The organism is Variovorax sp. UC74_104 (assembly GCF_044055375.1).
In the GTDB taxonomy this organism is placed as follows: Bacteria; Pseudomonadota; Gammaproteobacteria; order Burkholderiales; family Burkholderiaceae_C; genus Variovorax.
The window spans coordinates 902501-1017843 of record NZ_CP171978.1; the positions used below are offsets into that span (position 1 = coordinate 902501).

Annotated in this window: 87 protein-coding genes, 2 rRNA genes and 3 pseudogenes (2 of these 92 running past the window's edge); 72 read left to right on the forward strand and 20 right to left on the reverse strand. The window is 67.7% G+C overall.

Annotated features, from left to right (window positions below; translation table 11 throughout):
* Together ACHMXA_RS04445 and rrf are read left to right on the forward strand one after the other, a co-directional pair.
* Positions 1-2859: ribosomal RNA gene (locus ACHMXA_RS04445) — 23S ribosomal RNA — on the forward strand; it begins 12 nt to the left of the window's first position.
* A 128-nt stretch (positions 2860-2987) separates the two neighbouring features.
* A 5S ribosomal RNA gene (rrf, locus tag ACHMXA_RS04450) occupies positions 2988-3100 on the forward strand.
* Between the two features lie 79 nt (positions 3101-3179).
* Here the strand turns inward: rrf and ACHMXA_RS04455 are convergent.
* The 4 genes from ACHMXA_RS04455 to ACHMXA_RS04470 form a co-directional block, all read right to left on the reverse strand.
* On the reverse strand, positions 3180-3332 hold the full coding sequence (locus tag ACHMXA_RS04455) for a hypothetical protein (RefSeq protein ID WP_395318809.1): 153 nt from the start codon (positions 3330-3332) through the stop codon (positions 3180-3182).
* A 100-nt stretch (positions 3333-3432) separates the two neighbouring features.
* Positions 3433-5304 carry a phosphoenolpyruvate carboxykinase (GTP) gene (locus ACHMXA_RS04460; RefSeq protein ID WP_395318811.1) on the reverse strand — a complete coding sequence of 624 codons (1872 nt, stop codon included), beginning with the start codon at positions 5302-5304 and terminating at the stop codon, positions 3433-3435.
* Between the two features lie 153 nt (positions 5305-5457).
* On the reverse strand, positions 5458-5610 hold the full coding sequence (locus ACHMXA_RS04465; protein ID WP_176665602.1) for a hypothetical protein: 153 nt from the start codon (positions 5608-5610) through the stop codon (positions 5458-5460).
* Between the two features lie 118 nt (positions 5611-5728).
* Positions 5729-6928, reverse strand: coding sequence for a threonine ammonia-lyase (locus ACHMXA_RS04470; RefSeq protein ID WP_176665603.1), 1200 nt, complete (start codon positions 6926-6928; stop codon positions 5729-5731).
* 116 nt (positions 6929-7044) lie between these two features.
* Here ACHMXA_RS04470 and ACHMXA_RS04475 point away from each other — a divergent pair, with 116 nt between their 5' ends.
* The 3 genes from ACHMXA_RS04475 to ACHMXA_RS04485 all read left to right on the forward strand — a co-directional run bounded on the left by ACHMXA_RS04475 (position 7045) and on the right by ACHMXA_RS04485 (position 12502).
* Positions 7045-9372, forward strand: coding sequence for an ATP-binding protein (locus tag ACHMXA_RS04475; protein WP_395318814.1), 2328 nt, complete (start codon positions 7045-7047; stop codon positions 9370-9372).
* A 92-nt stretch (positions 9373-9464) separates the two neighbouring features.
* Positions 9465-11087 carry a S41 family peptidase gene (locus tag ACHMXA_RS04480; RefSeq protein ID WP_395318816.1) on the forward strand — a complete coding sequence of 541 codons (1623 nt, stop codon included), beginning with the start codon at positions 9465-9467 and terminating at the stop codon, positions 11085-11087.
* A 194-nt stretch (positions 11088-11281) separates the two neighbouring features.
* Entirely contained in the window at positions 11282-12502 is a 1221-nt protein-coding gene (locus ACHMXA_RS04485) for a nucleoside hydrolase (protein ID WP_395318818.1), read from the forward strand.
* Positions 12503-12529: 27 nt separating this feature from the next.
* On the opposite strand, the gene recQ is transcribed toward ACHMXA_RS04485, so the two are convergent.
* Positions 12530-14422, reverse strand: coding sequence for a DNA helicase RecQ (gene recQ / locus ACHMXA_RS04490; protein ID WP_395318820.1), 1893 nt, complete (start codon positions 14420-14422; stop codon positions 12530-12532).
* 305 nt (positions 14423-14727) lie between these two features.
* On the opposite strand from recQ, the gene ACHMXA_RS04495 reads away from it, so the two are divergent.
* The 15 genes and pseudogenes from ACHMXA_RS04495 to ACHMXA_RS04565 all read left to right on the forward strand — a co-directional run bounded on the left by ACHMXA_RS04495 (position 14728) and on the right by ACHMXA_RS04565 (position 29884).
* Positions 14728-15699, forward strand: coding sequence for an ABC transporter substrate-binding protein (locus tag ACHMXA_RS04495; RefSeq protein ID WP_395318822.1), 972 nt, complete (start codon positions 14728-14730; stop codon positions 15697-15699).
* Positions 15680-16576: an ABC transporter permease gene (locus ACHMXA_RS04500; RefSeq protein WP_395318824.1), complete on the forward strand. Its 897-nt coding sequence runs from the start codon at positions 15680-15682 to the stop codon at positions 16574-16576. Before ACHMXA_RS04495 ends, ACHMXA_RS04500 begins: the two co-directional genes overlap by 20 nt.
* The gene (locus ACHMXA_RS04505; RefSeq protein WP_395318826.1) at positions 16561-17361 is read left to right on the forward strand and encodes an ABC transporter ATP-binding protein; all 801 of its coding nucleotides are present in this window, start codon (positions 16561-16563) and stop codon (positions 17359-17361) included. The genes ACHMXA_RS04500 and ACHMXA_RS04505 overlap by 16 nt, the downstream gene beginning before the upstream one ends.
* A gap of 11 nt (positions 17362-17372) precedes the next feature.
* Positions 17373-18110: a histidine utilization repressor gene (hutC, locus tag ACHMXA_RS04510; RefSeq protein WP_176665611.1), complete on the forward strand. Its 738-nt coding sequence runs from the start codon at positions 17373-17375 to the stop codon at positions 18108-18110.
* A 59-nt stretch (positions 18111-18169) separates the two neighbouring features.
* Positions 18170-19730, forward strand: a pseudogene (gene hutH / locus ACHMXA_RS04515) (histidine ammonia-lyase).
* A gap of 27 nt (positions 19731-19757) precedes the next feature.
* Positions 19758-21485, forward strand: coding sequence for a urocanate hydratase (hutU, locus tag ACHMXA_RS04520; RefSeq protein ID WP_395318829.1), 1728 nt, complete (start codon positions 19758-19760; stop codon positions 21483-21485).
* Between the two features lie 172 nt (positions 21486-21657).
* Positions 21658-22389 carry an IclR family transcriptional regulator gene (locus ACHMXA_RS04525; protein WP_395318831.1) on the forward strand — a complete coding sequence of 244 codons (732 nt, stop codon included), beginning with the start codon at positions 21658-21660 and terminating at the stop codon, positions 22387-22389.
* Between the two features lie 67 nt (positions 22390-22456).
* Positions 22457-23209, forward strand: a complete 753-nt coding sequence (locus ACHMXA_RS04530; RefSeq protein WP_395318833.1) for a transporter substrate-binding domain-containing protein — start codon at positions 22457-22459, stop codon at positions 23207-23209.
* 7 nt (positions 23210-23216) lie between these two features.
* Positions 23217-23885: an amino acid ABC transporter permease gene (locus tag ACHMXA_RS04535; protein ID WP_093307471.1), complete on the forward strand. Its 669-nt coding sequence runs from the start codon at positions 23217-23219 to the stop codon at positions 23883-23885.
* Complete coding sequence (locus ACHMXA_RS04540) at positions 23882-24457, forward strand: HutD family protein (protein WP_395318836.1); 576 nt, start codon at positions 23882-23884, stop codon at positions 24455-24457. The genes ACHMXA_RS04535 and ACHMXA_RS04540 overlap by 4 nt, the downstream gene beginning before the upstream one ends.
* Before the next feature lie 27 nt (positions 24458-24484).
* A complete protein-coding gene (gene hutI, locus ACHMXA_RS04545; protein WP_395318838.1) occupies positions 24485-25714 on the forward strand; it encodes an imidazolonepropionase in 1230 nt (409 codons plus the stop codon).
* Positions 25711-27093 (forward strand): formimidoylglutamate deiminase, encoded by a 1383-nt coding sequence (locus ACHMXA_RS04550; protein ID WP_395318840.1) that lies wholly within the window; start codon positions 25711-25713, stop codon positions 27091-27093. Before hutI ends, ACHMXA_RS04550 begins: the two co-directional genes overlap by 4 nt.
* A gap of 11 nt (positions 27094-27104) precedes the next feature.
* Positions 27105-27929 (forward strand): N-formylglutamate deformylase, encoded by an 825-nt coding sequence (gene hutG / locus ACHMXA_RS04555; protein ID WP_395321219.1) that lies wholly within the window; start codon positions 27105-27107, stop codon positions 27927-27929.
* Between the two features lie 40 nt (positions 27930-27969).
* A complete protein-coding gene (locus ACHMXA_RS04560) occupies positions 27970-29022 on the forward strand; it encodes a homocysteine S-methyltransferase family protein (RefSeq protein ID WP_395318842.1) in 1053 nt (350 codons plus the stop codon).
* Between the two features lie 115 nt (positions 29023-29137).
* Positions 29138-29884 (forward strand): SH3 domain-containing protein, encoded by a 747-nt coding sequence (locus ACHMXA_RS04565; RefSeq protein WP_395318844.1) that lies wholly within the window; start codon positions 29138-29140, stop codon positions 29882-29884.
* 18 nt (positions 29885-29902) lie between these two features.
* On the opposite strand, the gene ACHMXA_RS04570 is transcribed toward ACHMXA_RS04565, so the two are convergent.
* The 3 genes from ACHMXA_RS04570 to ACHMXA_RS04580 all read right to left on the reverse strand — a co-directional run bounded on the left by ACHMXA_RS04570 (position 29903) and on the right by ACHMXA_RS04580 (position 32644).
* Positions 29903-30952, reverse strand: coding sequence for an NADP-dependent oxidoreductase (locus ACHMXA_RS04570; protein ID WP_395318846.1), 1050 nt, complete (start codon positions 30950-30952; stop codon positions 29903-29905).
* 90 nt (positions 30953-31042) lie between these two features.
* Positions 31043-31669 (reverse strand): TetR/AcrR family transcriptional regulator, encoded by a 627-nt coding sequence (locus ACHMXA_RS04575; protein WP_395318848.1) that lies wholly within the window; start codon positions 31667-31669, stop codon positions 31043-31045.
* Between the two features lie 33 nt (positions 31670-31702).
* Complete coding sequence (locus ACHMXA_RS04580; protein WP_126184197.1) at positions 31703-32644, reverse strand: LysR family transcriptional regulator; 942 nt, start codon at positions 32642-32644, stop codon at positions 31703-31705.
* Between the two features lie 101 nt (positions 32645-32745).
* On the opposite strand from ACHMXA_RS04580, the gene ACHMXA_RS04585 reads away from it, so the two are divergent.
* Positions 32746-33186, forward strand: coding sequence for a PACE efflux transporter (locus ACHMXA_RS04585; RefSeq protein ID WP_395318850.1), 441 nt, complete (start codon positions 32746-32748; stop codon positions 33184-33186).
* A gap of 25 nt (positions 33187-33211) precedes the next feature.
* Here ACHMXA_RS04585 and ACHMXA_RS04590 read toward each other — a convergent pair whose 3' ends face one another.
* Entirely contained in the window at positions 33212-34147 is a 936-nt protein-coding gene (locus tag ACHMXA_RS04590; protein WP_395318852.1) for a lipase secretion chaperone, read from the reverse strand.
* 7 nt (positions 34148-34154) lie between these two features.
* Complete coding sequence (locus ACHMXA_RS04595) at positions 34155-35072, reverse strand: esterase/lipase family protein (RefSeq protein ID WP_395321221.1); 918 nt, start codon at positions 35070-35072, stop codon at positions 34155-34157.
* Between the two features lie 307 nt (positions 35073-35379).
* Between ACHMXA_RS04595 and metH the strand changes: the two genes are divergently transcribed.
* From metH to ACHMXA_RS04615, 4 genes are read left to right on the forward strand one after another with little or no spacing between them, the layout of a single operon-like run.
* Positions 35380-38094, forward strand: coding sequence for a methionine synthase (gene metH / locus ACHMXA_RS04600; protein WP_395318854.1), 2715 nt, complete (start codon positions 35380-35382; stop codon positions 38092-38094).
* Positions 38095-38146: 52 nt separating this feature from the next.
* A complete protein-coding gene (locus tag ACHMXA_RS04605; RefSeq protein ID WP_395318856.1) occupies positions 38147-39985 on the forward strand; it encodes an ArnT family glycosyltransferase in 1839 nt (612 codons plus the stop codon).
* Positions 39982-40992, forward strand: a complete 1011-nt coding sequence (locus ACHMXA_RS04610) for a glycosyltransferase family 2 protein (protein WP_395318858.1) — start codon at positions 39982-39984, stop codon at positions 40990-40992. Before ACHMXA_RS04605 ends, ACHMXA_RS04610 begins: the two co-directional genes overlap by 4 nt.
* On the forward strand, positions 40989-41390 hold the full coding sequence (locus ACHMXA_RS04615; protein WP_395318860.1) for a GtrA family protein: 402 nt from the start codon (positions 40989-40991) through the stop codon (positions 41388-41390). The genes ACHMXA_RS04610 and ACHMXA_RS04615 overlap by 4 nt, the downstream gene beginning before the upstream one ends.
* A gap of 19 nt (positions 41391-41409) precedes the next feature.
* On the opposite strand, the gene ACHMXA_RS04620 is transcribed toward ACHMXA_RS04615, so the two are convergent.
* The 3 genes from ACHMXA_RS04620 to ACHMXA_RS04630 all read right to left on the reverse strand — a co-directional run bounded on the left by ACHMXA_RS04620 (position 41410) and on the right by ACHMXA_RS04630 (position 44205).
* On the reverse strand, positions 41410-42609 hold the full coding sequence (locus tag ACHMXA_RS04620; protein ID WP_395318862.1) for an amidohydrolase family protein: 1200 nt from the start codon (positions 42607-42609) through the stop codon (positions 41410-41412).
* Positions 42564-43331, reverse strand: a complete 768-nt coding sequence (locus ACHMXA_RS04625; RefSeq protein WP_395318864.1) for a TetR family transcriptional regulator — start codon at positions 43329-43331, stop codon at positions 42564-42566. The genes ACHMXA_RS04620 and ACHMXA_RS04625 overlap by 46 nt, the downstream gene beginning before the upstream one ends.
* 100 nt (positions 43332-43431) lie before the next feature.
* Positions 43432-44205: a ferredoxin--NADP reductase gene (locus ACHMXA_RS04630; RefSeq protein ID WP_395318866.1), complete on the reverse strand. Its 774-nt coding sequence runs from the start codon at positions 44203-44205 to the stop codon at positions 43432-43434.
* 323 nt (positions 44206-44528) lie between these two features.
* Between ACHMXA_RS04630 and ACHMXA_RS04635 the strand changes: the two genes are divergently transcribed.
* The 31 genes and pseudogenes from ACHMXA_RS04635 (at position 44529) to ACHMXA_RS04785 (ending at position 84867) form a co-directional block, all read left to right on the forward strand.
* Positions 44529-46142 carry a 6-hydroxynicotinate reductase gene (locus ACHMXA_RS04635; RefSeq protein WP_395318868.1) on the forward strand — a complete coding sequence of 538 codons (1614 nt, stop codon included), beginning with the start codon at positions 44529-44531 and terminating at the stop codon, positions 46140-46142.
* Positions 46143-46144: 2 nt separating this feature from the next.
* On the forward strand, positions 46145-47062 hold the full coding sequence (locus ACHMXA_RS04640; protein ID WP_395318870.1) for a UPF0280 family protein: 918 nt from the start codon (positions 46145-46147) through the stop codon (positions 47060-47062).
* Between the two features lie 21 nt (positions 47063-47083).
* Positions 47084-47725, forward strand: coding sequence for an amino acid synthesis family protein (locus ACHMXA_RS04645; protein ID WP_395318872.1), 642 nt, complete (start codon positions 47084-47086; stop codon positions 47723-47725).
* A gap of 44 nt (positions 47726-47769) precedes the next feature.
* Positions 47770-48354, forward strand: a complete 585-nt coding sequence (locus ACHMXA_RS04650) for an amino acid synthesis family protein (RefSeq protein WP_395318874.1) — start codon at positions 47770-47772, stop codon at positions 48352-48354.
* Positions 48355-48424: 70 nt separating this feature from the next.
* Positions 48425-49630 (forward strand): ABC transporter substrate-binding protein, encoded by a 1206-nt coding sequence (locus tag ACHMXA_RS04655; protein ID WP_176665636.1) that lies wholly within the window; start codon positions 48425-48427, stop codon positions 49628-49630.
* A 222-nt stretch (positions 49631-49852) separates the two neighbouring features.
* Positions 49853-51787 carry an ABC transporter permease gene (locus ACHMXA_RS04660; RefSeq protein WP_395318877.1) on the forward strand — a complete coding sequence of 645 codons (1935 nt, stop codon included), beginning with the start codon at positions 49853-49855 and terminating at the stop codon, positions 51785-51787.
* Entirely contained in the window at positions 51784-52590 is an 807-nt protein-coding gene (locus ACHMXA_RS04665) for an ABC transporter ATP-binding protein (RefSeq protein WP_395318879.1), read from the forward strand. Before ACHMXA_RS04660 ends, ACHMXA_RS04665 begins: the two co-directional genes overlap by 4 nt.
* Positions 52587-53321 (forward strand): ABC transporter ATP-binding protein, encoded by a 735-nt coding sequence (locus ACHMXA_RS04670; RefSeq protein ID WP_395318881.1) that lies wholly within the window; start codon positions 52587-52589, stop codon positions 53319-53321. The genes ACHMXA_RS04665 and ACHMXA_RS04670 overlap by 4 nt, the downstream gene beginning before the upstream one ends.
* Positions 53322-53355: 34 nt before the next feature.
* The gene (gene pncA / locus ACHMXA_RS04675; RefSeq protein WP_395318883.1) at positions 53356-54081 is read left to right on the forward strand and encodes a bifunctional nicotinamidase/pyrazinamidase; all 726 of its coding nucleotides are present in this window, start codon (positions 53356-53358) and stop codon (positions 54079-54081) included.
* A 52-nt stretch (positions 54082-54133) separates the two neighbouring features.
* The gene (locus tag ACHMXA_RS04680) at positions 54134-55315 is read left to right on the forward strand and encodes an ABC transporter substrate-binding protein (RefSeq protein ID WP_395318885.1); all 1182 of its coding nucleotides are present in this window, start codon (positions 54134-54136) and stop codon (positions 55313-55315) included.
* Positions 55293-55793 carry a (2Fe-2S)-binding protein gene (locus tag ACHMXA_RS04685; RefSeq protein WP_395318887.1) on the forward strand — a complete coding sequence of 167 codons (501 nt, stop codon included), beginning with the start codon at positions 55293-55295 and terminating at the stop codon, positions 55791-55793. The genes ACHMXA_RS04680 and ACHMXA_RS04685 overlap by 23 nt, the downstream gene beginning before the upstream one ends.
* 136 nt (positions 55794-55929) lie before the next feature.
* A pseudogene (locus ACHMXA_RS04690) lies at positions 55930-59687 on the forward strand (molybdopterin cofactor-binding domain-containing protein).
* A gap of 96 nt (positions 59688-59783) precedes the next feature.
* Entirely contained in the window at positions 59784-60965 is a 1182-nt protein-coding gene (locus tag ACHMXA_RS04695; RefSeq protein WP_395318889.1) for a fumarylacetoacetate hydrolase family protein, read from the forward strand.
* 152 nt (positions 60966-61117) lie between these two features.
* Complete coding sequence (tssA, locus tag ACHMXA_RS04700; RefSeq protein ID WP_395318891.1) at positions 61118-62212, forward strand: type VI secretion system protein TssA; 1095 nt, start codon at positions 61118-61120, stop codon at positions 62210-62212.
* 69 nt (positions 62213-62281) lie between these two features.
* Positions 62282-62860 (forward strand): type VI secretion system contractile sheath small subunit, encoded by a 579-nt coding sequence (tssB, locus tag ACHMXA_RS04705; protein WP_395318893.1) that lies wholly within the window; start codon positions 62282-62284, stop codon positions 62858-62860.
* 30 nt (positions 62861-62890) lie between these two features.
* A complete protein-coding gene (gene tssC / locus ACHMXA_RS04710) occupies positions 62891-64399 on the forward strand; it encodes a type VI secretion system contractile sheath large subunit (protein WP_176665646.1) in 1509 nt (502 codons plus the stop codon).
* Between the two features lie 49 nt (positions 64400-64448).
* Complete coding sequence (locus tag ACHMXA_RS04715; protein WP_019658414.1) at positions 64449-64931, forward strand: type VI secretion system tube protein Hcp; 483 nt, start codon at positions 64449-64451, stop codon at positions 64929-64931.
* A gap of 123 nt (positions 64932-65054) precedes the next feature.
* Positions 65055-65915 (forward strand): type VI secretion system accessory protein TagJ, encoded by an 861-nt coding sequence (locus ACHMXA_RS04720; RefSeq protein WP_395318896.1) that lies wholly within the window; start codon positions 65055-65057, stop codon positions 65913-65915.
* 11 nt (positions 65916-65926) lie between these two features.
* The gene (gene tssE / locus ACHMXA_RS04725; RefSeq protein ID WP_395321222.1) at positions 65927-66454 is read left to right on the forward strand and encodes a type VI secretion system baseplate subunit TssE; all 528 of its coding nucleotides are present in this window, start codon (positions 65927-65929) and stop codon (positions 66452-66454) included.
* Positions 66454-68325: a type VI secretion system baseplate subunit TssF gene (tssF, locus tag ACHMXA_RS04730; protein ID WP_395318898.1), complete on the forward strand. Its 1872-nt coding sequence runs from the start codon at positions 66454-66456 to the stop codon at positions 68323-68325. Before tssE ends, tssF begins: the two co-directional genes overlap by 1 nt.
* Positions 68322-69557, forward strand: coding sequence for a type VI secretion system baseplate subunit TssG (gene tssG / locus ACHMXA_RS04735; protein WP_395318900.1), 1236 nt, complete (start codon positions 68322-68324; stop codon positions 69555-69557). The genes tssF and tssG overlap by 4 nt, the downstream gene beginning before the upstream one ends.
* A 124-nt stretch (positions 69558-69681) precedes the next feature.
* Positions 69682-72420 carry a type VI secretion system ATPase TssH gene (gene tssH / locus ACHMXA_RS04740; RefSeq protein ID WP_395318902.1) on the forward strand — a complete coding sequence of 913 codons (2739 nt, stop codon included), beginning with the start codon at positions 69682-69684 and terminating at the stop codon, positions 72418-72420.
* Between the two features lie 21 nt (positions 72421-72441).
* Positions 72442-74781 carry a type VI secretion system Vgr family protein gene (locus ACHMXA_RS04745; protein ID WP_395318904.1) on the forward strand — a complete coding sequence of 780 codons (2340 nt, stop codon included), beginning with the start codon at positions 72442-72444 and terminating at the stop codon, positions 74779-74781.
* A 33-nt stretch (positions 74782-74814) separates the two neighbouring features.
* Positions 74815-77145, forward strand: coding sequence for a type VI secretion system Vgr family protein (locus ACHMXA_RS04750; RefSeq protein ID WP_395318906.1), 2331 nt, complete (start codon positions 74815-74817; stop codon positions 77143-77145).
* Positions 77146-77173: 28 nt separating this feature from the next.
* On the forward strand, positions 77174-79510 hold the full coding sequence (locus tag ACHMXA_RS04755) for a type VI secretion system Vgr family protein (protein ID WP_395318908.1): 2337 nt from the start codon (positions 77174-77176) through the stop codon (positions 79508-79510).
* Between the two features lie 31 nt (positions 79511-79541).
* Positions 79542-79982: a hypothetical protein gene (locus ACHMXA_RS04760; protein ID WP_395318910.1), complete on the forward strand. Its 441-nt coding sequence runs from the start codon at positions 79542-79544 to the stop codon at positions 79980-79982.
* A complete protein-coding gene (locus ACHMXA_RS04765; protein ID WP_395318912.1) occupies positions 79979-81802 on the forward strand; it encodes a DUF2169 domain-containing protein in 1824 nt (607 codons plus the stop codon). The genes ACHMXA_RS04760 and ACHMXA_RS04765 overlap by 4 nt, the downstream gene beginning before the upstream one ends.
* Entirely contained in the window at positions 81729-82655 is a 927-nt protein-coding gene (locus ACHMXA_RS04770) for a pentapeptide repeat-containing protein (RefSeq protein WP_395321223.1), read from the forward strand. Before ACHMXA_RS04765 ends, ACHMXA_RS04770 begins: the two co-directional genes overlap by 74 nt.
* Complete coding sequence (locus ACHMXA_RS04775; protein ID WP_395318915.1) at positions 82652-83707, forward strand: pentapeptide repeat-containing protein; 1056 nt, start codon at positions 82652-82654, stop codon at positions 83705-83707. The genes ACHMXA_RS04770 and ACHMXA_RS04775 overlap by 4 nt, the downstream gene beginning before the upstream one ends.
* A gap of 20 nt (positions 83708-83727) precedes the next feature.
* Positions 83728-84432 carry a DUF3540 domain-containing protein gene (locus ACHMXA_RS04780; RefSeq protein ID WP_395318917.1) on the forward strand — a complete coding sequence of 235 codons (705 nt, stop codon included), beginning with the start codon at positions 83728-83730 and terminating at the stop codon, positions 84430-84432.
* Positions 84433-84483: 51 nt separating this feature from the next.
* Positions 84484-84867, forward strand: coding sequence for a DUF4150 domain-containing protein (locus tag ACHMXA_RS04785; protein ID WP_176665655.1), 384 nt, complete (start codon positions 84484-84486; stop codon positions 84865-84867).
* Between the two features lie 55 nt (positions 84868-84922).
* On the opposite strand, the gene ACHMXA_RS04790 is transcribed toward ACHMXA_RS04785, so the two are convergent.
* Genes ACHMXA_RS04790 through ACHMXA_RS04800 form a run of 3 tightly spaced genes read right to left on the reverse strand, consistent with a single transcriptional unit; the run spans position 84923 to position 88116 of the window.
* Positions 84923-85732: a protein phosphatase 2C domain-containing protein gene (locus ACHMXA_RS04790; RefSeq protein ID WP_176665656.1), complete on the reverse strand. Its 810-nt coding sequence runs from the start codon at positions 85730-85732 to the stop codon at positions 84923-84925.
* Entirely contained in the window at positions 85725-87758 is a 2034-nt protein-coding gene (gene tagH / locus ACHMXA_RS04795) for a type VI secretion system-associated FHA domain protein TagH (protein ID WP_395318920.1), read from the reverse strand. Before tagH ends, ACHMXA_RS04790 begins: the two co-directional genes overlap by 8 nt.
* Positions 87759-87816: 58 nt before the next feature.
* Positions 87817-88116 carry a TssQ family T6SS-associated lipoprotein gene (locus ACHMXA_RS04800; protein ID WP_371132186.1) on the reverse strand — a complete coding sequence of 100 codons (300 nt, stop codon included), beginning with the start codon at positions 88114-88116 and terminating at the stop codon, positions 87817-87819.
* Between the two features lie 251 nt (positions 88117-88367).
* Between ACHMXA_RS04800 and tssJ the strand changes: the two genes are divergently transcribed.
* The 7 genes and pseudogenes from tssJ to ACHMXA_RS04835 all read left to right on the forward strand — a co-directional run bounded on the left by tssJ (position 88368) and on the right by ACHMXA_RS04835 (position 101153).
* The gene (gene tssJ / locus ACHMXA_RS04805) at positions 88368-88886 is read left to right on the forward strand and encodes a type VI secretion system lipoprotein TssJ (protein ID WP_395318922.1); all 519 of its coding nucleotides are present in this window, start codon (positions 88368-88370) and stop codon (positions 88884-88886) included.
* A 256-nt stretch (positions 88887-89142) separates the two neighbouring features.
* Entirely contained in the window at positions 89143-90438 is a 1296-nt protein-coding gene (gene tssK, locus ACHMXA_RS04810; RefSeq protein ID WP_256099049.1) for a type VI secretion system baseplate subunit TssK, read from the forward strand.
* An 8-nt stretch (positions 90439-90446) separates the two neighbouring features.
* Positions 90447-91836, forward strand: a pseudogene (locus tag ACHMXA_RS04815) (DotU family type VI secretion system protein).
* The gene (gene tssM / locus ACHMXA_RS04820; RefSeq protein WP_395318924.1) at positions 91836-95498 is read left to right on the forward strand and encodes a type VI secretion system membrane subunit TssM; all 3663 of its coding nucleotides are present in this window, start codon (positions 91836-91838) and stop codon (positions 95496-95498) included. The pseudogene ACHMXA_RS04815 and the gene tssM overlap by 1 nt, the downstream one beginning before the upstream one ends.
* A gap of 1 nt (position 95499) precedes the next feature.
* A complete protein-coding gene (tagF, locus tag ACHMXA_RS04825; protein ID WP_176665662.1) occupies positions 95500-96213 on the forward strand; it encodes a type VI secretion system-associated protein TagF in 714 nt (237 codons plus the stop codon).
* 82 nt (positions 96214-96295) lie between these two features.
* Positions 96296-98380, forward strand: coding sequence for a serine/threonine-protein kinase (locus ACHMXA_RS04830; protein WP_395318927.1), 2085 nt, complete (start codon positions 96296-96298; stop codon positions 98378-98380).
* A 193-nt stretch (positions 98381-98573) separates the two neighbouring features.
* Positions 98574-101153, forward strand: coding sequence for a hypothetical protein (locus tag ACHMXA_RS04835; RefSeq protein ID WP_395318929.1), 2580 nt, complete (start codon positions 98574-98576; stop codon positions 101151-101153).
* Between the two features lie 53 nt (positions 101154-101206).
* On the opposite strand, the gene ACHMXA_RS04840 is transcribed toward ACHMXA_RS04835, so the two are convergent.
* Entirely contained in the window at positions 101207-102751 is a 1545-nt protein-coding gene (locus ACHMXA_RS04840; protein WP_395318931.1) for a YifB family Mg chelatase-like AAA ATPase, read from the reverse strand.
* A 214-nt stretch (positions 102752-102965) separates the two neighbouring features.
* On the opposite strand from ACHMXA_RS04840, the gene ACHMXA_RS04845 reads away from it, so the two are divergent.
* The 9 genes from ACHMXA_RS04845 (at position 102966) to ACHMXA_RS04885 (ending at position 112589) form a co-directional block, all read left to right on the forward strand.
* Positions 102966-103844: a TorF family putative porin gene (locus tag ACHMXA_RS04845; RefSeq protein WP_395318933.1), complete on the forward strand. Its 879-nt coding sequence runs from the start codon at positions 102966-102968 to the stop codon at positions 103842-103844.
* A gap of 67 nt (positions 103845-103911) precedes the next feature.
* Positions 103912-104250 (forward strand): P-II family nitrogen regulator, encoded by a 339-nt coding sequence (glnK, locus tag ACHMXA_RS04850; RefSeq protein WP_007833403.1) that lies wholly within the window; start codon positions 103912-103914, stop codon positions 104248-104250.
* A 29-nt stretch (positions 104251-104279) separates the two neighbouring features.
* The gene (locus ACHMXA_RS04855) at positions 104280-105716 is read left to right on the forward strand and encodes an ammonium transporter (RefSeq protein ID WP_176665692.1); all 1437 of its coding nucleotides are present in this window, start codon (positions 104280-104282) and stop codon (positions 105714-105716) included.
* A gap of 196 nt (positions 105717-105912) precedes the next feature.
* Complete coding sequence (locus ACHMXA_RS04860) at positions 105913-106845, forward strand: SMP-30/gluconolactonase/LRE family protein (protein WP_395318938.1); 933 nt, start codon at positions 105913-105915, stop codon at positions 106843-106845.
* Between the two features lie 20 nt (positions 106846-106865).
* Positions 106866-107750, forward strand: coding sequence for a LysR substrate-binding domain-containing protein (locus ACHMXA_RS04865; RefSeq protein ID WP_295983498.1), 885 nt, complete (start codon positions 106866-106868; stop codon positions 107748-107750).
* Between the two features lie 130 nt (positions 107751-107880).
* Positions 107881-109383: an FAD-linked oxidase C-terminal domain-containing protein gene (locus ACHMXA_RS04870; protein ID WP_395318940.1), complete on the forward strand. Its 1503-nt coding sequence runs from the start codon at positions 107881-107883 to the stop codon at positions 109381-109383.
* A 298-nt stretch (positions 109384-109681) separates the two neighbouring features.
* Entirely contained in the window at positions 109682-110791 is a 1110-nt protein-coding gene (gene glcE / locus ACHMXA_RS04875; RefSeq protein WP_395318942.1) for a glycolate oxidase subunit GlcE, read from the forward strand.
* A gap of 17 nt (positions 110792-110808) precedes the next feature.
* Positions 110809-112047, forward strand: a complete 1239-nt coding sequence (gene glcF, locus ACHMXA_RS04880) for a glycolate oxidase subunit GlcF (protein WP_395318945.1) — start codon at positions 110809-110811, stop codon at positions 112045-112047.
* 101 nt (positions 112048-112148) lie between these two features.
* A complete protein-coding gene (locus ACHMXA_RS04885) occupies positions 112149-112589 on the forward strand; it encodes a carboxypeptidase regulatory-like domain-containing protein (RefSeq protein ID WP_395318947.1) in 441 nt (146 codons plus the stop codon).
* A gap of 19 nt (positions 112590-112608) precedes the next feature.
* Here ACHMXA_RS04885 and ACHMXA_RS04890 read toward each other — a convergent pair whose 3' ends face one another.
* From ACHMXA_RS04890 to lplT, 3 genes are all read right to left on the reverse strand, one after another.
* Complete coding sequence (locus ACHMXA_RS04890) at positions 112609-113097, reverse strand: glutathione peroxidase (protein WP_176665699.1); 489 nt, start codon at positions 113095-113097, stop codon at positions 112609-112611.
* An 11-nt stretch (positions 113098-113108) separates the two neighbouring features.
* Entirely contained in the window at positions 113109-114002 is an 894-nt protein-coding gene (locus ACHMXA_RS04895; RefSeq protein ID WP_176665700.1) for a DMT family transporter, read from the reverse strand.
* Between the two features lie 112 nt (positions 114003-114114).
* On the reverse strand, positions 114115-115343 hold the 3' portion of the coding sequence (gene lplT, locus ACHMXA_RS04900) for a lysophospholipid transporter LplT (RefSeq protein ID WP_395318950.1). It continues 76 nt past the right edge of the window; only the last 1229 of its 1305 coding nucleotides appear in the window; its start codon lies beyond the right edge, outside the window; it ends in the stop codon at positions 114115-114117.

Consider the following 115343-nt stretch of genomic DNA (forward strand, 5'->3'; position numbering starts at 1 on the left):
AAGAGCACGTGGTGGATGCCTTGGCAATGATAGGCGACGAAGGACGTGATAGCCTGCGATAAGCTTCGGGGAGCTGGCAAATTAGCTTTGATCCGGAGATTTCCGAATGGGGAAACCCACCGAAAGGTATCGTTATCTGAATACATAGGGTAACGAGGCGAACCGGGTGAACTGAAACATCTCAGTAGCTCGAGGAAAAGACATCAACCGAGATTCCGAAAGTAGTGGCGAGCGAAATCGGAGAAGCCTGTTAGTGATAGCACAAGACATAACGGAACAGCTTGGAAAGGCTGGCCATAGCGGGTGATAGCCCCGTACGTGAAATGACCTGTGTGGTACTGAGCTAACGACAAGTAGGGCGGGACACGAGAAATCCTGTCTGAATATGGGGGGACCATCCTCCAAGGCTAAATACTCATCATTGACCGATAGTGAACTAGTACCGTGAGGGAAAGGCGAAAAGAACCCCGGGAGGGGAGTGAAATAGATCCTGAAACCGCGTGCTTACAAAAAGTAGGAGCCCGCAAGGGTGACTGCGTACCTTTTGTATAATGGGTCAGCGACTTACATTCAGTGGCAAGGTTAACCGAATAGGGAAGCCGTAGAGAAATCGAGTCCGAATAGGGCGATCAGTCGCTGGGTGTAGACCCGAAACCAAGTGATCTATCCATGGCCAGGATGAAGGTGCCGTAACAGGTACTGGAGGTCCGAACCGACTAGTGTTGCAAAACTAGCGGATGAGCTGTGGATAGGGGTGAAAGGCTAAACAAACTTGGAAATAGCTGGTTCTCTCCGAAAACTATTTAGGTAGTGCCTCAAGTATTACCTTCGGGGGTAGAGCACTGTTTTGGCTAGGGGGTCATGGCGACTTACCAAACCAAGGCAAACTCCGAATACCGAAGAGTACAGCTTGGGAGACAGAGCACCGGGTGCTAACGTCCGGACTCAAGAGGGAAACAACCCAGACCGCCAGCTAAGGTCCCTAAAATTGGCTAAGTGGGAAACGAAGTGGGAAGGCTAAAACAGTCAGGATGTTGGCTTAGAAGCAGCCATCATTTAAAGAAAGCGTAATAGCTCACTGATCGAGTCGTCCTGCGCGGAAGATGTAACGGGGCTAAGCCAGTTACCGAAGCTGCGGATTTGCAATTTATTGCAAGTGGTAGGAGAGCGTTCTGTAAGCCTGTGAAGGTGCGTTGTAAAGCGTGCTGGAGGTATCAGAAGTGCGAATGCTGACATGAGTAGCGTTAAAGGGGGTGAAAAGCCCCCTCGCCGTAAGCGCAAGGTTTTCTACGCAACGTTCATCGGCGTAGAGTGAGTCGGCCCCTAAGGCGAGGCAGAGATGCGTAGCTGATGGGAAACAGGTCAATATTCCTGTACCGATTGTTAGTGCGATGTGGGGACGGATCTTAATAGGTCATCCGGGTGTTGGATATCCCGGTTTAGATGGAAGTAGGCGTGCATTAGGCAAATCCGGTGCACATATACCGAGGCCATCGATCGAGCCAGCTTGCTGGTGAAGTGATTGAACGAGGTTCCAGGAAAAGCCACTAAGCTTCAGCTAACAACGACCGTACCGCAAACCGACACTGGTGCGCGAGATGAGTATTCTAAGGCGCTTGAGAGAACTCAGGAGAAGGAACTCGGCAAATTGACACCGTAACTTCGGAAGAAGGTGTGCCCTATTAGTGTGAAGCGAGCAGCGGAGCATGAACGGGTTGCAAAAAATCGGTGGCTGCGACTGTTTATTAAAAACACAGCACTCTGCAAACACGAAAGTGGACGTATAGGGTGTGACGCCTGCCCGGTGCTGGAAGATTAAATGATGGGGTGCAAGCTCTTGATTGAAGTCCCAGTAAACGGCGGCCGTAACTATAACGGTCCTAAGGTAGCGAAATTCCTTGTCGGGTAAGTTCCGACCTGCACGAATGGCGTAACGATGGCCACACTGTCTCCTCCTGAGACTCAGCGAAGTTGAAATGTTTGTGATGATGCAATCTCCCCGCGGAAAGACGGAAAGACCCCATGAACCTTTACTGTAGCTTTGTATTGGACTTTGAACAGATCTGTGTAGGATAGGTGGGAGGCTTTGAAGCAGGGTCGCTAGATCTTGTGGAGCCAACGTTGAAATACCACCCTGGTGTGTTTGAGGTTCTAACCTAGGTCCATTATCTGGATCGGGGACAGTGCATGGTAGGCAGTTTGACTGGGGCGGTCTCCTCCCAAAGCGTAACGGAGGAGTTCGAAGGTACGCTAGTTACGGTCGGACATCGTGACGATAGTGCAATGGCATAAGCGTGCTTAACTGCGAGACTGACAAGTCGAGCAGATGCGAAAGCAGGACATAGTGATCCGGTGGTTCTGTATGGAAGGGCCATCGCTCAACGGATAAAAGGTACTCTGGGGATAACAGGCTGATACCGCCCAAGAGTTCATATCGACGGCGGTGTTTGGCACCTCGATGTCGGCTCATCTCATCCTGGGGCTGTAGCCGGTCCCAAGGGTATGGCTGTTCGCCATTTAAAGAGGTACGTGAGCTGGGTTTAAAACGTCGTGAGACAGTTTGGTCCCTATCTTCCGTGGGCGCTGCAGATTTGAGGAAGCCTGCTCCTAGTACGAGAGGACCGGAGTGGACACACCTCTGGTGTATCGGTTGTCACGCCAGTGGCATTGCCGAGTAGCTAAGTGTGGAAGAGATAACCGCTGAAAGCATCTAAGCGGGAAACTCGTTTCAAGATGAGATCTGCCGGGGCCTTGAGCCCCCTGAAGAGTCGTTCAAGACCAGGACGTTGATAGGTCAGGTGTGGAAGCGCAGTAATGCGTTAAGCTAACTGATACTAATTGCTCGTGCGGCTTGACCCTATAACTTTGATCAGTCTGATCAAGGTGTTATGCCAAGTTGACGCATTCAAAACAATTCGCCAAAAGCTGATTCCAAACTCTATGAATTCGTTTGATTGATCGCACGATCAGTCAGACAACCCTTTATGCCTGATGACCATAGCGAGTTGGTCCCACTCCTTCCCATCCCGAACAGGACAGTGAAACGACTCAGCGCCGATGATAGTGCGGGTTCCCGTGTGAAAGTAGGTCATCGTCAGGCTCTTACAGCCCCAGAAACCCCCAGTCGTCATCGGCTGGGGGTTTTTGCTTTTGCAGATCCGGAAAATGCGGAAAAGCCGCTAGCAGTTCTGCAAGCCTGAGCTATCCATCCTGGCTGCGCCTGCCGCTATCAATTCCCCCACGATGGCTTCAGTCAGTCGATCCAGTTCGACATCACGGAAAAAACGCTTGCGAATCGCCGCCAGATAGGCGTCGATTCCGGGATTGCGCACGGGCCAGTCAGCTCGCTTGGCCGCCCCATCACAAAATTCGCGACAACAAAAAAGCCCGATGGCATCGCCACCGGGCTTTCGCTTTTAGGGCTGCTTGCTATTAGGCCGCCAGACGCTGCTCGATCGCAGCCTTCGTCTCCGGCAGTTCCTTCGGCAGATGGTGCTCCAGCTGCTTGAACAATTCGGCATGCAGCTTCAGCTCAGCCTGCCAGGCCGCCTTGTCGATGCTGGTCACCGTGGCGAATTGCTCTACACTGAAGTTCAAGCCTGTCCAGTTCAGGTCTTCGTAGCGCGGGCTGATGCCGGTGATGTGCTCCACGCCTTCGGTCTTGTTGCCTTCGACGCGATCGATCATCCACTTCAGCACGCGCATGTTCTCGCCATAGCCAGGCCAGACGAACTTGCCGTCGGCGCCCTTGCGGAACCAGTTGGTCGTGTAGATCTTCGGAAGCTTGGCGCCCGAGGCCTCGAGCTTCATGCCCAGATCGAGCCAGTGCTGGAAGTAGTCGCTCATGTTGTAGCCCATGAAGGGCAGCATCGCGAAGGGATCGCGGCGGACGACGCCTTGCTGGCCGGCCGCGGCTGCAGTCGTCTCGGAGCCCATCGTCGCCGCCATGTAGACGCCTTCGACCCAGTTGCGGGCTTCCGTCACCAGCGGCACGGTGTTCGAGCGGCGGCCGCCGAAGATGAAAGCGTCGATGGTCACGCCCTTCGGGTCGTCCCATGCTTCGTCGAGCGCGGGGTTGTTGGTTGCGGCGACCGTGAAGCGGGCGTTCGGATGGGCGGCCTTCGCGCCGGTTTCCTTGGCGATCTGCGGCGTCCAGTCCTTGCCTTGCCAGTCGATCAGGTGCGCCGGCAGTGCCTTGCCGGGTGCGTCCTGCTCCATGCCTTCCCACCAGACGTCGCCGTCGTCCGTCAGCGCGACGTTGGTGAAGATCACGCCTTGGTCCAGGCTGCGCATGCAGTTCGGGTTCGTCAGCATGTTGGTGCCCGGCGCGACGCCGAAATAGCCGGCCTCCGGGTTGATGGCACGCAGGGTGCCGTCGGCCTGCGGCTTGATCCAGGCAATGTCGTCGCCGATGGTCGTGACCTTCCAGCCCTCGAAGCCTGCCGGCGGCACCAGCATCGAGAAGTTGGTCTTGCCGCAAGCGCTGGGGAAGGCCGCGGCCACGTGGTATTTCTTGCCCTCGGGATTCGTCACGCCCAGGATCAGCATGTGCTCGGCCAGCCAGCCCTCGTCGCGGCCCATGTTGGAGGCGATGCGCAGCGCGAAGCACTTCTTGCCCAGCAGCGCGTTGCCGCCGTAGCCGGAGCCATAGCTCCAGATCTCGCGCGTCTCGGGGTAGTGGACGATGTACTTGGTCTTGTTGCACGGCCAGGAGACGTCCTTCTCCCCGGGCTCGAGCGGCGCGCCAACGGTGTGCACGCAGGGCACGAAATCGCCATCGGCGCCCAGTACGTCGTAAACGGCCTTGCCCATGCGGGTCATGATGCGCATGTTGACCGCTACGTAGGGCGAGTCGGAAAGCTCGATGCCGATGTGGGCGATCGGCGAACCCAGCGGGCCCATGCTGAAGGGCACGACGTACATCGTGCGGCCCTTCATGCAGCCGTCGAACAGCGGCTGCAGGGTCGCGCGCATCTCGGCGGGAGCCATCCAGTTGTTGGTGGGGCCGGCGTTTTCCTTCTGCTCGGAGCAGATGTAGGTGCGGTCTTCGACGCGCGCGACGTCGCTCGGATCGGACAGCGCGAGGAACGAATTGGGCCGCTTGGCGGGATCGAGCTTCCGGAAGGTGCCGGCGTCGACCAGTTGCTGGCACAGGCGGTCGTACTCTTCCTTGCTTCCGTCGCACCAATGGATGGCTTCGGGTTTGCACAGCGCGGCCATGTCGGCCACCCAGGCAATCAGCTTTGCGTTCTTGACGTATGAGGGCGCCTGAATGGTGAGGCCCTTCATCGTGGGTGCGTTCATCGGAAAATCTCCTAAGTTGAAAAATCGTCTTTCCGAACGGGACGCCGCGCCAGCTCAGGCACGGAGGTCCGTTTGAGAAAACGTTTCGCTTCGGGAGATTGCGTCAATGCGGGCCGCACCGCCCGCAGACAAAGGCGCTAACGCCTGTCAGCTTCAGGCCATGTAGACGGCGATGGAAGCCAGCAGCAGCATCAGCACGCCACCGGCCAGGGGAAGCACCAGGGGCATCAGGTGAACGACCGACTCTACGGCGTCGTGTTCGACGGCCGCGCCTTGGCTCGGCTCGACGGGAGTGGGATTGGACATCGGGAAATTCCTCGAATACGCAATTGACAAACTGATGGCATTTTACCGGCGGGGCGCCGGAGCCGGTCTAGGGGGTTGCGAGCCCCCGAATGGCGCATTCCGGGGTTGATCTTGCAGCTCAATGCTGCTCTTCCGCCTCGAAGCCGGCGTCCTTCAGCGCAGCCAGCACGCCAGCCAGGTGGGCCCGCCCGCGAGTCTGCAGCACGAGCTCGACGTCCACGTTCTGCGCGGCCAGCATCGTGAAGGCGCGCTGGTGATGAACCTCGTCGACGTTAGCGCCCGCTTCGGCCACAGTGGCCGTAATCCGGGCGAGTGAGCCGGGCACATCGCGCGCGCTGACCCGCACCCGGGCCAGCCGTCCGGCCCTGACCATCCCGCGTTCGATGATCGCCGCGAGCAGCAGCGGATCGATATTGCCCCCGGACAGAACCAGCCCCACGCGCTTGCCCCTGAAGCGCTCCGGATGCCGGATCAGCGCCGCCAGGCCCGCGGCGCCAGCGCCTTCGACCAGCGTTTTCTCGATCTCGAGCAGCATCAGCACGCCTTGCTCGATGTCGCCTTCGTCCACCAGCAGCAGGTCGTCGACCTTGCTCGCGATGATCTGCTGCGTCAGCACGCCAGGAGTGCCCACCGCGATGCCCTCTGCGATGGTGCTGTTGCCCTGCGCGTGGTGCGTGCCCTTCACGGCATTGACCATCGCCGGAAAGCGCGTCGTCTGCACGCCCACGATCTCGATGCCAGGCTTGCGCTCTCGCGCGGCCACCGCCATGCCGGCGATCAGCCCGCCGCCGCCGACCGACACCACCAGCGCGTCGAGATCGGGCACGGCGTCGAGCATCTCCAGCGCCACGGTGCCCTGGCCCGCGATGATCGCTTCGTCGTCGTAAGGGTGCACGAAGGTCAGTCCCTCGCGCTGCGCGAGCTCGAAGGCATGGGTGCGAGCGGCTTCCAGCGTGTCGCCGTGCAGCACCACCTCGGCGCCGAAGCCTCGCGTGCGTTCGATCTTCACGCCGGGCGTGAAGCGCGGCATCACGATCAGCGCCCGCAATCCGAGCCGCTGCGCGTGATAGGCCACACCCTGCGCATGGTTGCCGGCAGACATGGCGATCACTCCGCGTGTACCGTTCTCGGAAAGATCCACCAGCTTGTTGCACGCCCCCCGCTCCTTGAACGAGGATGTGAACTGCAGGTTCTCGAATTTCAGGAACACCTGCGCGCCGACGATTTCTGAAAGGGTGCGTGACTCCACGCACGGCGTGTTGAGCACCTGCCCCTGGAGGCGCGCCGCGGCGCGTTCGATTTCCTGGATTCCGACCATGCCGCGCATTGTGGCTGGAATCGCACCCATCAGGGTTTTTCCCCTTTCACGGTCTTCCCGAAGCCAAAAGTCTGCGTTATGGTCTCTCCGAAATTGTCCTCGTTGGAGGTTGCCTGATGGCCAAGCGTGCGGGTGTCGATGTCGTGGCTGCTGCGGTTCGCGGGCAGGCATTGCCGTCGCCCGGACTCGAGGAAGCCCCGGTGCTCGAGCTCATGTGCTCGCACTTCGTGCTGACCCTGGCCGCCAAGCAAGGGCCGCGCTTCAACGTGCGGCGTGACATCAACGGCCTGCTCTCGCTCACGGGGCGGCACCTGGTATGGCCCGCGGCCGTGCTGCACCGGCTGCGCGAATTCCTGGGGCGGCGCTGCGCGGGCAACGAAGCCTGGAAGGGCGTCGAAGACTTCGATGGCCGTACGCTGCTGGAGCGCCACGGCGTGTGGCGCGGTCCCTACGAGGAAGGCACGCTCTTCTTCTATCTCGACGAATACGCGAAAGACCAGCCCAAGGATCTGCTCTCGGTACTGGCCGTCACGCGCGACTGGCTCACGCATGCGCTTCGCAAGCAGTCGACGCTGGTCGAGAAGAACATCGACGCGCTCGCGGGCCTGCTGCAGCTCAACAAGGCCGAGCGCGCGCTGCTGCTGTACGGCACGCTCGCGCGCTACCAGCGCGACCTGCGCTCGCTGCTGGTCGAGTTCAAGGTCAACAACGCGCCCGAGGCCTATGCCGCCATCGCCGACATCGCCGGCGTGAACGCGAGCGACGTGGGCGAGGCGCTGCGCGCCGGCTCGCGGCTCGAGCGCATCGGGCTCGTCGAGAACCTCATCTCAGAGCACAACATCACCGACCTCGCCGACCTGATGAAGGTCAGCGAGAAGCTGCCACCGGTGCTCATGCGCGAGTACCGCGACCACAACGAGCTGATGGCCGTGTTCACGCGCCCCTCGGCCAAGAGCGCGCTCACGCCGCACGACTTCTCCTTCGTGCAGGAAGATGCGCAGATGCTCGTCAGGCTGCTGCGCGCGGCGGTCGCGCGCAAGGAGCCGGGCGTCAACGTGCTGCTCTACGGCCCACCCGGCACGGGCAAGACCGAACTCGCCAAGGTGGTCGCGCAGGCCGCCGGGCTCGAGCTCTTCGAGGTCGAGTACGCCGACCGCGACGGCAATTCGCTCAGCGGCCGCGACCGCTACCGTTCGCTGCAGATCGCGCAGGTGTTCCTCAAGGGAAGCGCGCAGGCCGCGCTGCTGTTCGACGAGGTCGAGGACGTGTTCCCGCCCATCAGCACCGAGGCCGCGCAGTTCATGGCGCGCGCCGAGCAGATCCCGGCGCCCACCAGCGGCAGCGTCAGCGGCAAGGCCTGGGTCAACCAGATCCTCGAGGCCAACCCCGTGCCCACGCTGTGGGTCACCAACCGCATCGAGCAGATCGACCCGGCCTTCCGGCGTCGCTTCGCCTATCACCTCGAACTCAAGTCGCCGCCGCCGGGCGCGCGCGAGCAGCTCGTGAAGAAGACGCTCGAGGGCGTGGTCGTGTCCGAGGCCTTCACCGCCAAGCTGGCCGGGCGCAAGGGCCTCACGCCAGCGCAGATCCGCACGGCGGTGCGCTTCGCCGGGCTGGCCCGCACCGAGGACGACGCCTCGATGGAAGCGCTCATCGAGCGCCAGCTGCGCAACGCCGACCTGGCGCTCGGTACCGCCGACGCCGCGCGCGGCGAGCGCCGCAGCGTCACCACCTACGACCTCGACATGCTCAACGTCGAGACCCGCTTCGAGATCCCGCGCATCGTCGAGGCGCTGAAGGCGCGCGGCCACGGCACGCTGTGCTTCTACGGCGCACCAGGCACCGGCAAGACGGCGCTGGCCGAGCACATCGCCAAGGCCGTGGGCCGCCCGCTGATCGTGAAGCAGGCCAGCGACCTCATGAGCAAGTACGTCGGCGAGACCGAGCAGAACATGGCCGCCATGTTCCGCGAGGCAGAGGCCGAAAAGGCCGTGCTGCTGCTCGACGAAGCCGACAGCTTCCTGCAGGACCGCCGCGGCGCGCAGCGCACCTACGAGGTCACCGAGGTCAACGAGATGCTGCAGGGCATGGAGCGCTTCAACGGCGTCTTCGTCTGCACCACCAACCTGCTCGACCGGCTCGACCAGGCGGCGCTGCGGCGCTTCACCTTCAAGATCAAGTTCATGCCGCTCACCGCCGCGCAGCGCGAGCGCATGTTCATCACCGAGGCGCTCGCGGGCGACGCCGAACTCATGACAAATGCCATGCGCTCGCGGCTCGCACAGCTGGCACAGCTGTGCCCAGGGGATTTCGCGGCGGTGAAACGACAGACCGATATCCTCGCGGCGGAGTTCTCCGCGAGCGAGTTCCTGGACCAGCTCGAGGCCGAACACCGCATCAAGCCCGAAGTGCGCGAGTCGCGCGGCATGGGCTTCGTGCAGTAGCGCCGGCATCAGCGGCAAGCCGAAGGCGCGGGCGGCCGTCGCCGCGCAGAACGAAAACATCCGCCCGCCACCGCGGGCACGAGGAGGAGCGCATGGTGGGATCTCGCAAGGTCGACGACGCGCGGCGGCTGCCGCTTCCAGGTGCATGGGCTGCCGCCGGCGCGGCGCTCGCTGTTGCTTTTCTCCTGGCGGGCTGCGGGGGCGGTGGAGGAGGGGGCGGCGGCGGTGGCCTGCCGATCGGCCTGATCCCTGGCACCACGACGCCACCGGCAACAACCCCCTCGGGCAGCGGCGACGGCATCGTCGCCTCGGCCACCGTCGCGGGCCTGTGCGCATCGCCGCGCAGCGGCATCAATCCTGACACCAATGCGGCCTACCCCGACCGCGGCGGCACGCTCGACAACGAGAAGAGCTGGGTGCGCGGCTGGATCGACGAAACCTACCTCTGGTACGGCGAAGTGCCCACCACCCTCAAGGCCGCCGACTACGCCACGCCCGTCACCTGGTTCAACGTGCTCAAGACGACGGCCACCACGCCCTCGGGCCGCGCCAAGGACCGCTTCCACTTCACCTACGATACCGAGGCCTACCGCCAGCTCACGCAGGGCGGCGTCTCCGCCGGCTACGGCATGGAGACGGCCGCGATCCGCAGCTCGCCGCCGCGCGACATCCGCATCGCCTTTGTCGAGCCGAATTCGCCGGCCAACACTGCGGGATTGCTGCGCGGCGCGAAGATCCTCACGATCGACGGCATCAACGTCGTCAGCAGCACCGGCACGGCCAACGTCAACGCGATCAACGGGGCGCTGTCGCCCAAGGCCGTCGGCGAATCGCACACTTTCACCTTCGAAGTGGGCGGCGTCGCGCAGTCTCCGGTGACGCTGACGGCAGCCACTATCACCAGCACGCCGGTGCAGAACGTGCAGGTCATCGACACCGGCAGCGGCCGCGTGGGCTACCTGCTGTTCAACGACCACATCACCACGTCGGAGACGCAGCTCATCAACGCCGTCAACAGCTTCAAGCAGGGCGCCGGCATCCAGGACCTGGTGCTGGACATGCGCTACAACGGCGGCGGGCAGTTGCTCATCGCGAGCCGGCTGGCCTACATGATCGCCTCGCCGTCCGTGACCGCGGGCAAGACCTTCGAGCAGCTGGTCTTCAACGACAAGAACCCGTTCCGGCTTTCCGTCGCGCAGACCCTGACGCCCTTCGTGAGCACCAGCCGCAGCGGGCAGCCGCTGCCCACGCTGGGCCTGTCGCGCGTGACCGTGCTCACCGGCCCCGACACCTGCTCGGCGAGCGAGTCGGTGGTCAACAGCCTGCGCGGCGTGGGCGTCACCGTCAACCTCGTCGGCGGCACCACCTGCGGCAAGCCCTACGGCTTCTATCCGCAGGACAACTGCGGCACCACCTACTTCGCGATCCAGTTCAAGGGCGTGAACCAGAAGGGCGAAGGCGACTACGGCGACGGCATGGCGCCCAACGCCGGCTGCGTCGTGGCCGACGACTTCAACCACCAGCTCGGCGACAAGGCCGAGGCGCGGCTCGCTGCCGCGCTCGCGCTGCGCAGCTCGGGCTCCTGTTCCGTCTCCGCCAAGACGACCGTCCAGGGCCTGGAGAAGGCGGCCGAGCCTGAAGCGGAGCAGCCCTATCTTCCGGGCCGATCGCCGCTGCGCGAGAACCGGCTGGTCGGCCTGCCCGATCCGGCCTGAGCAGCTCTGAAAGCCCTCCCGGGCTCACCTTCGGGCTCGCGGAAAACCCCTAGCGCCGGTGCTTGCCACCCCTGTCGCTAGCGCCGTAGAGTGGGGTGAAACGTTTGCGCAAAGCTTTGCGCAAACGTTTGTATCTCGGAGCGGCACGGCTTGCCCGGCCTGAGAACCAACTTCCTAGTACCTGGAGAGCAAAGATGCGCAAATGGATCGGGGCGATGTTCATCGCCGTCATCACGGTATTGGCGGGCTGCGGCGGTGGTGGCAATGGAGGCGGCGGGATCGGCCTCGGCCCGGGTTGGGGCGGCGGCGGCGGCGGTGGCGGTGGCGGTGGCGGCGGATCGGGCGGTGGCGCTGGCCCGCAGAAGATCATCATCGACAGCGACTACAACACCATGAGCGACGACGGCCAGCTCGGCGTGATGGCTGCGCAGCTGCAGGCCGAGGGCAAGGTGCGGGTGATGGGCATCAGCGTGGTCTCGGGCAACCAGTGGCTGAAGCAGGGCGTGGCCGATGCGCTGATGTCGGTGGAGCGCCTGGGCGTGGGCGACCGCATCGGCATCTACTCGGGCGCGAACTACGCGCTGAACCACACCTACGCCGACGTCCAGGCCGAGATGGCCGCCGGTGCCGGCGGCGACGGCTACCTCGGCGCTTGGGGCGGCCCCGAGCCCAAGACCGACGCCGACCTCAAGCCCTCGCCCGACGGCTTCGCGAAGCACACAGTGGTGCAGCGCAAGGCGGCGGTCGACTTCATCGTCGAGACCGTGAAGGCCAACCCCGGCGAGATCACCATCCTGGCCATCGGCCCGCTCACCAACATCGCGCTCGCGGTGAAGCAGAACCCCGAGATCGTGCCGCTCATCAAGAAGATCATCTACATGGGCGGCGCCATCGACGTGCCCGGCAACACCACCAAGGCCGCCGAGTTCAACTGGTGGTTCGACCCTGATGCGGCGCAGTTCGTGGTGCGGCTGCCGATCCCGCAGGTGGTGGTGCCGCTGGACGTGACCGACACCGTGTTCCTCACCAAGCCCATCTACGACCGCATCGCGCACCCGGCCAAGCCCACGGCCGTGACCGACGTGTTCCAGAAGCTCAACGGCTACGGCTTCGACGGCAAGAACGGCTTCGAGACCAACCCCAACTACACGCAGAACATCTGGGACACGCTCACGCTGGCCTACCTGATCGATCCCAGCTACGCCACGCAGACGGTGGAGCGCTACGTCGACGTGATCGCCAAGCCGGGCGCCGCCGACAACGGCCGCTCCATCGGCTATTCGTCGCAGCCCGCCGGGCCGACGCTGCAGAAGATGACGGTGGTGAAGAAGTTCGACAACGCGCGCTTCTTCGAACTCTACGTCGACCTGCTGACGCGGCCGGTGCCGGTCGTGCTGCCCTTGACGGCGAACTGAGCGTCGACGGGTGGCGGCCGCGCGGCCTCAGAACGCCTCGCAGACCCTCAGCACCTCGCTGCCGTAGGCCTCGAGCTTCTTGGTGCCGATGCCGCTGATGCCTTGCAGGTCTTCCAGCGTCGCGGGCGCGCGCTCGGCGATGGCGGCCAGCGTGGCGTCGTGGAAGATTACGTAGGCCGGCAGGTTGTGTTCCTTCGCGACCTCGGCGCGCCATGCCTTGAGCGCATCGAAGCGCTTGCGGCCCGCCTCGTCGAGCTTGGCGGCGGCCGGCGGCGGCGCGCCCTTGGCGGTCTTCTCGCGCCGGGGCTTGCGCTCCGCGGGCGACGACACCGATTCGCGCAGCGTCACCGGCGTCTCGCCCCTGAGCACCGCGCGCGAGCCCTCGGTGAGCTTCAGCGTGTTGAACGCCTCGGCATCCACCGCCAGCGCGCCGGTGGCGATCAGCTGGCGCAGCACGCCGCGCAGCGCCACCTCGCTGAACTCCGCGCCGATGCCGAAGGTGCTGATGCGCTCATGCCCGAACTGCTTGACCTTCTCGGTCGTCTTGCCGCGCAGGATATCCATGATGTGCCCGGCGCCGAAGCTGATGCCGCTCAACTGCTGCACGCGGTAGATGGTGCTCAGCAGCTTGCGCGCGGCATCGGTGCCGTCCCACACCTGCGGCGGGTTCAGGCAGTTGTCGCAGTTGCCGCAGGGCGTGCTCTTCTCGCCGAAGTAGCCCAGCAGGCGCACGCGCCGGCAGTCGCTCGCCTCGGCCAGCGAGAGCAGGGCGTCGAGCTTGCCGCGCATCACCTGCTTGAATTCCTCGCCGGCGGGGCTCTCGTCGATCATGCGGCGCTGGTTGACCACGTCCTGCAGGCCGTAGGCCATCCAGGCGTCGGCCGGGCCGCCGTCGCGGCCGGCGCGGCCGGTTTCCTGGTAGTAGCCCTCGATGTTCTTCGGCATGTCGAGGTGGCCGACGAAGCGCACGTCGGGCTTGTCGATGCCCATGCCGAAGGCGATGGTCGCGACCATCACGATGCCTTCCTCGCGCAGGAAGCGGTCCTGGTGCTGCTGGCGCACCGCGGCGTCCAGGCCCGCGTGATAGGGCAGGGCGTTGATGCCCGCGTCACGCAGCGCCACCGCCACGTCTTCCACCCGCTTGCGCGACTGGCAATAGACCACGCCCGCATCGCCTTCGTGCTCGCGCTCGATGAAGCGCAGCAGCTGCGTGGTGGCGTCCTTCTTCTCGACGATGGTGTAGCGGATGTTCGGCCGGTCGAAGCTGGAGACGAACTGGCGCGCGTCCTCCAGCTGCAGCCGCTCGACGATGTCGGCCCGCGTGAGTGCGTCGGCCGTGGCCGTGAGCGCGATGCGCGGCACGCCCGCATAGCGCTCGTGCAGCACGGTGAGCGCGCGGTACTCGGGGCGGAAGTCGTGGCCCCACTGGCTCACGCAGTGCGCCTCGTCGATGGCGAAGAGCGAGAGCTTGCCGCGCTCCTTCAGCGAATCGAGCTGCGACAGGAAGCGCGGTGTGTTCACCCGCTCGGGCGCCGCGTACAGCAGCGTGATCTCGCCGCGCAGCATGCGGCGCTCGACGTCCTGCGTCTCCTCCCAGTCGAGCGTGGAGTTGAGGAAGGCCGCGCTCACGCCGGCCTCGTGCAGCGCGCCCACCTGGTCGTGCATCAGCGCGATCAGCGGCGACACCACGATCGCCACGCCCTTGCCCGCGCGCTGCCGGGCGATCGCCGGGATCTGGTAGCACAGCGACTTGCCGCCGCCCGTGGGCATCAGCACCAGCGCATCGCCGCCGGCCACCACATGGTCGACGATGTCCTGCTGGGCCCCCCGGAACTGCGCGTAGCCGAAGACCTCGTGGAGGATGTCGGAAGGAGCGCTGCTGCCGGAGAGGTCGATGGGTTGGGGGGCGAGGGAGGACACGGGCAGCGGGCGGGGGGAAGTCGGAAAGACGGAGGAGAAGGGAGGAAGAGAGCGGCCGTCGATTGTCCCCCAGCGCTGCAGATATGACTGTGGCACGAGCTTTGCAATGGTTGCCGCCGTCCTGTGTCCTTTCCTGTCTAGACAGCAAATGGGTGCATTTTCGAAGGAAGTGCACCAAAAATGACCTTTCGGGTTATCCTGTATATACAAGTTGGGGCGCCTGGCAACAATGCGAGGCGTGCGTGACCCGGCCTTCGGGCGCCGCCGCCGAGCCTTTCCCCAAAGAACAGACCCCAGGAGTACCCATGGTCAAGACGGTAGTTGTGAAGTTCGCCTCGCTGGTTGCAGCGGGCGCATGTGCGGCGGGCATGGCCGGAACGGCCGCCGCCCAGGATCTGACGAAGATCTCGCTCGGCATGTCCGGCTGGACCGGCTTCGCGCCGCTCTCGCTGGCGGACAAGGCCGGCATCTTCAAGAAGAACGGCCTGGACGTCGAACTCAAGATGATCCCGCAGAAGGACCGCCACCTCGCGCTGGCCTCCGGCGCCATCCAGTGCGCGGCCACCACCGTCGAGACGCACGTGGCCTGGAACGCCAACGGCGTGCCGATCGTGCAGATCTTCCAGATGGACAAGTCCTACGGCGCCGACGGCCTTGCGGTGCGCGGGGACGTCAGCAAGTTCTCCGACCTCAAGGGCAAGACCATCGGCGTCGACGCGCCCGGCACCGCGCCCTACTTCGGCCTGGCCTGGATGCTCAGCAAGAACGGCATGACGCTGAAGGACGTGAAGACCACCACGTTGTCGCCGCAGGCCTCGGCCCAGGCCTTCGTGGCCGGCCAGAACGACGCCGCGATGACCTACGAGCCCTACCTCTCGACGGTGCGCGCCAACCCCTCCGCCGGCAAGATCCTGGCCACCACGCTCGACTACCCCATGGTGATGGACACCGTCGGCTGTGCGCCCACCTGGCTCAAGGCCAACGCCAAGGCCGCCGCCGCGCTGACCAAGTCGTACTTCGACGCGCTCGACATGATCAAGGCCGAGCCCGAGAAGTCCAACGAGCTCATGGGCTCGGCCGTGAAGCAGAGCGGCGAGCAGTTCGCCAAGTCGTCGGCCTTCCTGCGCTGGCAGGACAAGGCGGCCAACCAGAAGTTCTTTGCGGGCGAACTCACCAGCTTCATGAAGGAGGCCACGCCCATCCTTCTGGAAGCCGGCGTGATCCGCAAGGCGCCCGAGGACTTCTCGGTCACCTTCGATGCAAGCTTCGTCAAGTAAGAACGTGGCCCAGATGCAGCAGATGCCTTCCGCAGCAGCGGTCGCGACGCCCGCGCCGCAGCAGGCCGCCGCCAGGGCCGCCGCGCCGGCCCGCCGCCGCGCGCTTGCGCCGCTCGAACCCATCGGCACGCGCGCCCGCGTGCTGCTGGGGCTCGCTTTCTTCGTCGTCTTCGTGCTCGTGTGGGCCATTGCCACGCTCGGCGGCTTCGTGCCGCCGACCTTCCTCGCGAGCCCGCCGACCATGGTCAAGGAAGGCTGGCTGCTCTTCACCGAGTACGGCTTCATCGGCGACATCGGCATGACCGTGTGGCGCGTGTTCGGCGGCTTCCTGCTGGCGGCCGTGTTCGCGGTGCCGCTGGGCATTGCCATGGGCACCTGGAAGGCCGTGGAGGCCTTCTTCGAGCCCTTCGTCTCCTTCTGCCGCTACCTGCCGGCCTCGGCCTTCATCCCGCTGCTCATCCTGTGGGCGGGCCTGGGCGAAATGCAGAAGCTGCTGGTGATCTTCATCGGCTCCTTCTTCCAGATCGTGCTGATGGTGGCCGTCACCGTGGGCGGCGCGCGGCGCGACCTCGTCGAGGCCGCCTACACGCTGGGCGCCAACAGCCGCGGCATCGTGGCGCGCGTGCTCATCCCGGGCGCGGCGCCGGGCATCGCAGAGACGCTGCGCCTCGTGCTGGGCTGGGCATGGACCTACGTGATCGTGGCGGAGCTCATCGGCTCCTCCTCGGGCATCGGCCACATGATCACCGACAGCCAGGCGCTCCTGAACACCGGCCAGATCATCTTCGGGATCATCGTGATCGGCGTCATCGGTCTTTTGTCCGACTTCGCCTTCAAGGCAATCAACCGCCGCTTGTTTGCATGGGCAGCACTGTGATGTCGCAGAACCAACTTTCCATCCAGGGCGTCTCGCGCGTCTTCACCGGCGCCAAGGGCCAGCGCACGCAGGCGCTGCAGCCGATCGACTTCGAGGTGAAGGAGAACGACTTCGTCACCATCCTCGGCCCCTCCGGCTGCGGCAAGTCGACGCTGCTGCGCATCGTGGCGGGGCTCGACTTCCCGACCACCGGCCAGGTGCTGCTCGACGGCCAGCGCATCGAAGGCCCGGGCGCCGACCGCGGCGTGGTGTTCCAGAGCTACACGCTCTTTCCGTGGCTCACGGTGGCGCAGAACATCCGCTTCGGCCTGCGCGAGCGCGGCATGAGCGAGGCCGACCAGAAGGAGCGCAGCGAGTTCTTCATCGCCAAGGTCGGCCTGCGCGGCTTCGAGAACCACTTCCCGAAGCAGCTCTCCGGCGGCATGCAGCAGCGCACGGCCATCGCGCGCGCGCTCGCCAACGACCCCAAGATGCTACTGCTCGACGAGCCCTTCGGCGCGCTCGACAACCAGACCCGCGTGCTCATGCAGGAACTGCTGCTGGGCATCTGGGAGTCGGCGCAGAAGACGGTGCTGTTCGTCACGCACGACATCGACGAGGCGATCTTCATGGCCAACCGCGTGGCGGTGTTCAGCGCACGGCCCGGGCGCATCAAGACCGAGATCGCGGTCGACTTTCCGCACCCGCGCAGCTACACCATCAAGACCTCGCCGGAGTTCATGGAAATCAAGGCACGCCTGACCGAAGAGATCCGCGCCGAATCGATGGCCGCGGCGGAGCATTGACTGAAAGCCAGATGAAACGCGACCTGCCGACCCTCGCGCTCTACGCGCAAGTCATGGATCACATCTCCCGCAAGATCCAGGACGGGACGTGGCCGCCCGGCCACCGCCTGCCGTCGGAGCACGAGCTGGTCGCGCAGTTCGGCATGGCGCGCATGACGGTGAACCGCGCGTTGCGCGAGCTGGTGGAGCAGGGCCGCATCGTGCGCGTGGCCGGCGTCGGCAGCTTCGTGGCGGAGAACAAGCCGCAGTCCACGCTGCTGCAGATCGCCAACATCGCCAGCGAGATCCGCCAGCGCGGGCACGACTACCGCTGCGAGATGATCGCGGTCGAGCGCCTCGCCGCCTCGACCGACGTGGCCGCGTGGCTCGACAAGCGCGCCGGCGACTCGGTGTTCCACAGCGTGTGCCTGCACCTGGAGAACGGCACGCCGGTGCAGCTGGAGGAGCGCTTCGTCAATCCGCAGGTGGTGCCCGACTACCTGGAGCAGGACTTCACCGCGATGCCGCCCAGCGAGTACCTGGTGCGCAACGTGCCCTTCGACCAGATCGAGCATGTGGTCGACGCCGTGCTGCCCAACGCCGAGCAGGCCGAGCGCCTCGCGATGACGCCCACCGACCCCTGCCTGCTGCTCACGCGGCGCACCTGGTCGCGCAACGTTCCCGTGACGTGGGTGCGCTGCCTGCACCCCGGTTCGCGCTACAGCCTGGGAAGCCGCTTCAAAGCCGACGGCAACCCCAGCTTCGGTTGATTTTTTCGTCCTCAGAGACCTCAGCTTTCACTCGCAACTACTTGTATAGACAGGTTCACATGACAAGCAAACACACCGCCCATCCAGATGCCAACTTGATCCTCACGCCCGGCAAGGTCGATCTCGCCACGCTGCGTCGCATCCAGACCGGCGGCGTGCAGCTTTCGCTCGACGCGTCCGTGCGCGAAGGCATGCAGCGCGCCGAGGCCGCCGTGCGCCACATCGTCGAGAACGACCAGGTCGTCTACGGCATCAACACCGGCTTCGGCAAGCTCGCGAGCACGCGCATCGGCAACGACCACCTGGCCGAGCTGCAGCGCAACCTGGTGCTCTCGCACAGCGTGGGCACCGGCGAGCCGCTGGCCGCGCCGGTGGTACGCATGATCCTCGCGACCAAGGCGGTGAGCCTGGCGCGCGGCCATTCGGGCGTGCGTCCTGCCCTGGCCGATGCGCTGCTGGCGCTTTTCAATAAGGGCGTGATGCCGCGCATCCCGGCCAAGGGCTCGGTCGGCGCGTCAGGCGATCTCGCGCCGCTCGCGCACCTCGCCTGCGTGCTGATCGGCGAGGGCGAAGCGACGCTGGCCGACGGCCGCGTGGTGAGCGGCGCCGAGGCGATGAAGCACATCGGCCTCGAACCCTTCGTGCTCGGCCCCAAGGAAGGCCTCGCGCTGCTCAACGGCACGCAGGTGTCGACCGCGCTCGCGCTGGCGGGCCTCTTCGGCGCGGAAGACGTGTTCGCCTCGGCGCTGATGTCGGGCGCGCTGTCGCTCGAAGCCATCCAGGGCTCCATCAAGCCCTTCGACGCGCGCATCCACGCCGCGCGCGGCCAGCCGGGCCAGATCGCGGTGGCGGGCGCGGTGCGCACGCTGCTCGAAGGCAGCGAGATCGTTCCCTCGCACGCCGACTGCGGCCGTGTGCAGGACCCGTATTCCGTGCGCTGCATCCCGCAGGTGATGGGCGCCTGCCTCGACAACCTCGCGCACGCCGCGCGCGTGCTGGTGATCGAGGCCAATGCCGCATCCGACAACCCGCTGGTCTTCACCGACACCGGCGAGGTGATCTCGGGGCGGCAACTTCCACGCCGAGCCCGTCGCCTTCGCGGCCGACATCGTGGCGCTGGCCGTGAGCGAAGTGGGCGCGATCTCCGAGCGCCGCCTCGCGCTGCTGCTCGACAGCGGCCTGTCGGGCCTGCCGCCTTTCCTCGTGCGCGATGGCGGCCTGAACTCCGGCTTCATGATCGCGCAGGTCACGGCCGCGGCGCTCGCCTCGGAGAACAAGTCGCTCGCGCACCCCGCCAGCGTCGACAGCCTGCCGACCTCCGCCAACCAGGAAGACCACGTGTCGATGGCCACCTTCGCGGGCCGGCGCCTGGCCGACATGGTCAACAACACGGCGGTGGTCGTCGGCATCGAAGCCATGGCCGCCGCACAGGGCATCGAGCTCAAACGCAAGCTCAAGAGCTCGCCGCTGGTCGAAGCCGAATTCGCCGCCATCCGCCAGAAGGTCGCTTTCCTCGAAACCGACCGCTACCTCGCACCCGACATCGAAGCCATGCGCCAGTGGGCGCTGAAGGCCGAACTGCCGGCCGCGCTGCTCGACATCCTGCCCAGCCACTCGTAAAACACACCCCGATTAGGAGAACCCGCCATGAACGCTCCCGACAAATTCGCCCTGAACAACCCCGCCGCCACCGACCCACGCCACGACCCCACGCGCGTGATCCGCGCCCCGCGCGGCAGCGAGCTCAACTGCAAGAGCTGGCTCACCGAGGCTCCCTTCCGCATGCTGCAGAACAACCTCGACGCCGAGGTGGCCGAGCGCCCGCAGGACCTGGTGGTGTACGGCGGCATCGGCCGCGCCGCGCGCGACTGGGCCTGCTTCGACCAGATCCTCGCCTCGCTGAAGGAACTCAACGACGACGAGACGCTGCTCATCCAGTCGGGCAAGCCCGTGGGCGTTTTCAAGACGCACGAGAACGCGCCGCGCGTGCTGCTGGCCAATTCGAACCTCGTGCCGAAGTGGGCCAACTGGGAGCACTTCAACGAGCTCGACCGCAAGGGCCTCTTCATGTACGGCCAGATGACCGCCGGCAGCTGGATCTACATCGGCAGCCAAGGCATCGTGCAGGGCACCTTCGAGACCTTCGTGGAGGCCGGCCGCCAGCACTACGGCAACAGCCTCGCGGGCAAGTGGATCCTCACGGCCGGCCTGGGCGGCATGGGCGGCGCGCAGCCGCTGGCCGCCACGCTGGCGGGCGCGGTGTCGCTGAACATCGAGTGCCAGCAGTCGAGCATCGACTTCCGCCTGCGCACCCGCTACGTCGACAAGCAGGCGCGCGACATCGACCACGCCTTCGAGCTCATCAAGCAGCACTGCGATGCGAAGGAAGCCGTGTCGATCGCGCTGCTGGGCAACGCGGCAGAGATCCTTCCCGAGCTGGTGAAACGCGCGAAGGCCGGCGGCCTGAAGCCCGACCTCGTGACCGACCAGACCTCCGCGCACGACCTCATCAACGGCTACCTGCCCGCCGGCTGGACCGTGCCGCAATGGCAGGCCGCGATGAAAGACCCGGCTCAGCACGACGCGCTCAAGAAGGCAGCAGCCAAGTCGTGCGCCGTGCACGTGCAGGCCATGCTCGACTTCCAGGCCATGGGCATTCCCACGGTCGACTACGGCAACAACATCCGCCAGGTGGCTTTCGACGAGGGCGTGAAGAATGCCTTCGACTTCCCCGGCTTCGTGCCGGCCTACATCCGCCCTCTCTTCTGCGAGGGCAAGGGCCCGTTCCGCTGGGTGGCGCTCTCGGGCGACCCTGAAGACATCTACAAGACCGACGCCAAGATCAAGGAGCTGTTCCCCGAGAACAAGCACACGCACCGCTGGCTCGACATGGCGCGCGAGCGCATCGCTTTCCAGGGCCTGCCGGCGCGCATCTGCTGGCTGGGCCTGGGCGAGCGCCACATCGCGGGCCTGGCCTTCAACGAGATGGTGCGCAAGGGCGAACTGAAGGCGCCGATCGTCATCGGCCGCGACCACCTCGACACCGGCTCGGTCGCCAGCCCCAACCGCGAGACCGAGGCCATGAAGGACGGCACCGATGCCGTCTCCGACTGGCCGCTGCTCAACGCACTGCTCAACACGGCAGGCGGCGCCACCTGGGTCAGCCTGCACCATGGCGGTGGCGTGGGCATGGGCTATTCGCAGCACTCGGGCGTGGTGATCGTGTGCGACGGCACCGACGCAGCGGCAAAGCGCATCGAGCGCGTGCTCTTCAACGACCCGGCCACGGGCGTGATGCGCCATGCCGACGCGGGCTACGACATCGCCGTGGCCACCGCGAAAAAGCAGGGCCTGAAGCTGCCGATGGTGAAGTGAGAAGCGGACAGGTGGAGAAGTGAGGGTGGGCGGCGCCGCGAAAAACGGCGCAGCCTTAAGCCGAAGGTAGAAAGAAAAAGCAGGCCCATTCCCACTCGCTGGGAATACGGGCTTGGAAGTGGGAACGGCGGGCAAGATACTGCACGCCGGTTCCATCCATCCGACCGATCGCATGACGACCCCGACCGACGCCCCCGCCAACGACCGCGCGCTGTTCGTGCTGTCGGTGCTGGCGCAGAGCAAGGCGGCGATGACGGCCGCCGAGCTGGTGCGGGCCACCGGCCTGTCGCAGAGCACGCTGTACCGGCAGATCGCCACGCTGCGCCGCTGGGGCTTCGTGATGGAGTCCGACGGCCGCTACTCGCCGGGCCCGGTCAGCGTGCAGCTGGCCACCGGCTTCGACGGCAACTCCGACCTCGTGATGGCGGCGCGCGCCGACATGCGCCTGCTGGCGCAGCAAAGCCACGAGAGCGTGGCGCTGGTCACGGCCGTGAACGAGCGCGTCGTGTGCCTGGAGATGATCGACAGCGAACAGTCGCTGCGCTGCTCCTTCGACCGCGGCCGCAGCGTACCCGCGCGCGACGGCGCCAGCGCCAAGTGCCTGCTGGCCCACATGCCGCTCGACCAGCGCGACGCCCTGCTCGACGGCCTCGGCGAGAGCCCCGAACGCCGCGCCGAGCGCGCGGCCGAACTCGACGCCATTCGCGAGGCCGGCCATGCCGTGACCCACGGCGAGGTCGACGCCGGCGTGTGGGGCGCGAGCGCGCCGGTGCTGGCTTCGGGCCGGCGCCTGCGCGGCGCGATCACGCTGATGGCGCCGCTCACGCGCGTCGAGGGCATGGAAGCTGCATTGCTGCACATGACCGTCGTCACGGCGGCGCGCATCTCGCGGGCGCTGCAGTAGCGGCGCCGCGGGTTTTCTTTCTTCTTCCTCCTCCTTTCTCTTCCTTCTCACCACGAAAGCTCCCGCCATGAACACCCGCCGCTCCATCGTCGCCGCCGCTCTTTCCGGCCTTGCCATCCTCGGTTTCGCGGGCGCCGCGCACGCGCAGGGCGAGCCGCTGCGAGTGGCCACCGACGCCACCTTCCCGCCGATGGAGTTCGTGGAGAACGGCAAGCGCACCGGCTTCGACGTGGAGCTGGTCGAGGCCATCGGCAAGACGCTGGGCCGCAAGATCGAGTGGATCGACATCGACTTCAAGGGCCTGGTGCCGGGCCTCATTTCCAAGCGCTTCGACATGGCCGTCTCGGGCATCTACATCACCGACGAGCGCAAGAAGGTGGTCGACTTCACCGTGCCCTACTACGCGGGCGGCCTCGTCGTGATGGTGAAGGACGGCAATACGGCCATCAAGACGCCGGCCGACATCAACGGCAAGAAGGTCAGCGTGCAGGTGGGCACCAAGTCGGTGAGCTACACGAAGGAGAAATTCCCGCAGGTGCAGCTGATGGAAGTCGAGAAGAACCAGGAGATGTTCAACCTCGTCGACATCGGCCGCGCCGACGCCGCCGTGACCGGCAAGCCCGCCGCCTACCAGTACGTGCGCACGCGCGGCGGCCTGAAGGTGCTGCCCGAGCAGATCACCACCGAGGAATACGGCATGGCCATCCGCAAGGACACGCCAGAGCTGACCAAGGCGGTGAACGGCGCGATCGAGAAGCTCAAGGCAGACGGCACCTACGACCAGATCGTGAAGAAGTGGTTCAGCACGGCTGCCAAGTAAGCCCGCCATGGATCTCGATTTCTCGCCCGTCTGGGAAGGCTGGCCCGACCTGCTGCGCGGTGCGCTCGTCACGGTGGAAATCACCGCCTGTGCGCTCGCACTGGGCTGCGTGCTGGGCCTGCTGGTCGGCATCGGCCGGCTGAACCCGAAGCGGCGCTGGCTCTATGGCGCATGCACCGCCTACGTGGCGGCGATTCGCGGCACGCCGCTGCTGGTGCAGCTGTTCATCCTGTTCTTCGGCCTGCCGCACTTCGGCATCCTGCTGCCGGCTTTCGTGTGCGGCGTGCTGGGGCTCGGCGTGTATTCGGGCGCCTACGTGTCGGAGATCGTGCGCGGCGCGATCCAGTCGATCGACAAGGGCCAGACCATGGCGGCGCAGTCGCTGGGCATGACGCCCGGCCTCGCGATGCGCCACATCGTGCTGCCGCAAGCGGTGGTGCGCATGATCCCGCCGCTGGGCAACGAGTTCATCGCGCTGATCAAGAACTCGGCGCTGGTGTCGCTGCTGACCATCCACGACGTGATGCACGAGGGGCAGAAGATCATCAGCGTGTCGTATCGCTCGCTGGAGGTGTACTTGGCCATCGCGGTCGTGTACTTCGTGCTCACCGGCACGATGACGCTGGTGCTGCGGCACTTCGAGCAGCGCCTGCGCCAGGGCGGGATGGTGCGATGAGCGGCGTGCTTCGTCGTTTCTCGCGCGCCTCCCTGCCCGCCACGCCATGGAAGAACGGCGGCGGCACCACGCAGGAGATCGCCAGCTGGCCCCAGGACGCGGGGCTCGACAGCTTCGGCTGGCGCGTGAGCATCGCCACCATCGCGGCGGCGGGGCCGTTCTCGGTGTTCGCGGGCGTGGACCGCAGCATCACGCTGCTCGAAGGCGACGGCGTGCGGCTCTTCACGCACGACGGGCGCATCGAGCATCGGCTCGACGTTGCGTTGCAGCCCTTCGCCTTCAGCGGCGACGAGCCCATCGACTGCACGCTGCTCGGCGGTGCCTCGAACGACTTCAACGTGATGACGCGGCGCGGCCAGTGGCGCGCCGAAGTGCGCGTGCTGGACCGTGCTGCGGCCCTCGAGCCCGCGCCGCACGGCGTATTGCTGGCGCTGCACGGTGCATGGCGCCTCGACGACGAAGCCTGCAGCGAAGGCGAGGGCCTACAGTGGGCGGACGCGGCACGGGCCTGGCACGCACTGCCCGAAGGCACCGAGGCACGGCTGCTCGCGGTGCGCATCCTGCCGGCCTGAGCTGCCAACGCAACAACAGGAACAACGATGAAACCCGGCATCAACGAATTTCCCTCCGCCGACGGCCTCTGGACAGGCATCCGCCTTGCCGCCGACGCGAACGTCGAAGGCGCCATCGTGGTGGAGCAGGGCGCGATCCGCTGGGTCGGCGCCCGAAGCGCGCTGCCTGCCGAGTTCGCCAAGCTGAAGCCGCACGACGGCGGCGGCGCACTCGTCACGCCGGGGCTGGTCGACTGCCACACGCACCTGGTCTACGGCGGCCAGCGCGCCAAGGAATTCGCGATGCGGCTCGCCGGCGCCACCTACGAGGAAGTGGCGAAGGCCGGCGGCGGCATCGTCTCGTCGGTACGCGCCACGCGAGAGGCCGACGAAGACGCGCTCTTCGCGCAGGCCGCGCCGCGGCTCGAACAGCTGCTGGCCGACGGCGTATGCGCCATCGAGATCAAGTCGGGCTACGGCCTCTCGCTGGAACATGAGCGCAAGCAGCTGCGCGTGGCGCGGCGCCTGGGCGAGGCCTATGGCGTGACGGTGCGCACCACCTTCCTCGGCGCGCATGCGCTGCCCCCTGAGTACGCGGGACGCAGCGGCGACTACATCGACCTCGTCTGCAACCAGGTGCTGCCCGCGCTCGCGGCCGAAGGGCTGGTCGACGCGGTGGACGTGTTCTGCGAACGCATCGCCTTCTCGCTCGCCGAGACCGAGCAGGTCTTCAAGGCCGCGAAGGCGCTGGGCCTGCCGGTGAAGCTGCATGCGGAGCAGCTCTCGGACATGGGCGGCGCGGCGCTGGCCGCGCGCTACGGCGCGCTTTCGTGCGACCACATCGAGCACCTGTCGGCCGAGGGCATCGAGGCGATGCGCCAGTCCGGCACCGTGGCCGTGCTGCTGCCGGGCGCCTACTACACGCTGCGCGACACGCACCTGCCGCCCATCGACGCGCTGCGCGCCGCGGGCGTGCCGATGGCGGTGTCCACCGACCACAACCCCGGCACCTCGCCCGCGCTGAGCCTGCTGCTGATGGTGAACATGGCCTGCACGCTGTTCCGCCTCACGGTGCCCGAGGCGCTCGACGGCGTCACCGTGCACGCCGCGCGCGCGCTGGGCCTGCAGGACACGCACGGCGCCATCGCGCCCGGCATGCCCGCCAACTTCGTGCTGTGGAACGTGCGCGAGGCGGCCGAACTCGCCTACTGGTTCGGACAGCAGCCAGTACGTGCAGTCGTGCGCCAGGGGCGCATCGCCATCGGAGCCAAGGAATGACGCAAAAACTTTTCGCAGCCGACGCGCTGCTGCCCGAAGGCTGGGCCCGCAACGTCCTGCTGGCGTGGGACGCCGCGGGCCGGCTCACGCAGGTGCAGGCCGGCGCGCAACGGCCCACGGACACGCAGGCTGCCAGCGGCCCCGTGATCCCCGGCATGCCCAACCTGCATTCGCACGCCTTCCAGCGCGCCTTCGCGGGCCTCACCGAGCACCGCGCCGAGCAGCACGACAGCTTCTGGAGCTGGCGCACGCTGATGTACCGCTTTGCCGCGCGCCTGGGCCCGCAGCACATGGAAGCCATCGCGACCTGGCTCTATGCCGAGATGCTCGAAGCTGGCTACACCGGCGTGTGCGAGTTCCAGTACGTGCACCACGACGTGGACGGCCGCCCCTACGCCGACGACGCCACGCTGAGCCTCGCGCTGCTGCGCGCGGCGAAGAAGGTGGGCATCGGCTTCACGCTGCTGCCGGTGCTCTACCAGACCGGCGGCTTCGGCGAGCAGCCGCCCACCGAAGGGCAGCGCCGCTTCGTGCGCTCCACCGAATCGATGCTGCGCCTGCTCGAAGCGCTCAAGCCGCAATGCGACGCGCAGGGCGCGCGCCTCGGCCTTGCGCCGCATTCGCTGCGCGCCGTGCCGCCCGAGGGCCTGCGCGATGCCGTCGCGGGGCTCGAAGCCATCGACCGCACCGCGCCCATCCACATCCACATCGCCGAGCAGACCAAGGAAGTGGACGACTGCGTGGCCTGGAGCGGCCTGCGCCCCGTCGAATGGCTGCTCGACCACGCCCCGGTGGACGAGCGCTGGTGCCTCGTGCATGCCACGCACATGAACGACGCCGAATACGAATACGCGGCCCGCAGCGGCGCGGTCGCGGGCCTGTGCCCGACCACCGAGGCCAACCTGGGCGACGGCATCTTCGACTTCGCCAAGTGGCGCAGCCACGGCGGCGCCTGGGGCGTGGGCTCCGACAGCCACGCCAGCGTGAACGCCGCCGAGGAGTTGCTGATGCTCGAATACAGCCAGCGCCTTGCGAAGCGCCAGCGCAACGTCGGCGCCAGCGCGGCGCAGCCGCATGTGGCCACCGCGCTCACGCTGGAGGCGGTGCAGGGCGGGGCGCGGGCCTCGGGCCGCGCCACCGGCGGGCTCGCGGCGGGGCAGCAGGCCGACTTCGTCGTGCTCGACGCTTCTCACCTCGCGCTACAGGGCCTGTCCGCGCCCGATATGCTTTCCGCCCACGTCTTCGCGAGCCATCGCACCTCGGCCATCGACGGTGTCTGGGTTGCGGGCCGGCCGCGCGTTTCGGCCGGGCGCCATGCGCTGCACGACGAAGCCGCCGCCGCCTTCGTGGCCGCGCGCACCCAACTACTCCAGGATTGATCGACCCCACCATGGCCTTCACCACCGCCGAATCGCCCTTCCGCTTCCGCCAGGGCACCCGCCCGCTGCTGATCTCGATGCCGCACGTCGGTACGCACGTGCCGCCCGCGCTGGCCGCACGCCTGACCGACGAGGCGCGCCAGGTGCCCGACACCGACTGGCACCTCGAGCGGCTCTACGACTTCGCCGACGAACTGGGCGCCTCTGTGCTGGTGGCGACGCACTCGCGCTACGTGATCGACCTGAACCGTCCGCCGGACGGCGCGAGCCTCTACCCCGGCCAGAGCGTGACGGGCCTGTGCCCGGTCGACACCTTCGACGACACGCCGCTGTATGCCGATCCCGCCGACCTGCCGGGAGACGCGGAAGTCGCCGAACGCCGCGAAGCCATCTGGGTGCCCTATCACGCCAAGCTGGCCGAGGAGCTCGCCCGCATCCGCGCGCAGCACGGCGTGGCCGCGCTGTGGGACGCGCACTCCATCCGGTCGGTGCTGCCCCGCTTCTTCGAGGGCAAGCTGCCCGACCTGAACCTGGGCACCGGCAAGGGCATCAGCTGCGACCCGTCGCTGGCGCAGACGCTGCTGGGCATCGCCGAGAGCGCCACCGGCTACACCGGCGTGCTCAACGGCCGCTTCACCGGCGGCTACATCACGCGCAACTACGGCAACCCCGCGCAGAACGTGCACGCGGTGCAGCTGGAGATGACGCAGTCGAGCTACATGCAGGAGAAGCTGCCCTTCGACTACCTGCCCGAGGTGGCGGCGGGCGTGCAGCCGCATGTGCGGCGGATGATCGAGGCGGTGCTGGCCTTCGTGGAAGGCCGAGCAAAGGGCTGACGGCCGGCAGGGGCAGGCCTCGTTTCTACAATCGGAGGTTATGAAGCCCCTTGTCTATACCCGCGGCCAGGCCCTGCCCGGCATCCTCGCCAAGCGCATCGCCATTCTCGACGGCGCCATGGGCACGATGATCCAGCGCTTCAAGCTGACGGAGGAGCAGTACCGCGGCGAGCGCTTCAAGGACTTCGAGCGCGACATCAAGGGCAACAACGAGCTGCTCTCGCTCACGCGGCCCGACGTGATCCGCGACATCCACGAAGGCTACCTCGCGGCGGGCGCCGACCTCATCGAGACCAACACCTTCGGCGCGACCACCATCGCGCAGGAGGACTACAAGATGGCGCACCTGGCGCGCGAGATGAACTTTGAATCGGCCAAGCTCGCGCGCGCGGCCTGCGACAAGTTCAGCACGCCCGACAAGCCGCGCTTCGTGGCCGGCGCCCTCGGCCCGACGCCCAAGACGGCGAGCATCAGCCCCGACGTGAACGACCCGGGCGCGCGCAACGTCAATTTCGAGGAACTGCGCGCGGCCTACTACGAGCAGACCGAGGCGCTGGTCGAGGGCGGCGCCGACGTGATCCTGGTCGAGACGATCTTCGACACGCTCAACGCCAAGGCCGCGCTGTTCGCGGTCGACGAGTATTTCCATAACAGCGGCCAGCGCCTGCCGCTCATCATCAGCGGCACGGTGACCGACGCGTCGGGCCGCATCCTCAGCGGCCAGACCGTCACCGCCTTCTGGCACAGCGTGCGCCACGCGCAGCCGCTGGCCATCGGCTTGAACTGCGCCCTGGGCGCGGCGCTGATGCGGCCCTACATTCAGGAACTGGCGCGCGTGGCCGGCGACACCTTCATCAGCTGCTACCCGAACGCAGGCCTGCCCAACCCGATGAGCGACACCGGCTTCGACGAGACGCCCGAGGTCACCTCGCGCCTGCTGCACGAGTTCGCCTCCGAGGGGCTGGTGAACATCGTGGGCGGCTGCTGCGGCACCACGCCGGACCACATCGCGGCGATCGGCAAGGCGGTCGAGCCGATGGCCGGGCGGGTGCTGGGCACCCACAACGCCGGCTTCTACAAGGAAGCGGCGTAGCTGGTTCTCCCCCAGGCTTCGCGCACTTGCGGCCCGGCGAAGCCGGTTCCGCGATGTTTCTGGAATCAGGTCTGCGCTGATTGACGGGCTGGGAGCCCCGGCCTAGGCTGGGGCGATGAACTCACTCGCACAACGCTGGGCTGCCGCGGGCGCGCTGGCCCTGGCGCTTCCGTTCGCGGCGCAGGCGCAGCAGGCCTTCACGCGCGGCGGGGTCAATCTGCGTGCGGGGCCCTCGGGCGACTATCCGCTGGTGGCGCGGCTCGGGCCGGGCCAGCCGCTGGAGGTGGTCGGCTGCACCAGCGGCTACGGCTGGTGCGACGTGGTGCTGCCCGACGGCGGGCGCGGATGGGTCTGGGCGCGCAGCCTCGACTACGCCTACCAGGAACAGCGCGTGCCGCTGGTGACGTACGGCGCGCTGATCGGCGTGCCGATCATCGGCTTCGTGATCGGCAGCTACTGGGCCGACTACTACCGCGACCGGCCCTGGTACGGCGACCGGCGCTGGTGGGGCAACCGGCCACCCCCGCCGCCCGTGGCGGGCTGGCGTCCGCCGCCTCCGGTGCGCCCGGGCTGGCAGCCGCATCCGTGGCAGCCGGGGCCCGGTTTCCGTCCACCCGCTCCGGGGTTCCGCCCGCCGCCAGGCCCCGGGGTCCGGCCGCCGCATCCGCCCGGCGTTCGCCCGCCGATCGATCCGGGCGTCAGGCCGCCACGTCCGCAGCCGGGGTTCCGCCCGGGGCCGCCGCCAGGCATGCCGCATCCGCATCCGGGCGGGGGAGGGCATCGCGGGGGCGGCCATGGCGGCCATGGAGAAGGTCGCGGAGGCGGCCACGGCGGGGGCCACGGCGGCGGCCACCGGCACTGAGGAGGCCGCCCGTCTGCCTCAATCTCCGGCGATGCGCACCACGCGCTTGCCGACGTTGCGGCCCTGAAGCAGGCCGATGAACGCGGCCGGCGCGTTCTCCAGGCCGTCGACGCGGTCCTCGCGCAGCGTGATCTTGCCGGCCTCCACCCATCCGTCCATCTCGCGCCGGAACGCATCGAAGCGCTCGCCGTAGTGGTCGAGGATCACGAAGCCCTGCATGCGGATGCGCTTCTGCAGCAGCGCCGCCGTCAGCAGCGGCAGCCGGTTGGGGCCCGGGGGCAGCGCTTCGCTGTTGTAGTCGGCGATGTGCCCGCACACCGGCACGCGCGCGCCGATGTTGAGCAGCGGCAGCACCGCGTCGAACACCGCGCCGCCGACGTTCTCGAAGTAGACGTCGATGCCCTCGGGGCAGGCGGCCGCGAGGCGCGCTGAGAACTCCGGATCGTGGCGGTCGATGCAGGCGTCGAAGCCCAGCACCTCGACCGCGTGGCGGCACTTGTCCGCACCGCCCGCGATGCCGACCACGCGCGCGCCCTTGAGCCTGGCGATCTGCCCGACCACCGAGCCCACCGCGCCGGTCGCGGCGGCCACCACCACCGTCTCGCCGGGCTTGGGCTGGCCGATGTCGAGCAGGCCGACGTGGGCGGTGAAGGCCGGCATGCCGAGCCCGCCCAGCGCCAGCGAGGGCTGCGCCATGTCGCCGAGCGGCATCAGGTCCTGGCCGTCGGACAGCGCGTAGTCCTGCCAGCCGGCGTTGCCGAGCACGAGGTCGCCCGGGCGGAACTGCGGATTCCGGGACTCGACGACGCGGTTGACCGTGCCGCCCGGCATCGGCTCGCCCACTTGCACCGAGGCGGGCGCATAGAGCGGCGGCACCTCGTCCATCAGCTGCCGCATGTACGGATCGAGCGACAGATGCAGCGTGCGCAGCAGCACCTGGCCCTCGCCGGGCGTGGGAACGGCGGTTTCCTCCAGCCGGAAGTTCTCCGGCGTCGGAAGGCCGCGCGGCCGGGCGGCGAGGACGATGCGGCGGTTGATGGTGTCGACGGCGTTGCTCTTCTGGGACATGTGGCGTGGCTCCTTGGTTAATAGACCAGTCGTCTAGTGGGTGGGCGAAAAAAAGCGGGAGCACGTTCGCCTCCCGCCGGGTAATTTCCTTCAGTGGTCCGAAGACAGGCCCAGCTGTTGCCGGGTGTCGCGCATCGCCGCGTCCAGCGACGAGCGGTCGCGCGTGATCTTGGCCAGCAGGCTGGCGCCGAGCCAGCGCTGGTAGAGCGCGACGGCGACGCCCTGGGCGTCCTGCCCCTGTGGCATCGCCTTGATCGAGCCGTCGGCCCGGCCGGCTTCGATGCAGCTGGCGAGCCGGTCGGTGATGCCGCGGGTGCCGCGCGCGAGCGCCGCGCGCATGCTCTCGGAGAGGTCGCAGACCTCGGCGCCGAGCTTGACGACGAGGCAGCGGCTCTGCGCCTCCTCGCCGGTCTGGGAGTCGAGCCAGTCGTCGAAGTAGGCGATCAGGCGCTGGGCGGCAGTGCCGGGTCCTTCGGTCAGCAGGGTGTCGGTGCGCCCCAGGTACTCGCTGAAGTAGGCCTCCAGCACCGCCTCGCCGAAGACTTCCTTGGAGCCGAAGTAGTGATAGAACGAGCCCTTCGGCACCTTCGCCGCGGCCAGCACCTCGGCCAGCCCGACGCCGGTGAAGCCCTTTCGCAGCAGCAGCGGATGGGCCACGTCGAGGATGTGCTGGCGGACGTCGGTGATGGGAGTGGTGGGAGCTGCGGCGGCGTTCATGGGCCGCACTCTAGCGTCTATTAGACCAGTCGTCTAGTTCGTCGGGCCGGCAGTTTCGCCGCTGACCTTGGGGCTGCACTCGCCCGCCGCGGCCCGTCCCTTGGCGATCAGATTCACGAAATGCTGGGCTCCCAGGCCGAGTGGGCGCTCACGTGACCACACCACGTCCACCCACAGGTCGAGTCCATTGCTGAGGTTCTCGAAGGGAATCTCGACCAGCGCACCCGCCGCCACGTGCGGCCGCGCGAAGTTGCGCGGCAGCCAGCCCCAGCCCAGTCCGGCGGTGATCAGGCTCAGCGCGGCCAGCGCGTTGTCTGAGCGCCAGACGTGGCGCGCGAAGACGAATCGCGGGTCGCTGGTGGCGAGGTCGCGCCCGGCCACGACGATCTGGCGGGTGTTGGTCAGGTGGTCCTCGCGCAGCCGGCCGCCGTTGGCCGCGAGCACGGGGTGGTCGGGCGCCATCACCGCCACCATGAGTTCGCTGCCCACTTCCTGGAAGCCTTCGCGCCCGTCGAGGCTGGGCCGCTCGAACACCAGCGCGAGCTGCGCCCGCCCGCTGTGCAGCAGCGCCAGCGCATCGGCCTGCGGTGCGGCCAGCACCTCGACCTGCAGCAGCGGATGCTCCCGCGCCAGCTCCGACAGCGGGCCGGTCCAGGGCGCGGCCAGCAGCTCGGGCGCGATGGCCAGGGTGAGCCGGTCTTCCAGCCCCTGGGTAAGGGCGAGCGCCTGCACCTGCAGCTGCTTGAGCTGCGACGCTAGCAGCCGCGCCTGCGGCTCCAGCGATCGTGCGGCGGCCGTGGGCTGGGGCTCGCGGCCGCTGCGGTCGAAGAGCTGCAGGTCGAGCTCGGCCTCGAGGTTGGCGATGGCCATGCTCACCGCAGACGGCACCCGGCGCAGCGCCCGCGCGGCGGCCGAGAAGGAGCCGTGGTCGATCACGGCCAGGAAGACTTCGACGTTGTCGCTGGAAAAAGCCATGGCGCCCGATCTATCAATGAAACTGAAACAAGTTAACTTTTTATATCAGCAGATGACAAATAAAGTCCAGTCATCGCATCAACGAACACAGAGAGAAAGCCATGCAAGGGATCCAGCGCCGCATCGTCTACATCAGCCTCTACGAAGGCATCGCCATCGTGGCCGCCAGCGCGGGGCTGGCCCTGATGACGGACGCCGGGCTGGGCCATTCGGGCGTCCTGGCGGTGGCGGCATCGGTCATCGCGGTGATCTGGAACCTGGTCTTCAACTCGCTCTTCGAGCGCTGGGAGTCGCGCCAGGCCGTGCGCGGACGCAGCCTGCGCCGCCGCGTCGCGCACGCCATCGGCTTCGAGGGCGGCCTGATCGCCTTCCTGGTGCCGATGTTCGCCTGGGGCCTGGGCGTGTCGCTCTGGCAGGCGCTGGTGATGGACCTGGGGCTGGTGGTGTTCTTCCTGGTCTACACCTTCGTCTTCAACTGGGCCTTCGACCGCGTGTTCGGCCTGCCGGCTTCGGCCGCGGCGAAGGGGCCGGTGGCGGCCTGATGGCCCCACAGGCCAAGGGCAGGGATCAAGGCGGCGCGGCCGCCTTTTTCTTTGCGTCGGCCGCCCGCATCTCCAGCGCGGCCTGCAGGCGCAGCGCCTCCTGCGGCGTGAAGAGCGCGGCCTGCAACTGCGCCCGTGCGGCCTCGTCCGCGGCGGCGTAGCGCGAGAGGCGGCCCTGCCAGTCCTGCTCCTGCTGGTCGAGCGCGGCGAGCCGCTGCGCCGCCTCGTGGCCGTATTGTTTCGAGCGCTCCTCGAAGCGCTCCTGCGGGCTGGCGCCGCGTGCTTCCAGCGCGGCGGTCTGCTCGCCCACGGCCAGCTGCGCGACGGAGGCCGTACGGTCGGCGCGCTGCTCGGGCGTGAGCCAGGTTTCCTCGGTCTTCGCCAGCGCCTGGCGTTTCTGCTCGGGCGTGAGGTTCGCGTTGCGCTCGATCTCCAGCTTCTCGACGCTGAAGCGGTCGAATTTCTCCTCGGCGCCGAACAGGCCCTCGACCTCCTCGGGCGCGAAGTAGCGCGAGCGGATGCCGGCGCGCGCATCGAGGATCCGGCGCAGCCCGGCCGGGTCGCCGATGCTGGCCGCCGGCAGCGCCTCGAGCGCGGTGCGGTAGTCGATGTAGCGCTCCAGCAGGCCCAGCGCGCGCACCCGCCATTCGGGCGGCAGGTACTTGTCGATCTTCGCGCGCATCTCGGCCATCAGGCCTTCCTTGTCGCGTGCCTGGCTGCCGTCCAGCATCTGCTCGAAGGTGCGCAGCAGGGCGGGCGTCAGCAGCGGATCGGGGATGTGCGGGCTTGCGCCTGACGCGGCGTTGGGGGCAGCCGGCAGGGTGGACGAGGTGGCCGGCAGGGCCGCGGATGCGACCGCGGGAGCCGATGTCTCCTCCTCGCCGCCGGCCAGCCACCACGCGGTGCCCGCGGCCAGCACCGCCGCGGCCGCCGCGAGCGGTAGCAGGAGCTTGCGGGGCATCGTCTCCTCAGAGGCCGAGTTGCTTCAGCTTCGCCGCCTGGTTCACGTACAGCGTCACCGGGCTCACCGAGAACAGGTCGCGCAGCCCGAGCATCTGGTTGACCTCGTCCAGGTGGTTCTGCCTGTAGCTGCCGAGGTAGGTGCCCAGGTGCGAGCTGCAGGCCGAGGCGAGGCCGTCGTTGGGCTCGCCGTGCACCACGCTCAGCAGCGACAGCGGGTAGTCGGAGGCATCGAACACGTTGGTCAGCGGCTGGGTGCCCGACCACGAGAAGTAGCGCACGCCGTTGACCAGTTCGGCCCCGTTGCCGCAGGCGGTGGTGGGCACGCCGTCGGGGAACTTGGCGTTGAACTTCGCGGAGCCGGCGGTGTTGAGCGAATCGAGCGCGCCCAGGCCGCTCTGCGGCGTGTTGTTGCCCGAAAGAATGCCGATCAGGCTGGAGAAGGCATTCACCGCGCTCACCACCACCGTGCGGCTCAGGCTGCCTTCGGGCAGCGTGTTGCCCAGCAGGTCGGCCACCTTGCTGCCCTTGTGCGGGCTGCCCACCGTGGTGACCGAGGCCACCAGCTGCGGCGCCACGCCCGAGACGTAGCGCGCCGTGGGGCCGCCGTGCGAATGGCCGATCAGGTTGACCTTGCTCGCGCCGGTCAGCGCCAGCACGTCCTTGACCTGCTTGAGCAGCTGCTCGCCGCGCACCTCGCTGCTGTTGGTGGCCGCCACCTCGGCGACGAAGACCTTCGCGCCCTGCGCGCGCAGCTCGCCCGGAATGCCGTACCAGTAGTCGATGCCGGCGATGGTGTCGAAGCCCAGCATGCCGTGCACCAGCACGATCGGATAGGCTGTCTGGGCGCTGGTGCCGGCCGCCTGCGCCGTCTGCGCCAGGGGCGCGAGCGCGAGCATGCCGCCCACCAGCAGCGCGCCGGCCATCCGCCGTACCGCGCCTTCCTTCTTGCCCGTCGTCCTTGTGCTCGCAGCCGCAATCCTCTTCGCCAGTCGAATCATCGGAACTCCCTTGTGGGTTGATCGGTTGGGGGGCACGCAAAAACGAACGAGCGTGCACTTTTCATTCTGCGAAACCGACCAGGCCGGATCGATCCGGACTTTCCCTTTCATGATTCGGACTTACTCCTGCAGCCCCTGCGGCGCATGCGAGGGCGATAGACTCCCCCAACCCGCGCACGAATAACCGCTTTTGCCTCCGAGTCCAACCATGTCTTCCCCAATGCCGCCTCCCATGAAGCTCTCAGGCCTGGAGCCGGTCTCCATCGGCGAAGGCACGCTGTTCGTCAACATCGGCGAGCGCACCAACGTCACGGGCTCCAAGGCCTTCGCGCGCATGATCCTCAACGGCCAGTTCGAAGAAGCGCTGGCCGTGGCGCGCCAGCAGGTCGAGAACGGCGCGCAGGTGATCGACGTGAACATGGACGAGGCCATGCTCGACAGCAAGGCCGCGATGGTGCGCTTCCTCAACCTCATCGCCAGCGAGCCCGACATCGCGCGCGTGCCGGTGATGGTCGACAGCTCGAAGTGGGAGGTCATCGAGGCGGGCCTGCGCTGCATCCAGGGCAAGGGCATCGTCAACTCCATCTCCATGAAGGAGGGCGTCGACAAGTTCAAGCACGAGGCCATGCTGGTGAAGCGCTACGGCGCCGCCGCCGTGGTGATGGCCTTCGACGAGAAGGGCCAGGCCGACACCTACGCGCGCAAGATCGAGATCTGCGAGCGCGCCTACCGCATCCTGGTGGACGAGGTGGGCTTCCCGCCCGAGGACATCATCTTCGACCCGAACATCTTCGCCATCGCCACCGGCATCGAGGAGCACGACAACTACGCGGTTGACTTCATCGAGGCCGTGCGCTGGATCAAGCAGAACCTGCCGGGCGCGAAGGTGTCGGGCGGTGTGAGCAACGTGAGTTTCAGCTTCCGCGGCAACGACCCGGTGCGCGAAGCCATCCACACCGTGTTCCTGTACCACGCCATCAAGGCGGGCATGGACATGGGCATCGTCAACGCCGGCATGGTGGGCGTGTACGACGACCTCGAGCCCGAGCTGCGCGAGCGCGTGGAAGACGTGGTGCTCAACCGCCGCCCCGATGCCGGCGAGCGCCTCGTCGAAGTGGCCGAGACCGCCAGGAGCGGCGCCAAGGACGACAGCAAGAAGCTCGAATGGCGCGGCACGCCGGAGAACCCGGTGCCGGTCAACCAGCGCCTGTCGCACGCCATGGTGCACGGCATCACCGACTTCATCGTGGAAGACACGGAGGAGGCCTACCGCGCCATCCTCGCCACCGGCGGCCGGCCGCTGCACGTGATCGAAGGCCCGCTGATGGACGGCATGAACATCGTGGGCGACCTGTTCGGCCAGGGCAAGATGTTCCTGCCGCAGGTGGTGAAGTCGGCTCGCGTGATGAAGTCGGCCGTGGCCCACCTCATTCCCTACATCGAGGAAGAAAAGCGCCAGGACGAGGCCGCGGGCCGCGACGTGCGCACCAAGGGCAAGATCATCATCGCCACCGTGAAGGGCGACGTGCACGACATCGGCAAGAACATCGTCACCGTCGTGCTCCAGTGCAACAACTTCGAAGTGGTGAACATGGGCGTGATGGTCCCGTGCCACGAGATCCTTGCCAAGGCCAAGGTCGAGGGCGCGGACATCGTGGGCCTGTCGGGCCTCATCACGCCGAGCCTGGAAGAAATGCAGTACGTGGCCGGCGAGATGCAGAAGGACGACCACTTCCGCATCCGCAAGATTCCGCTGCTGATCGGCGGCGCCACCACCAGCCGCGTGCACACGGCCGTCAAGATTGCGCCGCACTACGAGGGCCCGGTGGTCTACGTACCCGACGCCTCGCGCAGCGTGAGCGTGGCGCAGAGCCTGCTGAGCGACCAGGCCTCCGCGTACATCGACGAGATCAACGCCGACTACGTGAAGGTGCGCGAGCAGCACGCCAACAAGAAGCAGGTGCCGCTGTGGCCGCTGGCGAAGGCGCGCGCCAACAAGACGCCCATCGACTTCGCGAACTACCTGCCGCCGGTGCCCAAGTTCATCGGCCGGCGCGTGTTCAGGAACTTCGACCTGACCGAACTCGCGAAGTACATCGACTGGGGCCCGTTCTTCCAGACCTGGGACCTGGCAGGCCCGTTCCCGGCCATCCTGAAGGACGAGATCGTCGGCACCGAGGCCGTGCGCGTGTATGCCGACGGCCAGCGCATGCTCAAGCGCCTCATCGAAGGCCGCTGGCTCAGCGCGAGCGGCGTGGTGGGCTTCTGGCCCGCCAACACCGTGAACGACGACGACATCGAGCTCTACACCGACGAATCGCGCAGCGAGGTGGCGCTCACCTGGTACGGCATGCGCCAGCAGACCGAGAAGCACGAGATCGACGGCGTGATGCGCCCGAGCCGCTGCCTGGCCGACTTCGTCGCGCCCAGGGACAGCGGCGTGAAGGACTACGTCGGCATGTTCGCCGTGACCGCCGGCCTGGGCGTGGAGAAGAAGGAGAAGTACTTCGTCGACGACCTCGACGACTACTCCGCCATCATGCTCAAGGCCCTGGCCGACCGGCTGGCCGAGGCCTTCGCCGAGGCGCTGCACCATCGCGTGCGCACCGACCTGTGGGGTTACGCGAGCGACGAGAGCCTGAGCAACGACGACATGATCGCGGAGAAGTACCGCGGCATCCGCCCCGCTCCCGGCTACCCGGCCTGCCCCGACCACAGCGTGAAGAAGCCCATGTTCGACCTTCTGAACTGCGCGGACATTGGCATGAGCCTGACGGAAAGCCTCGCTATGATGCCCGCCGCCAGCGTGAGCGGGTTCTACCTGAGCCACCCCGATTCGACGTACTTCAACGTCGGCAAGATCGGACACGACCAGTTGCAGGACCAGGCCGCGCGGCGCAAGGAAAGCGAAGCCGAGCTCGAACGCCTGCTCGCGCCCAATCTTTGAACCTGCCGGCCGGTGCGGCCGCCCGGCGCGGGGAGTTGTTATTCAGAAGCTGATGTTTGCAGCCGCGCAGTACGCGGCACTGGCGGTCTTCGTGATGGGCTGCTGGGGCTATGGACGCGCGCTGCTGGGCCGCCTGGCGCCGCCCCCGCGCCGCGACGCGGGGCTCGAGGCCGCCATGGCCGTGGCGCTGGGCGTGGGCCTGTTCATCTGCGCGTTCCAGGCGCTGGCCATCTTCGGAGCCTTCAAGGCGGGCGCGACCGCGGTCCTCGTCGCGGTGGGCGTGCTGGCCGCGGCGGTGCAGCTTCCGGGCTGGCTGCGCGAGCGGCGCGCGCTGCTCGCCAACGTGCAGGCCTTGCCCTGGAGCTACCCGGAACGTGTCGCGGCGATCGCGCTGGCCCTGGTCGCGCTGCCGGCGCTGGTGGCGCCGCTCGCCCCGCCCATCGCCTTCGACGAGCTGATGTACCACCTGCCCTATGCGCGGCAGGTCGCGGAACACGGCTCGCTGGGCATCCACGACTGGCTGCGCTACCCCTGGTTCCCGTACAACTACAACCTGTTGTATGCCGCAGCGTTGCAACTGGGCGACGACGTGCTGCCGCATTTCCTCAACGGCCTGGCCGGGGCGCTGTCGGTGGTCATGATCTACCGCCTCGGCATGCTGCACGCCAACCGGCTCACCGCCTGCATCGGCGCGGCCATCTGGCTGGGGCTCGGCGACTATTCCAACGCGCTCATCGACATGGGCGTGGCGCTCTTCGTGCTCTCGGCCTGCGTGGCGCTGTGGTGGTGGCGCGAATCCGAGGTCGGCAAGCCGGCGCACGGCGGCATCCGCTGGCTCGGTGTCGCGGCCTTCTGCCTGGGCTTGGCGGCCGGCTCGAAGTATCAGGCGCTGGTCTTCCTGCCGCTGGTGGCGCCCTTCGTCTTCCGCCACGAGCGCAGCCTCAAGGCCTGGGCGCTGGTGTTCGCCTGCTTCCTGCTGCCCTGCGTGTACTGGTACGCGCGCAACGCCATCATGACGGGCGACCCGTTCAACCCCATCGGCGCGCGCGTGTTCGGCTTCACCGAATGGACGCCGGCCGACTACGTGCAGCAGGTGGCCGACGTGCGCGTGCATGCCGAGCTGCCCAATGCGCTGCTGTGGTCGGTGTTCTTCGCGCCGTTCAGCGTGCTGTGGAAGCGCTCCGCGGCGGTGCGCGCGGCCGGCTGGTTCTGCCTGTACTCGGTGGTGGTCTGGGTCGTGACCTCGCGCTATCCGCGCTACCTGACGGCATCTTTCCCGCTGCTGGCGGCCATCGCGGCCATCGGCTGGCAGGTGGTGTTCGGCTGGGCGATGTCGGGTGTGAGGCGGCTTTTCGGTTCGAAGCCGCAAGAGCCGCAGAAGCCGCCGCAGCCGCAGCCGCAGCCGCAGGATGCCGGCGCCGCCGTGGCGCGCTCCGGCGCACGCGTGGGCGACTGGGTGCTCGTGCTGCTGCTGGCCGCGATGGCCGCCGTCTCCGTGCGCCAGACGGCGGTCAAGGTCTCGATGGTCGCAGTCACGCCCGAGGCCCGCGAGGCCGTGCTGCGCAAGCATGTGCCGGGCTATGCCGTCATGGACTACCTGCGCCGCACCGCCAAGGGCCGCGTCTACCAGATCGCGCTGAACGAGGCGATCTACTACGGCCCCAATCCCATCTGGGGCGACACCCTCGGGCCCTGGCGCTACACCGACTTCGGGCGCCTGTCGGGCGGCGATCTCGCGCGCAAGCTCTCGGGCCTGGGCTTCGTGGCGATCGTCCTCCCCGACTCCGTGGTGCCGGTGTTCACCGCGCGCATCGATTTCGACAAGTACTTCGCAGTGGAATACGAGAAGGACGGCAGCCGCGTCTACCGTATCCTTCCCGCCGCACCATGACCGACGACGCCGACTTCCCCACCAGCAGCCGGAGCCGCGCCGGCGGCGGCCTGCGCATCGCCGTGGTCATCCCCTGCTACAACGAGGCGCTCGCCATCGCGCAGGTGGTGCACGGTTTTCGCGCCGCGCTGCCCGGGGCCGAGATCCACGTCTTCGACAACAACTCCAGCGACGACACCGCCGCCGTGGCGCGTGCGGCCGGCGCCACGGTCACGCACGTGGCCCTGCGCGGCAAGGGCAACGTGGTGCGGCGCATGTTCGCCGACGTCGATGCCGACGTGTACGTGATGACCGACGGCGATGCCACCTACGACGCCGGTGCCGCGCCGCGCCTAGTCGAACGACTGGTGCACGACAACCTCGACATGGTGGTCGGCAGCCGCGTGGACGACGGCCAGGACGTGCACACCTACCGCGCCGGCCACCGCTTCGGCAACCGCATGCTCACGGGCGCGGTGGCGCAGCTCTTCGGCGGCGGGCTCACCGACATGCTCTCGGGCTACCGCGTGTTCTCGCGGCGCTATGCCAAGTCGTTCCCGGCGCTGTCGCGGGGCTTCGAGACCGAGACCGAGCTCACCGTGCACGCGCTCGAGCTGCGCATGCCGTATGCGGAGGAAGCCACCGCCTACAGCACGCGCCCCGAGGGCTCGGTCAGCAAGCTCTCGACCTACCGCGACGGCTGGCGCATCCTCAAGACCATCTGCAAGCTGTTCGTGAGCGAGCGGCCGCTGCAGTTCTTCTCGATCATCGGCGGGCTGCTGGCGCTGATGTCGATCGTGCTGGTCGTGCCGGTCGTCATGACCTACGTCCACACCGGCCTGGTGCCCCGGCTCCCCACGGCGGTGCTGGCCACCGGCGCGATGCTGGCGGCCATGCTGTCCTTCGTGTGCGGTGTCGTCATGCAGGCCATCACCCTGGGTCGGCGCGAGGCCAAGCGGCTGAGCTACCTTGCCATACCGAGCGTGCGCGAGCACGCGTCGCGCGCCCTCGGCGGCCGGCGGGAATGAAAATCGGCCGCGAGTTCCTGGCGTTCGCCGCGGTAGGCGTGATCGGGCTGGTGGTCGACGTGGTGGTGCTGTACCTGCTGGCGCCGCTGCTGGGCTGGTATGCCGCGCGCGTGGTGTCGTTCCTCGCCGCGGCGACCACCACCTGGGCCTTCAACCGCCGCTACACCTTCGCGGCGAGCGCGGCCGCCAGCCGTTCGATCTGGCGCGAGTACTTCGGCTACCTGGCGACCATGGCGGCCGGCGCGGTGCTCAACTACGGCGCCTACGTACTCACGCTGCACTGGGTGGAAGGCCGCTGGGCCGCGGCGCTCGGCGTGGCACTGGGCAGCCTTGCCGGCATGAGCGCCAACTTCCTGTCGGCGCGCTACCTGGTCTTCCGCTCGCACCGCAACGGCTGAGGCCGGCGGCGCGGTGCGCTCAGTGCGCGCCCGAGACGACCACCGGAATCTCGGTCGCCGGCGGCGTGTTGCGGCTGCGGCCGCAGCGCACGATGCCGTCGATCATCACCATGCCCACGCCCGGGATGTCGCCGAGCTGCACGCTCTCGAGCAGCCCCGGCGCAGGCGAGTGCTGCGCGCGATCCATGAAGACGAAGTCGGCGGCACGGCCCGTTTCGATGAGGCCGCAGTTGAGCTTGCGGATCTTCGCGGTGTTGCCGGTCGCGAAGCAGAACACCAGCTCGGCCGGGATGTTCGCGATGGACGACAGCATCGCCACCATGCGCAGGATGCCCAGCGGCTGTACGCCAGAGCCCGCCGGGCCGTCGGTGCCGAGGATCACGCGGTGCGGGCACTTGAGCTCCAGCGCGGCCTTCGCCGCCGCGATGGCGACCTTCTCGTTGCCGTTGTGCACGATCTCGATCGCGCGCGAGCTCTTCTCGCACAGCTCGCACACATGCGCCTCGGGCAGCGAGGTGTGGCCCCCGTTGATGTGGCCGATGACGTCGGCGTCGGCCTCGAGCACCACGTCCTTGTCGATCAGGCCCGAGCCCGGAATCGACGGGCCGCCCGTGTGGATCGTGCTCTGGATGCCGTACTTGCGCGCCCAGGCGACCATCTCCTTGGCCTCGTAGCCGGCCTTGACCGAGCCCAGGCCCACTTCGCCGAGCAGGCCCACGCCGGCCTCGGCGAGCTCCTTGAAGTCGCTCTCGACCATGCCCTTCTCGATGACGGGCGCGCCCGCCAGAACCTTCACGCCGCCGGGACGGAAGTTGTCGAAGGCGCGCTGCGCGGTGATGGCCAGCGCCTTCAGGCCCACGATGTCCTTCGGTCGGCCGGGCAGGTGCACCTCGCCGGCGGAAATCATCGTGGTCACGCCGCCGTGCATGGTGGAGTCGATCCAGCCGAGCTGGCCCTGGCGCGGCGTCCAGTCGCCGAACACCGGGTGCACGTGGCTGTCGATCAGGCCGGGCGCGACGCAGGTCTTCTTCGCATCGATGACGGTGGCGGCGCCTTCGAGGTCGCAGTCCTTTTCCTTGCCGACCGCGACGATCAGGCCGTCGTTCACGACGATGGTGTCCGCGTCGAGGATGGGCTTGTCGATGTCGCCCGAGAGCAGCAGCCCGATGTTCTTTATGACGACCTTGCCCGACTTGCCGCCGGCTGCGATTTCTGCCATTTCGATGTGTCCTCGTGGGATGGGGTGGAGTTGTTCTCTTCGTCCTGCGGCTCGTCGGCGTCGGCGCGCACGGTGCGCAGCAGCGTCTCGATCACGAAGTCTTCCCAGTGCGCGATGGCCTCGGGCGACTCCAGCGGCTCCCCGAGGAAGGCGGTGAGCGTGTGCCGGTTGGAGGTGTAGAAGTAGCCCGTGGACGCGATCAGCAGGTAGATGTCGCGCGCCACCAGATCCTTGCGGAACAGGCCCTGCGAGGCACCGCTCGCCAGGATCTCCGCGATGATCGCCACCGCGCGCGACGAATACTCGCGGGCGCGCAGCGACTTCGAAATGTGCCGGCCCTTGTGCAGGTTCTCGGTGTTCAGCAGCGTGACGAACTCGGGGTTCTTGCGGTAGTAGCCCAGCACGAAGCGGATGACTTCGGTGAGCGCGTCCACCGGCCGCGAGGTGTCGAGCGCGATGGCGGCCTCGGCGTCGTCCATGCGCTGGTAGATGCCTTCGAGCACTGCAATGAAGAGGCCTTCCTTGCTGCCGAAGTAGTAGTAGATCATCCGGTCGTACGACTTCGCGGCCTTGGAGATCTTCTCCACGCTGCCGCCGTCGTAGCCGTACTTGGCGAAGACCTTGGTCGCGGCCTTCAGGATGCTGTCGCGCGTGGCCTGGGCAGCCGCCTCGCGCACGCCCGTGCGGCGCTGCGGCTTGGTGACGGCAGCCTTGCGTTCCATTACAGGCGGTCGCCGCCGGGCCGCCCCAAGGCGGACCGCGCCTCCCCCTCGGGGGGTGGAGTTACACGCGCGAAGCGCGTGAAAAGCCGGGGGGCCGACATTACTTCTCGGCGAAGGCGCGCTCGACGACGTAGTCGCCGGGCGTCGAGGTGTTGCCTTCCTTGAAGCCGCGCTTTTCCAGGATGTGCTTCAGGTCCACCAGCAGGCCGGGGCTGCCGCACAGCATGACGCGGTCTTCCTCGACGTTCAGCGGCGGCAGGCCCAGGTCGTCGGTGAGCTTGTTGCTCTCGATCAGGTCGGTGATGCGGCCCTGGTTGCGGAACTCCTCGCGCGTGACCGTGGGGTAGTACAGCAGCTGCTTCTCGATCATCTCGCCCAGGAACTCGTGCTTGGGCAGGTGGTCGGTCACGAGGTCGTGGTAGGCCAGCTCGTCGACCTGTCGCACGCCGTGCACCAGGATGACCTGCTCGAACTTCTCGTAGGTGTCCGGGTCGCGGATGATGCTCATGAACGGTGCGAGGCCGGTGCCGGTGCCGAACAGGTACAGGCGCTTGGCGGGCAGCGTGTAGTCGATCAGCAGCGTGCCCGTGGGCTTGCGGCCCACGATGATGGTGTCGCCCACCTGGATGTGCTGCAGCTTCGAGGTCAGCGGGCCGTCTTCCACCTTGATGCTCAGGAACTCGAGATGCTCCTCGTAGTTCGGGCTCACGATGCTGTAGGCGCGCAGCAGGGGCTTGTTGTTGACCTTCAGGCCGATCATCGTGAAATGACCGTTCGAGAAGCGCAGGGCCGGGTCGCGCGTGGTGGTGAAGGTGAACAGGCGATCGGTCCAGTGGTGGACGCTCAGGACGCGTTCTTCGCTGAATGCACTCATACGGAACTCAAGAGTTGGTTGGTAACAGGGGAGGTTGGCTGAGCCTGCGTGCACGCCTTTGGGGCGAAAGCCGCCGGCCGGCTCCGAACCCTCCATTGTCGTTGGTCGGAGAAACCCCGATGAACACCGCTAGAAAACACCATTGCAAGCATCGGGCCCGTTTGCTACATTGACCTTTGATGTAGTGAATGCAACATGAAAGTGTAGGGAATGCTACACAAACGGAAGTCGATGCACAAGCGGGCGGACGGCACGTTTGTTGCAAACCCCGACAGCCCGGATTCGCACTTCGCCCAACACCGAACGCCCACGAGATCGCCCCGATGACAGAACACACCAAGACAGACGGCCTCCCCGGCATGGACATGCCCGTGGTGGCCGAAGCCGGCAGCAGTGCCTTCGGCAAGGCACCGCCGCGCAACGAGCGCATGAGCACGGCCAAGGTCGAGTGCAACGCCTGCCCGGTGCTGTGCCAGATCTCCGATGGCCGCACCGGCGCCTGCGACCGCTACGCCAATAAAGAGGGCGTGCTGGTGCGGGTCGATCCCGTCGTGCTGCTGCGCCGAACCGTCGAGAGCGAGAAGCCCGCGCTCGTGCCCTTCGACCGCCCCGGCGCCGATTCTTCCGATGCCGCCCCCGACTGGAACGGCGACCTGCTGCATGCCGACGAAGTTTTCGTCACCGGCGTGGGCTCCTCCACCACCTACCCCGACTACAAGCCCGCGCCCTTCATCGTGGCTTCCAAGGCCCAGGGCGTGGACATGGTCACCGTCGTCACCGAAGGCATCTTCAGCTACTGCAGCTTCAAGGTGAAGATCGACACCGACCGCTTCCTCGGCCCCGAGCAGGCCAACGTGCGCTACCGCGGCGAGGTCGTGGGCCACGTCACCACGGCCGAATACGGCTCGCAGATGCTCTCGCTCGGCGGCGTGCACCACCTCACCGGCGGCAGCAAGAAGGAAGGCCGCATGACGGCCGAGCTGATGCAGCTGCTTGGCAACAAGAAGGCCGTGGAGTGCACCATCGACGGCGGCTCCACCCTCGTCATCCAGGCCGGCAAGGCGCCCATCGTCAACGGCGTGGAAGAGCAGCGCATGCGCGTGGGCTGCGGCTCGGCCGCGGTCGGCATCTTCGCGCGCCAGTTCGCGGGCGTGGCCGACGAGGTTGTGGTGGTCGACGACCACATCACCGGCGTGCTCACCGAGCACCAGGCCGGCCGCTGCCTCGACATGGCGCCCTCGGGTATCCAGATGCTGGGGCGCAAGTCCACGCCGGGGCGCTACTTCCAGGTGGCGAACCCGGGCAACGGCTGGGGCGGCACCGACATCGCCGATCCGCTCGCGATCATCGAAGGCTGGGAAGAGGGCGTCGCACGCCCCGGCATGCGCCTGCTCATGACGTCGACCACCGGTGAGCACGCCCAGTGGTACGTGCTCGACGACGCGCTCAAACCTGTCGAGCAGCCGATGCCGCCGGAGGTGAAGCGCATCGTCGATCGCATCGGCGAGAACTGCGAGCCGTCGCTGTGCACGGTGCTGTTCCTGGGTGGCGCGGGCGGCAGCCTGCGCGCGGGTGTCACCGAGAACCCGGTGCTGCTCACGCGCGCCATCAAGCGGGCGCTGGTCAACGTCACCTGCGGCGGCGCGCCGGCCTATGTATGGCCCGGCGGCGGCATCACGGTGATGGCCGACGTCATGCGCATGCCCGACAACAGCTTCGGCACCGTGCCCACGCCGGCCATCGTCGCGCCCATTGAGTTCAGCATGCGGCGCGACGACTACGAGGCGCTCGGCGGCCACATGGAGCACATCTTCCCGCTCGAGCAGGCGCTCGCCCGCGGTGCATGGCAGGAAGACGGCGCACCGCTCGCGCGCCAATGGCTCGCAGTGGACGACGCCAATCCGTGGCCCCTGGGCCACGCCCCCATGCTGGGCTGATCATGCCTGCCGAACGCACGGCGCTCGACAAAAGCCGCTGGCACTTCAACCACGGCCCGATCGACATCGTGGCCGAGGCGCACGGCGACCCGTACGCCGTGGCTGCCGCGCACGACGCGGCGTGGGCGCGCTTCGTCCACGTGCTCGACGAACTGGTGCGCGAACTGCCGCTGCTGCGCCTGCCCGTTACCGACAGGATGCGCCCGCGCAACGTGGTGGCGCGCCGCATGTGGGACGCCTGCGCCGCGTTCTCGCCGACCTTCATCACGCCGATGGCGGCGGTGGCCGGCTCCGTGGCGCAGGAGCTCATCGCCTTCTACGAGCGCCCCGGCGTCGAGCGCGCGTGGATCAACAACGGCGGCGACATCGCGCTGCATCTCGCGCCCGGGCAGTCCGCGCGCGTGGGCGTGTTCGCCGACATCGCGCGCTTCGACCTGCGCAGCCATCTCGCCGGCGAAGGCGGCATCCTTACCACCGATGGCCAGTTCGAGCTGCGCGCCGACCAGCCCGTGCGCGGCGTCGCCACCAGCGGCTGGCGCGGGCGCAGCTTCTCGCTGGGCATCGCCGACAGCGTGACGGTGCTGGCCGCCACCGCGGCTCAGGCCGACGCCGCGGCGACAGTGATCGCCAACGCCGTCGACGTGGACGACGAAGCCATCGCGCGCCGCCCCGCGAACGAGTGCAAGGACGACAGCGACCTGGGCGACATGCTCGTCACCGTCGACGTGCCCGCGCTGGCCCCCGCGCAGGTGCGCAGCGCACTCGATACGGGCGCGGTGTGCGCCAAGGTCCTGCAAAAAGGAGGGCTCGTGTGGGCCGCTCTACTCGTTTGCCAGGGGCAGTGGAGACTTGTCGAGCCCTTATGCTCGAAGGCGCTCGGCACAGCGTTGCCCAGATCCGTTGGTTCAGTATTTGCTTAACGAAAAGCAAGGTTCTTTTTCATGATCGAAATCCGCCGCGTCTTCACCCATGTCGAGCACATCCACCACGAGTTCGGACCGCGCGCCGACACCCCGCTGGTGCGTGGTGCCATCGGCGCGGTGCTGACCAATCCGTTCGCGGGCCGCTACGAGCCCGACATCCTGCCGATGATGGAGCTTCTCGACCCCGTGGGCGTCGACATGGCGCACAAGCTGCACGCCGCCATGGACGTGCCGCTGGAGCAGATCGCCACCTACGGCAAGGGTGCCATCGTCGGCGCCGACGGCGAACTGGAGCATGGCGCGCTGTGGCACGTACCGGGCGGCTACGCGATGCGCGAACTGCTCGGCTGGAAGGGCAGCCGCGCGGCCTACACCGCAGGCAAGGCTGAAGAGAAGACCGGCCAGCCCGGCAATGCGCTGTCGATCGTGCCCTCGACCAAGAAGGTCGGCCCGCCCGGCGCCGCGCTCGACGTGCCGCTCACCAACATCAACGCCAGCTACGTGCGCGGCCAGTTCGACGCCATCGAGGTGCGCGTGCCCGGCGCGCCTGCGGCCGACGAGATCGTCTTCATCCTCGCGATGAGCACCGGCTACCGCATCCATGCCCGCGTGGGCGGGCTGCTCGCCAAGGACATCAGCAAGTGGGACGGCCTGCGCTGACCCGCGAAGACCCGCACAGAGACAAGACAAGGAACACACAGAACATGACCGCCAACATCCGCAAGCTCGTCGTCCAGGTCGACGAAACCCGCAAGGAAATGGGCCAGGACATCACGCCGCCCACGCGCCGCGCCGTCGCCATCGCAGTCATCGAGAACCCCTACGCGGGCCGCTACAGCGAGAACCTCGACGAGCTCATCGCCATCGGCGAGGAACTCGGCGCGCTGCTGGGCCAGAAGGCCGTGAAGGCGCTGGGCATCGAGCCCGGCCAGGCGCAAAGCTACGGCAAGGCCGCCATCGTCGGCGAGCGCGGCGAGCTCGAGCATGCCGCCGCCATCCTGCATCCCAAGCTGGGCGCGCCGCTGCGCGTGGCGGTCGAGAAGGGCGCGGCACTCGTGCCCTCGGCCAAGAAGCAGGGCACGCTGGGCACCGCCATCGACGTGCCGCTGGGCCACAAGGACGCCGCCTTCGTGCGCAGCCATTTCGACGCCGTCGAGGCTCGCGTGAGCGACGCGCCGCGCGCCAACGAGATCGTGGTGGCGGTGGCCGTTACCGACAGCGGCCGGCCGCTGCCGCGCATCGGCGGCCTGCAGGTCCATGAGATCAAGGGCGAAGACGGTCTTCGCTGATCGTTTCTTTCGCCCTTCCAGCCCATTCACGGTGTTTCCTTTCCTCTTTCGATTTCAAGGAGCTTTCCCCATGACCCCATTGCGTCACGTCTTCAGCGCCGCAGCCCTCGCAGCGCTGACCACTGCTCTCGTTCCCGCGCATGCGCAAGGCGTGATCAAGATCGGCGAAGTCAACAGCTACAAGGCCCAGCCCGCCTTCCTCGAGCCCTACAAGAAGGGCATGGAGCTGGCCGTCGAAGAGATCAACGCCAAGGGCGGCGTGAACGGGAAGAAGGTCGAGCTCATCATGCGCGACGACAACGCCAACCCCGGCGACGCCGTGCGAGTGGCCGAAGAACTGGTGGCGCGCGAGAAGATCGACGTGCTCACCGGCACCTTCCTGTCGAACACCGGCCTGGCCGTGGCCGACTTCGCCAAGCAGAAAAAAATCTTCTTCCTGGCCGGCGAACCGCTGACCGACAAGATGACCTGGCAGGGCGGCAATGAATACACCTACCGCCTGCGTCCCGGCACCTACATGCAGGCCGCGATGCTGGTGCCGGAAGCCGTCAAGCTCAAGAAGAAGCGCTGGGCCGTCGTGTACCCCAACTACGAATACGGCCAGTCGGCCGTGGCTGCATTCAAGACACTGCTGAAGGCCGCGCAGCCCGACGTCGAGTTCGTTGCCGAGCAGGCGCCGCCGCTCGGCAAGGTCGACGCGGGCGCCGTCGCCCAGGCGCTGGCCGACGCCAAGCCCGATGCGATCTTCAACGTGCTCTTCGGCGCCGACCTCTCGAAGTTCGTGCGCGAAGGCAACACCCGCGGCCTCTTCAAGGACCGCTCGGTCGTCAGCGTGCTGACCGGCGAGCCCGAGTACCTCGATCCGCTGAAGGACGAAACGCCCAACGGCTGGATCGTGACCGGCTATCCCTGGTACGGCATCCAGACGCCCGAGCACAAGGCCTTCTTCCTCGCGTACCACGCCAAGTACAACGACTACCCGCGCCTGGGCTCGGTGGTCGGCTACAGCATGATCAAGTCCGTCGCGGCCGGCGTGGTCAAGGCCAAGGGCACCGAAACGCCGAAGCTCGTCGAAGCCTTCAAGGGCCTGCAGGTCGATACGCCGTTCGGCAAGATCAGCTACCGCGCCGAAGACCACCAGTCCACCATGGGCGCCTTCGTCGGCAAGACGAAGAACGAGAACGGCAAGGGCGTGATGGTCGACTACACCTACTTCGACGGCGCCAAGTTCCAGCCCTCCGCCGCCGACGTCAAGAAATCGCGCGCCGCCGATTGATATGGCTCGCCCCCAGGCTGCGCGCACTTCGTGTCGCTTCGCCAACCCCCTTCCGGGGGCAACACCAACGGCCCGGCAAAGCCGGTTCCGTGGTGTTCCCCGAATTTCTCCCTCCCCTTTTGGGGGAGGGTCGGGGTGGGGGCACGACGGCGCCAACCGCGGGGCTGCGTTGAATGCGGATGCTCCTCCCATGAATGAAAACCGCCACCAGAAGGCCTTCGGATGAGTCTTTCTTCATTGCTGCTTCAGTTCCTCACCGGGCTGTCGTCGGCTTCGTCGCTGTTCCTCGTGGGGGCCGGTCTTTCGCTGATCTTCGGCGTCACGCGCATCGTCAACTTCGCGCATGGCTCCTTCTTCATGGTCGGCATCTACCTCGCCTACACGCTGGTCGAGAAGCTCGGCGGCGGCATGGCCTTCTGGCCGGCGGTGGTGCTTTCCGCGATTGCGGTCGGCATCCTCGGCGCGCTGATCGAAATGGTGCTGCTGCGCCGCATCTACAAGTCGCCGGAGCTGTTCCAGCTGCTGGCGACCTTCGCACTCGTTCTCGTCATCAAGGACGCGGTGCTCTACATCTGGGGGCCTGACGAGCTGCTCGGGCCGCGCGCGCCGGGCCTGTCGGGCTCGGTGGAAATCCTGGGCCGGCAGTTTCCGACCTATGACCTGTTTCTGATCGTCGTCGGCCCGGTCGTGCTCGGCCTGATGTGGCTGCTGCTCACGCGCACCCGCTGGGGCACGCTGGTGCGCGCCGCCACGCAAGACCGCGAGATGGTCAGCGCGCTGGGCGTGAACCAGGCCTGGCTCTTCACCGCGGTGTTCGGGCTCGGCGCCATGCTCGCGGGCCTGGGCGGCGCGCTGCAGTTACCGCGCGAACCGGCTACGCTGGCGATGGACCTCAACACCATCGGCGCGGCCTTCGTGGTGGTGGTGGTTGGCGGCATGGGCTCCATTCCGGGCGCCTATGCAGCCGCGCTGCTGATCTCCGAAATCAAGGCCGTGTGCATCTGGCTCGGCGTGGTTGAAATCTTCGGCTACAGCGTGTCGTTCTCGAAGCTCACGCTGGTGGTCGACTTCATCGTCATGGCCATCGTGCTGGTGTGGCGTCCGTGGGGCCTGTTCGGCCGGCCGCAGGCGCCCAGCCGCTACGTGGGCATGGCCGAGGAGCCACTGCGCCGCGCGAGCAAGGGCTACCTGTGGCTGGTGGCCGCACTGGGCGTGGCGCTCATGGCCATGCCACTGCTCACCGCCGGCTCGCCCTACACCACGGTGCTGATGATCGACCTGCTGATCGCCGCGCTGTTCGCCGCCAGCCTGCACTTCATCATGGGCCCGGCCGGCATGCACTCGTTCGGCCATGCCGCCTACTTCGGCCTGGGGGCCTATGGCGCCGCGCTGCTGGTGCGCTCCAGCGGCCTGCCGATGGAAGCGGCGCTCGTCGTGGCCCCGCTGGTCGCGGCCATCGGCGCCCTGGTCTACGGCTGGTTCGCGGTGCGGCTGTCGGGCGTGTACCTGGCCATGCTCACGCTGGCCTTCGCGCAGATCACCTGGGCCGTCGTCTACCAGTGGGATTCGTTCACCGGCGGCAGCAACGGCCTCACGGGCGTGTGGCCGTCGGAGTGGCTGTCGGACAAGCGCACCTACTACTGGCTCACGCTGGTGCTCGTGGCCGCCGGCATCCTGATGCTGCGCCGCGTGCTGTTCTCGCCCTTCGGCTATGCATTGCGCGCGGGCCGCGACTCGCTGCTTCGCGCCGACGCCATCGGCATCGACGTCAAGCGCATGCAGTGGACCGCCTTCGTCGTCGCCGGCGCCGCGGCCGGTCTGGCCGGTTCGCTCTACGCTTTTTCCAAGGGCAGCATCTCGCCCGAAAGCCTCAGCGTCGACAAGTCGGTCGACGGGCTGGTGATGGTGCTGCTGGGCGGCATCCAGACCCTGGCCGGGCCGGTGGTCGGCGCCGTCACCTTCAGCTGGCTGCACGACACCGTGGCGCGCAACACCGACTACTGGCGCGCGACGCTCGGCGCCATCATCCTGATCCTCGTGCTGCTGTTCCCGCAGGGCATTGCAGGCTTTGCCAAGCAGCTGACCGACAAGCTGCTGCGCCGCGGCAAGCCCGAAACGGCGCCGGCGGTGCCTGAGGTGAAGGAGGCCAAGGCATGACTTCCCCCAACAGCTCCAACCCACCACTGCTGAAGGTCGAGAACCTCGGCAAGTCCTTCGGCGGCGTGAAGGCCGTCGACGGCATCAGCTTCGAACTGCATGCCGGCGAACTGCTGGCCCTCATCGGCCCCAACGGCGCCGGCAAGTCCACCACCTTCAACATGGTCAACGGCCAGCTCAAGGCAGACCAGGGCTCGATCCTGTTCGACGGGCACGAGCTCGTCGGCCAGAAGCCGCGCGCCATCTGGCGCAAAGGCGTGGGCCGAACCTTCCAGATCGCCGAGACCTTCGCCTCGCTCACCGTGGCCGAGAACGTGCAGATGGCGCTGCTATCGCACGACGGCAAGCTGTTCTCGATGTGGCGCCGTGCGGCCGACCACAAGCGCGAGGAAGCGCTCGCGCTGCTCGACCAGGTCGGCATGAAGTCGCAGGCCGACCGACCCTGCAGCGTGCTCGCCTACGGCGACGTGAAGCGCGTCGAGCTCGCCATCGCGATGGCCAACTCGCCCAAGCTGCTGCTGATGGACGAGCCCACCGCAGGCATGGCGCCCAAGGAGCGCAACTCGCTCATGGCGCTGACCAAGGATCTCGTCATCCAGCGCGGCCTGGCCGTGCTGTTCACCGAGCACAGCATGGACGTGGTGTTCGCGTACGCCGATCGCATGATCGTGCTCGCGCGCGGTCGCCTCATCGCGCAGGGCAAGCCGCTGGAGATCCGCGACCATCCGAAGGTGCAGGAGGTGTACTTCGGCACCGGCAAGACCTTCGAGAAGAAAGCTGAAGCCGTTGGAGAAGCCGCATGAGCACCCAAGAACCCCTCCTGCAGGCCAAGGCCCTGTGCGCCTGGTACGGTGCCGCACAGATCCTCTACGACGTCGATCTCGAAGTGCGCCGCGGCGAAGTGGTCGCGCTCATGGGCCGCAACGGCGCGGGCAAGTCGACCACGCTGAAGGCGCTGATCGGCATGCTGGCCAAGCGCCGCGGTGCGGTGCGCTTCCTGGGCCACGACATCTCCAAGAGCGAGCCGCACCACGCGGCGCGACTGGGCCTGGGCTTTGTGCCTGAAGACCGCCGCGTGTTCACCGACCTCACGGTGATGGAGAACCTCGAGGTCGGAAAGCAGCCTGCGCGCCGCTGGGCCGATGGCACAGACGCGCCGCTGTGGACGCCCGAGCGCCTGTTCAAGCTCTTCCCCAACCTTGGCGAGATGCCCAACCGCCCGGGCGGGCGCATGAGCGGCGGCGAGCAGCAGATGCTCACGGTCGCGCGCACGCTCATGGGCAACCCGTATCTCGTGCTGCTCGACGAACCGTCCGAGGGCGTGGCGCCGGTGATCGTCGAGCAGATGGCCAACATGATCCTGGAGCTCAAGGCGCAGGGCGTGAGCATCCTGCTGTCGGAGCAGAACATGCACTTCGCCGAACTGGTGTCCGACCGCGCCTACGTGCTCGAGAAGGGCCAGATCCGCTATCACGCCACGATGGCCGAGCTCGCGGCGAACGACGAAGTGCGCCGCGCCTACCTGAGTGTTTGAGCCCGATTTCCTTCAACCCCCCGGAGTCCACGCCATGCATCGCAGAACCCTCGTGAAATCCGCCGCCGCCTTCGGGCTGGCCGGTGGCCTCGGCAGTGTCGCCTTCAACGCCTTCGCGGCCGGCAAGATCAAGCCCGGCGCCAAGGCGGCGCTGATCGTGGTCGACGTGCAGAACTGCTTTCTCGACGGCGGCACGCTGGCGGTGAAGGGCGGCAACGAGGTCATCCCGGTGATCAACGCGCTCGCGCCGGCCTTCGAGAACATCGTGGTCACGCAGGACTGGCACACGGCGGGCCATGCATCTTTCGCCAGCACCTACAGCGGCAAGAAGCCTTTCGAGACCACCAAGCTCAGCTACGGTACGCAGGTGCTGTGGCCCGACCACTGCGTGCAGGGCACCGACGACGCGGCGCTCGGCAAGGACCTGAAGGTGCCCACCGCGCAGCTCGTCATCCGCAAGGGCTTCCATAAGGACATGGACAGCTACTCGGCCTTCGAGGAAGCCGACCACAAGACGGCCACCGGCCTGGCCGGCTACCTGAAGGCGCGCGGCATCAAGACCGTGTTCGTCACCGGCCTGGCCACCGACTTCTGCGTGGCCTGGACCGCGATGGACGCACGCAAGGCCGGCTTCGAGGCCTACGTGATCGAGGACGCCACGCGCGGCATCGACCTCAACGGCTCGCTGGCCGCGGCCTGGAAGCAGATGACGGCCAAGGGCGTCAAGCGGATCCAGTCGGCAGACATCCAGATCGCCTGAGCGCGCATCGCGCGAGTCGCAAAGAGCAACAGGAACACAGGACCCACGACGCATGAAGCCCTCGATCTCAAGGCGTGCCATGGTGGCGAGCGCCGCCGCCCTGGCGCTCGGCCCCGGCCTGTTCCCTGGCCTGTTGCGTCCGGCACGCGCGGACAACGCCACGACCGGTGTGACCGACACCACCATCCGTATCGGCCAATCCGCCGTGTTCAGCGGGCCGGCGAAAGACTTCGGCATCGACTACCGCGCGGGCATCAAGCTCTACCTCGACAGGGTCAACAAGTCGGGTGGCGTGAACGGCCGCAAGATCGAGCTGGTCACCTACGACGACGCCTACGACCCCGCGAAGACGGCAGTCAACACGGCCAAGCTGATCGACGAGGACAAGGTCTTCGCGCTCACCGGCTACGTGGCCACCGGCAATCTCGCCGCGGCGATGCCGCTCGCGGAGAAGGCCGGCGTGCCGATGTTCGCGCCGCTGGTGGGCACCACGTCGTTCCGCACCAAGGTCAACCGCTACCTGTTCCACGTGCGCGCGGGCTACGACCTGGAGCTGCGCAAGATCATCAGCCACCTCTCGACCATCGGCATCCAGTCGATCGCGGTGGTCTACCAGGACAGCGCCTTCGGCAAGTCGAACCTCGCCACCTGCGAGGAGCTCGCGGCCGACTACAAGGTGAAGGTGCTCAAGACCTTCCCGCTGGCCATCGCGGCCGAGGACGCGAAGCAGGTCGTCACCGGCCTCGCCGACGCGAAGCCGGGCGCGGTCGTGATGATCATGGCCGGGCGCATGGTGGAAGTGTTCATGCGCGACTACCGCGCCAGCGCCGTGGGTTCGCCGCTGTACACGCTGTCGGTCGGCATCACCGATGCGGCCGGCTCGGCCAAGCGGCTCGACGGCAAGCTCGCGGGCCTGGTCACGGCCAGCATCGTGCCGCCGCCGCAGGCGCTGCGCGTGCCCATCGTGGCCGACTACCAGCGAGACCGCGCCGAGTTCGGCGAGAAGATCGACAGCTACACCGCGCTGGAGGGCTACATCGTCGCGCGCGTGATGGTCGAGGGCCTGCGCCGCGCGGGCAAGACGCCCACGCGCGACAGCTTCATCGCCGGGCTGGAGAGCATCGGCAGCACGCGCTTCGGCGAATTCCCCATCGAGTACAGCGCGAAGAACCACAACGGCTCGACCTTCGTCGATCTGGAGATATACGCCCGTGACGGCCAGCTGCGGCGCTGAGCCGCTGCGCCTGCTGGTCAACGGCCGGGCGCAATCGATAGCGGGCGTGCCGCGCGAGGCGACGCTGCTTCACCTGCTGCGCAACGACCTGGGGCTTAACGGCCCCAAGTACGGCTGCGGACTGGGGCAGTGCGGCGCCTGTACCGTGCACGTGGACGGCGTGGCCGCGCGTTCGTGCGTGATTCCGGCGCACGGCGTGGCGGGGCGTGCCATCACCACGCTCGAAGGCCTGGGCTCGCGCGGCAGCTGGCACCCGGTGCAGGCCGCCTTCGAGGACGCGCAGGCCGCGCAGTGCGGCTACTGCCTCAACGGCATGGTGATGCAGGCGGCGGCGCTGCTCGCGCGCGATCCGCAGGCGAGCGAAGCGCGCATCCGCGCCGAGCTGTCGGGCAACCTGTGCCGCTGCGGCACGCACATCGAGATTCTGGACGCGGTGCAGCGCGCGGCGGTGCGCATGCGTGCGGAGGCAAGCGCATGAGTTTCGGGTCTTCTCCCCTCTCGCTTTGGGAGAGGGCCAGGGTGAGGGCATCGGCCTTTGCCGAAGCGCAGCCATTGCTATCGCCGCCGGCCCTCACCCCAACCCTCTCCCGCAGGCGGGAGAGGGGGCAAATTCCATGATGCGCCGCGCCGACCTGCCGCAGACGCGCGCCGAGTTCCTTGCCGCCACCGGCGTGCTGCTGGTGCTGCGCGAGACCCCGCCGCCGCCGCCCCCGGCCAAGGGCCAGCCTGCCTTCATCGCCAGCAATCCCGCCGAAGGCGACGAGGTGCTGCTTGCCGTGTGGGACGACGGCAGCGCCTCCGCGCTCAACGGACACGTCGACCTCGGCACCGGCATCCAGACGGCGCTAGGCCAGATCGTGGCCGAGGAGCTCGATCTCGGCATGCCCTGCGTGCGCGTGATGCTCGGCGACACCGCGCGCGCGCCCAACCAGGGTGCGACCATCGCGAGCGCGTCGATCCAGATCCATGCGCAGCCGCTGCGGCTGGCCGCGGCGCAGGCGCGCGCATGGCTGCTTGCGCGTGCGGCCGAGCGCCTGGGCGTGGCCGAGGATGCGCTGCAGGTGCGCAACGGCGTGGTGCGCGTCGCGGAGGCACCTGATCGGCATGTCAGCTACGCCGAGCTGGTCGCAGGGCAGCGCACCGTGCTGCGGCTCGATCCGCACGCCAGGCCCAAGGACCCGGCCGACTACCGCGTGGTCGGCACGCGGCAGGCGCGCGTCGACATCCCGGCCAAGCTCGCTGGCGAACTCGTGTTCGTGCACGACATGCGCGTGCCCGGCATGCTGCACGGCCGCGTGGTGCGCCCGCCGTATGCGGGCGCGGACCACGGCGAGTTCATCGGCAACACGCTGGAGTCGGTCGACGAGTCGTCGATCGCGCACATCCCCGGCATCCGCGCGGTGGTCGTCATCCGCGACTTCGTCGGCATCGTGGCCGAACGCGAAGAGCACGCCGAGCAGGCGCTGCGCGAGCTGCGCGTGAAGTGGAAGCCATGGCCCGGCATGCCCGACCTCGGCGACCTCGCGAAGGCCCTGCGCGACAACCCCTCCACGCAGCGGCTGCTGGTCGACGAAGGCGATGTCGACGGCGCCATCGCATCGGCGGCGCAGCCCATGCACCGCACCTACGTGTGGCCCTACCAGATGCATGCGTCCATCGGCCCGTCGTGCGCGCTGGCCGAATGGCAGCCCGCCGACGGCAGCGGCATGCAGCTGCGCTGCTGGGCCGGCTCGCAGAACCCGCACGTGCTGCGCGCCGATCTTGCGAAGCTCATCGGCGTGGAGGACGTGCAGGTCGACGTGGTCCGCATGGAGGCCGCGGGCTGCTACGGCCGCAACGGCGCCGACGACGTGGCCGCCGACGCGGCGCTGCTCGCGCGCGCGGTGGGCGCACCGGTGCGCGTGCAGCTCACGCGCGAGCAGGAGCATGCGTGGGAGCCCAAGGGCGCGGCGCAGCTGATGGAAATCGACGGCGGCCTCATGGCCGACGGCAGCGTCGCCGCCTACGACTTCGAAACCTCGTACCCGTCGAACGGCGCGCCCACGCTTGCGCTGCTGCTCACGCGCACCATCGAGCCGGTGGCGCAGGCCTTCGAGATGGGCGACCGCACCGCGCGTCCGCCCTACAGCTACGACAACCTGCGCGTGAAGGTCAACGACATGGCGCCGATCGTGCGCGCCTCGTGGCTGCGCGGCGTGTCGGCGCTGCCGAGCTCGTTCGCGCACGAGTCGTACATCGACGAGCTGGCGACGGCGGCGGGCGTCGACCCGGTGCAGTTCAGGCTGCGGCATCTGAAGGACCCGCGCGCCGTCGAGCTCGTGCAGGCAACCGCGCAGAAGGCCGGCTGGCGCATGCGCACCGGGCCGCAGGAGAACGCCGACGGCGGGCTGGGCGAGGGCGGCGACATCCTCTTCGGCCAGGGCTTCGCCTATGCGCGCTACGTCCACAGCAAGTGGCCGGGCTTCGGCGCGGCGTGGGCCGCGTGGGTGGCCGACGTGGAGGTCAACCGCAAGACCGGCGAGGTGCACGTGCGCCGCGTGGTGGTGGGGCATGACGCCGGCCTGATGATCAACCCGGCGGGCGTCGAGCACCAGGTGCACGGCAACGTGATCCAGACGACGAGCCGGGCGCTCAAGGAGCGGGTGGAGTTCGCGCCGCAACAACAGCAGCAACAGCAAGGCGCGGCGACGGGCGCGCAGCTGCCGGGCGTGCTGCCTTCCGGCGTGGTCGCGAGCCGCGAGTGGGGCGGCTACCCGATCATCAACTTCCGCGAAGTGCCGGTGATCGAGGTGATGCACATGCCGCGGCCCGGCGAACCTTCGCTGGGCGCGGGCGAGTCGTCGTCGGTGCCGGGCACGGCGGCAATTGCGAATGCGATCTTCGATGCGACGGGCGTGCGCTTCAGGTCGCCGCCGTTCACGCCGGAGACGGTGTTGGCGGAGTTGAATCGGAGTCTGCTCCCTCCCCTCTGGGGGAGGGCGGGGGTGGGGGCATGCGGCGCCCGGATGGCGACGCTGCTGTGCCCCCATCCCAACCTTCCCCCGGAGGGGGAAGGAGCAATGCACCATGGCCTCGGCGCAAGGGCGTGTGGGCCACCGGCGCGGCGCTGGTCGTGGGTGGCATCGGCGTCATCGCGGGACTGCTCGGCTGGCGCTCGGCCATCGCGCCGGTGTCGCTCACCGCTCCGGTCTACAGCCAGGCCACCATCGAGCGCGGCCGCGTGCTCGCCGCGGTGGGCGACTGCGCCGTGTGCCACACCGCACCCGGCGGCACGGCCAACGCGGGCGGCCGCGCCATGGACACGCCCTTCGGCACGCTCTACACCACCAACCTCACGCCGGATGCGGAAACGGGCCTCGGCCGCTGGTCGTTCAGCGCCTTCCAGCGCGCGATGCGCGAGGGCGTCTCGCGCGACGGCCACTACCTGTATCCCGCGTTCCCCTACACCGCCTTCGCGAAGACCAGCGACGACGACCTGCAGGCGCTGTACGCGTACTTCATGTCGCTGCCTGCCGTGCGCGCGGAGACGCCGAAGTCCGAGCTCAAGTTTCCGTTCAGCATCCGGCCGCTGATGGCCGGCTGGAATGCGCTCTTCCACGATCCGGCGCCGATGCAGCCCGTGGCCACGCAGAGCGCGGAGTGGAACCGCGGCGCATACCTCGTCAACGGCCTCGGGCATTGCGGCGCCTGCCATACGCCGCGCAACGCGCTCGGCGCGGAGCAGGGCGGCAGCGCCTTCCTCTCGGGCGCGATGGTCGATGGCTGGGAGGCGCCGGCGCTCACGCAGCTGGCGTCGAAGTCGGCGGTGTCGTGGGATGCCGACGAGCTCTACCGCTACCTGCGCCACGGCCACACGCAGCGCCACGGCATCGCGGGCGGGCCGATGGCCGAGGTGGTGCGTGAACTCGCTCAGGTGCCCGATGAGGACATCCGCGCGATGGCGACCTACCTCGGCTCGTTCAATCCCCCGCCTGCCGCGCAGCCCGCAGCCGTCGCGCAGCAGGTGGTCGACAACGCCGCACGCACGCAGGGGCAGCTGCTGGGCCCCGCACAGCGCATGTTCGACAGTGCCTGCGCCTCCTGCCACCACGACGGCAACGGCCCCACGCTGCTCGGCGTCAACACGCCGCTCGCGCTCAACAGCAACCTCACCAGCGCGCGGCCCGACAACCTGCTGCGCACCATCCTCGACGGCGTACGCGAACCCGCGAGCCGCGACATCGGCTTCATGCCCGGCTTCCGCGAGGTGCTCGACGACCGGCAGATCGCCGAACTCGCCGGCTACATGCGCGCGCGCTTCGCGCCGCAGGCGCCGGCGTGGACCGACCTGCCCGCCGAGGTGGCGCGCGTGCGCGCGACGCCGGGGCACTGACTGCGGACGGAGAAAAGGCGAAGCAGGCCGCGCCGTCTCCCGTGTGCGCCGCTACGATGCGGCACAGCGCACACCCATCCACGGAGACACCACGCCATGCCGCTCGATCTTTCCATCTCTTCCTGCCTTCCCCGCGACGCCGAACGCGCCACCCTCGTCGGACGCCTCTGGCAGCCCGGCGTCGGCCCCGTGCTTATTGCCGTTCACGAAGGCGGCCTGCACGACCTTTCGAAGCTCGCGCCCACCATGAGCGATCTGCTCGAAGGCAAGGAAGCGCCTGCACAGGCAGTTCGCCGCGCATTGCAGGGCGCACCGCGCATCGCGGCGCTCGATGAGGTCCTTGCCAACAGCGACGAGACCGCGCGCGATGCGGCCAGGCCATGGCTTCTCGCGCCCTGCGACCTGCAGGCCGTGAAGGCCAGCGGGGTCACATTTGTTGCGAGCCTGCTCGAACGCGTGATCGAGGAGCAGGCGCGCGGTGATGCGTCGAAGGCGGAAGCCACGCGCGCGGCCATCGGCAGCGTGCTCGGCGACAACCTCGCGGACATCGTGCCCGGATCGCCCGAGGCAATGAAGGTCAAGGAAGTGTTGATTGCGCAGGGCGCGTGGTCGCAGTACCTCGAGGTGGGCATCGGGCCCGACGCGGAGATCTTCACGAAGGCGCCGGTGCTCTCCGCCGTGGGCACCGGCGCGGACGTGGGCATCCATTCGGGTTCCGCGTGGAACAACCCCGAGCCCGAGGTCGTGCTCGCGGTGAACAGCCGCGGCGAAACCCTCGGCGCCGCGCTGGGCAACGACGTCAACCTGCGCGACTTCGAAGGCCGCAGCGCACTGCTGCTGGGCAAGGCGAAGGACAACAACGCCTCCTGCGCGATCGGCCCTTTCATCCGCTTGTTCGATGAGCACTTCGGCATCGCGGACGTGCGCCGCATCACCGTTGCGCTGGAAGTGGCGGGGCCCGAAGGCTTCGTGCTCGAGGGATCGAGTTCTCTATCGAAGATCAGCCGCGATCCGCTCGATCTCGTGTCGCAAACCATAGGAGTAAATCACGCTTATCCCGATGGCTTCATGTTGTTTCTGGGAACGATGTTCGCTCCGACACAAGACCGTCACGGGCCTGGGCAAGGATTCACCCACGTCGTGGGTGACCGGGTGCGCATTGCCGCTCCGGAACTCGGCGCGCTGGTCAATCGCGTGGTGCACGCGGACAAGGCGCCGATGTGGACTTTTGGTATCAGTGCGTTGATGCGCAATTTGGCTGCTCGCGGTTTGCTGTGAACGAGGTGTAGTCGTTCTGTTTGAATTTCAAAAGGAGTTGTACTTCTTAGTAATTCATACGCGCCGTGTTGCAATCTGTTGCTGTTGACCGCATCACTTGTTCCCCTCAAGATTGCTGTTGTTAGGAAACGTTTGAACGAGGGGAGCAGAGGTTGGCGCAGAGCGAGATCGATCTATTGCAGGTGCCTGTGGAGGGCCCGCTGCCTTGCGGTGAAGACCTGGAATACGACCCCGATTTCATGGCGTTGCACCAGGCAACGGCGGGCAAGCGCGAGCAGCAGTTCGGCTCGACCATCATTCCCGCCGAGCCGCCCGATTGGGCTCGCGTCGAGCGCATCGCGAAGCAGCTGTGCACACGCACGCGCGACCTGCGGGTGCTGGTGCCCCTCACGCTGGCGTGGACCGAGAACCGCGGCTTGCCGGGTTACGTCGAAGGACTGCAACTCGTCGACGTGGTGCTGCAGAAATTCTGGGACGACGTGCATCCGCGCGTCGTCGACGGCGGCTTCGAGGACCCGCTGCCGCGCATGAATGCGCTGGCCGCGCTGGCCGAAGCCGAGGGACTCGGACGCAGCGTGCGCGATGCGCGGCTGGTCGACGACGGCGGCGCATCGATGAGCCTGCGGCAGGTCGAGGCCTTGCTCGATTCGAGCAAGACCGACCATCAGATCGACTACCCGGGCGGCATCGGCCGGCTCAGGGACACGGTGCGGCGCGCACAGGAAAAATCGGCGCCTCCGGTGGTGGCGTTGCGTGCGGCACTCGAGCTGCTGCAGCGCATCCGGGAGACCTGCGAACGCGCGCTCGGCCAGAGCTGGGCGCCCGACTTCTCGCGGCTCGAGCGCTCGCTGCGAACCGTGGCCCAGCTGCTGCCGGAGCAGGTACAGGCTGAAGAGGCAGTACCCGGCGAGGCCCGCTCGGCAGCCGGTGCGCAAGGGGCCGACGTCGCGGGAGCAGTTGCGAACGGTGCGGCTGCGGGGCCCGCAAATGGCGGTGCAGGCCTACGTCCGGTGCTCATTAAGGATATTGAAATATCGAGCCGTGAAGATGTGCAGGTGTTGCTCGAAAAGGCTTGCCAGTTCATGGAGCGAACGGAGCCCAGCCATCCGGCGCCCATGCTCATCCGCAGGGCGCAGCGGCTGCTGGACCTGAACTTCTTCCAGATCATCGAAGAGCTCGTGCCCGAGGGTTTGCAGAAGATAGAAAGTCTTGCAGGACGGCCGTTGAACGGCGGCCAGGCCGAATAACGGTAACGACAAGGCGCACGCAGGCCGACGGGGCGCACCCGCACGCATTACAGATTCAAGAGGAAGCTTATGGCAGACAACCGTGTCAGAAACAGTGGTCAGAAGTTCATTGCGCGCAACCGCGCGCCGCGCGTGCAGATCGAGTACGACGTCGAGATCTACGGCAGCGAACGCAAGATCCAGCTGCCCTTCGTGATGGGCGTCATCGCCGATCTCGCGGGCAAGCAGATCGACCCCATGCCCGATCTCGCCGAGCGCGAATTCATGCCCGTCGACATCGACAACTTCGACGACCGCATGAAGGCCATCAAGCCGCGCGTCGCCTTCCAGGTGCCCAACACGCTCACCGGCGAAGGCCAGATGAACGTCGACATCACCTTCGACAGCATGGACGACTTCTCGCCCGCGCGCATCGCCCGCCAGGTCGGCGCGCTGCAGCAACTGCTCGAGGCGCGCACCGAGCTGTCGAATCTGCTTTCGTACATGGACGGCAAGAACGGCGCCGAACAGCTGATCGCGCAGGCGCTGCAGAACCCCGGGCTCCTGAAGTCGCTGGCGTCGGCGCCCAACCCGGCCGTTGCCAAGGCGGTGGAAGCCGCGAACGAAAAGGCCGGCAATCCCGGCACCTCTTCCGACTCTTCCGAGTAAGCGCGAGCAGCAGCAAGGACCGCCACCATCATGAGCACCGCCCCCAAACAGACCACCGCGCGCGCACCGGCCTCCGTCGAGACGCTGGAGCCGAACGAGTTCTCGAACCTGCTGCAGCGCGAGTTCAAGCCCAAGACCGACCAGGCCCGCGAGGCGGTGGAGAACGCCGTCAAGACGCTGGCCGTGCAGGCGCTGGAGAGCACCGTCACCGTCTCGAACGATGCCTATCGCACCGTTCAGGCAATCATCACCGAGATCGACCGCAAGCTCTCCGAGCAGATCAACCAGATCCTGCACCACGAGGACTTCCAGCAGCTCGAAGGCGCGTGGCGCGGCCTGCACTATCTCGTGAACAACACCGAGACCGACGAGCAGCTCAAGATCCGCGTGATGTGCGCCTCGAAGCGCGAAGTCGCGCGTTCGCTCAAGCGCCACAAGGGCATCGGCTGGGACCAGAGCCCGCTGTTCAAGAAGATCTACGAAGCCGAGTACGGCCAGTTCGGCGGCGAGCCCTTCGGCGCGCTGATCGGCGACTTCCACTTCGACCACAGCCCGCCCGACGTCGAGATGCTCGGCGAGATGGCCAAGATCGCCGCCGCTGCGCACTGCCCCTTCATCGCGGGCGCGTCGCCCACGGTGATGCAGATGGATTCGTGGCAGGAGCTGTCGAACCCGCGCGACCTGACCAAGATCTTCCAGAACACCGAGCACACCGCATGGCGCTCGCTGCGCGACTCGGAAGACGCGCGCTACATCGGCCTGGCCATGCCGCGCTTCCTGGCACGCCTGCCCTATGGCGCGCGCACCAACCCGGTCGACGAGTTCGAGTTCGAGGAAGAAACCGACTCGGCGGCGCACAACCGCTACACCTGGGCCAACTCGGCCTATGCGATGGGCGTGAACATCAACCGCTCGTTCAAGCAGTACGGCTGGTGCACGTCGATCCGCGGCGTGGAATCGGGCGGCGCGGTCGAGAACCTGCCCACGCACACCTTCCCGACGGACGACGGCGGCGTGGACATGAAGTGCCCAACCGAGATCGCCATCAGCGACCGCCGCGAGGCCGAGCTCGCCAAGAACGGCTTCATGCCGCTGGTGCACCGCAAGAACTCCGACTTCGCGGCCTTCATCGGCGCGCAGTCGCTGCAGCTGCCGGCCGAGTACTACGACGCCGACGCGACGGCCAACGCGAACCTCGCGGCACGCCTGCCGTATCTCTTCGCCTGCTGCCGCTTCGCGCACTACCTGAAGTGCATCGTGCGGGACAAGATCGGTTCGTTCCGCGAGCGCGAGGACATGGAGCGCTGGCTCAACGACTGGATCATGAACTACGTCGACGGCAGCCCCGGCACCTCGTCGCAGGACACGAAGGCAATGAAGCCGCTGGCGGCGGCGGAAGTCCAGGTGGAAGCCATCGAGGACAACCCCGGCTACTACGCCGCCAAGTTTTTTCTCCGGCCGCACTATCAGCTCGAAGGGCTGACGGTGTCGTTGCGGCTGGTTTCGAAGCTGCCATCCAACAAGAAGGACAGCAGCTAATCCAACGGCGTCCCGGAATCGGGCGCAAATAACTCTGGGGGTTTAAATCATGGCAGTAGACATGTTCATGCGCGTTGAAGGCGCGAACGGCGAATCGAAGGACTCGAACCACAAGGAGTGGACGGACATCAAGTCGTTTGCGTGGGGAGCAACCCAGCCTGGAAACATGGTCAGCGGCGGTGGCGGTGGCGTTGGCAAGGCCAGCTTCAACGACCTGCAGGTGCTCGCGCGCATCGACAAGGCGGCACCTTCGGTGCTGAAGAACTGCGCCAGCGGCAAGCACCTGAGCAAGGTGGAAGTGTCGGTGTGCAAGGCGGGGGGCTCGCAGATCGAATACACGCGCGTCACGCTCGAAGAGGTGCTGGTGACCTCGGTGCAGTACACGGCAGAACAAGGCTCCGACGCCGTGTTCGTGCAGTACGCATTCCAGGCCGCCAAGGTGAAGCAGCAGTACTGGGAACAGACCGACAAGGGCGGCAAGGGCGCCGAGACGGTTCTGGCCTGGAACATCAAGGAAAACAAGGAAGCCTGATCCTTTTTCCCTGTGCGCGGCCGGCCCACGGGCCGGCCGTGATTTTTTTCCCGACGGCCTCCGCGGCCGTCCTTCGCACACAGGCCTTCGCGCCGTGTGCCAGCCAGTCAGCGAGGAAGCTTCATGGGCGATGGGTTTGCAGTACTGGGCGAGCGCTCGGTGGCGGAGCACACCGAATGGGTACAGCGGCAGATTCGCGCCAATCCCCAGAATGCCAGCCTGCGTCTTGCGCTGTGCCATTTCCTTGCACTGCGCGGCGATTGGCAGCGGGCCGAGGACCAGCTCAAGCTGGCCACCAAGCTCGATCCCACTTTCACTCCCGCCAGCGTCACGTGCTCGATGGCGCTCGCGGGCGAGCGCCATCGCAGCGACTTCTGGTCGGGCGGACGCGCACCGGCCATCGTCAGCGGCAACGCGGAATGGGTCGAGCAGCTGATCGCCGCGGCGGCCCTGCCGGCCGACCGTGCCGATGAAGCCGCCGCCCTGCGCGAGACTGCGCGGCAGGCCGCACCCGCATTGCGCGGCGCCATCACCAGCGTCGACCGCTCCGACTCGCGCGCCGTGCAGGCGCTCGACGGCGAGCCGGTGGAGCGCAGCAGCTTCGAATGGCTGTGCGACGGCGACGTGCGCATCGGTGCGGTGTTCGAGCTGCTCACGCCCTCGGGCTATGCGTGGCTGCCCCTGCCCGAGGTGCGCCGCATCAAGTTCTCGCGTCCGCAGCATCTGGTCGACCTGCTGTGGGCGCCCACCGAGTTCGAGCTGCATGACGGCCGCGCGCTCAACGGCCTGGTGCCCGTGCGCTATCCGGGCCGACTCGAAGGCCTCGACGACGAAACCACGCTGGGCCGCCGCACCGACTGGCTGCCGCTGTCCGGCGAAGACCAGTACGCGGGCCTGGGCCAGCGCACGCTGATCAGCGAGGCCGGCGACCATTCGCTGCTCGACCTGCGCCTCATCGAGTTCTCGCGCGAGGGCGCTGCCTGATGAGTGGAATGATGGACACCGACGGCGACCAGCAGGAAAGCGTCGCGCGCGACCGCCTGCAGCCGGTGCTGCTCGACCGGCTCACCGACAAGGCGCCGCAGACCCGCCAGGAGCGCGCGGGCGCCTTCCTCATGAGCGGCAGGCTGCTGCGCGACTCGGTGCTGCGCGACCTGCAGTGGCTGCTCAACACCACCAACTTCGGTACCGAGCACGACATCAACGCCATGCCGCGCGCGCGCCGCTCGGTGCTGAACTTCGGCGTTCGCGGCTGGGCCGGCGGGCGCATGTCGGAGGTCGACTTCGCGGACGTCGAGGCGGCCATCCGCTCGGCCATCATCGACTTCGAGCCGCGCATCATGAAGGACAGCATCGACGTGCGCTGCGTGACCGACGCCACCGATCTCGAGCACCACAACCTGCTCGCGCTGGAGATCCGCGGCACGCTGTGGTCGGTGCCGTACCCCATCGAATTCATCCTGCGCTCCGAGCTGGACCTGGAGAGCGGCCACATGGTCCTTCGCCCGACAGGAGGACTCTGATGGATGCGAGGCTGCTCGATTACTACAACCGCGAGCTCACGTACATGCACGAGCTCGGGGCCGAGTTCGCGCAACGCTATCCGAAGATCGCGGGGCGCCTGGGCATGCGCGGCATCGAGGTCAGCGACCCCTACGTCGAGCGCCTGCTCGAAGGCTTCAGCTTCCTCACCGCGCGCATTCAGCTCAAGATGGACGCCGAGTTTCCGCGCTTCTCGCAGCGGCTGCTCGAAGTGGTGTACCCCAACTTCCTCGCGCCGCTCCCTGCCATGGCGGTGGTGCAGATCGACGGCAACCTCAATGAAGGTTCGCTGAAGGCAGGCTACGAACTGCCGCGCCACACCATCCTGCGCGGGCGCATGATCAAGGGCGAGCAGACGGCCTGCGAATTCCGCACCGGCCATGCCGTCACGCTGTGGCCGATCCGCATCGCCGAAGCCGGAATCGGCCCGGTGCCTGCGGAGATCGCGCACGCCATGCCGGCGGTCGCGCGCCAGGCGAAGAGCGCCATCACCATCAAGCTCGAGGCGGTAGGCGGTGCGCGCTTCGCGGACATGCCGCTCGACCGGCTCGAGTTCTTCCTCTCCGGAGCCGAACTGCACGCGCTGCGCGTGCTCGAACTCGCCACGCACCACAACATCGGCGTCGTGTGTCGCAGCGGGCCGGGCACCACGGCGCGCATCGTGCCGCTGGGCGACGAGGCCATCCGGCACGAAGGCTTCGAGCCCGACCAGGCGCTGCTGCCCTACGACGCGCGCTCGTTCCAGGGCTACCGCTTGCTGCACGAGTACTTTGCGTTTCCTGACCGCTACCTGTTCTTCAGCGTGAACAAGCTGCGCGCGGCGGCCACGGCCATGGGCGGCACCACGATGGAGATCGTGATCCTGCTCGACCGCGCCGACGCCGACCTCGAGCGGCTGGTCGACGCCAAGCATTTCTCGCTGTTCTGCACGCCCATCATCAACCTCGTGCCGCGCCGCAGCGACCGCATTCCGGTGGGGCCGGGCCAGCACGAGCACCACGCGGTGATCGACCGCACGCGCCCGCGCGACTTCGAAATCTTCACCGTCGAACGCGTCACGGGCCACATGGCCAACGGCTCGGAGGAGCGCGAGTTCAGGCCCTTCCTCGGCTCCTTCGCGGCCGACGACGGCGACTTCGGCGCGTATTTCTCGCTGCGCCGCGAGCCGCGCCTGGTGTCCGACCGGGCGCGCGCCCAGGGCACGCGCACCAGCTACACCGGCAGCGAGGTCTACGTGTCGCTGGTCGACCAGCACGACGCGCCGTTCCCGCACAGCCTGCGCCACATCACGCTCGACGCGCTGTGCACCAACCGCGACCTGCCGCTGCTGCTGCCCACCGGGCTCGAATCGGACTTCACGCTGCGCGTGTCGGCGCCGGTGCGCTCCATCCGCATCCTGCGCGGACCCTCCCGGCCGTATCCCGCGCTGGCCGAGGGCGCGCTCACGTGGCGCCTCATCAGCCACCTCGGCCTCAACTACCTGAGCCTCACCGACGTCGATCCGACGCAGGGCGCTGCCGCGCTGCGCGAGATGCTCGACCTGTACGGCAACCTCGCCGACCCGTCGGTGCGCCGCCAGATCCAGGGCGTTCGTTCGATGGCGCTGGCGCCGGTGTTCCGCCGCCTGCCCGAACCCGGCCCGATCGTCTTCGGGCGCGGCGTGGAGATCGCGCTCAAGATCGACGAGGTCGCGTTCTCGGGCGCGAGCCCGTATCTCTTCGGCGCGGTGCTGGAGCAGTTCTTCAGCCGGCACGTGTCGCTCAATGCCTTCACCGAGTTCGCGCTGTCCAGCCTGCAGCGCGGTGAGATCGCGCGCTGGACCCCGCGCGTGGGACGCCGTCCAGCCGTATGAGCGAAACCGGCTTCACCGACGCGGTGCAACGCCAACAGCAGGCCGAAGTGGCCGATGCTGCGGAAGGTGCCGTGCTGGACTCGACCGGGACGCTCGTCCATGAAGCCTCGCAGACACCGGAGCCGGGCCCGCAGGCGCCCGCGCGCGGCATCCCGCAGGCCGACCCGGTGCTCTGGGCCAAGCTGCTCGAACAGCCTTTCGAGCACGACCTCTTCATGCTGCTGCGCCGCCTCGACGCGCAGGACGACCACCCGCTGCTGGGCCGCGCGCCACGCCCCATCGATGAGCCGCTGCGGCTCGGGCAGGAGCCATCGATGGCCTTCGCGCCTTCGAACGTATCGGGCGTCGAGGCCGACGGCGATGGTCCGCCGCGCATCTCGATCTACGGCTTCGGCCTGTTCGGCCCCAACGGCCCGCTGCCGCTGCACCTGACGGAATACGCGCGCGAACGCAAGCGGCACCACGCCGACAACACCATCAGCGCGTTCGCCGACCTGTTCCATCACAGGCTCATCCTGCTGTTCTACCGGGCCTGGGCCGATGCGCAGTCGGTCAACAGCCTGGACCGCACCGACGGCCACCGCTTCGTCGACTACGTCGCCAGCCTCATGAACATGGGGCAGCCCGGCCTCAAGGGGCGCGACCGCATCGCCGACCATGCGCGCACCTTCATGGCGGGCCACTTGGTACGCCAGACGCGCAACCCCGAGGGGCTGATCCAGATCCTGCGGCTGTATTTCGACGTGCCGGTGCGCATCGACGAGTTCGTGAGCGACTGGGTGATGATCGACGAGCGCCAGGTCAGCCGCATCGGCATGCTCGGCCGCAACCATCGCCTGGGCGGCGGCGCCACCATCGGCCTGGCGGTGCGCGATGCCCAGAGCAAGTTCCGCCTCGAACTCGGGCCGCTCTCGCAGGAGCAGTACCGCGAGTTCCTTCCCGGCAGCAAGCGGCTGCAGCAGGTGGTCGACTGGGTGCGCCAGTACGTCGGCATCGAGTTCGCCTGGGAGCTGCGGCTCGTGCTCCGGAAAGAGGACGCACACGGCATGCGGCTCAACAGCAACCAGCGGCTGGGCTGGGGCAGCTGGCTCGGCACGCGCATGTCCGACACCGACGCCGGCGACATGCTGTTCCAGCCCGAGGCACTGTTTTCCCGTTCCGCATCGGCGGTTCCTACCGATGCATCCCTTACCCGCTCTTCCGCAACTTCGCGCGAGACGCCCACGACATGACCAGCTCACGGTCTTTTCGGGAGGTACCGTGGAACCGGCTCTGCCGGGCCACCGGTGCCGCCCCCTGCAAGGGGGTTGGCGTAGCGACACGAAGTGCGCGAAGACTGGGGGTTAGCTCAATTTCATGACAGACATCCGCCGCGTCTCTCTGTTCTCCAAGCTCAATCCGATGCTCTACAAGGCATTGGAGACCGCCACCGCCTTCGCCAAGCTGCGCGGCAACGCCTACGTCGAGCTGGTGCACTGGCTGCACCAGATCCTGCAGCTGCAGGACAGCGACATGCTGCGCATCATCAAGCGCGCGGGCCTCAACCTCGATGCCGTCGAGCAGGACCTGGTGCGCGCCCTCGACCGGCTGCCGCACGGCGCCACCTCGATCAGCGACATCTCCGAGCACGTCGACAACGCCGTCGAGCGCGCATGGGTCTATGCGAGCCTGCGCTTCGAGGCCACCTCGATCCGCGGCGCCTACCTGCTCGCGGGCATCATCAAGACGCCGGGGCTGCGGCAGGTGCTCTCGGGCATCTCGCGCGAGTTCGACAAGATCGTGCCCGACGTGCTGGTGGCGCAGCTGGCCTCGTGGACCGAGGGCTCGCCCGAAGACGACTTCGACGTCGTTGCAGCCAGCCCGGCGGGCGGCGCGACGGCAGCTGCGCATCACCAGGGCGACGGTCCTGCCGCCAGCGGCTCCGCGCTCGCCAAGTACGCGAGCGACCTCACCGCCAAGGCGCGCGCGGGCGAGCTCGATCCGGTCTACGGCCGCGACGACGAGATCCGCCAGATCATCGACATCCTGATGCGCCGCCGCCAGAACAACCCGCTGCTGACCGGCGAGGCCGGCGTGGGCAAGACGGCGGTGGTCGAGGGCCTGGCCTCGCGTCTCGCCGCGGGCGACGTGCCGCCTTCGCTGAAGGACGTGTCGCTGTGGGTACTCGACCCCACGCTGCTGCAGGCCGGCGCGGGCGTGAAGGGCGAGTTCGAGCAGCGGCTGCGGCAGGTGATCGACGAAGTCGAGAAGAGCCCGAAGCCCATCGTGCTGTTCGTCGACGAGGTGCACACGCTGGTGGGAGCTGGCGGCCAGGCCGGCACCGGCGACGCGGCCAACCTGCTCAAGCCTGCGCTTGCACGCGGTCGGCTGCGCACCATCGGCGCGACCACCTGGTCGGAGTACAAGAAGTACATCGAGAAAGATCCGGCGCTCACGCGGCGCTTCCAGACCATCCAGGTGCACGAGCCCACCGAGCCCAAGGCGGTGCTGATGCTGCGCGGCATCTCGGCCGAGCTCGAGAAGCACCACGGCGTGCTCATCCTCGACGCCGCGCTCGAAGCGGCGGTGAGCCTGTCGCACCGCTACATCCCTGCGCGGCAGCTGCCCGACAAGGCCGTGAGCCTGCTCGACACCGCATGCGCGCGCGTCGCGCTGAGCCAGCACGCGCTGCCCGCCGCCATCGAAGACCTGCAGCGCCGCATCGAGGTGCTGGGCATCGAGTCGGGCATTGCGGGGCGCGAGGCTGCCATTGGCGTGGGCGAGCCGCAGCGCGTCGAAGACATCGCGGCGCAGGTCGCGCAGGCGAAGGCAGAGCTCGAAGTGCTGGAGAAGCGGCGCGTGGAAGAAAGCACGCTGGTCGAACGCATCGTCGCGCTGCGCAAGCTGCTTTCGCCGGCGGCCGTGCCGCAGGCGCAGGCCGAAACGTCGGACGCGGAAGACACAGAAGCGGCGAATGTCGATGTGGACCCCGACACGCCTGCCGCGGAACCACAGCGCACGCCCGAAGAGATTCGCGCCGAACTCAACGAGGCACAGGACAAGCTCTCGCAGCTGCAGGGCGAATCGCCGCTCATCCTCGCGGCCGTCGACGCACAGGCCATCGCCACCGTGGTTGCCGACTGGACCGGCATTCCCATCGGCCGCATGGTGCGCGACGACGCGCAGTCGGTGCTCAGGCTCGGCGAGATCCTCTCGGCCCGCGTGGTCGCGCAGCCCGATGCGCTGGAGACCATTTCGCGCCGCATCCGCACCGCGCGCGCACGGCTGGACAACCCCAACAAGCCCGTCGGCGTGTTCCTGCTGTGCGGTCCTTCCGGCGTGGGCAAGACCGAGACCGCACTGGCGCTTTCCGAGGCGCTGTACGGCGGCGAGCAGAACCTCGTCACCATCAACATGAGCGAGTTCCAGGAGTCGCACACCGTCTCCACGCTCAAGGGCGCGCCGCCCGGCTACGTGGGCTACGGCGAAGGCGGCGTGCTGACCGAGGCCGTGCGCCGCCGGCCCTACAGCGTGGTGCTGCTCGACGAGATCGAGAAGGCGCACACCGACGTGCACGAGATCTTCTTCCAGGTCTTCGACAAGGGCTGGATGGAAGACGGCGAAGGCCGCCACATCGACTTCCGCAACACCGTGATCATCATGACCTCCAACGTCGGCACCGACCTGGTCATGCAGCTGTGCGAAGACCCGACCCTGCGTCCCGACCCCGAGCCGCTGGCCGCCGCGCTGCGCGAGCCGCTGCTGAAGGTGTTCGCGCCCGCGCTGCTCGGCCGCCTCGTTGTAGTGCCTTATTACCCGTTGCACGCGGAGGCGTTGCATCGCATCATCCGCCTGCAGCTCGATCGCATCGCGACGCGCCTGCAGGCGAACCACGGCATCGCGCTGGCCTACGACGACAGCGCCGTCGAACTCGTCGCACGCCGCTGCACCGCCATCGAATCGGGCGGCCGGATGATCGACGCGATCCTCACGCACACCATCCTTCCGAGGCTGAGCGAGGAAGTCATCGGCGCCACGGTCACAGCGCGCAAGCTGACCGGCGTGCGGCTCAGCGCCGCGGACGACGACTTCCGCTACGAGTTTTCAGAAGCGTAAGAAGTACAAGGAGACAACCCCATGGCCAGAGTCGTTCGAGCCCACACGCCCCTGGACGAGAGCCAGCTGCTGTTTCGCTCGATGCGCGGGACGGAGGGTTTGTCGCAGCTGTTCGAGTTCGAGGTGGATCTTGTGAGTCCGAGCGCGTCGCTGGATCTGAAGTCGGTGCTGGGCAAGCCGCTGACGCTGGAGATCCAGACGGCGGGCAGCGGGCCGAGGTACCTCAACGGGCAGGTGATCCGCTTCTCGATGATCGGGCGGGACGGTGGCACAGAGCGCCACACCGTGTACCGGGCCACCGTGCGGCCATGGCTGTGGTACCTCACGCGCTCAAGCGACAACAAGATCTTCCAGAACAAGAGCGTGGTGGAGATCCTGGAGGAAGTGCTGGGCGACTACGGCTTCGCGTTCGAGAAGCAGCTCTCGGGGAGCTACCGCACCTGGGAGTACTGCGTGCAGTACAACGAGAGCGACTTCGCCTTCGTGAGCCGGCTGATGGAGCTCGAGGGCATCTACTACTGGTTCAAGCACGACAACGGCCAGCACACGCTGGTGCTGTCCGACGACATCGGCGCCCATGAGCCGATGCCCGGCTACGAGACCATCGACTACTTCGCGTCCGACCGCGACATCAGCGAGGACATGGAAGTCATCCGCGAATGGCAGCCCAGCGAGGAGGTGCGCTCGGGCAGCTACACGGTGGACGACTTCAACTTCACCACGCCCAAGGGCGACCTGATCAACGTGCGCAGCCAGCCCCGGGGCCACGACAACGCCGACTACGAGATGTACGAGTGGCTGGGCGACTACCCGGCGGCAGGCGACGGCGAGCACTACGCGAAGGTGAGGCTGGAGGAGTCGCAGTCGCTGGCGCAGCGCAGCAGCGGGCACTCGACCGTACGGGGCATGGCGCCGGGCTACAAATTCACGATGCGCAACTCGCCGAGATCGGACGACAACCAGGAGTACCTGGCGGTGTCGGTGTCGTACGCGCTGCGAGAAGGCGGGTATGCCACGGGCGCGGAGCCCGGCACCTACGACTTCAACTTCGTGGTGCAGCCTACGGCGCTGGCGTTCAGGGCGCCGCGGCAGACGCCGGTGCCGCGCACGAGCGGTCCGCAGACGGCCACGGTCGTGGGGCCTGAAGGCGAGGAGATCTGGACCGACCAGTACGGTCGGGTGAAGGTGCAGTTCCACTGGGACCGGTATGGGCAGCGCAACGAGAACAGCTCGCGCTTCGTGCGGGTGTCGCACATCTGGGCGGGCGAGAGGTTCGGGGGCGTGTTCACGCCGCGCATCGGTCAGGAGGTGATCGTCGACTTCATCGGGGGACGGGTGGACCGGCCGGTGATCGTGGGGCGTGTGTACAACGCCGACCAGATGCCGCCGTTCAGCCTGCCGGGAGAAGCGACCAAGAGCGGGATCGTCACGCGCTCGAGCAAAGGCGGCTCGGAGGCGACGGCCAATGCCTTCGTGTTCGAGGACAGGATGGGCGCGGAGCAGATCCTGGTGCACGCGGAGCGCAACCTCGATGTAGAGGTGGAAGGGGACGAGACACACACGACCGAGAAGACGCGCACGACGCTGATCAAGGGGCACGAGTCGGCGACCTACGAGTCGGGCGAGGAGCGTCACATCACGCAGGGCGCGGTGGAGACGATCGACGGGGGGGAAGAGCGCACGGTGACGGGTGGTGCGACGGAGACGGTGACCGACGGGGAGCTGCGCACGATCACGGGCGGGGCGACGGAGACGATCAGCGGGGGCGAGACGCGTGTGGTCAATGGCGGCATCGATGAAACCGTCAACGGAAGCGTTTCGTTGACCGTGAACGGCACCGTCGTGCGACTGGTGAGCGGCGCCGACATCCGCATCGTCGGCGGCGGGCGCATCGAGATCATCAATGCCGTCGACACCAAGCTGGTGATCGGTCCCGACACCACGGTGGTGACCGGCCCGAAGACGGTGGGGGCGCCGACCATCGTGCACAACGCCACGAACTACACGCTCAACAACACGCACTACACGCTCAATGCGGACGTGATCGTCTACAACACGCCGCGCCAGACGGTGAACACCGAGGATCACGGGCATTGGCGCTGGACCAATTTCGCGGCGACATGGGCCAAGGGCTCGGCCTGGACCGCGCTTGCCTTCGACTTCTACGGCGTCAAGGCGATGCTGACGCTGACGACCTTCACGTCGCTCAACGGCCTGTTCATCAACCACTCGCTTCTGAACGACAACGAAAAGCGGGTTGCCAAGAAGGTGGCGTGGGCCGACATGCGGATCGTGGTGCAACACCTGAGGAAGTGTGCCCTCAAGGAAGCGTGCGGCGCCTTCTTCCTCAAAGCCAACTGAGCCTCGCACACAGCCAGAGGAGACGAGCCCATCATGGAGAGAGTTGTAAAGGCCCACACACCGCTGGACGAGAGCCAGCTGCTGTTTCGCTCGATGCGCGGGACGGAGGGTTTGTCGCAGCTGTTCGAGTTCGAGGTGGATCTTGTGAGTCCGAGCGCGTCGCTGGATCTGAAGTCGGTGCTGGGCAAGCCGCTGACGCTGGAGATCCAGACGGCGGGCAGCGGGCCGAGGTACCTCAACGGGCAGGTGATCCGCTTCTCGATGATCGGGCGGGACGGTGGCACAGAGCGCCACACCGTGTACCGGGCCACCGTGCGGCCATGGCTGTGGTACCTCACGCGCTCAAGCGACAACAAGATCTTCCAGAACAAGAGCGTGGTGGAGATCCTGGAGGAAGTGCTGGGCGACTACGGCTTCGCGTTCGAGAAGCAGCTCTCGGGGAGCTACCGCACCTGGGAGTACTGCGTGCAGTACAACGAGAGCGACTTCGCCTTCGTGAGCCGGCTGATGGAGCTCGAGGGCATCTACTACTGGTTCAAGCACGACAACGGCCAGCACACGCTGGTGCTGTCCGACGACATCGGCGCCCATGAGCCGATGCCCGGCTACGAGACCATCGACTACTTCGCGTCCGACCGCGACATCAGCGAGGACATGGAAGTCATCCGCGAATGGCAGCCCAGCGAGGAGGTGCGCTCGGGCAGCTACACGGTGGACGACTTCAACTTCACCACGCCCAAGGGCGACCTGATCAACGTGCGCAGCCAGCCCCGGGGCCACGACAACGCCGACTACGAGATGTACGAGTGGCTGGGCGACTACCCGGCGGCAGGCGACGGCGAGCACTACGCGAAGGTGAGGCTGGAGGAGTCGCAGTCGCTGGCGCAGCGCAGCAGCGGGCACTCGACCGTACGGGGCATGGCGCCGGGCTACAAATTCACGATGCGCAACTCGCCGAGATCGGACGACAACCAGGAGTACCTGGCGGTGTCGGTGTCGTACGCGCTGCGAGAAGGCGGGTATGCCACGGGCGCGGAGCCCGGCACCTACGACTTCAACTTCGTGGTGCAGCCCACGGCGCTGGCGTTCAGGGCGCCGCGGCAGACGCCGGTGCCGCGCACGAGCGGTCCGCAGACGGCCACGGTCGTGGGGCCTGAAGGCGAGGAGATCTGGACCGACCAGTACGGTCGGGTGAAGGTGCAGTTCCACTGGGACCGGTATGGGCAGCGCAACGAGAACAGCTCGCGCTTCGTGCGGGTGTCGCACATCTGGGCGGGCGAGAGGTTCGGGGGCGTGTTCACGCCGCGCATCGGTCAGGAGGTGATCGTCGACTTCATCGGGGGACGGGTGGACCGGCCGGTGATCGTGGGGCGTGTGTACAACGCCGACCAGATGCCGCCGTTCAGCCTGCCGGGAGAAGCGACCAAGAGCGGGATCGTCACGCGCTCGAGCAAAGGCGGCTCGGAGGCGACGGCCAATGCCTTCGTGTTCGAGGACAGGATGGGCGCGGAGCAGATCCTGGTGCACGCGGAGCGCAACCTCGATGTAGAGGTGGAAGGGGACGAGACACACACGACCGAGAAGACGCGCACGACGCTGATCAAGGGGCACGAGTCGGCGACCTACGAGTCGGGCGAGGAGCGTCACATCACGCAGGGCGCGGTGGAGACGATCGACGGGGGGGAAGAGCGCACGGTGACGGGTGGTGCGACGGAGACGGTGACCGACGGGGAGCTGCGCACGATCACGGGCGGGGCGACGGAGACGATCAGCGGGGGCGAGACGCGTGTGGTCAATGGCGGCATCGTCGAGACGGACAACGGCGACGTGCTGCTCGTGGTCAACGGAAGCACGATGCGCCTCGTGACGGGGGCGGACATCCGCATCACCGCGGCGGGCCGGCTGGAGATCATCAACGCGCTCGACGGCAAGCTCGTGATCGGTCCGCAGTCGACCACCGTGACGGGAACGAAGACCGTGTCGGCGCCGACCATGGTCTACAACAGCGACAACTACACGGTCAACACCACCAACTACACGCTCAACGCGAACGTGGCGATCCTCAACACGCCCGGCTACACCGGCAACGCGGCCGACCAGGGGTGGATCGACCAGCAGAAGGACATCGTGTCGAACAGGCACGTCCGGCTCTTCATCGGGTCCACCGATCTCTTCGGCATCAAGGCGCAGGTCTCAGTGATGAACACCATGCTCAACGGCGTTTTCGCGAACTGGTCCTACCTGTTCCTGCTCGACGCGCCACTCGCCATCAAGTACGGCATCAAGAACCGCAACTTCCTGGGGACGCGATGGACCATGGTGCCGCTGGTGTTCAGCGCCAATCTGAAGAGCAACGTGAAATGAATGTCATGGATGCAAGGGGGACCCCGGCATGACGAGAGTCGTTCGCGCGCATACGCCGCTCGGTGAAGACCAGCTGCTCTTCAGGGCCATGCACGGCAGCGAGACGCTGTCGGAACTGTTTGAGTTCGAGGTCGAGCTGCTCAGCCCCAACCCGTCCATCGATGCCAAGTCTCTTCTGGGCAAGTCGATGGCGCTGGAGATGAAGACCGCGGCCGATGCGCGCTTCCTCCATGGCGAGGTCACGCGTTTTGCCCGCACGGGCCGCGAAGGCGGCACTGTGCGCCACACGGTCTACAGGGCCACCGTGCGTCCCTGGCTGTGGTACCTCACGCGCTCGAGCCACAGCCGCACCTTCCAGGGCTGCACCGCGGTCGAGATGATCGAGGAAGTGCTCGGCGCCTACGGCTATGCCTACGAGAAAAAGCTCAGCGGCAGCTACAGGGCCTGGGACTTCTGCGCCCAGTACGAGGAATCGGACTTCGCCTTCGTGAGCCGGCTGATGGAACTCGAAGGCATCTACTACTGGTTCAGGCACGACAGGAACCAGCACACGCTGGTGCTGGCCGACGATGCCTCGGCCCATGACGAGCTTCCCGGCTACGCGTGCATCGACTACTTCGCCAGCGATCGCGCCATCACGGACGACATCGAGGTGATCGACGACTGGCAGGTCACGGCAGAAGTGCGATCGGGCAGCTACACGGTCAACGACTTCAACTTCACCACGCCCAGGGCCGACCTGTCGAGCACGCGCGCGCAGCCCCTGGCCACCGACAACGCCGACTACGACATGTACGAGTGGATCGGCGACTACGGCGCGGCCGGAGACGGCGAGCACTATGCGCGCGTGCGGCTCGAGGAAGCGCAGTCGCTCGCGGATCGCAGCGTCGGCCACTCCACCGTGCGCGGCATCGCGCCGGGATACCGCTTCACCATGCGCGGCTCGCCGCGCGACGACGACAACCGCGAATACCTGCTGGTGTCGGTGCGCTACGAATGGCGCGAAGGCGGCTACGCCACCGCGGCGGATGCGCGGGGCGGCTCCTTGTTCGGCGCCGGGTTCGTCGTGCAGCCAGCCGACAGGCCGTTTCGCGCACCCCGGCGCACGCCGATGCCGCGCACCAGTGGCCCGCAGACCGCCACGGTCGTCGGCCCCGAGGGCGAGGAGATCTGGACCGACGAGTACGGCCGCGTGAAGGTGCAGTTCCACTGGGACCGCGTCGGACAGAACAACCAGGACAGCTCGTTCTGGGTGCGCGTCTCGCAGGCATGGGCGGGAGACTCCTTCGGCACGGTGCACGTGCCGCGCATCGGCCAGGAGGTGATCGTCGACTTCATCTCCGGGCGCATCGACCGTCCCATCGTGATCGGCCGCGTCTACAACGCCGACCAGATGCCTCCCTTCGACCTGCCGGCCGAAGATACCAAGAGCGGCATCGTCTCGCGCTCGACCAAGGGCGGTTCGGTGGCGAACGCCAATGCGATCGTCTTCGAGGACCGCACGGGCGCCGAGCAGATCCTGCTGCACGCCGAGCGCAACCTCGACACCGAGGTGGAGGGCGACGAGACCCACACCACCGAGAAGACGCGCACCACGCTCATCAAGGGCCACGAGTCCTCCACCTTCGAGTCGGGCGAGGAGCGCCACATCACCGCCGGCGCGGTGGAGACCATCGACGGCGGCGAGACCCGCACCGTGCACGACGGAGCGACAGAGACGGTGTCTGGCGGAGAAATCCGCACCATCACCGGCGGCGCGACCGAGATCATCAGCGGCGGCGAGAAACGCCTCGTCAACGGCGGCATCTTCGAGACCGTGAACGGCGACGTGGTCGTCACCGTCAACGGCTCGGTACTGCGGCTGGTTGCCGGTGCCGACATCCGGATCACCTGCAGCGGCCGCGTCGAGATCGTCAATGCCTTCGAGGGCAAGCTGGTGCTGGGGCCGGACAACACCGTGGTCACCGGCCCCAAGACCGTCACGGCGCCCGACATCACCTACACGAGCACTGATCACACGGTCAACACCACCAGTTTCACAATCAACACGAAGGTGACGACCTACAACACGCCCAGGCAGGAAGTGAATGCAGACAGCCAGACCTGGTATCAGCGCAACGTGAAGGAAGGCACCGGCTACCAGGCCACGGCGACGGGCGCCGCCGCCGACGTCTACGGCGTGAAGATCCAGACCTCGGGCGTGAACTCGATCAATTCGACGGTGTTCGTCAACCTCTCCGCGGTGAACTGGGTCGAGTGGATCTGGCGCAAGGAAAACGCAATCATCAAGCTGAAGAAAGCCGCCGTGCAGGTCGAAGCGGCAGCGACCGAGACGGAGACCAACGGCTTGAGCAACACCCAATGAAGCATCGCGTCGCATCAGGAGGCATCCCGGCATGACGTGGTCTGACATCCTGCTCGGCACCATCGGTGCGATTGTGCTGATCGCGGCGCTGTTGTTCTCCGTCGCGCTGGTCTGGTCCGCGGTGCTCACCAATTCGGAGTACAAGCAGGAGGAGCGCCACTGGCTCGAGCTGCACGGCAATGCCCGGCGGGGCGAAGCTGAGGTGCTCGGGCTCGCGCGCCCCCCGGGGCGTCTCACCAAGCGCGGCCGCCACGCCGCGGACATGGCCGCTGCCGAGCTTCGGCTGGCCTATCGGGACGACCAGGGTGCGCTGCAGGAAGCCACGCTGAAGACCTTCATCGACGAAGAACTGCTCTACGGATTCGTCAGGGGCAGCAAGGTACACATCCTGTATTCGAACGCGACACCACCCGTGGTGGCGATCGATCGCGATCGCACCCAGGTCGAGATCCCGAGCACGACAACTGCATGAAGATCATCAAGCCGCTGCGCATGAGCATGCTCACCCGTCCCTTCATCAAGGACCGCCGCCATTGGCTCGGGATGACTGCGATCGTCATGACCGACGGGTTCGGACCGGATGCGCAGCTCGTGCCCGAACCCGATTGCTGGAAGACCTTCGCGGAAGAACTCGGCAGCGAGTTAGCCTTCGACCTGGGCATGCCCAAGGCGACCCCGGAGTTCCTGGTGACGGGCCATGCCTACACCTGCCACCAGCAGGACCGCACGCAGACCGCAGTCTCTGTACGGGTGGGTTCGCGCACCAAGGCGTTGCACGTATCCGGCGACCGTTTCTGGATCAATGGCCATCCGAGCGCGCCCCAGCCTTTCGAGAAACTGAAGCTCGACTGGCGGCATGCCTTCGGCGGCCCCGGCTTCGCCGAAAACCCCGCGGGTATCGGGCACGAGGACGAGAGCGTGAACGGCCTGCGCACGCGCCGCCTGCCCAACATCGAAATGCCGAATGCGATGCTGCACCGCCAGGATCAGCAGGCTGTCCCGGTGGGCTTCGGCCCCGTGGACATCGAGCGGCCTTCGCGCGCGCAGCGCCTCGGCCGGCAATACGACGAGCCCTGGAAGCAGAACCTCTTTCCGGGCTATGCGCTCGACATGGACTGGCACTATTTCAACGCCGCGCCGCCGGACCAGTGGCTCGCGCCGGAGGAGGGCGAATTGGCCGGCGCCGACTTCGAGATCGTCAACATGCATCCGGCGCATGCCCTGCTGCGAGGGCGTATTCCCGACTGGCGAGCGCGGGGCTTCGTGGTGCGCGGCGTGCATCATCCGCGCAAGCTCGACGACGCGGTGCTGGAAGACCTGCCGCTTCGCCTGACCACGGCCTGGTTCTTTCCGCATCTGGAGCGCCTGGGCCTGGTCTATCACGGCGTGACCCCCATCACGCAGGACGATGCCGCCGACATCAGCCACGCGATGATGGCGATGGAGGAGAGCGCGGCGGCGCCGCTGCCGCTCTCCGGCTATCGCGAGGTGCTGGTGACCCGCTGCGAAGCGGAGGACCGCGCGCTCTACTTCATGCGCGACGAGCAGCTCATGCCCGAAAGTATCCTCGGGCCATGGCCCGAACTGGATGCCGCGGCGCCACCGCCTTCACCGCTGCGGAAGAACCTCCAGGCGCGCGCCGATCGCATGCGTTCCGAGGCCAGGGAAAAGGCCTTGAACGACGGCGTCGACCTGGGCCGCTACGACGCGGCCGATAGCGAGATGCCGCCGATACGCCCCCCCGCCTCGATGCGCGAATTGCCTGCCTACATCGACAAGACGCGCGCCCTGATCGCCAATCAGCGCGCCAGGCTCGAAGACGTGCGAAAGGAAATGGCTGCGGCCGCAGAAGCCAATGCGGTCGAGTCGCGCAAGGCGGGTTTCGATACCTCGAAGCTCATGGCGCTGAGCACCACGGCCAAGCAGAAGGGCCCCCCCGAAGCTCGATGCCTGGGCCAACATCGAGCGATTGCAGCAGCGTTCCGCCGCGCAGGGCACGCGGCCGATGTCGCAGGATGCGGTCGAGCAGATGAAGAGACTGTCCGGTGCCGCAAGCGAGCGGCTCACGGCAAGCTACCGACGCATGGCCCAGCATCAGGATGCAGCGGATGCGATGCCGCCCGAGCAGGCCGAGCGCGTGCGCGCCGAGGCGCAGCGCATTCTGGAAGGCAGCCGCGACTTCTCCGATCTCGACCTCACCGGAGCGAACTTTTCGGGCATGGATCTGCGCGCCACGAGGTGGCAGCGCGCGCTCCTGGAAAGCGCCGACTTCAGCGGCTGCATCCTCGATGACACCGATTTCAGCGAGGCACTGCTGGTGCGGGCCCGCTTTGCCGGCTCTTCGCTGCGCAGTTCCAATTTCTCCAAGGCCAACATGACGATGGCCGTGTGCGAGAACACCGATTTCTCGAACGCCCGCTTCGACGCCACCCAGCTCGACCAGCTGCGGGCCGAGGGCTGCGACTTCTCCGATGCGAGCCTGGCCAACCTGACGCTGGACAAGGCGCATCTGAGCAACTGCAGCTTCGAGCGTGCGGGGCTTTTCTCCGTGGACTTCCTCGATGGAAGCGAGCTGCACGGCATCCGCTTCGATCACGCCCGGCTGCGCAAGGTCTCGTGGTACGAGTGCGTGGTGTCGGGACTGTCGTTCGCTGGCGCCGGGCTCGACACCTGCGACTGGACCGACAGCGAATCCCGTGGTGGCATCGATTTCTCGGGCGCCCGTGTGGAGAGCACCTGTTTCGTCGGTGCGAGCAAGCTGGGCGGTGCGGGCTTCCGGCGGGCGGTGCTGATCGACTGCAACCTGCGTGATGCCGTTCTAGATGCGGCGGATTTCACCGGCGCGCGAATGGACAACACCGACTTCTCCAATGCCTCGATGCGCAATTCGGTGCTGGAGAACGCCGATGCGCGGAACTCGAGCTTCGTGCGCACCGATCTCACGGGGGCATCGCTGTCCGGTGCAAATCTGATCGGCGCCAATCTCCAGAAAGCCCTGCTCTCGTCGGCCAACTTCCATCGGGCAAACCTGTTCCAGGCCGACCTGGGTCAATGCCTGATCGACCCCCACACGCGCTTCGACGAAACCTATGTCGTGCAGGTCAAGACGCTGCCCAAGCGCACGCCGGAGCCGGACGCGCCATGACGCCCACACGAATCCAGTCGATGGTCAAGCGCGGTGACGAAGTGCGCGAAAAGCAGTTGCGCGGGATCGACTTTCGCGGCTTCGATCTCGCGGGCGGGATGTTCTCGGAGTGTGATTTCAGCGGCGCCGACTTCTCCGGTGCGAATCTCGGAGGCAGTGTCTTCGACCGATGCGTTCTTGCCGGCTCGAACCTGAGCTCCGCGGCCGTCGGCGAGTGCGTTTTCACCCGATGCGAAGCACCGGCGGTGCGCATGCCGGGCACGAAGCTCGATGGCGTCATGTTCGAGACATGCAACCTCTCCGGCGCGGATTTCTCGGGCGCCGATCTGGGGCGCGCCATCTTCGACAGCTGCATGCTCGACGACGCATCGTTCGCCGGCATGAGCGTCGAGAAAATCAGCTTCAGCAGCTGCAAGCTGCGCCGGGCGGACTTCTCTCGCGTTCGGGTTAGCGCGACCTTCTATCAGACGGACCTGCGTTCGGCCGTCTTCAGCGGCTGCAGCTACGACAAGACGATCTTCGTGGAGTCCAACCTGTCGGGGCAGGTCTTTCGCGGACAGTCCTTCCAGAATTGCCAGTTCGCCGACGCCGACCTGCGCGACTGCGACTTCGAAGGCGCGACGCTGGCTGCCTGCAACTTCAAGGGCGCACAGCTCGAAGGCGGCAACCTGCGGCGCGTGCAGGCGCCGCAATGCCTGTTTCCGCAGGCGCACATGAAAGGCGTGCCCTGTGCCGGTGGCGTGTTCACGCAGAGCATCTGGATCGATGCCGAGCTGGAGGGCGCGGACTTCTCCGGCGCCAATCTCGAGCAGTGCGTGTTCCATCGCGCGCGCTGCGGCGCGGCCAGCTTCGCGGACACGGGCCTGACCTATGCCGACTTCTCGTATGCAGACCTGCACGATGCCGATTTCCGGCGTGCCGCATTCATGCGCACGAAGATGCACCGCGCGCAGACCGAGGGCGCGCGTTTTTCGGACCGCGTCGGGCTGCTGCCGAACGATCCCGACCTGTTCGCTGCCGAGGAGTTCTCGGCGCATCGATCCAGCAGCTGAAAAGGACATCGAGGTACCCCATGAATGCCACGTCCCTGAGATCACCGCCAACCGGGCAGTCCGGCTCTTCAGCGCCCCGGACAGGAACAGGTGCGGGTGCGGAGGGCGTCGTCAATGCGCTGGGAACCGTCACCTCGGTGCTGCCCGGCGGCCTCTACAGCGTCGACAGCGACGGCCGCCTGCTGCGCTGCCAGCGCGCCGCGAGCTGCCTGCTGCGTCCCGAGATCGGCGACCTCGTGCTCGTGAGCGGTCCTGACGCGAACCGCCTCTACCTCACGGCAGTCGCCGAGCAGGCCGACGCAAACACCTCGCGCCTGGATGTGAGCGGCGATCTCACGCTGGCCTCGGAGCGCGGCTCGGTGCGCGTCGAGAGCGCGGCGGAGCTGTCGCTCAAGGGCGGTACGAGCCTGCGCATGGCTTCCGAAAAACTCGAGATCGACGCCGCCGCGGCCGATTGCAGCGTGAGCCAGCTCGCGTACCGGGGCGAAGAAGTCCAGGTCACGGCACTCGGTATCCGCGTGATCGGAAGGGTGTACGAGGCGATCGTCGACCGCCTCGTGCACCTGAGCAAGACCGCATTCCGCATGACCGACGGCATCGACCAGGTGCGTGCCGGCCACATCGACTATCACGCCGAGGAAATGGCGCGCCTGCACGGGAAGAATACGGTCGTCACGGCGCAAGACCTGATCAAGACCGACGCCAGCCAGATTCACATGGGCTGAATCGGGCTGAATCGCCGATGTGAAATTCTCGATATACGAAGGAGACATCGAATGTTTGCCAATTGCCAGCTCATGGGCGTGGATCTCGCCTTTCCGGACGTCTGCAAGTCGCCGGCCATCCCGATCCCCTACCCGAACTTCGCGCTCGGCCCCACCGCGATCCCCAAGGCCTGGAACATCCTCTATCTGTGCACGCCTGCGCACAACCTGGCGACGCGCACGCCCATCACCAACGGCGACAACGCGGGTATCGGCCTCGGGGTGGCGGTTCAGAGCGTGATGGGCGAATCGCAGCACACGCTGGGCGCGTTCACGATGCTCGTCAAGGGATCGCCGCAGACGCGCCTGACGAGCATGACACGGCAGAACCGCGGCAACACGATGGGCATGCGGATTGTGCCGAGCCAGCCCAAGATCCTCGTGCTGATGGCCTGAGAGCGAGAGAAGAAAAGAGAAGAAAAAGAGAAGAAGCAGGAAGGGCGGGCGAAGCTCACGCCGCCCTGGGAGCACCCGCCAGCGTCACCTGCTGCGGAAACCCCACCCACACCGCTAGCGCCGAGTAGTTGTCCTGCGAATCATCGGCCTTGGCTTCAGCCGCGCGCCGGATCAGCGCCAGCCACTCTTCCGCGCTGTCGGCCAGCTGCAGCGAACGTTCCATCACCTGCTGAGAGATCAGCTGCCACAACCCGTCAGTGCAAAGCAGGAAGGCATCGCCATCGGCCAGGCGCTGCGGCGCGGTGATCGTGGCTTCGGCCGTCGCACGCGCACCGAGTGCGCGGTACAGCAGGTTGGTCTTCACCAGCCGCTCGCCGCCGTTCTGGTGACTCGCAGCCGCATCGCCGGATCGCTCCGACAGGCTGTGATCCTCCGTGCGCTGCATCAGCGCACCGCGGCGGAACCAGTAGAGGCGGCTGTCGCCCACATGCGCCCAGCAGGCCTGGTTGGTGATGCGGTCGACGAACAGCGACACGAAGGTCGCGCTCATGCGGCTCTGCTCGGTCAGTTCGCGCTGCTTCGCGAGGATGGCGTCGTTCGCCGCCTTCACGCAGCGCTGGATGTTGTCGGCGGCCAGCGAAGGAGCGTCCACGAAGGCATCGAGGGCGGTGTCGACCGCGATGCGCGAAGCCAGTTCGCCGCCTGCGTTGCCGCCCACGCCGTCGCTCACCACGAAGCAGCCGTTGCGCTCGTCGAGGTGGTAGCCGATGGCGTCCTGGTTGCCGCTGCGTTCGCCGACGCAGGAGAACTGCGAGGTCGAGATCGGGACCGCGAATGAAGAGGAAGAGCGTGTGGCTTCAAGCACGGCGCGCCTCCTTCAGCCGTTCCATCTCCTTGTCGTAGGCCTGCTGGAACGCGCGGCCGAAGACGGCCTGGAAGTCGTCCTCGACGGCCGCCGTGGTCTCGGTGTGCAGCTGCTGCAGCTGGCGCCACAGGCGGGCTTCGCGGCCGCCGGGCAGCAGCTTCTCGCCCAGGCTTCCGTCGTGCGGAGTCTCGCGGCTGAGCGCGGCGGGGTCGAAGCGCTTGAGCAGCGTGAGCAGCGCGGCGCGCATGCCGGCGACCATGCCGAGCTGGTGCGACTGCAGGTCGCCGAGCGCGTCGTGCACGGCGGCCTCGGGCGGCAGGAAGCCGGGCATGCGCGCGCCGAACATCTGCATCAGCACGGCGCGGCCATTGGGCAGGATCTTGAACGGGTTGTTCTCCTCGTCCACGATCATCGTGATCTCGGCGCGCACTTCGCGCTTGAGCATGGCGCGCGAGGACAGCAGCTCGATGGTGCCGTCGGTGAAGGCACGCATGATGCGGCCGAGCCGCTGCATGGCCTCGATGTCCATCGGCTGCTGGCCGGCGACTTCGGGCACGCCGGCGCCTTCGAGGAAGGCCCTGAAGAGGGCTTCCGCTGACGACGATGAGGGTGCGATTGCCGCTGTGTCGGGCTGCGTTGCGGTCGGTGCTGCTGCTGCCGTCGTCGGTGCGGTCGATGCGACGGGCGCTGCTGCAACGGGGGGCGGCTCGGGCGCGGGCGGCGGCGCAGGAGGAGGGGGCGGCGGGGGAGGAGGCGGAGGAACCGGCGCGGGCGGAGGCGGTGCCTCTGCTCTCGGCGGCTCGACGACAGGCGCAGGTGCGGGCGCAGGTGCAGGTGCAGGCACCGCCACCGGAGTCGGCGGGCGGAACTGCGCCGCCACTTCGTGCGCATGGTTCGAGTGGCTGTACCCCTGCACCGCCGGCCTGTTGCTCTGCAGCAGGTCGACCGCCGGATGCGTGTCGCCAGGCAGCAGCGGATCGGTGTGCGCCAGCGCCGTGGGGCGCGGGTCGGAGAGAGGCGAATGCGCGCTCTCGTCGGAGGCAAAGAAGGACAGCGGGTCGACACCGCGCTTCAGCGTCATGTCCGACATGTCGTTGGCGGCGCCGGGGTTCAGCTCGGCGAGCGGGTCGACCGGGTTGCGGCGCGCCTGCGAGGGCAGCTCGAAGGGCTCGTGCGCCATCGGATCGGGCATCGGCTCGGGCGTGGTGTCGACGCGGCGCGGCGCGTTGGCGAGGATGGCGTCCCAGTCCGCGGCGGAAGGCATCTGCGACGAGGCCGTGCCCGGACCCGGCTTCTGCTGCGGCTGCACCGCAGGAGGTGCTGGCGGCTGCTGGTACTGCTGCTGGAGGGGGAAGGGCGAGCCGAAGGCTTCTTTCGGTCCTGGCGTCGGTGTCGATGCCGGCGATGGCGCCGGCACGAATGCCGTCGGTGGCGGCATCGGCGGCGTTGCCTGCCGAGGCGATGGCATCGCGACCGTGGGTTGCGTATCGCCGATGGGTAGCGCGCCTTCACCGAACAGGTCGGAGAACACGTCGGACGAGCCGGAGGAAGGCAGCAGCGCATCGATGGGGCTGGCCGACATCGGCGCGGCCACCGGCGGCGGTGCGAACTGCACGGGCGCTGGCGAAGGTACGGGTTCGGGTGCAAAGGCAGGAGGAGGCGCGTGCACGGGCATCGCGGCCATCGGCGGTGCGGCCGTCGGCGCGGCGCGCAATGCGCTCGAAGCTTCCAGCACATAGCTGCCGATCGCCACGCGGTCGCCATCGGCCACGCGCGCTTCCTGCTCGTGCGCGAGCGGGCGTCCGTTCACGCTGATCGGCAGCACGGCGCTCATGTTGCGCAGCACCGCCACGCCGTCGTCGTCATAGCGCACGGTGGCCTGCAGGCGCGAGATCTGGCGCTGCTCGTCGGGCAGCACGAGGTTGTTGTCGGGGCTGCGTCCGATCGTTCCTCCGGGAGCGGCAAGCAATGCCGAAGGGCCCGTGGCCACCGGCCTGCCCGCGTGTTCGATCACTGTCCAACGCATGGCTTCTCCGTGTTGGTCTTCCCGCGCCGCGGCGCCCGTGCGGCCGCGATGCTCTTCATCAACGCTTCATTCGCTTGGCGGCCTCGAACGCGGGGCCCCACACCGGATGCTTGCGCTCCGCCACGTTGAGCTCGAAGGTCGGGAACGCATCGAGGATCTTGCGGAACTGCAGGCGGCACTCGGGGATCTGGTTGGCCACGCAGTAGCTGAAGGCCTCGAGCTTCATCGCGTCGAGGCGCGTGGAAGGCTCCGCGGCCTCGAACACCGACACGCCGCCGCTCTTGAGCGTGCTGAGGGCCTTGGCATAGTCGCCTTCGTCATACGCTTGCTGCGCCTTCTCGAGCGTGGTGCGCGCCACTTGCTGGCTCAGTCGTTCGGGTTGGGGCGCTGGCTCCGGCGGCGGGGTGGTCGTGCAACCGGCGACGACCAAAAGAGCGAACGCCAGAGCAGGCAGACATGACTTCAATCTTCTCTCCTACCTTGCAGAAGCAATGAAAAGGCAATGCTTGGAACGGTGTGCCGCTTGATCGCGACACGGCATGCACGCGATGCGCCATCGTAAGGGCGCATGACTTCGATAATATAAGCCGCGAACCCCGGGAGATTCCAATGCATCGACGAAGCTTGCTACAAGGCGCACTCGCAACCACACCGTTGTGGGCGGGCCTCATCAGCGGATGCGCATCGACGGCCAAGTCCATGCCCACGCCCTACGCCGTCACCATCAGGATCGACGAAGGCGTCAATCCCGACGGCCGGGGGCAGGCCGCTCCCATCCTCGTCAAGGTCTTCGAATTGAAATCTTCCGGCAACTTCGAGACGGCGGACTACTTTGCATTACAGGACCGTGACAGAGAGACGCTGAGCACCGAACTGGTCAATGCCGACCAGGCCATCATGCGCAGCGGCGAGGAGCGCGTGTTCAAGCGCGAGGCCGGTCTCGACTCGCGCGCCATCGGCATCATCGCGGGCTATCGCAAGCTGGAGGCCGCTCGCTGGCGCATCGTGCTGCCGCTGAAGGAACCCAAGCAGACGAACCTGTACAAGGTGTGGCAGTTCTCGCCCAGCGAGCAGGCCGTGCAGGTCGTCGTGCGCAAGACGGGCATAGAGCTGCTACCAAGTCGTTAACTTTGCACTGAAGGTACTCAATGACTAGTACCAAAGTGCGAAAAATTCATAAGCGAAATGCGGTGCAAAACGTAAGACGCGACGTGTAGCATCGAGAGCAAAACAAGTGGACCGGGAGGCCGCTAATCAGCGCATCTCCCGCTTCGGCGTGAGCACTCCCCAGGAGGTCTTTTTGGTGACAGTTCGCAATTCGGGCGCTGCAAAGAACGGCGCCCATCCGCAGGCATTGGCGAATCGCGTTGTGTGGTCCGAGGGCATGTACCTGCGCCCCCAGCACTTCCAGCAAATGGAACGCTATGTCGAGCAGTACGTGACCCGGCGCACCGCGGGCCTGCAGGGTGCCTACTGGGGCTGGCTGCACCTGGACATCGACCGCGACGCGTATGCCCTGGGCCGCGTGTCGCTGCTCGGCGGCGCGGGCGTGATGCCCGACGGCACGCCCTTCTCGTTCGGCGCGGAAGACGCACCGCTTCCTTATGAAGTACCGAGCGATCTCACCGACGAACTCATCGTTCTCGCGCTCCCGTTGCGCAGGCCCGGCAGCGAGGAGGTCATCTTCTCGGAAGACGAAGGCTCCGCCGCGCGCTTTGGCGTGATCGAGCGCGAAGTGAACGACGGCAATGCCGTCGCGCTCGGTCCGGCAGTGCTGCAGCTCGCCGCGCCGCGCCTGCGGCTCGCGCGCGCTTCTTCCCTTACCGCCGAATGGCAGGCGATTGGCGCGGTTCGCGTGATCGAACGGCGCACCGACCACAAGCTGGTGGTGGACGCCAACTACATTCCGCCGGTGCTCGATGCTTCCGCGCACGCCATGCTGCGCAGCATGATCGCGGAGCTGCACGGCCTGCTCACGCAGCGCTCCGAAGCTCTGGCCTCGCGCCTCTCGCAACCGGGGCGCGGCGGCGTGAGCGAGGTCTCCGACTTCCTGCTGCTCGAACTGGTCAACCGCTATCTCGCGCTCACCTGGCATGCGCAGCAGGCCGTACAGGTCCACCCCGAGGAACTCTTCGTCGACTGGCTCAAGCTGGCCTGCCACCTGGCCACGCACACCTCGCCCACGCGCCGGCCGGTGCTGTGGCCGATCTACGACCACGACAACCTCAACGAATGCATCCGTCCGCTGCTCGAAGAGCTTCGGCGCTCGCTGTCGGCCGTGCTCGAGCAGAGCGCGATCGCCATCGAGCTGGAGGAGCGCAGCCACGGCGTGCGCGTGGGCCGCATGCCCGACCCGGTGCTGGTGCGCAACGCCGGCTTCGTGCTCGCGGTGCATGCCGACCTGCCGGCCGACGCCATCCAGCAGCGCTTCCCCACGCAGGTGAAGATCGGCTCGGTCGAGCGCATCCGCGACCTCGTGCAGCTGCAGCTGCCGGGCGTGGTGGTGCGTCCGCTGCCGGTTGCGCCGCGGCAGATTCCGTACAACGCGGGCTATCACTACTTCGAACTCGACAAGAGCGGCGACATGTGGCGCCAGCTCGAGAAATCGGGCGGCGTGGCAATGCACCTGGCCGGTGACTTTCCCGGTCTGGCCATGGAGTTCTGGGCCATCCGTCCGTGAGGGACTCTATGAACGGTGTCAACGACATGGCCGTCGGCCCGGGAGGCTTCGTGCCGCCGAATCCGGGTGGCGGCAACGCCGATGCGGGCGGCATGCCCGCGGCACAGCGCGGACTCGGTGCGCAACCCGACTCCTTCACCGCATGGCATGACGCGCGGCGTCCGCATGCGGGCGACACGGCGCTGGCCGGCAACAACCCGCTGGTGGCCGCGGCCGAATCCGCTGCTCGACCTGATCCCGCAGATCCGCGCCACCGGCCACCATCCCGCGCCTTCTCAGTTGCGCGAGCATCTGGTCGACGAGGTCCGCCGTTTCGAGACGCGCGCGCAGCAGGCGGGCATTGCGCCCGAGGTGATCATCGGAGCGCGCTACTGCCTGTGCACCGCGGTCGACGAGGCCGCGGCGCTCACGCCCTGGGGCGGCAGCATCTGGTCGTCGCAGAGCCTGCTGGTGATGTTCCACAACGAGACCTGGGGCGGGGAGAAGTTCTTCCAGCTCCTGTCGCGCCTGGTGCAGAACCCGCAGCAGCACCTGCACCTGATCGAACTCATCTACTTCTGCCTGGCGATGGGCTTCGAAGGGCGCTTCCGCGTCATCGACAACGGCCGTTCGCAGCTGGAGACGCTCAAGCAGCGGCTGCTGCAGATCATCCGGCAGGCACGCGGCGAGATCCCGGTGCCGCTGTCGCCGCACTGGCAGGACGGCAGCGCGCCGGTGCGCCGCGCGCGCAACTGGCTGCCCGTGTGGGCGGTGGGTGCGGTGGCGGCGGTGCTGCTCGTGGCCGTGTTCGCGTTCCTCACCTTCAATCTCGCGGGCCATTCCGACGGCGCCTTCGCGGCCGTCAACGCGGTGCGCCTGCCGCAGGCCGAGCGCGCGGTCGTCATGCCGGCGCCGGTGCCTCGCCTGCAGCGTTTCCTCGAGCCCGAGATCCGTGAAGGCCTGCTGACCGTGCGCGACGAGGCCGATCGCAGTGTCGTGGTGCTGCGCGGCGACGGCCTCTTCGCCTCGGGCTCCGACCGCGTGCTCGACCGCTATGCGCCGGTGCTCGTGCGCGTGGCCGACGCGCTCAATTCCGTCGAAGGCAACGTGCTGGTCAGCGGCTTCAGCGACGACCAGCCGATCCGCAGCGTGCGCTTTCCCTCCAATTGGCAACTCTCCCAGGCCCGCGCCGACGCGGTGAAGAAGATGATCGCAGCGCGCATTGCGCGGCCGGAGCGCCTGCGCGCCGAAGGCCGCGGTGACGCCGACCCGCTCGTGCCCAACGACTCCCCGGCCAATCGCGCGCGCAACCGACGCGTCGAAGTGACGCTGCTGGTGGCGCCGGGCTCAACCGCGCCCGTGGCCGCCGCCGCGCCGGTCGCACCTGCTCCCGCACGTCAGCCCGGAGGCAACCGCTGATGCTGCGCGCCATCTTCCGTTTTCTCATCAGCCGCGACCTCTGGGTCTTTCTGGGCCTGGTGGCGCTCGCCTTCCTGATCTGGGTGATCGGCCCGGCCATCGCGGTGGGCCGCTATCGCCCGCTCGAGGACGAGATCGTGCGCATCGTGGTCATCGTGCTGATGTTCGCGATCTGGATCGTGCGCGTCATCTACCGCAAGTGGCGCGAGCGCCGGCTCAACGCGCAGCTGCTCAACCAGCTGCGCACGCCGACCAAGAGCGAGAAGGAGGCCAAGCCCGAGGACGCGCCCGAGATCAAGGAGCTGCAGAGCGGCTTTGCCGACGCCACCAACATCCTGAAGAACATGCGCTTCGGCGCGGATGCCGACGGCAAGCCCGCGAGCCGCTTCTCGCTGTTCGACCGGCAGTATCTCTACCAGCTGCCCTGGTACATCTTCATCGGCGCTCCGGGCTCGGGCAAGACGACCGCGCTGGTCAATTCCGACCTCGACTTCCCGCTGGCCGACCAGCTCGGCAAGGCGGCGGTGCGCGGCATCGGCGGCACGCGCAACTGCGACTGGTGGTTCACCAACGAGGCGGTGCTGATCGACACGGCCGGGCGCTACACCACGCACGAGAGCAACCGCGAAACCGACGAGAGCGAGTGGAAAGGCTTCATCGAGCTCCTGAAGAAGTTCCGCCCGCGCCAGCCGATCAACGGCGCGATCCTCACCATCAGCATTGCCGACCTGCCGCTGGCCGACGACGCCCAGCGCGCGCGCCACGCGATGGCGCTGCGCAAGCGGCTGCTGGAGCTGCGCAACGACCTGGGCATCGACTTCCCGGTGTACGTGCTCGTCACCAAGACCGACCTGCTGGCCGGCTTCAACGAGTACTTCGGCTCGCTGGGCCGCACCGAGCGGCAGCAGGTGTGGGGCTTCACTTTCCCGATCCAGGGCAACCCGACGAACAAGAAGGCCGGCAAGGGCGCGGCTGCGCCCGTGGGCGGCGACCTGCGCGAGCGCTTCCACCAGGAATACAAGCTGCTGCATCAGCGCCTGGACGAGCGCCTGCCCGAGCTGCTGGCGGCCGAGTCCGATCCGATGCGCCGCGCGCAGGCCTACCTGCTGCCGCAGCAGTTCGCGAGCTTCGAGGACATCCTCGGCACCTTCCTGGCCGACGTGTTCAATCCGTCGAAGTTCGAGGCCGCGTCGATGCTGCGCGGCGTGTACTTCACCAGCGGCACGCAGGAAGGCACGGCCTTCGACCGCGTGATGGGCGCCATCAAGCGCTACCTGCAGGTCAACGCGCCGCCGGCGCCGCCGCCGGGCCCGGGCAAGAGCTACTTCCTGAAGGAGCTGCTGCAGCAGGTGATCTTCCGCGACGCGGGCGTGGCCGGCACCAACCTGCGCTGGTACCGCCGCAAGCGGGCCATCGACATCGCGGGCTACAGCGTGATCGGCGTGCTGCTGGTGCTGTTCCTGGGCGCCTGCGTGAACAGCTGGCGCAACAACAAGGACTACGTGGCCGAAGTCGACGCCAACGCCAAGGCCTTCAACAAGGCCGCGGCGCGCGGCGAGCTGCCCACGGTGGTCGACACCAGCGGCGACATCGCCAGCTCGCTGCTCGTGCTCGACAAGCTGCGCGACCTGCCGAAGTCCAGCCACTTCGACATTGCCGATCCGCCCACCTCCTACCGCTTCGGCCTCTACCAGGGCGAGAAGCTGCAGGCGGCCACCGACGGCGTCTACCAGCGCGCGCTCGAGACCGTGCTGCTGCCGCAGGCCGCGCAGCGCGTGGAGCAGTCGCTGCGCGAAGCCGCGAAGAACGACGCCGAATACAGCTACGAGGCGCTCAAGGCCTACCTCATGCTGTACGACGCCGAGCGCTACGACGCCGACTTCCTGCAGGCGTGGCTCCTCACCGACGTCGATCGCAAGATCGGCGCCTCGCTCACCCGCGAGCAGCGTGCCAACCTCGAGTCGCACTTGAAGGCGCTGTTCGCCGGCCGCGTGGTGGCCTCGCCCTTCGCCAAGGACGACAGGCTCATCACGCAGACGCGCGAGCGCCTGGCCGGCGTGCCGCTGGCGCAGCGCTCGTACGCGCGGCTGCGCCGCATCCTGCTGCAGACCAGTCCGCCCAACGCCTTCACCATCGCCGAGGCGGGCGGCGCCGAGTCGGCGCTGGTCATCCGGCGCGCGAGCGGCAGGCCGCTGACCGACGGCATTCCCACACTCTTCACCTACCGCGGCTACTGGGACATCTTCGACAAGCGCATGGCCGAGACCGCGCTCTCGCTCGAGCAGGAAGACCGCTGGGTGCTGCAGATCCGCGCGCCCGGCATCGCCGACATCACCTCGCGCGAGCTGCTGCTGCGCGAGGTGCGCCGGCTCTACCTCACCGACTACATCAAGGTGTGGGACGACTACCTCGTCGACATCCGCCTGGCCGACAGCCGCTCGCTGCTGCAGAGCATCCAGATGACGCGCGTGCTTTCCACCGCCGAGTCGCCGATGTCGCGCATCATCCGCGGCGCCGCGCGCGAGACCGACCTGCTGCGCAACCACGACGAGGCCGCGCGCAGCCTGCTCGACCAGGCGCAGAACCGCGTGCAGAGCACGCGAGAGCGCATCGAGCAGCTCATCGGACAGCCCGACGGCAGCCAGCGCCGCAACACGCGCCTGGACCGCCCCGAGTCGCTGGTGGACAACCACTTCGAGCCGCTGCGCCGCATGGTCACCGCGCCCAAGCAGGGCGGCCAGGCGCCCATCGACGCGACGGCCGCGCTCATCAACGAGCTCTACAACTTCCTCACCGCCACCGACACCGCGCTGCGCAGCGGCAACATCCCGCCGACCAGCGACGCCGTCACCAAGGTGCAGGCCGAGGCGGGGCGCCTGCCGGTGCCCTTCCAGGGCATGCTGAACGACCTGTCGGCCACCGCGTCGTCGAAGGCGGCGGCGGTGACGCGGCAGAACATCGGGCAGAGCGCGGCGGCGAGCATCGGCTCGTTCTGCAACCAGGCGATCGCGGGGCGCTACCCGTTCACGCGCGGCTCCAACCGCGACGTGGCCTCGGGCGACTTCGCGCAGCTGTTCGCGCCGGGCGGGATGATGGACGACTTCTTCCAGAAGAACCTCATCACGCAGGTCGACACCTCGGTCAACCCCTGGGCCTTCAAGCGCGGCGTGGACGGCAGCGCCGCCGGGCGCTCGGCGTATCTCGATTCGTTCCAGAAGGCGCAGGCCATCCGCGACGTGTTCTTCTCGGGCATGGCGGGCGGGCGCACGCCCTCGTTCACCATCGACATCCGGCCGGAGGACATGGACGCGCAGCTCACGCAGTTCACGCTCGACGTCGACGGCCAGACGGTACGCTACGCGCATGGCCCGCAGGCGCCCAGCACCATCAAGTGGCCTGGCCCGCGCAACAGCAACCAGGTGCGCCTGCAGGTGACCACCGCCAACGGCACGCCGGCCGGCGGCATCGTGACCGAAGGTCCGTGGGCGCTGCACCGGCTGTTCGACAAGGCCTCCATCTCCGCCGGCAGCTCGCCCGAATCCTTCAACGCCAGCTTCGACCTGCAGGGCAAGAAGGTGGTGCTCGCGGTCACGGCCAACAGCGTCTACAACCCGCTGCGCCTGTCGCAGATGAACAGCTTCTCGTGCCCTGGGAAGTCCTGAAATGAACAGCAGCATTCCCTCGCAGGCCTGGGTGCCCGTCGACGAGCAGATCGGCTGGTACGGCAAGCTGCCGGCCGCCGGCGACTTCCTCTACCGCCGCATGCCGCGCGAACTCCAGGCCTGGTGGGACCGCTGGATGCAGAACGGCCTGGGCAGCTTCAAGCGCTGGCCCGACGCGATGACGCGCCACTACGCCGTGGCACCGGTGTGGAACTTCGCGATCCCCGCCACGCAGGGCGTCGACGCCGTGCAGTTCGGCTGCATCGCGCCGAGCTGCGACCGCGTGGGCCGCTACTACCCCGTGTGCATCACGCTGCAGGTGGCCGCGCGCAACTACCGTCCGTCGGTGCTGGAGGGCTCGGCCGCGTGGTACTGGCAGTGCGGCACCGCGATGCTGCAGGCCATCCGCCACGGTGTGGCGCCCGACCAGTTCGACAGCCAGGTGCTGGCCGCGGGCCGTGCCGGCTTCCAGACCGCCAGCGGCGGCTCGGACGACATCCTTTCGATCCTCGGGCCTACGGCCGGAGGCGCCAGCGCCAGGCAGCAACTGGGCTGGCCGGAGCTTCCACTGTGCTTCGACCCCTTCGGCAGCACCAGCTACTGGTGGACCAATCAGGCCGACGGGTCGCCGTTGCGCACGGCAGCCCATGGCGGCGGGCTCAACACGCCGCTGTTTTCCAAGTTGTTTTCGCAGGGACATGTGCCATGGGCATGAACAAGAAGAGCCAGGTCGGCCGATTGACCCGGGGGCGCCATGAGGGCCATGGGCGCGCTCGTCCCGCAGGAGGAAAAGAAGCATGACGACGACGCACGGCATCGGGAGCCCGCCGGCCGATACGCAGGAGGAGCGCCCGCATCCGCTGGGCGTGAACCACCGGCTCGACGAGTTCGAGCTGCTCGAGGTGATCGGCGAGGGCGGCTTCGGCATCGTCTACCGCGCCTACGACCACTCGCTTCAGCGCGAGGTGGCCATCAAGGAATACATGCCCTCGATGCTCGCGCGCCGCGTGGGCGACAACAGCGTGCACGTGCGTTCCGAGCGCCTCACGGCCACCTTCCAGGCGGGCCTGCGCAGCTTCATCAACGAGGCGCGCACGCTCGCGCAGTTCAGCCACCCGGCGCTGGTGCGGGTGCATCGCTTCTGGGAGGCGAATTCCACCGCCTACATGGCGATCCAGCTCTACAAGGGCCGCACGCTGCGCCGCCTCGCGGAAGACGAGCCCGGCAGGATCACCGAGCAATGGCTGCTGGGCATGCTGGGGCCGCTGCTCGGCGCACTGGAGACGCTGCACCGCAGCCAGTGCTTCCACCGCGACATCGCGCCCGACAACATCTTCATTCAGCAGGACGACCTGCCGGTGCTGCTCGACTTCGGCGCGGCGCGCAAGTCGATCGCCGACCTCGTCGACGAGGTGGCGGTGATGGTGAAGTCGGGCTACTCGCCCATCGAGCAGTACGCCGACGACAACACCCTGCTGCAGGGCGCGTGGACCGACCTGTACGCGCTGGGCGCGGTGCTGTATCGCGCCGTCACCGGCCACCCGCCGCCTTCGGCCGTGGTGCGCAGCGTGCAGGACGCCTACGTGCCGCTGTCGTCCATGGGCCGCGACGACCTGAGCCCTGCCTTCTGCGCCGCCATCGACCACACGCTGGCCGTGCACAGCAAGGACCGCACGCAGACCGTGGCGGCCTTCGCCGCCGAACTCGGGCTGGTGAAGCTGGGCGACATCTACGTGAGCGGCATGGGCGTGCCAACGGTGATCATTCCCGCCGCGCCCGTGTCGGCGACGCCGCCGCCTCCGCAGCTGACGCCGCAGCAGTTTTCGCCGGTCTCTGCGCCGGCGCCGCTGGAGCCGGTGCCTGTGGCCACGCCCGAACCCGTGCGTGCGCAGGCCCCCGCGCCCGCGCCGCGTGCCGCTCAGGAAGAGGAAGGGCAGGGCAGCCGCGCCAAGGCCCAGGCGCAGCCCCAGGCTCGCAAGGCAGCGCCCGCGCAGAAGGCCAAGCCCAAGCGCCCGCCATGGGGCATGGTGGGCGTGCTGCTGATCGCGCTGGTCGCCGTCGGCGCCTGGATCGGCCTGCGCCTGACCTCGGGCATGCAGCCGCAGGAGCCCACCAAGATCGCGACGGTGCCGGTACCGCCCCCGGCCGAGCCGATGTCGAGCACCACCGCGCCGCCGGCGGCGATGCCCCCGACGCCTCCCGCCGCCGATGGCGTGCCGCCCGCCGTCGCGGGCGGTGCCGCACAGCCGCCTGCCGCGGCCGCCAGCGCGCCCGCTGCCACCGGCACCGGCACCACCGCCGGGCCCCTGACGCCGCTGGAAACCGTTCCGGTCAATCCGCCGGCCACCCCCACGACGCCCGCTACCCCAGCCGCGCCGCCCGAGTCCGCGCTGGCCACCGCCGAAGCGGAAGACTGGAACCTCGCGCAGAGCGAGAACACGCGCGAAGGCTACGAGGCCTACCTGCGCCGCTACCGTCGCGGGCTGCATGCGCGCGAGGCCCGGGCCGCCATCGCGGAGATCAATCGCGTCTCGCCGCCCTCGGTGCCCGTCGCCCCCGGAACGCAGCCGCCCGGCACCACGACCGTGGCGGGCGCGACGCCGGGCACCCCCCGGCGCCACGGCACCCGCTTCCACGCCCACGGCGTCGCCGGGCATGGGCCGCATCGTGTTCAACGTCCGGCCCTGGGGCCAGGTGTTCGTCGACGGTGCCGATCGCGGGGTGAGCCCGCCGCTGAAATCGCTGTCGCTGCGCCCGGGCATCTACAACATCGAGGTGCGCAACGGCGACCTCGAGGTTTACCGGCAGCGTGTGACGGTGCAGGACAGCAAGTCGGCGCCTGTGGTGAGCCACGAGTTCAAGTAGCCGGAGTTCTCGAGTAGCCGGGTCAGGCAGTTCGGCAGGGCTTTGGCCATAGTCCGCATCCTGCTTTTGCGGGATGGCGTGGCGCATGTCCGCGCGCGAAGAATGCGTCTCTCCCGCGCGAAGCCGGCTTGATCTTTTCTTTCTCTCTCCTGCCAGTCCGCCTTCCGTGGGTGTCACCGCAGCCGGCCATCGGCGCGCAGGAGGACGACCATGAGCGCGACAGCAAGCAGCAAAGAGGAAGAGCGGCCCGAGCCCGGCGCCGCGCGCCGTTCGGAGCGCGTGGCCGTGATCGCCATCCATGGCGTCGCGGACCAGAAGTCCGGGGACACCGCGCGCGCCATCGCCTCGCTGATGGTGAATGCCGGCACGCCGCAGGCCCGTTACAGCCATGGCGACTGCGACAGCTTCATCGTGGCGGTGCCGCCGCTGAAGGCGATGGCGGGCAACCGCTCGTCGAAGCCGCTGCCTCCGGGCTCGACGCGGCGGGTCCAGCCATCGGCGCAGGCACCCGATTCGATAGGGAAGGCCTTCGAGCAATCGCTGCGCTCGGACTTCGTGCGCGATGAATGGATCGTCGGCAATGGCCGGCCGGATGCGCCCGCCGGCGCCGGGGAGCAGGGTCCCACGCCAAGGGCCATGGTCTCGGCCGACGCGGGCATCGCCTTCAGCGACTACCTGCTCTCGAAGTGGAAGGGCGCCGACAACGAGGCCTACGAAGCCACCCGCATCCGCATGACCCGCACCGCGTCCGCCGCGGGCGCATCGCCGCAGCACGTGGACGTGCACGAGATGTACTGGGCCGACCTGTCGCGGCTGTCGGGCGTGCTGCCGCGCATCGTCACCGAGCTCTTCACCGTCGTGTTCCGCCTCTCGCTGCTGGGACGCGACGCCGTGGACCGCGCGAGCGCCGGGGCCGGCCTGCGGCAGCCGGACGGCAAGCCGCCGCGCCGCTGGCTATGGCTGGCGAACCTGCAGCGAGGGCTGGACTGGGCCTTTTCCAACCTCCTGGCCAACCTGTTCTCGCAGCTGCTGCTGATCGGACTGCTGATCGCCGCCTGGGGCGCGGCCCAGCCGCACACCGCCGTGTTGCGCACGGTACTGGCCGTGGCGGCGCCGGCGCTCGCGGTGTGGTGGTACTGCTACCGGCATGGCGCGCGGCCCGCGAACCGCTTCGCTGCGGCAGCCTGCGCGATAGCCGCGACGGCGCTGCTGCACTGGGTGCCGGCGCACTGGGTGGTTGGCCTGGGCTGCCTGGCGCTGCTCGGGCTGCTGTTCGACTACGTCTTGCGAGTGGCGGCTGCGCGCTTCCCGGCGGTGCGCGCGGTGGGGCTCATCTTCCTCGCGGCCACCGCGCTGCTGTTGCTGGGCCACCTGATCGCGAAGTCGTTGGTGCCCGGAACGCAGCCGCTCGACCTGCACGACTGGGTGCGCGCCGGCATGCGCGCGTTCGAATTCATGCTGCTGGGCATCGTGGCCTGGTGGGCCGCGGCAGTCGTGCCCTTCCTGCTGTGGTTCGTCTTCGGCCAGATCGCGGCTCGCGACGGCGATGCCGCGCGCGGCAGCGTGGCGACCGGGCGGCTGGGGCTGATGGTGTCGATGGCCTCCTTCGTCGCGCTCTCGATGGCCATCTGGGCCCTGCTCACCACGCTGGTGGAGTTCGGCGCAGCGGGCACTTCGTATTGCCCGCTCATCTTCGACGCGGCCTCGGGCTGCTTCGACAAGGGCTCCACCTTCCTGCACCTGCGCTATCTCCGCAGCACCGAGACCTTCGTGCTCGCCGCGGGCCTGACGCTGGCGCTGCTGCTCTACATGATCGTGGTGCTCGTGCCCAGCGTGCTCGCCGAAATCAGGAACGGCGTAGGCACGGCGCAGAACCTGGGGCGCTGGCTCAGCGGCGGCTACCGCCGGCTCGAAGCCGTCGTCACCGGGCTCGCGGCAACCAGCGTGGTGGTCGCCGCCATCGTCGGCGTGGTGCTGCTGCTGGCGCGCTGCGGCATCCTGCCGAAGGACCTGATCGGCGGCGCGTACATCGAATGGTTCGGGCCGTTGTCGGAAAGCGTGCTCAAGCCGCTGGTGCTCAGTGCCGCCACCGCGGCCGCGGCGCTCTCGGCCTTCGGCGGCGTGCTGTCCCGCTACGTGCCCTGGCTGCGGCTGCCGCTCGACGTGGCGCTGGACGTGGACAACCATTTCCGCGAGTTCCCGCGCCAGGCCATTCCGCGCGCGCGGATCTTCTCGCGCTACGTGGCTCTGCTCGAACACGTCGTGGCGCAGCAGTACGACCGCATCGTGATCGTGGCGCACAGCCAGGGCACGGTGATTTCCACGGAACTGTTGCGCTACCTGCAGCACCGCGCGCAATGGCAGGCCGATGCCGGCATCGACGATCGCGTCACGCGGCTGTGGCCGCAACTGCAGGGCAAGGTCCACCTGCTGACGGCGGGTTGCCCGCTGCGGCAGCTGTACGCGGCGCGCTTTCCTCTTCTCTACGAATGGGTGGGCCGGACCACGACGCCGGGCAACAGCGGCCCGCTCGCCTCCGACGTCGGCGCGAGCCGCTGGATCAACCTGTACACCACCGGCGACTACGTCGGCCGCTGGCTGTGGTGCGATCCGCCCCCGGCGATCGACACGGTGGGCGGCCATGCGACGCTGTGGAACCCGGCGCCGGCCTTCACGGCGGCGCCGGGCGGAACGGAGCACGACGTGTGCATGGGCATCGGCGCGCACACGCACTACTTCGAGCAGGGCGGGACCTATGCGGCGCGGTGGATCGATTCTCTGGTGAGCTGAAGGCCGGGCCGGTGAGCCTTTCCTTCTTCTTCCTTTTTCCTTCTTCTAGGCGTCTAGGCGGCCCCGCGCAACGCCCGCCGGTACTGCACCGCTTCAGCCAGATGCCCCACCTGCACCGCCTCCGACGCAGCCAGGTCCGCAATCGTCCGCGCCACCTTCAGCGCCCGGTGCGTGCTGCGCGCGGACCAGCCCAGCTTGGCCGCCGCGTTGAACATGAATGCGCGCGCCGCGTCGTCGAGTGCCGCGTGCCGGTCGATGGCCGCGCCGTGCAGCGACTGGTTGGCATGGCCCTGGCGCTGCACTGCTCGTTCGCGCGCGGCGACGACGCGTTCTCGGATGCTGTCGGTCGGCTCGCCGGCGGGCGCTTCGAGCAGCAGCTGGGCCGAGACCGGCGGCACTTCGATGTGCAGGTCGATGCGGTCGAGCAGCGGGCCGCTGAGCTTGCCCTGGTAGCGCGACACCTGCTCCGGCGTGCAGCGGCAGGGCCTCGATGACGAGCCCAGATAGCCGCAGGGACAGGGGTTCATGGCCGCGACGAGCTGGAAGCGCGCCGGGAACTCGGCGCGCCGCGCGGCGCGGGCGATGGTGATCGTGCCGGTCTCCAGTGGTTCGCGCAGTGATTCGAGCGCGGATCGGGCGAACTCGGGAAACTCATCGAGGAAGAGGACGCCGTGGTGCGCGCGCGAGATTTCTCCGGGGCGCGGCGGGGAGCCTCCTCCGACCAGCGCCACCGCGCTCGCAGTGTGGTGCGGCGCACAAGTGGGCCTCACGCGCCAGCGCTCGGTCGCGAAGCGCCCGCCCAGGCTCGCCACCGCGGCGCTTTCCAGCGCCTCGTCGATGTGCATCGCAGGCAGCAGGCCGGCGAAGCGCTGGGCGAGCATCGACTTGCCCGAGCCCGGCTCGCCCACCATCAGCAGGCTGTGGCCGCCTGCCGCGGCGATCTCGAGCACACGCTTGACGCCGGTGTGGCCCTTGACTTCGGCGAGGTCGGCGTAGCGGGGCGGGTTCGTGTCGGGCGCGGCGTTGATGCGCGCCCACCCGTCGTCCGTGGTGTCGGGCAACTGGGAGGCTTCCTCGTCGGTCGCCACGAACTGGCGCACCACGTCCAGCAGGTGCTTCGCGCCGTACACCTCGCCGCCCGGGACCAGCGCGGCCTCCTGTGCACTTTCCAGGGGCAGCACCAGCCGCGTCGCGACGCCGCGCGTGTGCAGCGCCAGCGCCATGGCCAGCGCACCGCGGACGGGCCTGAGCTCGCCCGACAGCGAGAGCTCCCCGGCGAATTCGTGGCCGGCGAGCTTCGCGTTGTCGATCTGGCCGCTGGCCGCGAGGATGCCCAGGGCGATGGGCAGGTCGAAGCGTCCGGAATCCTTCGGCAGGTCGGCCGGGGCCAGGTTGACCGTGATGCGCTTGTTGTTGGGGAATTCCAGCCCCGCGTTCTGAAGCGCCGAGCGCACCCGCTCGCGCGCCTCCTTGACCTCCGTTTCGACCAGGCCGACTAGCGTGAAGCTCGGCAGGCCGTTCGCAAGATGCACCTCTACCGTGACACTGGCCGCTTCAAGACCCAGCAAGGCGCGGCTTTGCACCAAAGACAGTCCCATTTTTCTCCCTCTCCCCAAGATGGTGCGCACTTTTTGGGCATTCCCGCGGTGGTGCGGCGCACCGTGCATCTGCAACCACTCGCAACAGGGGTTGTAACGATTTGGCTCTCAACCGCGGCGGGGCGAGGGCTGCGAGGGCCGGGATTCGTGCACTTTGGCACGCTCCCTGCTTTGAGCCCCTCGGTCCCACAACACACCTTCGAGGAGTTCCCTGATGACGCACCGTACCGCCGCCCAGGCGCTGATCGTTCTGGCCACCGCATTGACCGCGTCCGGCGCGGCCCTGGCGCAGACTGCAACGACCGACGCCGCAGCAGCACCGGCTGCGGCTCCCGCTCCGAACCTCACGGGCAATGTGTCGATCACCACGAACTACAAGTTCCGTGGCCAGGACCAGGACATGATCGGCAAGAACGACTACGCCAAGACCAAGGGCTTCAAGCCCGCGATCCAGGGCGGCCTGGACTACGCCTTCGGCGACAGCGGCTTCTACGTGGGCAACTGGAACTCCAGCGTCAACTGGCTCAAGGGCAACAGCATCGAGATGGACGTCTACGGCGGCTACAAGTTCAAGGCCGGCCCGCTGGACATGGACGTGGGTGCGCTCACCTACATCTACCCGGGCAACTCCGCCGGCAACACCACCGAGCTGTACGTCGGCGCCACCTACGCGAACGACAGCTTCGGCTCCTTCACCGCCAAGTACTCGCACACCGTGTCGAAGGACTACTTCGGCTACGCCGGCAACAAGGCCGGCTCGGGCCTGAAGGGCACGAACACCGGCTACCTGAACCTGTCGTACAGCAAGGAGATCGTGCCCAAGGTCACGCTCAAGGCAGCCGTGGGCTTCACCAACATGTCCAGCGACATCCGCAGCCTGGGCTACAAGAGCTACGTCGACTACAACATCGGCGCGAGCTACGACTTCGGCAACGGCCTGTCGCTGACCGGCTCGGTGCAGGGCGCCAACAAGAAGAACTCGTACCTCGCGGTGAGCAACCCGGGCGTCGACTACGGCTTCGGCACCTTCGGCACGACCTACTACTCGCCGAACAAGGCCCGCTTCATCGTCACGCTGACGAAGACGCTGTAATCCGCACTACAACGAGGCGCGGCCCAAGCTGCCGCGCCACTTCATTTCCATCCGAAGGAGAAAACTCATGAAGCTGGTCACAGCCATCATCAAACCGTTCAAGCTCGACGAAGTGCGCGAAGCGCTGTCGGCCATCGGCGTGCAGGGGATCACCGTCACCGAGGTGAAGGGTTTCGGCCGCCAGAAGGGCCACACGGAGCTCTACCGCGGCGCTGAATACGTGGTCGACTTCCTGCCCAAGGTCAAGATCGAAGCGGCCGTCTCCGACGACCTCGTCGATCGCGTGATCGAGGCGGTGGAAGGCGCTGCACGCACCGGCAAGATCGGCGACGGCAAGATCTTCGTCTACAACCTCGAACAGGTCGTTCGCATCCGCACCGGCGAAACGGGCCGCGAAGCCCTCTGATCGAGTCCTGGCCCGAAAGAACAACGACTATGAAAAAACTGCTTGTCTCTCTTGCGCTCGGTTTGAGCGTGCTGGCCGCCGGTACCACCGGCTTCGCGCAGACTCCCGCCGCGGCAACGGCCGAGGCTCCGGCCGCGTCGGCACCCGCTGCCGCCGCGCCCGCTCCGGCTGCGGCGCCCGCAGCGGCAGCTCCGGCCGCCGCCGATGCTGCTCCCGCCGCCGCGCCCGCGGCCCCCGCTCCGAAGATCGACTCCGGCGACACCGCCTGGATGCTGACTTCGACCCTTCTCGTGATCCTGATGACCATCCCCGGCCTCGCGCTGTTCTATGGCGGCCTGGGCCGCTCGAAGAACATGCTGTCGGTGCTGATGCAGGTCTTCGTGATCTTCTCGCTGATCAGCATCCTGTGGGCCGTCTACGGCTACAGCCTGGCCTTCTCGGGTGACGGCAACTTCTTCGGAGGATTCGACAAGATCTTCATGAAGGGCATCACGCAGGAGACCTTCGGCGCGCTGACCACGATTCCCGAATACGTGTTCGTCGCCTTCCAGGGCACCTTCGCGGCCATCACCGTGGCGCTGATCGTCGGCGCCTTCGCGGAACGCGCCAAGTTCTCGGCCGTGCTGCTGTTCTCGGTGCTGTGGTTCACCTTCAGCTACGTGCCGATCGCCCACATCGTGTGGGGCGGCGGCCTGCTGGGCAAGGACGGCGCGCTGGACTTCGCCGGCGGCACCGTGGTGCACATCAACGCCGGTGTGGCCGGCCTGGTCGGCGCCTACATGGTCGGCAAGCGCGTCGGCTACGGCAAGGAAGCCTTCACGCCTCACTCGCTCACGCTCACCATGGTCGGCGCTTCGCTGCTGTGGGTCGGCTGGTTCGGCTTCAACGCCGGCTCGGCCGGTGCTGCCAACGCCGTCGCCGGCCTGGCCTTCGTGAACACGGTGCTCGCCACCGCCGCCGCGGCCCTGTCGTGGATCCTGGGCGAGAGCCTGCACAAGGGCAAGGCCTCGATGCTGGGTGCAGCATCCGGTGCCGTCGCCGGCCTGGTGGCCGTCACGCCCGCCGCCGGCTTCGTCGGCCCGATGGGTTCGATCGTGCTGGGCCTGCTGGCCGGCCTGATCTGCCTGTGGGGTGTGGGCGGCCTGAAGCGCATGCTCGGTGCCGACGACGCGTTCGACGTGTTCGGCGTCCACGGCGTGGGCGGTATCCTGGGTGCCATCCTGACCGGCGTGTTCGCTGCCAAGGGCCTGGGCGGCACCGGCGGCGCGACCCCCGACACCTTCGCGATGGGTGCACAGGTCTGGATCCAGATCAAGAGCGTGCTGCTCACGATCGTGTGGTCTGGCGTCGTGGCCTTCATCGCCTACAAGATCGCCGACCTGACCCTCGGCCTGCGTGTGTCGGAAGAAGAAGAGCGCGAAGGCCTCGACATCTCTTCCCACGGCGAAACCGCCTACAACCGCTGATCTTCTCCCTTGGCGGGACCTGCCTTCGGGCAGCCCCCGCCATCGAATGAATGACCACCACCCACAAGAAGAAGAATTCTTCGTAACGAGTTTTTCAAGCGAGGTCTCCTTTGGATGTTCAGCCCGCGAGCGCTCCGGCGCCAGCGGGCTTTTTTTTGTCCGGGGCCCCGGCGGGCGGGAGCAAAATCTCGCCACCATGTGGACCTCCATCGAAGACAGCCTCTGCGAGCTCGGCGAATCGCCGTTCTGGCATCCCGAAGAACGATCGCTCTACTGGCTCGACATTCCCGGCCGTGCCGTGCTGCGCACGCGCGGCGAGATCGGATCGCCGGGCGCGAAGGTCGAGCGCTGGCCCCTGCCCACCGAGCCCGGCTGCATGGCGCCCGCGCGCAGCGGCGGCCTCGTGATCGCGCTGCGCGACGGCATCTACCGCGCCCGCGAATGGGGTGGCGAGCTGGTCGCGATGGCGCGCGTGGAGCACGACGTGCGCACCATGCGCTTCAACGACGGCAAGTGCGACCCGCTGGGCCGCTTCTGGGGCGGTTCGCTCAACGAGGCGAAAGACCGCGCCAACGCCGCGCTCTACTGCTTCGACGCGCGCCCCGACACCGATGTCTCGCCCACGCTCACGCAGATGGCCAACGAGTCCACCACCGCCAACGGCCTGGCCTTCTCGCCCGACGCGCGCACCCTCTACTGGGCCGACACCGCCGCGCACGTGGTCTGCGCATGGGACTGGGACGCCGAGGCCAATTCGCTCTCGCACGCCCGCGTGTTCCACCAGTTCGACGCCAAGCCCGAGGGCTGGACCGTCGATGCGCCGCTGGGCTACCAGGGCCGCCCCGACGGCGCCACCGTCGACGCACAGGGCCACTACTGGGTGGCGATGTTCGAAGGCGCACAGCTGCTGCGCTTCGCGCCCACTGGCGAGATCGTCGCCTCGGTGCCCGTGCCCGTGCAGTGCCCGACCATGCCCTGCTTCGGCGGCGACGACCTGAAGACGCTGTTCGTCACCAGCGGCCGCAAGGGCAGGCCCGCCGCCGAGATCGCGCAGCGGCCCGCCTCGGGCACGGTGATCTCGACGCGGGTCGACACGCCCGGCCTGCCCGTCAGCTTCTTCGCGGACTGAGAGCGGAGCTTCGGGCGCGCATGGCCCTGCAGCACATCCCGCCGATCCAGTGCCTGCTGACCTTCGAGGCGGTGGCCCGGCTGCGCCACGCGGGCCGCGCGGCCGACGAGCTGTGCGTCACGCCCAGCGCGGTGAGCCACCGCATCCGGCAGCTCGAATCGCACGTCGGCTTCAAGCTCTTCGGGCGCGGCGACTTCAGCCTCACGGCCGACGGTGCCGCCTATCTCGCGAACGTGCGAACGGGGCTCGCCGCTCTCCAGGCGACGCCTCTGGGCGGCAGTGCCGCGCAGCGCGCCACGCGGCTGCGCATCGCGGTCACGCCCACCTTCAGCCGGCAGTTCCTCATGCCGAGGCTGGAGCTGTTCCGCAACATCTATCCCGACATCGAGCTGGTGCTGCAGGTGTCGATCCCGCTGCTCGACGTGACGGCTGAACAGGCTGATCTCGAAGTGCGCTACGGCCCCGGCGGCTATGCCGACTGCGAGCACCGGCTGCTGATCGAGGAGCAGGTGGTGCCCGCCTGCAGCCCGAGCTACCTCAACGAGTTCGGTCCCTTCACGGGCTTCCGCAGCGCGGCCGAGATCGCCGCCGCGCGTCTGATCCGCAGCCCGCTCGAACCCTGGGGCACCTGGTTCGCGAGCTGCGGCATCGACCAGCCCGAGCCCGCCATCGGCTCGCAGTTCAACGACCTGGGGCTCATGTACGACGCGGCCGCCAGCGGCTTCGGCGTGGCGCTGGTGCGGCAGAAGCTCGGTGCGGAGTGGTTCGAATCGGGGCGGCTGGTGGCGCTGTCCGACCAGGCCGTGACCTCGCCGCACCGGCACTACATCTGCTGGCAGCCGGGCACGCTGGAGCGCTGGGAGTGCGCGGCTTTTGCCGACTGGCTGGGGCAGAGCCTGCGCTGAACCGGACGGCCCGGCGCGAAGTTCTTTCAAGCGCACGGCAAAAAACCCTCAACCCGGGACCCCCCGGAATGTCCGTAGAGTGCGGTAAACACGAGACATCCCGCGAGCAAGAAAGAAAAGAGGCCGCCGCATGAACGCGCCGCTGACCCCCACGCAACACGATTCGCTACAGAAAACGCAGCGCCAGGCGCAGATCGTCCGCGCGCTGCAGGCGCACCTGCCGGCCCACGCGCTGATCTGGCACGACGAGGACACCACTCCCTACGAGTGCGACGGCCTCACCGCCTACCGTGCCCGCCCGCTGGTGGTGGCCCTGCCCGAGACCGAGGCGCAGGTCGCCGCCGTGCTCAAGACCTGCCACCAGCTCGGCGTGCCGGTGGTGGCGCGCGGCGCGGGCACCGGGCTTTCGGGCGGCGCCATGCCCCACACCATGGGCGTGACGCTGTCGCTCGCGCGATTCAACCGCATCCTGAAGATCGATCCGGTCAGCCGCACGGCCGTGGTCCAGTGCGGCGTGCGCAACCTCGCCATCAGCGAGGCGGCCGCGCCCTTCAACCTCTACTACGCCCCCGATCCGTCGAGCCAGATCGCCTGCACCATCGGCGGCAACGTGGCAGAGAACTCGGGCGGCGTGCACTGCCTCAAGTACGGGCTCACGCTGCACAACGTGATGCGGGTGCGCGGCTTCACGGCCGAGGGCGAGCCGGTCGAGTTCGGCGGCGAGGCGCTCGATGCGCCGGGGCTCGACCTGCTCGCGCTGGTCATCGGCAGCGAAGGCATGCTGGCCGTCACCACCGAGGTCACCGTCAAGCTGGTTCCCAAGCCGCAGCTCGCGCGCTGCATCATGGCCAGCTTCGACGATGTGCGCAAAGCCGGCGACGCGGTGGCCGCGGTGATCGCGGCCGGCATCATTCCCGCCGGGCTGGAGATGATGGACAAGCCCATGACCGCCGCGGTCGAAGACTTCGTGCGCGCCGGCTACGACCTCGACGCCGCCGCCATCCTGCTGTGCGAATCCGACGGCACGCCCGAGGAGGTGGAAGAAGAGATCGGCCGCATGACCGCCGTGCTGCGCGCCTCGGGCGCCACCGCCATCGCCTGCAGCAGCAGCGAAGAGGAACGCATGAGGTTCTGGAGCGGGCGCAAGAACGCTTTTCCCGCCTCGGGCCGCATCAGCCCCGACTACATGTGCCTCGACTCGACCATCCCGCGCAAGCGCCTGGCCGACATCCTGCTGGCCATCCAGGAGATGGAGAAGAAGTACGACCTGCGCTGCTGCAACGTCTTCCACGCGGGCGACGGCAACCTTCACCCGCTGGTGCTGTTCGACGCCAACGACCCCGACGAGCTGCACCGCTGCGAGCTCTTCGGCGCCGACATCCTGGAGACCAGCGTCGCGATGGGCGGCACCGTCTCCGGTGAGCACGGTGTGGGGGTCGAAAAGCTCAACAGCATGTGCGTGCAGTTCACGGCGGCCGAGAACGAGCAGATGTTCGGCGTGAAGCGCGCCTTCGACCCCGAGGGCATGCTGAACCCCGGCAAGGTGATTCCCACGCTGCAGCGCTGCGCCGAGTACGGCAAGCAGGTGGTGCGTGGCGGCAGGCTGCCGCATTCCGATCTGTCGAGGTTCTGATGAAGGCCGGCTTTTCTCTTTCGGGGCGCGATCACGCCGACGGGGTACCTTGCTCCGCGAATGTCCCCCGGCCTTCGGCCTCCTCCTTTATTTCGCTGCGCAAGGCACCCCATCGTCGTGATCGTTCAGCAGGGCGCCTGAACCATCGGCATGCGCAGAGTGCTCGTTGTGCGCAGGGCGCCGGGTGCTCCCCGCAGCGAAATAAAGGAGGAGCCGAAGGCGGGGGACATTCGCGGAGGGGAGCACCCGGTGGCCTGCGCACGCACCCCGAACAACGACTTCAAAGACAGAGCCCACGATGAGCATCGACACCCCACTGAACCACATAGTCGAGCGAATTCGTGCCGCAGCTGCAGACGCCACGCCGCTGTGCATCCGCGGCGGCGGAACGAAGGATTTCTACGGCGAGGCGCCGCAGGGCGAACTGCTCGACATGCGCCCGCTCGCCGGCATCACCAGCTACGAGCCGAGCGAGCTGGTCGTCACCGTGCGCGCGGGCACGCCGCTGGCTGAGCTCGAAGCGGCACTCGCGGAGAAGGGCCAGTGCCTGCCCTTCGAGCCGCCGTGCTTCGACAGCGGTGGCACCGTGGGCGGCATGGTCGCCGCGGGACTCAGCGGACCGGCGCGCGCCAGCGTGGGCTCGGTGCGCGACTACGTGCTCGGCGCCACGCTGGTCAACGGCCGTGGCGAGGTGCTGAGCTTCGGCGGCCAGGTGATGAAGAACGTCGCGGGCTACGACGTTTCGCGTGTGCTCGCCGGCTCGCTCGGCACGCTGGGCGTGATCGCCGAAGTCAGCCTCAAGGTGCTGCCGGTGCCGCCCGCCGAGGCCACGCTGGAGTTCGCCTGCAGCCAGGCCGATGCGCTGAGGCTGCTCAACGAGTGGGGCGGCCGGCCGCTGCCGCTGAACGCGAGCTGCTGGTTCGAATACGCCGGCACCGGCACGCTCTACCTGCGGCTGCGCGGTGCGGTCGCGGCCGTGGAAGCCGCGTGCGAGCACTTGGGCGGCGAGCGCAAGGACAACGCGCGCGCCGCGGCCGACTGGCAATCGCTGCGCGACCAGCAACTGCCATGGTTCGCAACCGGCGAGGGCTCCGACGCGCTCTGGCGCGTGTCGGTGCCGCAGACCGCGCCCGTGCTCTCCGTCGACGGCGCTGCGCCGCTGATCGAATGGCACGGCGGCCAGCGCTGGTACAAGGCGCCGGCCTCGCAGGCCGCGCGCATCCGCGAGATCGCTCGCGCGGCCGGCGGTCATGCGACGCTGTTCCGGCTGCCGGGTTCGGGCATGCCCGAAGGGGTGCCGCGATTCGATGCACTGAGCGCGCCGGTCGAGCGCATCCAGCGCGCGCTGATGCGCGAGTTCGATCCGCACGGCATCTTCAACCGCGGCCGCCTGCTACCCGCCAACTGAGAACAAGAACAGAAGACATGCAAACCGAGCTCGCCCCCGAATTCAGAGGCACCGACGAAGGCCGCGAGGCCGAGGCCATCCTGCGCAAGTGCGTGCACTGCGGCTTCTGCACCGCCACCTGCCCGACCTACCAGCTGCTCGGCGACGAGCTCGACGGTCCGCGCGGGCGCATCTACCTCATCAAGCAGGTGCTCGAAGGCAAGGCGCCCACGCGCAGCACGCAGCTTCACCTCGACCGCTGCCTCACCTGCCGCAACTGCGAGAGCACCTGCCCGAGCGGCGTGCAGTACGGCCACCTGGTCGACATCGGCCGAAAAATCGTCGACGAGAAGGTGCCGCGCCCCGCGATGGAATCCGCGCAGCGCTGGGTGCTCAAGGAAGGCCTGCCGTCGCCGCTCTTCGGCCCTGCGATGAAGCTGGGCCAATCGGTGCGCGGCCTGCTGCCCGAGGCGCTGAAGGCCAAGGTGCCCGCGAAGCAGGAAGCCGGCGCATGGCCTACCGCCACGCATGCGCGCAAGGTGCTGATGCTCGCGGGCTGCGTGCAGCCGTCGATGATGCCCAACATCAACGCTGCCACCGCGCGCGTGCTCGACGCGGCCGGCATCCAGGCGGTGATCGCGCCCGAGGCCGGCTGCTGCGGCGCGGTGAAGTTCCACCTGAACGACCAGGAAGGCGGCAAGGCGCAGATGCGCGCCAACATCGACGCGTGGTGGCCGTTCGTGGAGCGCGACGAGGTCGAGGCCATCGTCATGAATGCCTCGGGCTGCGGCGTCACCGTGCGCGAGTACGGCCACATGCTGCAGCACGACGCGGCCTATGCGCTGAAGGCCGCGCGCATCAGCGAACTCACGCGTGACCTGAGCGAACTGCTGCCCGACATCGTGCCTGCGCTGAAGACCCGCGTGAAGGCGCCCGAAGGCGTGGTGGCCTACCACCCGCCGTGCACGCTGCAGCACGGCCAGAAGCTGCGCGGCGGCGTCGAGACGCACCTGCGCGCGCTGGGCTTCGACATGCGCGTGGCGATGAACGAATCGCACCTGTGCTGCGGCTCGGCCGGCACGTATTCGGTGCTGCAGCCCGAACTGGCCTACCCGCTGCGCGACCGCAAGCTGGGGCACCTGAAGCAGCTTCGCCCGTCGGTGATCGCCTCCGCCAACATCGGCTGCATCACGCACCTGCAAAGCGGCAGCGTCGATACGCCTGTGCGGCACTGGGTGGAGCTGCTGGACGCGGCGCTGGCGCCCGGCAAGGGCTGATCGCAGGCATCGTCGGACAAGGCTGAGGGGGCTGGTCCGACTCGCACGGCGCCGGTCCGCGGCGCATCATGGCTGCACCGAATCTGCAAGGAGAAAGCGCCATGTCCCATCTTCTGCCTGCATCCACTACCTCCGCCACGCTGCGTCGCGTGCTGCTGGCCTGCCTCTGCGCGGGCGGCGCGATGGCTGCGCAGGCCCAGGGTGCCATGCCCCAGTGGCAGGGCGCCGGCGCGGCGCGCTACGTGTGCGGCGGCATCGGCTCCGACGAATCGACGGCGATGCGCGCGGCCATGAAGGAGCACCCGCTCGCGCTGCTGTTCGCACGTGCCGACGGCGCCTATCTGGCCAACGTCGACGTGACCATCAAGGGCGGCGACGCCGGCAGCGCCTCCGCGCTGGCATTCCGTGCGAGCGGCCCGGTCTGCCTGGTCGACGTGCCCAATGGACGCTACGTGATCGACGTCGCGGCGCCCGGCGGCGCGGTGAAGAGCCAGACTGTGACGGTGGGCGGCGGGCCGAAGACGGCCGATTTCAGGTTCTGACGGGGCTGAGGATGGTCGCTCAGGCCGCGGCCAGCGCGGCCTCGACGTCGCGCTCCAGCGAGGCCGGCGTGTCCAGCGGCGCGTAGCGCTTGAGCACCGTGCCGTCGCGGCCGATGAGGAACTTCGTGAAGTTCCACTTGATGGCCGTACTGCCCAGAAGGCCCGGCTTTTCCTTCGTGAGCCACTGGTAGAGCGGCGCGGCATTGCTGCCGTTCACGTCGATCTTCTCCATCATCGGGAAGCTCACGCCGTAGTTCTTCGTGCAGAAGGCGCCGATCTCCTCGTTGGTGCCCGGGTCCTGGCCGCCGAACTGGTTGGAGGGGAAGCCCAGCACCGCGAGGCCCTTGTCGGCGTACTTCTCGTGCAGCGCCTCCAGGCCCGCGAACTGCGGCGTGAAGCCGCACTTGCTGGCGGTGTTGACGATCAGCAGCACCTTGCCCTTGAAGGTGGAGAGCTTCACCGGCTTGCCGTCGATCAGGTTGGCTTCGAAATCGTAGACGCTGGCCATGCTGTTTTTCCTCAGGTGGGAGACGAAGAGGCGCGATCATCGCGCTGCACGGGCGTTCGCGCAAACGCCGCCCAGACGGCGCCGAGCACGATCAGCGAGCCGCCCACGAGGATGCGCGGCTCCATCGCCGCCGCGCCCAGTGCCACGGAGGAGACGCTCGCGAACAGCACCTCCGACAGCATGATCACCGAGGTCGTGGAGGCCGCGAGCCGCGCCGCGCCGTACTGCAGGCACACGTTGGCGAGGACGAAGGCCGTGCCCAGCAGCGCGGCCCAGCCGAGCCAGCCGGACGAGGCGCGCAGTGGCGAATCGAACGCGCCGAGCGCGGTGCCGCCCAGCGCCGCGACGCCGGCCACGAAGGCGCAGCCGCAGAACATCGCCAGCGCGCGCGACTCGCCCGGCGCCTGCCGCAGGTGGCGAAGCGCGATGTTGGTGACTGCGAAGCCGAAGCCCGCCGCCACGCCCAGCCAGTCGGGCAGGCTCGACGGCACCGGCCAGTCGGTGCCGGGCGCCTTCAGCACCACCGCCACGCCGGTGAGCGCGAGTGCCACCCGCGCCAGCGCACCGCCGGTGGGCCGCTCGCCGAGCAGCAGCCAGGCCAGCAGCACGCTCCACAGCGGCATCAGGTAGAAGAGAAGCACCACGCGCACCACGTCGCCCTGCGTCACGGCCCAGTTGAAGCCCACGTTGGTGAAGCCGGCGGCGAGACCCAGCACCACCAGCATCGGAAAGGCCGCGAAGCCTTTCCAGGCATGCCGACGCAGCACACCCATCGGGACGGCGATGGCCAGGTAGATCAGGCAGGTGGTCCACAGCGGATGCAGGCCGTGGCCCGCGATCTGGCGGAAGGGAAACCAGGAGACGCCCCAGACGAAGGCGTTCAGTAGCAGGGCGAGTGCTGGCATGGGAGCGCGAGTTATTTCAGGGACACCGAGGAACCGGCTTCGCCGGGCCTCCGGTGTCGCCCCGGCGAGGGGGTTGGCGCAGCGACACGAAGTGCGCGCAGCCTGGGGGAGGTCAATGATGTTTATCGCTGCGGGCGATGGCGAGCAGGTGCTCGACTTCCTCGGGATACTTCTTGAGGTTGTTCTCGTGCCAGCGCTTGATGATCCACATGCAGCCGGCCACCACCAGGCCGAAGGCGGTGATCGCGCCGTAGGCCGACAGGCCCAGGCCGGTGCACACGCTGTAGAAGCCGCCGAGCAGGAGGATGCAGGCCTGCTCGTTGAAGTTCTGCACCGCGATGGAGCGGCCCGCGCCCATCAGGTTGTGGCCGCGGTGCTGCAGCAGCGCGTTCATCGGCACCACCAGGAAGCCGCCCAGGCCGCCCAGCAGGATCAGGAACGGCACCGCCAGCCACACGTTGCCGATGAGGTTCATGCAGATCACCATCAGGCCCATCGCGATGCCCATGGGAATCACGCCCGTTGCCATGTCCAGCCGCATGCGCATCGAGGCGACGATGGCTCCCACGGCCGTACCGATCGTCACCACGCCCGTCAGCGCCGAGGCCTGCGTGGTGTTGTAGCCCAGCGCCAGCGAGGCCCAGGCCAGCACGATGTACTTGAGGTTGCCGCCCGCGCCCCAGAAGAGGGTGGTAGTGGCCAGAGAGATCTGGCCGAGGCGGTCGCGCCACAGGCGGGCGTTGCAGTGCCAGAAGTCAGGCAGCAGCGCGGCGATGTTGCGCGCCAGGCCGTGCTCGGGGTTGGAACGCAGCGGGCGCATCTCGACCCCGGTGTGCGGAATGCGCGTGTTGAACCAGGCCGCCAGCACGTAGACGAAGATCAGTACCGCGATGGCCGCCTCGGCCGGCGTATCGATGCCGGTGTCGATGAACGGGAGATCGAAGGCCAGCAGCTTGCTGGAAATGGCATGTCCCACCAGCGAGCCGCCCAGCACGATGCCCAGCAGGATCGACGCGATGGTCAGCCCCTCGATCCAGCCGTTGGCCTTCACCAGCTGCGACGCCGGCAGCAGCTCGGTCAGGATGCCGTACTTGGCCGGCGAGTAGGCCGCCGCGCCCAGGCCGACGATCGAATAGGAAAGCAGCGGGTGCGAGCCGAAGAGCATCATCACGCAGCCCACCACCTTGATGGCATTGCTGATGAACATCACCTTGCCCTTGGGCAGGGCGTCGGCGAAGGCGCCCACCAGCGGCGCCAGCACTACATAGAAGACCGCGAAGATCGGCACCAGCGCCGCGCGCTGCCATTCGGGCGCGCCCGAACTTCGCATGAGATCGACCG

Coding starts and splice junctions, on each gene's coding strand:
- ACHMXA_RS04780 (WP_395318917.1), top strand. CDS start 83,728: ATGAATGCCACGTCCCTGAGATCACCGCCAACCGGGCAGTCCGGCTCT.
- ACHMXA_RS04475 (WP_395318814.1), top strand. CDS start 7,045: ATGGCCAAGCGTGCGGGTGTCGATGTCGTGGCTGCTGCGGTTCGCGGG.
- ACHMXA_RS04620 (WP_395318862.1), bottom strand. CDS start 42,609: ATGGCAGAAATCGCAGCCGGCGGCAAGTCGGGCAAGGTCGTCATAAAG.
- tssG (WP_395318900.1), top strand. CDS start 68,322: ATGAGCGAAACCGGCTTCACCGACGCGGTGCAACGCCAACAGCAGGCC.
- ACHMXA_RS04635 (WP_395318868.1), top strand. CDS start 44,529: ATGACAGAACACACCAAGACAGACGGCCTCCCCGGCATGGACATGCCC.
- ACHMXA_RS04550 (WP_395318840.1), top strand. CDS start 25,711: ATGACGCAAAAACTTTTCGCAGCCGACGCGCTGCTGCCCGAAGGCTGG.
- ACHMXA_RS04480 (WP_395318816.1), top strand. CDS start 9,465: ATGGTGGGATCTCGCAAGGTCGACGACGCGCGGCGGCTGCCGCTTCCA.
- tssF (WP_395318898.1), top strand. CDS start 66,454: ATGGATGCGAGGCTGCTCGATTACTACAACCGCGAGCTCACGTACATG.
- metH (WP_395318854.1), top strand. CDS start 35,380: ATGAAGCTCTCAGGCCTGGAGCCGGTCTCCATCGGCGAAGGCACGCTG.
- ACHMXA_RS04665 (WP_395318879.1), top strand. CDS start 51,784: ATGACTTCCCCCAACAGCTCCAACCCACCACTGCTGAAGGTCGAGAAC.
- hutU (WP_395318829.1), top strand. CDS start 19,758: ATGAACGCTCCCGACAAATTCGCCCTGAACAACCCCGCCGCCACCGAC.
- glcF (WP_395318945.1), top strand. CDS start 110,809: ATGCAAACCGAGCTCGCCCCCGAATTCAGAGGCACCGACGAAGGCCGC.
- ACHMXA_RS04650 (WP_395318874.1), top strand. CDS start 47,770: ATGACCGCCAACATCCGCAAGCTCGTCGTCCAGGTCGACGAAACCCGC.
- ACHMXA_RS04530 (WP_395318833.1), top strand. CDS start 22,457: ATGAACACCCGCCGCTCCATCGTCGCCGCCGCTCTTTCCGGCCTTGCC.
- tagF (WP_176665662.1), top strand. CDS start 95,500: ATGAACAGCAGCATTCCCTCGCAGGCCTGGGTGCCCGTCGACGAGCAG.
- ACHMXA_RS04860 (WP_395318938.1), top strand. CDS start 105,913: ATGTGGACCTCCATCGAAGACAGCCTCTGCGAGCTCGGCGAATCGCCG.
- ACHMXA_RS04565 (WP_395318844.1), top strand. CDS start 29,138: ATGAACTCACTCGCACAACGCTGGGCTGCCGCGGGCGCGCTGGCCCTG.
- ACHMXA_RS04460 (WP_395318811.1), bottom strand. CDS start 5,304: ATGAACGCACCCACGATGAAGGGCCTCACCATTCAGGCGCCCTCATAC.
- ACHMXA_RS04845 (WP_395318933.1), top strand. CDS start 102,966: ATGACGCACCGTACCGCCGCCCAGGCGCTGATCGTTCTGGCCACCGCA.
- ACHMXA_RS04640 (WP_395318870.1), top strand. CDS start 46,145: ATGCCTGCCGAACGCACGGCGCTCGACAAAAGCCGCTGGCACTTCAAC.
- glnK (WP_007833403.1), top strand. CDS start 103,912: ATGAAGCTGGTCACAGCCATCATCAAACCGTTCAAGCTCGACGAAGTG.
- ACHMXA_RS04870 (WP_395318940.1), top strand. CDS start 107,881: ATGAACGCGCCGCTGACCCCCACGCAACACGATTCGCTACAGAAAACG.
- tssM (WP_395318924.1), top strand. CDS start 91,836: ATGCTGCGCGCCATCTTCCGTTTTCTCATCAGCCGCGACCTCTGGGTC.
- ACHMXA_RS04610 (WP_395318858.1), top strand. CDS start 39,982: ATGACCGACGACGCCGACTTCCCCACCAGCAGCCGGAGCCGCGCCGGC.
- ACHMXA_RS04755 (WP_395318908.1), top strand. CDS start 77,174: ATGACGAGAGTCGTTCGCGCGCATACGCCGCTCGGTGAAGACCAGCTG.
- tssB (WP_395318893.1), top strand. CDS start 62,282: ATGGCAGACAACCGTGTCAGAAACAGTGGTCAGAAGTTCATTGCGCGC.
- ACHMXA_RS04785 (WP_176665655.1), top strand. CDS start 84,484: ATGTTTGCCAATTGCCAGCTCATGGGCGTGGATCTCGCCTTTCCGGAC.
- ACHMXA_RS04765 (WP_395318912.1), top strand. CDS start 79,979: ATGAAGATCATCAAGCCGCTGCGCATGAGCATGCTCACCCGTCCCTTC.
- ACHMXA_RS04680 (WP_395318885.1), top strand. CDS start 54,134: ATGAAGCCCTCGATCTCAAGGCGTGCCATGGTGGCGAGCGCCGCCGCC.
- ACHMXA_RS04895 (WP_176665700.1), bottom strand. CDS start 114,002: ATGCCAGCACTCGCCCTGCTACTGAACGCCTTCGTCTGGGGCGTCTCC.
- ACHMXA_RS04615 (WP_395318860.1), top strand. CDS start 40,989: ATGAAAATCGGCCGCGAGTTCCTGGCGTTCGCCGCGGTAGGCGTGATC.
- tssJ (WP_395318922.1), top strand. CDS start 88,368: ATGCATCGACGAAGCTTGCTACAAGGCGCACTCGCAACCACACCGTTG.
- ACHMXA_RS04560 (WP_395318842.1), top strand. CDS start 27,970: ATGAAGCCCCTTGTCTATACCCGCGGCCAGGCCCTGCCCGGCATCCTC.
- hutC (WP_176665611.1), top strand. CDS start 17,373: ATGAAACGCGACCTGCCGACCCTCGCGCTCTACGCGCAAGTCATGGAT.
- ACHMXA_RS04745 (WP_395318904.1), top strand. CDS start 72,442: ATGGCCAGAGTCGTTCGAGCCCACACGCCCCTGGACGAGAGCCAGCTG.
- ACHMXA_RS04830 (WP_395318927.1), top strand. CDS start 96,296: ATGACGACGACGCACGGCATCGGGAGCCCGCCGGCCGATACGCAGGAG.
- ACHMXA_RS04865 (WP_295983498.1), top strand. CDS start 106,866: ATGGCCCTGCAGCACATCCCGCCGATCCAGTGCCTGCTGACCTTCGAG.
- ACHMXA_RS04570 (WP_395318846.1), bottom strand. CDS start 30,952: ATGTCCCAGAAGAGCAACGCCGTCGACACCATCAACCGCCGCATCGTC.
- pncA (WP_395318883.1), top strand. CDS start 53,356: ATGCATCGCAGAACCCTCGTGAAATCCGCCGCCGCCTTCGGGCTGGCC.
- ACHMXA_RS04465 (WP_176665602.1), bottom strand. CDS start 5,610: ATGTCCAATCCCACTCCCGTCGAGCCGAGCCAAGGCGCGGCCGTCGAA.
- hutG (WP_395321219.1), top strand. CDS start 27,105: ATGGCCTTCACCACCGCCGAATCGCCCTTCCGCTTCCGCCAGGGCACC.
- tagH (WP_395318920.1), bottom strand. CDS start 87,758: ATGCGTTGGACAGTGATCGAACACGCGGGCAGGCCGGTGGCCACGGGC.
- ACHMXA_RS04500 (WP_395318824.1), top strand. CDS start 15,680: ATGCAAGCTTCGTCAAGTAAGAACGTGGCCCAGATGCAGCAGATGCCT.
- ACHMXA_RS04630 (WP_395318866.1), bottom strand. CDS start 44,205: ATGAGTGCATTCAGCGAAGAACGCGTCCTGAGCGTCCACCACTGGACC.
- ACHMXA_RS04840 (WP_395318931.1), bottom strand. CDS start 102,751: ATGGGACTGTCTTTGGTGCAAAGCCGCGCCTTGCTGGGTCTTGAAGCG.
- tssH (WP_395318902.1), top strand. CDS start 69,682: ATGACAGACATCCGCCGCGTCTCTCTGTTCTCCAAGCTCAATCCGATG.
- ACHMXA_RS04505 (WP_395318826.1), top strand. CDS start 16,561: ATGGGCAGCACTGTGATGTCGCAGAACCAACTTTCCATCCAGGGCGTC.
- ACHMXA_RS04535 (WP_093307471.1), top strand. CDS start 23,217: ATGGATCTCGATTTCTCGCCCGTCTGGGAAGGCTGGCCCGACCTGCTG.
- ACHMXA_RS04770 (WP_395321223.1), top strand. CDS start 81,729: ATGGATCTGCGCGCCACGAGGTGGCAGCGCGCGCTCCTGGAAAGCGCC.
- ACHMXA_RS04645 (WP_395318872.1), top strand. CDS start 47,084: ATGATCGAAATCCGCCGCGTCTTCACCCATGTCGAGCACATCCACCAC.
- ACHMXA_RS04695 (WP_395318889.1), top strand. CDS start 59,784: ATGCCGCTCGATCTTTCCATCTCTTCCTGCCTTCCCCGCGACGCCGAA.
- ACHMXA_RS04750 (WP_395318906.1), top strand. CDS start 74,815: ATGGAGAGAGTTGTAAAGGCCCACACACCGCTGGACGAGAGCCAGCTG.
- ACHMXA_RS04605 (WP_395318856.1), top strand. CDS start 38,147: ATGTTTGCAGCCGCGCAGTACGCGGCACTGGCGGTCTTCGTGATGGGC.
- ACHMXA_RS04595 (WP_395321221.1), bottom strand. CDS start 35,072: ATGGCCGGCGCGCTGCTGGTGGGCGGCATGCTCGCGCTCGCGCCCCTG.
- ACHMXA_RS04590 (WP_395318852.1), bottom strand. CDS start 34,147: ATGCCCCGCAAGCTCCTGCTACCGCTCGCGGCGGCCGCGGCGGTGCTG.
- ACHMXA_RS04835 (WP_395318929.1), top strand. CDS start 98,574: ATGAGCGCGACAGCAAGCAGCAAAGAGGAAGAGCGGCCCGAGCCCGGC.
- hutI (WP_395318838.1), top strand. CDS start 24,485: ATGAAACCCGGCATCAACGAATTTCCCTCCGCCGACGGCCTCTGGACA.
- ACHMXA_RS04575 (WP_395318848.1), bottom strand. CDS start 31,669: ATGAACGCCGCCGCAGCTCCCACCACTCCCATCACCGACGTCCGCCAG.
- ACHMXA_RS04890 (WP_176665699.1), bottom strand. CDS start 113,097: ATGGCCAGCGTCTACGATTTCGAAGCCAACCTGATCGACGGCAAGCCG.
- ACHMXA_RS04670 (WP_395318881.1), top strand. CDS start 52,587: ATGAGCACCCAAGAACCCCTCCTGCAGGCCAAGGCCCTGTGCGCCTGG.
- tssK (WP_256099049.1), top strand. CDS start 89,143: ATGTACCTGCGCCCCCAGCACTTCCAGCAAATGGAACGCTATGTCGAG.
- tssC (WP_176665646.1), top strand. CDS start 62,891: ATGAGCACCGCCCCCAAACAGACCACCGCGCGCGCACCGGCCTCCGTC.
- ACHMXA_RS04580 (WP_126184197.1), bottom strand. CDS start 32,644: ATGGCTTTTTCCAGCGACAACGTCGAAGTCTTCCTGGCCGTGATCGAC.
- ACHMXA_RS04720 (WP_395318896.1), top strand. CDS start 65,055: ATGGGCGATGGGTTTGCAGTACTGGGCGAGCGCTCGGTGGCGGAGCAC.
- ACHMXA_RS04495 (WP_395318822.1), top strand. CDS start 14,728: ATGGTCAAGACGGTAGTTGTGAAGTTCGCCTCGCTGGTTGCAGCGGGC.
- ACHMXA_RS04760 (WP_395318910.1), top strand. CDS start 79,542: ATGACGTGGTCTGACATCCTGCTCGGCACCATCGGTGCGATTGTGCTG.
- ACHMXA_RS04625 (WP_395318864.1), bottom strand. CDS start 43,331: ATGGAACGCAAGGCTGCCGTCACCAAGCCGCAGCGCCGCACGGGCGTG.
- ACHMXA_RS04485 (WP_395318818.1), top strand. CDS start 11,282: ATGCGCAAATGGATCGGGGCGATGTTCATCGCCGTCATCACGGTATTG.
- ACHMXA_RS04885 (WP_395318947.1), top strand. CDS start 112,149: ATGTCCCATCTTCTGCCTGCATCCACTACCTCCGCCACGCTGCGTCGC.
- ACHMXA_RS04715 (WP_019658414.1), top strand. CDS start 64,449: ATGGCAGTAGACATGTTCATGCGCGTTGAAGGCGCGAACGGCGAATCG.
- ACHMXA_RS04470 (WP_176665603.1), bottom strand. CDS start 6,928: ATGGTCGGAATCCAGGAAATCGAACGCGCCGCGGCGCGCCTCCAGGGG.
- tssE (WP_395321222.1), top strand. CDS start 65,927: ATGGACACCGACGGCGACCAGCAGGAAAGCGTCGCGCGCGACCGCCTG.
- glcE (WP_395318942.1), top strand. CDS start 109,682: ATGAGCATCGACACCCCACTGAACCACATAGTCGAGCGAATTCGTGCC.
- ACHMXA_RS04660 (WP_395318877.1), top strand. CDS start 49,853: ATGAGTCTTTCTTCATTGCTGCTTCAGTTCCTCACCGGGCTGTCGTCG.
- ACHMXA_RS04655 (WP_176665636.1), top strand. CDS start 48,425: ATGACCCCATTGCGTCACGTCTTCAGCGCCGCAGCCCTCGCAGCGCTG.
- ACHMXA_RS04585 (WP_395318850.1), top strand. CDS start 32,746: ATGCAAGGGATCCAGCGCCGCATCGTCTACATCAGCCTCTACGAAGGC.
- ACHMXA_RS04775 (WP_395318915.1), top strand. CDS start 82,652: ATGACGCCCACACGAATCCAGTCGATGGTCAAGCGCGGTGACGAAGTG.
- ACHMXA_RS04855 (WP_176665692.1), top strand. CDS start 104,280: ATGAAAAAACTGCTTGTCTCTCTTGCGCTCGGTTTGAGCGTGCTGGCC.
- ACHMXA_RS04525 (WP_395318831.1), top strand. CDS start 21,658: ATGACGACCCCGACCGACGCCCCCGCCAACGACCGCGCGCTGTTCGTG.
- ACHMXA_RS04540 (WP_395318836.1), top strand. CDS start 23,882: ATGAGCGGCGTGCTTCGTCGTTTCTCGCGCGCCTCCCTGCCCGCCACG.